The sequence below is a fragment of the Pseudomonas sp. MIACH genome, from assembly GCF_001269925.1.
GTDB lineage: Bacteria > Pseudomonadota > Gammaproteobacteria > Pseudomonadales > Pseudomonadaceae > Aquipseudomonas.
In genome coordinates, this window is the sequence record NZ_LHVO01000002.1 from 454,818 (window position 1) to 566,304 (window position 111,487).

Sequence of the window (111,487 nt, forward strand, 5' to 3'; positions counted from 1 at the left end):
CAGCAGCACATCGGCCGGACGCGCGGCGAACAGGCCGTTGGTGACCACGCCGACGATGGCGTTGATTTGAGTCTCAAGCTCCACCGGGTTGGTGATCTGCATGTTGAACACGTCGAGGATGATGTTGCCGTTGTCGGTCAACACGCCTTCGCGGTACACCGGATCGCCACCCAGCTTCACCAGCTCGCGGGCCACGTGGCTGCGGGCCATCGGGATGACTTCCACCGGCAGTGGGAACGCGCCAAGTACCGGCACCAGTTTGCTGGCGTCGGCGATGCAGATAAAGGTCTTGGCCACCGCCGCGACGATTTTCTCGCGGGTCAGGGCGGCGCCGCCGCCTTTGATCAGGTTCAGGTGTTCGTCGCTTTCATCGGCGCCGTCGACGTAGAACTCCAGGTCGCTCACGGTGTTGAGCTCGTACACCGGAATGCCATGGCCCTTGAGGCGCGCGGCGGTGGCTTCGGAACTGGCCACGGCGCCGTCGAATGCGCCTTTGTGCTGGGCCAGCGCATCGATAAAGCAGTTGGCGGTGGAGCCGGTGCCGACACCGACGATGCTCTTGTCGTCGAGTTTAGGAAGGATTAAATCGACGGCGGCCTGGGCCACTGCCTGTTTGAGTTGATCCTGGGTCATGCGGGCTCCGGAACGGGCGGGGAGTAAAGAGGGGCGCGAGTATAACCCAACAAAACCTCTGGATTCGTGTGGTCGCCCGGCCAAACGCTGGGTTAGACTCCTTGGCCCTGCCCAACCCGCCCAGTGACTTCCGCCGATGCTTGAACAGTACGTCAAAAAGATCCTCACCTCGCGCGTCTATGACGTTGCCGTAGAAACCCCGCTGCAGACCGCTCGCCAGCTCTCCGAGCGGCTGGGCAACAAGGTCTGGCTCAAGCGTGAAGACTTGCAGCCGGTGTTCTCGTTCAAGATTCGCGGCGCGTACAACAAGCTGACTCAGTTGACGGCTGAAGAGCGTGCGCGCGGCGTCGTCACGGCCTCGGCGGGCAATCATGCGCAGGGCCTGGCCCTGGCGGCCAAGGTGCTGGGGGTCAAGGCCACCATCGTGATGCCCAAGACCACCCCGGAGATCAAGGTCGAAGGCGTGCGCTCCCGTGGCGGCAAAGTGGTGCTGCACGGCGATTCCTTCCCGGAAGCCCTGGCCTACTCGCTCAAGCTGGTCGACGAAAAAGGCTACGTCTACATTCACCCCTACGATGATCCGCACACCATTGCCGGGCAGGGCACCGTGGCGATGGAAATCCTGCGCCAGCACCCAGGGCCGCTGGACGCGATTTTCGTACCGGTGGGCGGCGGCGGGCTGATCGCCGGCATCGCCGCGTACGTGAAATACCTGCGTCCGGAGATCAAGATCATCGGCGTCGAACCGGACGACTCCAACTGCCTGCAAGCCGCCATGGCCGCCGGCGAGCGTGTGGTGTTGCCCAGTGTGGGTATCTTTGCCGACGGTGTGGCGGTGGCGCAGATCGGCCAGCACACCTTCGACATCTGCAAACACTACGTGGATGAAGTGATCACCGTGAGCACCGATGAAATCTGCGCGGCGATCAAGGACATCTACGACGACACCCGCTCCATCACCGAGCCTGCCGGCGCGCTGGGTGTGGCGGGGATCAAGAAATACGTGGAGACCCGTGGCGTCACCGGCCAGACACTGGTGGCCATCGACTCCGGCGCCAACGTCAACTTCGACCGCCTGCGCCATGTAGCCGAGCGCGCCGAGCTGGGTGAAGGCCGCGAAGCCATCATCGCCGTGACCATCCCCGAGAAACCGGGCAGCTTCAAGGCGTTCTGCGAGGCCGTGGGCAAGCGCCAGATCACCGAATTCAATTACCGCTATCACTCCGGCAGCGAAGCGCACATTTTTGTCGGTGTGCAGACCCACCCGGAAAACGACCCGCGCAGTGCGCTGATCACCAGCCTCACCAGCAAGGGTTTCCCGGTGCTGGACCTGACCGAGAACGAATTGGCCAAGTTGCACATTCGCCATATGGTCGGCGGGCATGCGGCCAAGGTCAGTGATGAAGTGGTGTTTCGCTTCGAATTCCCCGAACGTCCGGGGGCCTTGTTCAACTTTCTTAATAAATTGGGCGGGCGCTGGAACATCTCGATGTTCCACTACCGCAACCACGGCGCCGCTGACGGCCGTGTGGTCGCGGGCCTGCAAGTGCCGGCGAGCGAGCGTCACCTGGTCCCGGCAGCCCTGGAAGCCATTGGCTACCCGTATTGGGACGAAAGCGATAACCCGGCCTACAAACTGTTTCTCGGTTGAGCGACTACGCTGATTGGGGCGGCCTTTAAGGAAGACGACACATGGACACCCTTACCACCCTCAAAGTTATCCACATAGCCGCCACGGTGGTGTTGCTGCTCAGTGGCCTCGGCCTGGCGCTGCTGGCCTGGCGCAAGCGCAGCGCCGGCCCGGCCGTGACTGTGCAGCGCCCGTGGGCGTTCGTGTGGTTGCTGATGGGCGTTTGCATGCTCAGCATGCCGTTTACCGGCTGGTGGCTGGCGCACCTGATCGGCTGGCCGCTGGGGCAGACCTGGATTCTGGCTTCCAGCATCCTCTATACCGTGGCGGCGCTGGCCTGGTTCTGGCTGGTGGCACGGCTTAACCGCCTGCGCAAAGGCGAGGGCGGTAGCTTGAATTTCACCCTGGTGCTGGCGGTGGTGAGCCTGGTGGGGTTTGTGGCGATTGCAGGGTTGATGGGCGCGAAGCCGGTTTAGGGTTTTAGACCGCGTCGGCTGCATCGGGGGCAAGCCCCCTCCCACATTTAACCGAGTACATCCTTTGGAATCCGGTCGAGTGTGGGGGGGCCGATAAGGCCATCAGCTACGCAGCGTAATCACCGGCCAACCACGCTTCTCGGCTTCAGCGCGCAGATTCGGATCCGGGTCCACCGCTACCGGATGCGTCACCTGCTCCAGCAGTGGCAGGTCATTCATCGAGTCGCTATAGAAGTAGCTGTCTTCCAGGCTGTACCCAGTCTCTTCCAGCCAACGATTCAAGCGCGTCACCTTGCCCTCGCGAAAGCACGGTACGTCGGTGCTGCGTCCGGTGTAGCGGCCGTTTTCCATCTCGCATTCGGTGGCGATCAGGGTTTCGACGCCCAGGCGTGCGGCAATTGGCGCGGTGACGAAACGATTGGTGGCGGTGATGATCACCAGCTTGTCGCCAGCGGCGCGGTGCTTGGCCAGCAGTTCTGAGGCCAGCGGCAGCATGATCGGCTCGATGCAGTCGCGCATATAGTCATTGTGCCATTCGTCCAACTGAGTCATCTCGGTGCGGCCGAGGATTTCCAGGCAGAAGTTCAGGTAGGCGGCGTTGTCCAGCTTGCCGGCCAGGTAGTCCTGGTAGAACTCGTCGTTGCGAGCCTTGTAGGCCACCGGGTCGAGAATCCCCCGTGCGCAGAGGTAATCGCCCCAGGCGTGGTCGCTGTCACCGCCGAGAAGGGTGTTGTCCAAGTCGAATAAAGCCAGGCGCATTGCAGTTACTCGCTGAAAAGTCTGTAAAAAGGCGTCCAGAATACGGTCTTTTCACAAGAGTGCACATAAGGTAAGAAGCCTCGTTGCCGCTGGAACAACCTTTGTGGAACAATGCGGCGACATGCGTTTGCGAGGTTGTTGCCGTGATCGACCCCGATGGTTTCCGTCCTAATGTCGGGATTATTCTTACGAATGATGCCGGACAGGTGCTATGGGCTCGCCGAATCAACCAAGATGCCTGGCAGTTTCCTCAAGGCGGAATCAACCCCGATGAAACCCCTGAAGACGCCCTGTACCGTGAGTTGAATGAAGAAGTCGGCCTTGAGCGCGAAGATGTGCAAATTCTGGCCTGTACCCGGGGCTGGTTGCGCTATCGTTTGCCGCAACGCCTGGTGCGTACCCACAGCCAACCGCTGTGCATCGGCCAGAAGCAGAAATGGTTTCTCCTGCGCCTGATCTCCAACGAGCAGCGGGTGCGGATGGATTTGACCGGTAAACCGGAGTTCGATGGCTGGCGCTGGGTCAGCTATTGGTACCCGTTGGGCCAGGTGGTGACATTCAAGCGCGAGGTTTATCGTCGCGCTCTCAAAGAGCTTGCCCCGCGCCTTTTATCGCGCGACTGACGACGGAGTTCGACCCCGAGCCATGCTCAATACGCTGCGCAAGATCGTCCAGGAAGTTAACTCCGCCAAGGATCTCAAGGCGGCGTTGGGGATTATTGTGTTGCGCGTCAAGGAAGCCATGGGCAGCCAGGTCTGCTCGGTTTACCTGCTGGACCCAGAGACCAACCGTTTTGTGCTGATGGCCACCGAGGGCTTGAACAAGCGCTCCATCGGCAAGGTCAGCATGGCGCCCAATGAAGGTCTCGTGGGCTTGGTGGGGACGCGTGAAGAACCCCTGAACCTTGAAAACGCGGCCGATCACCCGCGTTATCGCTACTTTGCCGAAACCGGCGAAGAGCGCTACGCCTCGTTCCTCGGCGCACCGATCATTCACCACCGCCGCGTCGTCGGCGTGTTGGTTATCCAGCAGAAAGAGCGTCGCCAGTTCGACGAAGGTGAAGAAGCCTTCCTCGTGACCATGAGCGCGCAGCTCGCCGGGGTTATTGCCCACGCCGAAGCTACCGGCTCGATTCGCGGCTTGGGGCGCCAGGGCAAGGGTATCCAGGAAGCCAAGTTCGTCGGCGTACCGGGTTCGCCGGGGGCGGCGGTCGGTACTGCCGTGGTCATGCTGCCGCCGGCCGACCTCGATGTGGTGCCGGACAAGCACGTCGACGACATCGACGCTGAAATCAAACTGTTCAAGACGGCCCTGGAAGGCGTGCGCGCCGACATGCGCAACCTGTCGACCAAGCTGGCCACCCAGTTGCGCCCCGAAGAGCGCGCGCTGTTCGACGTGTACCAGATGATGCTCGACGACGCGTCCCTCGGGAACGAAGTCAAGACCGTGATCAAGACCGGCCAATGGGCCCAGGGCGCACTGCGCCAGGTGGTCACCGATCACGTCAACCGTTTCGAATTGATGGACGACGCCTACCTGCGCGAGCGGGCCTCGGATGTGCGCGACCTTGGCCGCCGTCTGCTGGCCTACCTGCAGGAGGACCGCACCACCAACCTGGTCTACCCCGACAACACCATCCTGATCAGTGAAGAACTGACCGCCACCATGCTCGGCGAAGTGCCCGAAGGCAAACTGGTGGGCCTGGTCTCGGTACTCGGTTCGGGCAACTCCCACGTCGCGATCCTGGCCCGGGCCATGGGCATTCCGACGGTGATGGGCCTGGTGGACCTGCCGTACTCCAAGGTCGATGGCATCGACATGATCGTCGACGGCCATCGTGGTGAAGTCTTTACCAACCCCAGCGATTTGCTGCGCAAGCAATACGCCGAGGTGGTGGAAGAAGAAAAGCAACTGGCGCTGGGTCTCGACTCGTTGCGCGAGCTGCCCTGCGTAACCCTCGACGGCCACCGTGTGCCGCTGCTGGTCAACACCGGCCTGCTGGCCGATGTGGCCCGCGCGCAACAGCGTGGCGCCGAAGGGGTGGGGCTGTACCGCACCGAAGTGCCGTTCATGATCAACCAGCGTTTTCCGAGTGAGAAGGAGCAGCTGGCGATTTATCGCGAGCAACTGTCCGCCTTCCACCCGTTGCCGGTGACCATGCGCAGCCTGGATATCGGCGGCGACAAGTCACTGTCGTATTTCCCTATCAAGGAAGACAACCCCTTCCTCGGCTGGCGCGGTATTCGCGTGACCCTCGACCACCCGGAAATCTTCCTGGTGCAGACCCGCGCCATGCTCAAGGCCAGCGAAGGCCTGAACAACCTGCGCATCCTGCTGCCGATGATCTCCGGCACCCATGAGCTGGAAGAAGCCCTGCACCTGATCCACCGCGCCTGGGGCGAAGTGCGCGACGAAGGCGCCGACGTACCGATGCCGCCGATTGGCGTGATGATCGAAATCCCGGCGGCGGTGTACCAGGCCAAGGAACTGGCACGGCAGGTGGACTTCCTGTCGGTGGGCTCCAACGACCTGACCCAGTACCTGCTGGCCGTGGACCGTAACAACCCGCGGGTAGCCGACCTCTATGACTACCTGCACCCGGCGGTGCTGCAAGCCCTGCAAAACGTGGTGCGCGACGCCCATGCCGAAGGCAAGCCGGTAAGTATCTGCGGTGAAATGGCCGGCGACCCGGCAGCGGCGGTGCTGTTGATGGCGATGGGTTTTGACAGCCTGTCGATGAACGCCACCAACTTGCCGAAGGTGAAGTGGATGCTGCGCCAGGTTGAACTGAGCATGGCCAAGGATCTGCTGGCCGAGTTGATGACCATCGACAACCCGCAGGTTATCCACAGCTCGCTGCAATTGGCGCTGAAGAACCTGGGGCTGACACGGATGATCAACCCGGCTTCCGCCAAAACCTTGTAGGCGCGAGCGTGCTCGCGAAGAACCTCAACGATAACGCGGGGAGCCTGATTCCCTGCGGCGTTCTCAGGTTTTTCGCGAGCAAGAACTAGGCGTCCCCCTCGCTCCTACAGGTTGATGTCCACCTCGCCCAACCGCCCACCCTGCGGCCCGAAGCTGCGCTCCACCATCCGCCGCGTGCCATCGGCATTCACAATCAGCGCCGTGCTCGCCCGCGTCCCATAACTCGGGCTGGCGATAAACACACTCGACAGCAGACTCTCCGTCGCCAACCCCACGCCGGTATCGGGCAAGTCAGCAAACGACGCCGTCTGCGGGTCGCTCAGGATCTCCAGTAGCGCTTCGGGCTGCGGATCGGTCAGCAATTCGCGCAGCGCGGCTTTGGCCTTCACCAGCTTCGGCCACGGCGTATCCAGCCCCGCGTTGGACAACCCATAGACCCCTGGCTTCAGTTGCGTCGGCTCGGTGTCATTGGCGTTGTAATGCCACAACTCTTCCCGCGTCCCCACCAGCAGGTTAAACCCGGCATATTCAATCGATCGGCCGTTAACGTCGGCCAAATACTGGTCAATCGGTAGCGAACCACTGAGAAACCGCGCCACCAGTTCCCCGCGTGACTTGCGTGCGGGCGGCTGGTGCGGGTCGCGGATGTTGGTCAGGGCAGCAAACCGCCCATCGGCATTCACTCCCAGCCAGGTGCCACCTGCTTCCTGATCGCGGCCGGCAAAGACCTCGGGCGCATCCGGCCATTGGGCCAGCGGCAGGCTGGGGCGGGCGTAGAACTCATCGCGGTTGGCCGCGACGATCAGCGGTTGGGCATGGCCCGGTCGCCAGGCGAAAACAATCAGGCACATCAGGCGATTCCCTTTTGTGTTTTTAGCCACTCTACCCACACCGGCAGCAGCGTTCCATCGTATCCAGTTGGGTCGCATGCCTTCCATCCGTTAACATGCCGGACTTGGTTGGGGGGCTCCCATGGAATTTCTGCTGTATTTGCTGCTGGGCGCGTGCGCGGGCGTACTCGCCGGGCTGTTTGGCGTGGGCGGCGGGATCATCATCGTGCCTGTGCTGGTGTTCAGCTTCACCTTGCAGGGCTTCGACCCGCAGGTGCTGACCCACCTGGCCGTGGGCACGTCCCTGGCAACGATCATCTTTACCTCGGTCAATGCCGTACGTGAGCACCACCGACGTGGCGCGGTGCGTTGGCCGATCTTTGTATGGATGACCGTGGGTATCCTGCTCGGCGCCGGTTTTGGTGCGCTGACCGCCGAAGCGATTTCCGGCCCCCACTTGCAGAAGATCATCGGCGTATTCGCCCTGATCATCGCCGTGCAACTGGCCCTGGAGGTCAAGCCCAAGGCCAGCCGCACCGTGCCGGGCAAGCTCGGCCTGACCCTGGCCGGTACCGTGATTGGCTGGGCTTCGGCGATTTTCGGCATTGGCGGCGGCTCGCTGACCGTACCGTTTTTGACCTGGCGCAGCGTGCCGATGCAACAGGCGGTGGCCACCTCATCCGCCTGTGGTCTGCCGATTGCGCTGGCCAGTGCATTAAGTTTCATGATTCTGGGCTGGCATGACCCGCTGTTGCCCGCTCATAGTCTAGGGTTCGTGTATTTGCCGGCGCTGCTGGGCATTGCCCTGACCAGCATGGTGTTTGCCCGCTTCGGTGCACGCCTGGCGCACCGGTTGTCGCCGCGCTTGTTGAAGCGGCTGTTCGCCGCACTGCTGTTTTGCGTCGGTTTGAATTTTTTGCTGTAACGCAGGCTTAATCGCGCCCGGGCATGGTCCGGTCGCCATAACGAATGATTTAACGAGGAGTCGCAATGCTGCCTTACCCGCAGATCGACCCGGTGGCCCTGGCCATCGGTCCGCTGAAAATCCACTGGTATGGGTTGATGTACCTGATCGGCATCGGCGGCGCCTGGCTGCTGGCGTCCCGGCGCCTGAACCGTTTCGACCCGACCTGGACCAAGGAGAAGCTCTCCGACATGGTGTTCTGGTTGTCGATGGGGGTAATCGTCGGCGGACGCCTGGGGTATGTGCTGTTCTACGACTTGTCCGCGTATATCGCCAACCCGATGCTGATCTTCGAAGTGTGGAAAGGCGGCATGGCGTTCCACGGTGGCTTTATCGGCGTGATGATCGCGGCCTGGTGGTTCGGCCGGCGCAACGGCAAGTCGTTCTTCCAACTGATGGACTTTGTCGCGCCGTTGGTGCCGATCGGCCTGGGTGCCGGACGTATCGGTAACTTCATCAACGCCGAGTTGTGGGGCAAGCCGACCGACGTGCCGTGGGCCATGGTGTTCCCGCCGTTCAGTGACCCGGCGCAATTGCCGCGCCATCCGTCGCAGCTGTACCAGTTCGCGTTGGAAGGCGTGGCACTGTTCCTTATCCTGTACCTCTTCTCGCGCAAACCGCGCCCGACCATGGCCGTTTCCGGCATGTTTGCGCTGTTCTACGGGATCTTCCGTTTCATCGTCGAATTCGTGCGCGTGCCGGATGCACAGCTGGGCTATCTGGCCTGGGGCTGGCTGACCATGGGGCAAGTGCTCAGCATTCCGATGATCCTGGTCGGCCTGGGCCTGCTGTGGTGGGCGTACAATCGCCCGCAACCGCTGAAGAACACCGCGCTTTAAATTCGAATGCCGAGGCCTGCGAGGTCTCGGCTTCAACGATACGGGTAATGACATGAAGCAATATCTCGAACTACTGAACGACGTCGTGACCAATGGCCTGACCAAAGGCGACCGTACCGGCACCGGCACCAAGGCCGTGTTCGCCCGTCAGTATCGGCATAACTTGGCCGACGGCTTCCCGCTGCTGACCACCAAGAAGCTTCACTTCAAAAGCATCGCCAACGAGCTGATCTGGATGTTGAGCGGCAACACCAACATCAAGTGGCTGAACGAAAACGGCGTGAAAATCTGGGACGAGTGGGCCACCGAAGAAGGTGACCTGGGCCCGGTGTACGGCGAGCAGTGGACCGCCTGGCCGACCAAGGATGGCGGCACGATCAACCAGATCGACTACATGGTGCACACGCTCAAGACCAACCCCAACAGCCGTCGCATCCTGTTCCACGGCTGGAACGTCGAGTACCTGCCGGACGAAACCAAGAGCCCGCAGGAAAACGCGCGCAACGGCAAACAAGCCCTGCCACCGTGCCACCTGCTGTACCAGGCGTTCGTGCATGACGGCCATCTGTCGATGCAGTTGTACATCCGCAGCTCCGACGTGTTCCTCGGCCTGCCTTACAACACTGCCGCCCTGGCGCTGCTGACCCACATGCTGGCCCAGCAATGCGACCTGATCCCCCACGAGATCATCGTCACCACCGGCGATACCCACGCCTACAGCAACCACATGGAACAGATCCAGACCCAGTTGGCGCGTACGCCGAAGAAGCTGCCGGAACTGGTGATCAAGCGTAAGCCGGCGTCGATCTACGACTACACGTTCGAAGACTTTGAAATCGTGGGCTATGACGCTTATCCAAGCATCAAGGCCGACGTGGCTATCTAGAGTCTGACGCTGTCCACTGTGGGAGGGGGCTTGCCCCTCCCACATTTGGCCCGTTCAATGGCCGTGGCTTCTGCCCACATGTGAGGGCTCGGCCTCGCTGGCGGCAACACCGCCGCTGACCTCCAGCTGCTGCAAAATCCCACAGTGATCCCCGCCGCCACAGCGTTGGCGCAGGTCCAGCAATTGCTCCTGCAACGCCAACAGCCCATCAATCCGCGCTTTCACATGGTGGATATGCTCATCAATCAAGGCATTCACGTTTTCGCACTGGTCCTGGGGGCTGTCCCGTAGCCCGAGCAAACTGCGGATTTCTTCCAGCGTCATGTCGAGGCTGCGGCAGTTGCGGATAAAGATCAGCCGCTCGGTGTGCGCCTGGGTGTAGACGCGGTAGTTGGCGTCGGTGCGTGCCGGGGGGGGCAGCAGGCCTTCTTTCTCGTAATAACGGATGGTTTCCACCGGGCAGTCGGTCAGTTTGGCCAGTTCGCCGATCTTCATTGCAGCAATCTCCAAATGGGTGCTTGACCCTATAGTGGCTACAGGGTCTTTACTTGGCAACAGGCACCTTACGGACGCGACCTGATGAGCGATTCCATTCACACCCCGCATAAGCACGACCACGACCACGATCATGGCCCGAAGAAACTCACGCCTGTGCATGACCACGGCCATGGCGGTTCCTGCTGTTCCGGTACCCCGGCACCTGCGCTGGTGCAATTGAGCGAAGCCCCGACTGCCGGTTCGCGCCTGAGCACCTTCCGCATCGAAGCCATGGACTGCCCCACCGAGCAGACGCTGATCCAGAACAAACTCGGCAAGCTGGCGGGTGTGCAGCAACTGGAGTTCAACCTGATCAACCGTATCCTCGGCGTCACCCATGACCTGCCGAGCACCGCGCCGATCATCGATGCGGTCAAATCCCTGGGCATGCAGGCCGATCCGATCGAGGAGGGCACCCCGCCCGCCGAGCCGCCTGCCAAGAAACATTGGTGGCCGTTGGCGTTGTCCGGCGTGGGCGCATTGGGCGCCGAAGTGCTGCACTTCACCAATGCCGCGCCCACTTGGGTGATTGCGCTGGTCGCACTGGTGTCGATCTTCAGTGGCGGCCTTACCACCTATAAAAAGGGCTGGATCGCCCTGAAAAACCTCAACCTGAACATTAACGCGCTGATGAGCATCGCGGTCACCGGCGCGATCCTGATTGGCCAGTGGCCGGAAGCGGCCATGGTGATGTTCCTGTTTACCGTGGCCGAGCTGATCGAAGCCAAATCCCTGGACCGTGCGCGCAATGCCATCAGCGGTTTGATGCAGATGACACCGGAGCAGGCCACGCTGCAGCAGGCTGATGGCAGCTGGGTTGAACAGGAGGTCAAAAGCATTGAGCTGGGCGCCATCGTGCGGGTAAAACCGGGCGAGCGCATCGGCCTCGACGGTGAAGTCACCGCCGGCCAATCCACCATCGACCAGGCGCCGATCACCGGTGAAAGCCTGCCGATTGAAAAGACCGTGGGCGATAAAGTCTTCGCCGGCACCATCAACCAGGCCGGGTCCCTGGAGTACAAGGTCACCGCAGCGGCCAACAACTCCACCCTGGCGCGCATCATCCATGCGGTGGAGCAGGCCCAGGGCGCACGGGCACCGACCCAGCGGTTTGTCGACAGTTTCTCGAAAATCTACACCCCGGCAGTGTTTCTGTTTGCCTTGGGTGTGGCGCTGATCCCGCCGCTGTTCATGGCCGGTGCCTGGTTCGACTGGATCTACCGCGCCCTCGTGCTGTTGGTGGTGGCTTGCCCTTGTGCGTTGGTGATCTCCACCCCGGTCACCATTGTCAGCGGCCTGGCGGCTGCGGCGCGCAAAGGCATCCTGATCAAGGGCGGCGTGTACCTGGAAGGCGGTTACAAGCTGGACTACCTGGCCCTCGACAAGACCGGCACCATCACCCACGGCAAGCCGGTGCAAACCGATTACCTGGCGCTGTTCCCTCATGTCGAAGACAGCGCCCCGGCCCTGGCTGCCAGCTTGGCCGGGCGTTCCGACCACCCGGTGTCGCTGGCGATTGCCAACGCGGCTGTGGATAAAAACCTGCCCGTGCACGTTGTGGATAACTTCGAAGCCCTCGCCGGTCGCGGCGTGCGCGGCGATATTAATGGCCAGACCTACCACTTGGGTAACCACCGCCTGGTGGAGGACCTTGGCCTGTGTTCGCCGGCGTTGGAAGAAAAGCTGTTCGCCCTGGAAAAACAGGGCAAGTCCGTGGTGCTGTTGCTCGACAAGTCCGGCCCGCTGGCACTGTTCGCCGTGGCCGACACCGTCAAGGACAGCAGCCGCGAAGCCATCCAGCAATTGCATGAACTGGGCATCAAGACCCTGATGCTCACCGGTGACAACACCCACACCGCCCAGGCGATTGCCGCCCAGGTCGGCATCGATCAGGCCCAGGGCGACCTGTTGCCCACCGACAAACTGCACGCCATCGAAACCCTCTACGGCCAAGGCCACCGGGTCGGCATGGTCGGCGACGGCATCAACGACGCACCGGCCCTGGCCCGCGCCGAGATTGGCTTTGCGATGGCCGCAGCAGGTACCGACACTGCCATCGAGACCGCCGACGTGGCCTTGATGGACGATGATTTGCGCAAGATTCCGGCATTCATTCGTTTGTCGCGGCAAACGTCGAGTATCCTCAAGCAGAACATCGCCCTGGCCCTGGTGATCAAGGCGATCTTCCTGGTGGTCACCTTCCTGGGGCTGGCGACTATGTGGATGGCGGTGTTCGCCGACATGGGCGTGGCCCTGCTGGTGGTGTTCAATGGCCTGCGCCTGTTGCGCAAATAGAGGATGAGAGGGTGGTGTGCTGAGTGCCGAGTTGAAGGCGTTTTTTATGGTCGCCCGCCTGGGCAGCATTACCCAGGCGGCGAAAAAACTCGGCCTGAGCCAGCCCACGGTCACCACCCAGATTCGCAACCTGGAAAGCCAGTACGGCGTTGAGCTGTTCTACCGTGGCGGGCGCCGCCTTACCGTCAGCGACGAAGGCGCGCGCCTGCTGCCGATGGTCAAGACGTTGCTGCAGCAGGAAGCAGACATCGAGTTTTTCCTGCGTAACAACGGCCAGGTCCAAGGGGCGCTGAGAATTGCCGCGACGGCGCCGTACTACATCCTCGACCTGGTCAAAGCCTTTCGTGAACGCCTGCCGCAAGTGGAAGTGTCGGTGGAAATCGGCAACTCCCAGCAGGTGCTCGAAGCGCTGGACGATTACCGCGTCGATGTCGCGGCATCCTCTCAGTTGCTTGAAGACCCGCGCCTGATCCGCCGCGTACTCGGCACCGACCCGCTGGTGCTGGCGGTGCACCGCAATCACCCACTGGCCAAACTCGACCACGTGCCGCTCAGCGCGTTGGCCGGGCATACGCTGTTGATGCGTGAAGCGGGCTCCACCACGCGGCGGCTCACGGAAGAGATGCTGCAAGGTGCCGGCGTGAGTTACGGGCCGCTGCTGGAAATCGGCAGCCGTGAATCGATCCGCGAAGCGGTGCTGCGCAATATCGGCATCAGCATCATCGCCCGCCAGGAAGTGCCCCACGACCCGCAGTTGCGGGTGCTGACCATCGAGAATGCGCCGCAGATTCCGGAGTACCTGTACTGCCTCAAAGAACGAAAAGGCGCTCGCCTACCGGCGGCGTTTTTGGGGTTGGCGCAGGAAATGTCGCCGATCTAAAGCCTTGTAGTGGCTTTGGGGACCAATCGGGAGCAAGCCCCCTCCCACAGGTGGCCGCATTTCCATGTTGGAACTCGGTCAAATGTGGGAGGGGGCTTGCCCCCGATGGCGATGTACCCGGCAACTCAGCTCTTAGAGTCCTACACAAATCTGCGAATACCACTATCGCCGCGTTTTGCCTTTCTGCCACAAGAGGGACGCATTGCCTGCCTAGCATGGCCTTCATCAGTTTGATGAGGTGCCACCATGAACACAGTCCTGACCCAACCCGGCGCGCCGATGAAAGTGCGCGCTATCCAGAAACGCTTCGGCGCTTTTACTGCGCTCGACAACGTGTCCCTGGACGTGGCTGCCGGCGAGCTGGTGTGCCTGCTGGGCCCTTCCGGCTGCGGCAAGACCACGTTGCTGCGCTGCATCGCCGGCCTGGAACGCCAGGACAGCGGCGAACTTTACCTGGGTGACCGCGATGTTTCCCTGCTGCCGCCCCAGGCTAGGGACTACGGCATTCTGTTCCAGTCCTACGCGTTGTTTCCCAATCTCACCGTCGAAGCGAACATCGGCTACGGCCTCACCGGCAGCGGTCGCGATGAAGTGCGCCAGCGTGTCGGCCAGATGCTGGAGCTGGTGGGTCTACTCGGCAGTGAAAAGAAATACCCCGGCCAGCTCTCCGGCGGCCAGCAGCAGCGCGTCGCCCTGGCCCGTGCGCTGGCGCCGGCCCCGTCGTTGCTGTTGCTGGATGAGCCGATGTCGGCCCTCGACGCCCGTGTGCGCGAACACCTGTGCACCGAGCTGCGCCAGCTGCAACGGCGCCTCGGTATCACCACCTTGATGGTCACCCACAACCAGGACGAAGCCATGTTGATGGCCGACCGCATCGCCGTGATGAACAACGGCAAGGTCGAGCAGTACGCCACGCCCCAGGAGATTTACGACCGCCCGGCCACGCCGTTTGTGGCGGAGTTTGTCGGCCAGGGCAACTGGCTGCCGTTCAGCCGCAACAGTGCCAGCCATGCCCAGGTCGGCGGGATGAATATGCGCCTGGCCGAGGATGCTGGCGTGGCCAAGTCCGGCCGACTGTTTTGCCGCCCGGAAGCGATCAACGTCAACCCGCCGGTGCATGAAGAAAACCTGTTCCCGGCCAAGGTCCGTGAGATCACCTTCCTCGGCAACCGCTGCCGCATGAGTTTCGAGCTGGAGCAACTGCCCGGCCATCCGCTGCTGGCCGAACTGGCCCCGGAAGCCATGCCGCGCCTGGGCGCCCAGGACATCTGGGTTGCCTTGCCGCCGCGCAGTCTGCAGGTGTTTGCCTGAGATGGCCGCTGTCATGACGCTGCCGCGCCAGGTGTCCCGCGCCGAAACCGGCGACCGTATTTTCGTGGTCGGCGGCAAACTGCTCTGGCTGTTGCTGCTGGGCATCGCCGTATTGCTGCCATTGCTGGCGATCTTCTGGCGCGGCTTCAGCAGTGAAGCCGGGCAGGGCGGTGGCCTGGTCGCCGCGCGGGAGTTGGTCACCAGCGCCAACTTCCATTGGCTGCTGGGCAATAGCCTGAAAGTTTCCCTCAGCGTGGCGGCCATTGTCGTACCGCTGGCCTACCTGTTTGCCTACGCCCTGCAACGCACGTTGATTCCCGGCAAGGCCATCTGGCGCGGCCTGTCGCTGCTGCCGTTGATGGCCCCGTCGATGCTGCCGGGCATTGCGCTGGTCTACCTGTTCGGTAACCAGGGCATGCTGCGCGGCTTGCTCTCGGACAACATCTACGGCTTCTGGGGCATTGTGCTCGGTGAAGTGATCTACACCTTCCCCCATGCCCTGATGATTTTGCTCTCGGCGCTGTCCCTGGCCGATGCGCGGTTGTTCGACGCCGCGTCGAGCATGGGTGCCAGCCCTGCGCGGGCGTTCCGCAGCATCACCTGGCCGGCCACGCGCCAGGCGGTGTTTGCCGCGTTCTGCCTGGTGTTCACCCTGACCATCACCGATTTCGGCGTGCCCGTGGTGGTCGGTGGGGATTACCAAGTGCTGGCGCTGGAAGCCTACAAGGCGGTGGTCGGCCAGCAACAGTTTGGTCGGGGCGCGTTGATTGGCATGGTGTTGCTGCTGCCGGCGCTGTTCAGCTTTGGCGTCGACGCCTGGTTGCGCCGTCGCCAAGGTGACGGCATGAGTGGCCGCGCCCAAGTCTTCCAGCCGGTGCCGTCGCGTTTACGGGATGGCTGCTACCTGCTCATCGTGTTGTTGATCTGTGCCGTGCTGCTGTTGGTGTTCGGCATGGCGGTGTACTCCTCGCTGGTGAAGTTCTGGCCGTACAACCTGTCGCTGTCGCTCAGCCACTATCAGTTCGAAGACACGGCCGGCGGCGGTTGGCTGGCCTATCGCAACAGCTTGACCCTGGCGTTGTGCACGGCGTTGATCGGCAGCGTGTTGATCTTCACTGGCGCCTACCTGATGGAAAAGACCAAGGGCCAGAAGGGCCTGAACCTGGCGCTGCGCATGCTCAGCTTTGTGCCGATGGCCGTGCCTGGGTTGGTGTTGGGCCTGGGCTACGTGTTCTTTTTCAACCTGAGTGGCAACCCGCTGCATGTGTTCTACGGCACCATGACCCTGCTGGTGGTGTGCACCATTGCTCACTATCTGACCACCGCACAGATGACCGCCACCACCGCGCTGCGCCAACTGGACGCCGAGTTCGAAGCGGCCGCGCTGTCGCTCAAGGCGCCGCTGTATCGCCATTACTTGAAAGTCACGGTGCCGATCTGCCTGCCGGCGCTGCTGGACATCGTGCGCTACTTGTTTGTGTCGGCGATGACCACCGTGTCCGCCGCGATCTTCCTCTACAGCCCCGACACCATCCTCGCCGCCGTCGCCGTGCTGAACATGGACGACGCCGGCAACGTGGGCGGCGCGGCGGCCATGTCGACCCTGATCCTGTTCACCTCGGCCGGCGTTTCGCTGCTGCTGGCGTGGGCTTCACGTGGCGCCTTGCGCCGCTCCCAAGCCTGGCGCCAGACCGCGCCCGGCCAATAAACATCCCTGAAGGAGGTGCTCCATGTTCAAGCCCCTGGCGCTGGTCGCTGCCGTACTCACTGCATTCAGCCTGAATGCCTTCGCCAAGACCGAGTTGACCGTGTACACGGCCCTTGAAGCCGAGCAGTTGAAGACCTACAAAAAAGCCTTCGAACAGGCCAACCCGGACGTCGAGATCAAATGGGTGCGCGACTCTACCGGCATCATTACCGCCAAGCTGCTGGCCGAAAAAGACCGCCCGCAAGCCGACGTGGTCTGGGGCCTGGCTGCATCGAGCCTGGCGATCCTCGATCAGCAAGGCATGCTGGACAACTACGCCCCCAAGGGCCTGGACAAGATCGGCAAGAATTACCGTGACGCCGCCAACCCACCGGCCTGGGTCGGTATGGATGTGTGGGCCGCGACCATTTGCTTCAACACGGTCGAAGCCGAGAAACAGGGCCTGACCAAGCCGGTGAGCTGGCAAGACCTGACCAAGCCCGAGTACAAGGGCAAGATCGTGATGCCTAACCCGGCATCGTCCGGCACCGGCTTCCTGGATGTGAGCGCCTGGCTGCAGACCTTCGGCGAGAAGCAGGGCTGGCAGTACATGGATGACTTGCACCAGAACATCGGCCAGTACGTACATTCGGGCTCCAAGCCTTGCAAGCTGGCGGCTTCGGGTGAGTTCCCGATTGGTATTTCCTTCGAATACCCGGCCGTGCAGTTGAAACGCCAGGGCGCACCGCTGGACATCATCCTGCCGAAGGAAGGCCTGGGCTGGGACATCGAAGCCACCGCCGTGATCAAGGGCACCGCCCATGCGGACGCGGCGAAAAAACTCGCGGATTTCTCCGCCAGTACAGCGGCAATGGACCTGTACAAAGACAACTTTGCCGTGCTCGCCCAGCCGGGGATCGCCAAGCCGCAGACCGAATTGCCGGCCGACTACGAGCAGCGTTTGATCAAGAACGACTTTGCCTGGGCGTCGAAGAATCGCGACAGCATTTTGACCGAATGGCGTAAGCGCTATGACGGCAAGTCGGAAAAACAATAATTTTCACCTCTACCTGTAGGAGCGAGCTTGCTCGCGAAGAACGAATAGACGGCGCGGATAACCTGAAGCGCTGCCTTATCGTTGACGTTCTTCGCGAGCAAGCTCGCTCCTACAGAGGGTTGCATATTCCATGACAGATTTACTGATCATCGGTGCCGGCATCCTCGGCCTTTCCCACGCCTACGCCGCCGCCAGGCGCGGGCTCAAGGTCAAGGTGTTCGAGCGCAGCGCCACGCCGTTGGGCGCCTCGGTACGCAACTTCGGCCAGGCCCTGGTCACCGGGCAGCCGCCGGGGCCGATGTTCGACCTGGCACGACAAAGCCGTGAAATCTGGGGGTATTGGGCACAGGAGGCGGGCCTTCACTTGAAGCGCAACGGCTCGTATCTATTCGCCCGCACCGAAGCCGAAGAGCATCTGCTGGAAGCCTTCTGCGCCGGCCGCGCGCGCGAGCACGGCTACAACGTCGACTTGTTGCAAGGCGCGGCGTTGAAGGAGCTGTATGGCGGCCAGTTCCGTCATCACCGCGCCGCGCTGCATGGCAAGGACGACCAGCAATTGTATTCGCGCGAGGCCATACCGGCGCTGATCCACTACCTGAGCCAGCAACTGGGTGTGGAATTTTACTTCTCCACCCTGGTGCGCGATGTCGAACCGGGCCAGGTGCACAGCACGGCGGGCAGCTTTCGTGGCGAGCAGGTCATCGTCTGTTCCGGTCACGATTATCAAACCCTGTTGGCCGAGGCCATCGCGGGGCTCAACCCGCAGATCTGCCGCCTGCAAATGCTGCGCGCCCGGCCTGCGCTTAACCTCAACCTGCAACACGCGTTGCTCACGGGCCTCAGTTGCGTGCATTACGGTGCCTTTGCCGACCTGCCTGAGGCCGCGCCGGTACAGGCGCAGATCCTGCGCGATGCGCCGCACCTGCATGCACACGGGATTCACCTGCTGATCAGCCCGACGCCCCATGGCGAACTGATCATCGGCGACTCCCACGACTACGGCAGCGATGCCTCGCCGTTCAATGCCGAGCAGGTAGATGACTGGATGATCGAGTTGGCCGAGCAGACCTTGGGTTGCAAGATCCAGGTGGTGGAACGCTGGCAGGGTGTCTACGGTGCCAGGGGCCCGGCGCCGTTTTCATTTGTGCAGGCCGCACCTGGCGTGAGCGCCGCCTTGATGCACACCGGCGTGGGCATGAGCGTGGGGCCGGCGATGGCCGAGCGCAATATCACAACACTGTGGGGGCAAGCGTGATGAACCCGGAACAGGCGATTGCCGCAGTCTTCGGTTTGTACGAGCAGCACGGCACGGCGGATTACATCGGCGAGCCGGTGTCGCAGATCGAGCACATGTCCCAGGCCGCGCAGTTGGCCATGGCCGAGGGCTTCGATGATGAGGTGGTATTGGCGGCGTTCTTCCACGATATCGGCCATCTCTGCGGCCAGGATGGCGAGAACATGGGCGGTTACGGCGTGGTCAGCCATGAGCGGTTGGGCGCGGATTATTTGCGCCGTGCAGGCTTCAGTGAGCGCCTGGCCAGGCTGGTGGAGTACCACGTCCAGGCCAAGCGCTACCTGACGTTCAGCCAGCCGGACTACTACGCACGCTTGAGCGAGGCCAGCCGCCGCACCCTGGGTTACCAGGGCGGCGTGATGACGGCCGAGGAGGCTCGGGCGTTTGAGCAAGACCCGCTGTGTCAGGTCAGCCTGCGCATGCGCTACTGGGATGAACAGGCCAAGCAAATGCACGTACCGGTGCTCGACCTGCAAGTGCTCAAGGCCAAGGCCCGGCAGCTGCTGGCGGCTTAAGTCTCGTCGAGGCGCTGGGCCAGGGCTTCGACCTGTTCCTGGCGCTCGGCCTGGCTCAGTTTGGCGTGGGGGTTGAGGGATGACCACTGCGGGTGGGCGCGGGCTTTGTGCAACGCGTCCGGCAATTTGCCTTCGCGCCAGGTCTTGTCCTGGGGCGTATCGACCTTGATGCTGTGCATCGCCGCATGGCCGCGCAGGTTCAGGGCCTTGAGCAACTGGCGCTGGCGCAGGGCAAGCAGGCGCAGCACGCTGTCGTCCACGGTCAGCTCGCGCTGGCCCTTGATCTTGCCCAGCAGGCGGCTGCCGTAGCTGCGTGCGGTTTGCAACGCGCCACCGGCGATGGCACCTGCGAGGGCAGCGGCGCCGAGGGTCAGCCCGCCGACCAGCAGGTCCACCCCGGCCCCGGCCGCTGCGCCTGCGGCGATGCCACCGCCGACGCGCACGCCGAGTTGCTTGAGGGTTTCCGGGTTGAACAGGTCATCCCCCCAGCGCCCGTCCAGCAACGGTAAATCGCTGGCGGCGGCGTCCTGGGGGCGAAAGCCGAACAGCTTGAGCAAGGCCTCCACGCATTTTTGTTCGCGCTGACGCACCGCCTTGCGCAAATCGCTGATGGCTTGTTGCTCATCTTCAGTCACCACGCTGCGTCGGCACGCGGCGCAGTCGATCAGCAATTCGGCAATCAACCGCGCGGCGCTCTGTTGGCGGGCCTGGCGTTGGGCATCCTGGTCGAGGATCAAGCGCTGCAACTGCGGACGGGCGTTTTCCAGCAGCAGGGCGAGGCTTTCATACAGGCGGCGTTCGCCGTCTTCCGGCGGCGCGACGCTGTCGAAACGCACCAGCGCATGCAGGCCCAGGCGCGCCAGGGCTTCACGCCAGTCCGGCTCGCGGTGGTCGCTGCTGCTGACGAAGTTGAGCACCGGCAGCAACGGTTTGCCGCAACTGGCCAGCACTTGCAGTTCATCACGGTACTTGGCCAGCACCGGTTCGCGAGCGTCGATCACATACAGCCCGGCGTCCGAGGCCAGCAATTGGCGCAGTACCTTGGCTTCCTGTTCGAAACGCTGGCGGGCTTCGCTGCCTTCCAGGAACCGCGCCAGGCGGGCTGGGCCGTCCAAGCGTTCGCCGGGGCGATCCAGGCGTTCCAGGTAGTCGAGCAGGGCGATGGCATCTTCCAGGCCGGGTGTGTCGTACAGCTCCAGCAAGGCTTCGCCGTCGACCGACAAGCGCGCACCTTCGACATGCCGCGTGGTGCTGGGGCGATGGGAGACTTCACCGAAACCGACGTCACGGGTAAGGGTGCGCAGCAGCGAGGTCTTGCCGACGTTGGTGTGGCCGACCACGGCGAGTTTCAGCGGTTTAGTCATGACCGGTCTCCAGCCAGTTCAACGGCGCGCAGTCGGCGAACGGCAGCTCCAGTTGTTGCAGCGCGGTGTGCCAATCGCCCAGGCGTTCGGCATCCAATGCCTGGCCCGCGGGGGCTTGCAGCAGCCACACACGGGTGGCGGTGGCGCTGCGCGTGAGTTCGGCGATCAGCGCCAGGCTGCCACGGTCCGGCGAGCGGCGCGGGTCGCAGGCGATGACCAGGCGCGCGGGCGGGAAGCGGCTGAGTTGCTCCAGGAGCTTGCTGCGCGATTCGCGGCTGTCGAGGATTCCCGCGTTCTTTACATTAGCCGGCAGCTTGGGGGGCCAGGGGTGCTGATCGTCCAGTTCGATGGCGACGAGTAAGGCGCCGTCGCTGTCCAGCTCACTGACGCCTCCGGTGACGTGGTGCAGTTGTTCCGGCGCGGCGTCGTTGACCCCAAGGCGCTCGCTGCTGGGCATCAGGCGTTCGCGCAGTGGGCTGTAGCCGGGCAGGTTGAGGTCCAGGCGCAAGGCGGCGCGCCCGCGTTTCCAGCGGCAGAGGCACAGCAGGGCGAGGATCAACCTTGGCAGCAGGCCGTAGACCAGCAATACGCCGACCAACCAGGCGGCCCACGCCTGGCGGGCGCTTTCGATATTCAATGCGGAGTCGCCGCTGGCGCGGATCATCTCGACGGTCGGCACATTGAAGCCCAGCAGGGCGGGCAGGGTGCCGAGGGCCTGGGTCACGGCGACGAAGGTGTCGGCGCCGAGGATGGTGGTTTCCCAGACAAAACCGTAACGGCGGGTGGCGAGCAGCGTCAGCAGAATCACCAGCGCGCTGAGCAGCGCCAGCAACCACAGGCTGTTGACCAGCACACCGACCGCCCAGCGATTGAGTTTCTGCCGTTGCAGCAACAGCAGCAACGCCGGGGCCAGTTGGGCGGCCTTGGCGTCGCGCGCCAGTTTTTCACTGAGCCACAACCACAAGCGCCCGAGGCTGGCGCTGTGCTCGCCGGCAAACAACAGCCCCAACGCCCAGCTCAACAGCAGGATCAGGTTCAAGCCGAGCAGGCTGCCCAGGGCCCAGAACACATTCACCGGGGTCAAGCCGTTACCCAGCGCAGCAAAGGCCAGGCCCGCGCCGATGATCATGGCGACAATTGCCAGCAGCACCAGCGCCAGGCGTGCGCCTTGCAGCCAGCGCGTGAGGGCGGCTGTCAGGCCGTCGCGCTCGGCCAGGTGCAGGGCGCGCTGCTGGATGCGCGTCGGCAGGTCGCCGCCCGCCGTGCGGGCGAGGCGATTGGCTTCCTGGTCTTCGAGGGGGCCGGCGTGTTCTTCACGCAGGCGCACGGTTTCCGTCAGCCAGAGTTTTTGCAGGGGGTTCAGTGCGGTCACGCGTCTTCCTGTCGTGCAAGTGAGCTTGGAGCATAACCGCTGGTTCGTGGCTCTGGTATTCTCGTCGCCATGAAAAAAACTCTCCCTTTAAGCCTGATCGCAGCCCTCGGTGAAAACCGCGTGATCGGCGTCGACAACAGCATGCCCTGGCATTTGCCGGGGGATTTCAAATACTTCAAGGCCACCACGCTCGGCAAGCCGATCATCATGGGGCGCAAGACCTGGGACTCCCTGGGCCGACCGCTGCCGGGGCGCTTGAACCTGGTGGTCAGTCGTCAGACCGATCTGGTGCTTGAAGGTGCGGAAGTTTTTCCGTCACTCGATGCCGCCGTCGCGCGGGCTGAAGCCTGGGCGCTGGAGCAGGGCGTGGATGAGCTGATGCTCATCGGCGGCGCGCAGTTATATGCGCAGGGGCTGGAACAGGCGGATCGCCTGTACCTGACGCGCGTGGCGCTGAGCCCGGAAGGGGATGCGTGGTTTCCGGCGTTTGATGCGAGCCAGTGGAAGTTGGTTTCCAATCTGCCGAACCCCGCCGAAGGTGATAAGCCGGCTTACAACTTCGAAGTCTGGGAAAAAGCCTAAAACCATCGGGGGCAAGCCCCTCCCACACTCGACCGCATTCTCATGTTGGAACTCGATCAACTGTGGGAGGGGGCTTGCCCCCGATGGCGGCCTATCAGGCCTGCGCTAACTCCGCATGCTCATCCGCATCCAACAACGCTTTATCCGTCTGCCCCATGATCTGGCTGGTAATTGCCCCCGCCGTCATCGAACCATTCACGTTCAGCGCCGTACGGCCCATGTCGATCAGCGGCTCCACGGAAATCAGCAGCGCCACCAGTGACACCGGCAAGCCCATGGCCGGGAGCACGATCAACGCGGCGAAGGTCGCGCCGCCGCCCACGCCCGCCACACCGGCCGAACTGAGGGTCACAATCGCTACCAGGGTCGCGATCCACAGCGGGTCCAGCGGGTTGATGCCCACGGTCGGTGCTACCATCACCGCCAACATGGCAGGGTAGAGACCGGCGCAGCCGTTCTGGCCGATGGTCGCGCCAAACGAGGCGGCGAAGCCGGCGATGGATTGCGGGATGCCCAGGCGGCGGGTCTGCGCTTCAATGCTCAGCGGGATGGCCGCCGCGCTGGAGCGGCTGGTGAAGGCAAAGGTCAGCACTGGCCAGACCTTGCGGAAGAAGCGCAGCGGGTTGATCCCGGCCAGGGACAGCAGCAGGCCGTGCACCACGAACATCAGACCCAGGGCCAGGTACGACACCACGACAAAACTGCCGAGCTTGATGATGTCCTGCAGGTTGGAACCAGCGACCACTTTGGTCATCAGCGCCAGTACACCGTACGGGGTCAGCTTCATCACCAGGCGCACCAGGCGCATCACCCAGGCTTGCAGGGTGTCGATGGCGTTGATGACTTTCTGGCCTTTTTCCACGTCATCCTTGAGCAGTTGCAGTGCGGCAACCCCGAGGAATGCCGCGAAAATCACCACGCTGATGATCGACGTCGGCTTGGCCCGCGCCAGGTCGGCGAACGGGTTGGCGGGCACGAACGAGAGCAGCAACTGCGGGATATTCAGGTCGGCAACCTTGCCCGCGTAATCGTTCTGGATCACTTGCAGGCGCGCCATTTCCTGGGTGCCAGCCACCAGGCCTTCAGCGGTGAGGCCGAACAGGTTGGTCAGGCCGATACCAATCAGCGCTGCGATGGCGGTGGTGAACAGCAGCGTACCGATAGTCAGGAAGCTGATCTTGCCCAGGGACGAGGCGTTATGCAGGCGCGCCACGGCGCTGAGGATCGAGGCGAATACCAGCGGGATCACGATCATTTGCAGCAATTGCACGTAGCCGTTGCCGACCAGGTCGAACCAGCCGATGGACGCCTTGAGGACCGGGTTACCGTCGCCATAAATAGCGTGCAACGCCGCACCAAACACCACGCCAAGCACCAGCGCGAACAGGACCTTCTTGGCGAGGCTCCAGTTTGTGCGGCGGGTTTGTGCCAGGCCCAGCAACAGGGCCACGAACACCAGTAAGTTGAGGATCAGGGGCAAATTCATTGAAGCTCCGTTGAGAGGGCAGCCAATCGCGTGAGCCTGCGATTGCGAACCGGAAATCCTAACAGCTTGAAATATATTGATTTAATACCAATATGGAATGGTGACTGTCGTTTTTGGAATAAGCGTTTGACGCTCAGGCATACGCCCGTGACGGAATCAGGACGCGCACCGTCGTGCTTGTGTTGGGAACTGTCACAGGGATTTGTTAGCGTTCATGTCTTTCACTCAGGGAGACAACGCCTATGAAGCTCGCGCCGAAACTACTAGTCGCCGCATTCTGCCTCGGACTCGCCAGTCAGGCGTTCGCCGCCACCGAGTTGAAACACTGGCCGGCACCTGCCGCCAAACAACTGAACGAGATGATCGCCGCGAACGCCAACAAGGGTAATTTCGCGGTGTTCGACATGGACAACACCAGCTACCGCTACGACCTCGAAGAGTCCCTGCTGCCCTACATGGAAAACAAGGGCCTGATCACCCGCGACAGCCTCGATCCGTCGCTCAAGCTTATGCCGTTCAAAGACACCGCCGACCATAAGGAAAGTCTGTTCAGTTACTACTACCGCCTCTGCGAAGTCGACGACATGGTCTGCTACCCATGGGTCGCGCAGGTGTTTGCAGGCTTCACCCTCAAGGAACTCAAGGTCCAGGTGGATGAGTTGATGGCCTCCGGCAAGCCGGTGCCGGTCAGCTACTTCGAAGGCGACGTGGTGAAGACATCCGAGGTACAGCCGCCGAAAGTCTTCACCGGCCAGGCCGAGCTTTACAACAAGCTGATGGAAAACGGCATTGAGGTCTACGTGATGACCGCCGCATCAGAGGAACTGGTGCGCATGGTCGCGGCTGATCCGAAATACGGTTACAACGTCAAACCCGAGAATGTCATCGGCGTGACGACCTTGCTCAAGGACCGCAAGACCGGCGAACTGACCACCGCACGCAAACAGATCGCCGCCGGCAAATACGACGAAAAAGCCAACCTCGGCCTGGAGCTGACCCCCTACCTGTGGACCCCGGCCACCTGGATGGCCGGCAAGCACGCGGCAATCCTGACCTACATCGACGAATGGAAAAAACCGGTGATCGTCGGTGGCGATACGCCGACCAGCGACGGCTACATGCTGTTCCACGATGTGGACGTGGCCAAGGGCGGCATCCACCTGTGGATCAACCGCAAGGACAAATACATGACCCAACTCAACGGCATGATCGCCAAGCATGCGGCGGCCCAGGCCAAGGAAGGGTTGCCGGTGACGGCGGACAAGAACTGGGTGATCGTCAAGCCGGACGAGATTCAGTAAGTACGGCTGGACTCGGTCAAAAATGTGGGAGCGGGCTTGCTCGCGAAGGCGGTGGATCAGCTAGCTTATTCAGTAACTGGCACACCGCAATTCGCGAGCAAGCCCGCTCCCACAGTTGATCTCCTTTGTTTGGGGAATTATCTCCAGGCAAAAAAATGCCCCGCACGTGGCGGGGCATTTTTATGGGCGAGGTTTACAGGCCGTCGAGCATTGCCTTGTTACGCACAGCACCTTTGTCGGCACTGGTGGCCAGCAGGGCGTAAGCCTTCAACGCGGTAGTGACTTTGCGCGGACGCTTCTCTACCGGCTTCCAGCCTTTCTTGTCCTGCTCAACCCGGCGTGCCGCCAGCTCTTCATCGCTGATCAGCAGGTTGATCGAGCGGTTCGGAATGTCGATCAGTACCTTGTCGCCATCCTGCACCAGACCAATCGCGCCGCCGGCAGCAGCTTCAGGCGAAGCGTGGCCGATGGACAGGCCCGAGGTGCCGCCGGAGAAGCGGCCGTCGGTCAGCAGGGCGCAGGCTTTGCCCAGGCCTTTGGATTTCAGGTACGACGTCGGGTAGAGCATCTCTTGCATACCCGGGCCGCCTTTCGGGCCTTCGTAACGGATGATGACGATGTCGCCTTCCTTCACTTCGTCGGCAAGGATGCCGCGAACCGAGCTGTCCTGGCTTTCGTAGATCTTGGCGCGACCTTCGAAGACGTGGATGGATTCATCCACACCGGCGGTTTTCACCACGCAGCCGTCGAGGGCGATGTTGCCGTACAGCACGGCCAGGCCGCCTTCTTTGGAGTAGGCGTGTTCGACACTGCGGATGCAGCCGTTTTCACGGTCGTCGTCGAGGGTGTCCCAACGGGTCGACTGGCTGAACGCGGTCTGGGTCGGGATACCGGCCGGGCCAGCCTTGAAGAAGGTGTGCACGGCTTCGTCGTCAGTCAGGGTGATGTCCCACTTGGCGATGCCTTCGGCCAGGGATTTGCTGTGCACGGTCGGCAGGTCGGTGTGCAGCAAGCCGCCACGGGCCAGGGAACCGAGGATCGAGAAGATCCCGCCGGCGCGGTGCACGTCTTCCATGTGGTACTTCTGGATGTTCGGCGCGACTTTGCACAGTTGCGGCACATGGCGGGACAGACGGTCGATGTCGCGCAGGTCGAAATCGATCTCGGCTTCCTGGGCAGCGGCCAGCAGGTGCAGGATGGTGTTGGTGGAACCGCCCATGGCGATGTCCAGGGTCATGGCGTTTTCGAACGCCTTGAAGTTGGCGATGTTGCGCGGCAACACCGACTCATCGTTCTCGCCGTAGTAGCGCTTGCACAGCTCGACGATGGTGCGGCCGGCCTGCAGGAACAATTGCTCGCGGTCGCTGTGGGTGGCCAGGGTCGACCCGTTGCCCGGCAACGCCAGGCCGAGGGCTTCGACCAGGCAGTTCATCGAGTTGGCGGTGAACATGCCGGAGCACGAACCGCAGGTCGGGCAGGCGCTGCGCTCGTATTCCGCGACCTTCTCGTCAGAAGCGCTGGAATCGGCGGCGATGACCATGGCGTCGACCAGGTCCAGGCCATGGGAGGCAAGCTTGGTCTTGCCGGCTTCCATCGGGCCGCCGGAAACGAAGATCACCGGGATGTTCAGGCGCAGGGCGGCCATCAGCATGCCGGGGGTGATCTTGTCGCAGTTGGAGATGCAGACGATGGCGTCGGCGCAGTGGGCGTTGACCATGTACTCCACGGAGTCGGCGATAATCTCGCGGCTCGGCAACGAGTACAGCATGCCGTCATGGCCCATGGCGATGCCGTCGTCCACGGCGATGGTGTTGAATTCTTTTGCCACGCCGCCAGCGCGTTCGATCTCGCGGGCGACCAGTTGGCCCAGGTCCTTGAGGTGGACGTGGCCCGGTACGAACTGGGTGAACGAGTTGGCAATCGCGATGATCGGCTTCTTGAAGTCGTCATCTTTCATCCCCGTGGCACGCCACAATGCGCGGGCGCCGGCCATGTTGCGGCCGTGGGTGGATGTTTTCGAGCGGTAATCGGGCATTTGAGCACTCCGGGCGGCTAATCAGGTATCAAAGGGGAGTGAGCTTCTATTGACGTCTGGAACACCCGAAAAATGGCACTGGTGTCCGGAAGTTGCCGCAAACGTGACGGGATCGCCGTGCGCATTGGCCTTGAGCTCATAAACCCGCCGGGGGATGACTGGCGATGAATAGGCCCGATTCTACACCGTCTTCCTGTAGGAGCGAGGGGGACGCCTAGTTCTTGCTCGCGAAAAACGTAAACGATAACGCAGCGCTGTCAGGTAGTTCGTGTCGCCGATGAGTTTTTCGCGAGCAAGAACTAGGCGTCCCCCTCGCTCCTACACAGGCAAGACATATTCAGAACCACTGTTTAAAGGCCTTTGGATGTTGTGCCTCCTACCGTTTCTCTTCCAATCACAGAAGAGGACGACGGAATGTCCACGCAACAAAATGCCTATCGGCTACGCACCGGGCGTTATTCAGAATCTGGCCGCGTGTACCTGATCACGGCTGTTACCTACCAACGGCAATCAGTTTTTCAGGACTGGCGCATGGGTCGCCTGCTCGTCAGCGAATTCAGGAAAGCTCAGGAAGACGGTGAGGCGACCTCGCTGGCCTGGGTCGTGATGCCTGACCATTTTCATTGGCTGGTCGAACTGCACAATGGCGACTTGCCAAGGTTGATGCGAATAACCAAGTCGCGAAGTGCCCGCGCGATAAACAGTGCGAGGGGTTCCTATGGGACGCTTTGGCAAAAAGGCTATTTCGATCGGGCATTGCGTCGTGAGGAGGACTTGAAAGCAATGGCTCGCTATATCGTCGCGAATCCTTTGCGTGCTGGTTTGGTCGAGCACATTGGCCTGTACCCACTATGGGATGCCATCTGGCTATGACGCACCTTCACTTGTAGGAGCGAGCTTGCTCGCGAAGAACGTCAACGATAGCGCAGCGCTATCAGGTAGTCCGTGTCGCCGATGAGTTTTTCGCGAGCAAGCTCGCTCCTACAGGGGCAGGCGTTAGCGCCCGACTCGTAAATTCGTCAACCAGCCCCAGAGGCTGAGCACGATGAAGCTGACCGCAATGGTCAGCAGCAGATGCGTTCCGGTTTGTGCCAGGGCCGCACTGCTGATGGCGGCCGTGAGAAACATGATGCTATTGCCCGCCGACGCCGCCGTGCCAGCGCTGCTAGAGAACAACAGCATCGCTGCGGAAATCGCGGCGGGCCGGACCAGGGTGACGGCCAGGGCGCTGATCAGCATTGGAATCAGCAGGGTCACGGTGGTGATCGCGTCAAAGCTGACGACCAGCGTCAGCAGCACACCGGCGACGAGCAGTAACCCAAGACCGATATTGATTTGCCGTGACAGCGCCATGCGTTTTTGCAGGTACGACGCCGCCACGCCGCCGAGCAGGTAGGCCACGCCGTACACCATCAGCACCAGCGCGTACTGGTACTCGGACAGTTTCAGCGCGTCCATGAAAATCAGCGGTGTCACGCTGATCAAGGCGAAGTAGCAGGCAAACACCAGGGCGGCGATCCACCAGTAGCGCAGGAAGTCGCGATTGGCGGCGACGGCTTTGAGCGTGCCGAGGATCGAGGCGGGCGCGCGGTGCGGGCTGGCAGCCCTGGAAGGCAAGATGCAAAACGCATGGATCAACATGCCCAATGCCATCAGCGCAAACCCATAGAAGCTGCCTTGCCAGTCGAAGGTGGTTTGCAGCCAGGAGCCGATCAGCGGCGACAGCGCGACAAACGAGCCGCTCAGGGTCATGTAATAGAGGCGCACCCGGGCTCGGTCCTGTTCGTCGAACAGGTCTTCCACCAGTGCATGGCCCAATACGAAGAAGCCGCAGCCCATGGCCTGTACAGAGCGAAACAGCAGGAAGGTCAGGTAATCCGGGGCCATTGCGCAGCCTATCGCCCCGAGGATCGACAGCGTGATGCAGCCGAGCAGCACTTCCTTGCGTCCCCATTTATCTGAAAGCGGGCCGGCGACCAGTTGGGAGATGGAAAAGACCAGGGTGAACAGGCTGATGGACAGCGCGATGTCTGCGCTGGGCGTGTCGAATCGGGCGGACAGGGCTGGGAACGACGGGAGCAGGATATTGATCGGGAAGAAGCTGATCAGTGAAATGCAGGTGATGAGGATGAAGCGCGAGAGGGTGGGCCCAGACATTGTTTTTGTTTTCCGAAGTAAAACCAGAAACCGATACTAGTCTGCGAAAAGTGGAATTCAATCAAAACTACTGTGGGAGGCTTCCCGTAGCAATGTAGGAGCGAGCTTGCTCGCGAAGAACGTCAACGATAACGCAGCGCTATCAGGTAGCCCGCGTTGTATATGCGTTTTTCGCGAGCAAGCTCGCTCCTACAGAGGGTTCACGTCTTAGCTATTGGGCAACAACCGGCACGTAATGCTCTTGATGTACCGCGTCTCGACAATCGCCGGATGCACCGGGTGATCCGGACCCTGGCCGCCACGCTCGAGCATCTGGATATTGCGGTCCAGATGGCGGGCGCTGGTCAGCAGGATGTTTTGCAGGTCGTCTTCCGGCAGGTGCATGGAGCACGAGGCGCTGACCAGGATGCCGTCCTTGCTGAGCAGGCGCATGGCTTGCTCGTTCAGGCGGCGGTAGGCGCCTTCGCCGTTCTTCATGTCTTTTTTGCGTTTGATGAAGGCCGGTGGGTCGGCGACGATCACGTCGAAGCGTTCTTCGCTGGCTTTCAATTCCTTGAGGGCTTCGAAGACGTCGCCTTCGATGCAGGTCATCTTCTCGGCAACGCCGTTCAGCGCGGCGTTGCGCTCCACGCCATCGAGGGCGAAGGCCGAGGCGTCGACGCAGAACACTTCACTGGCGCCGAAGGCCGCGGCTTGCACGCCCCAGCCGCCGATGTAGCTGTACAGGTCGAGTACACGTTTGCCTTTGGCGTATGGGGCCAGGCGTGCGCGGTTCATGCGGTGGTCGTAGAACCAGCCGGTTTTCTGGCCCTGGATCACCGGGGCTTCGAATTTCACGCCGTTTTCTTCCAGCGCGACCCACTCCGGCACCAGGCCGAACACGGTTTCGACGTAGCGGTTGAGGCCTTCGGCGTCGCGCGCGGCGGAGTCGTTCTTGAACAGGATGCCGCTCGGCTTGAGCACTTGGGTCAGTGCGGCGATCACGTCTTCCTTATGGGCTTCCATGGTCGCCGAGGCGATCTGCACCACCAGAATGTCGCCGAAACGGTCGACGACCAGGCCCGGCAGCAGGTCGGAATCGCCGTAGACCAGGCGGTAGAACGGCTTGTCGAACAGGCGATCACGCAGGGACAGGGCGACATTGATGCGGTGCACCAGCAGCGACTTGTCCAGGGGCAACTTGATGTCGCGCGACAGCAGGCGTGCGCAGATCAGGTTGTTCGGGCTCATGGCCACGATGCCGAGGGTCTTGCCGCCGGCCGCTTCCAGGATAGCCTGGTCGCCTGCCTGGAAGCCGTGAAGAGGGGTGGCGGCCACGTCGATTTCGTTGCTGTAGACCCACAGGTGGCCGTTGCGCAAACGACGATCGGCGTTGGCTTTGAGACGCAGGCTTGGCAGGGACATGACGTCGCTCCGGAAAAAAGAGCGGGAGTATACCGTGTTGTGTCGTTGTTGGCCGCGCCGCCGGACATGTGGGAGCTGGCGCCCACATTTGGTCCGGTTCCAATCCGGTTTTGAGGTGTCGGTGAGCTTCCCATCGGGGTTAGAATCCCCACCTAGCCCAGAGTGTGTACTTATGTCCCAAGAGCTTACCGCCGAACAGATCCAGCAGGCCCTGCAAGGCATCAGCGTGCCGCCCCAGCCGCAAATCATGGTGGATTTGCAGATGGAGCAGTACATGCCCGACCCGGACCTGGAAGTGATCGCGCGGTTGATCTCCCAAGACCCGGGCCTGTCCGGCGCGCTGCTGAAGATCGTCAATTCGTCCTATTACGGCCTGAGCAACAAGATCGCCTCGATCCAGCGCGCGGTGAACCTGCTGGGCAGCCGGTCGATTATCAACCTGATCAACGCCCTGTCGATCAGGGGCGAGATGAGCGACGACACCATCGTCACCCTCAACCGCTTCTGGGACACCGCCCAGGACGTGGCCATGACCTGCCTGACCCTGGCCAAGCGAACCGGCGCCCAGGCGGTGGACGAGGCTTATGCCCTGGGGCTGTTCCACGATTGCGGCGTGCCGCTGATGCTCAAGCGCTTCCCCAATTACATGACGGTGCTGGAACAGGCCTACGCCAATGCCGGCCCCGACTGCCGCGTGGTCGACACCGAAAACAATGCGTTCAACACCAACCATGCGGTGGTTGGCTACTACACCGCCAAATCCTGGCGCCTGCCGGAGCATGTAACCGACGCCATCGCCAACCACCACAACGCCCTGGCGGTGTTCAGTGATGAGTCGTCGCGCAATCCGCAGCTGAAAAACCTGCTGGCGATCCTGAAGATGGCCGAGCACATCTGCTCGTCCTGCCGCGTGCTGGGCAACCAGTCGGTGGACCATGAGTGGAATGCCATTGGCCACCTGGTGCTGGACTACGTGGGCCTGTCGGACTACGACTTCGAAAGCCTGAAGTTGTCGATCCGCGAACTGGGCGCGCACTGATCCCCCCTTCACGAGGTACACATGCCTGAGTTACCAGAAGTCGAAACCACCCGGCGCGGCATTGCGCCGCACCTGGAAGGCCAGCGGGTCAGCCGCGTGGTGGTGCGTGAGCGGCGCCTGCGCTGGCCGATCCCGGAAGACCTCGATGTGCGCCTGTCCGGCCAGCGCATCGTGTTGGTGGAGCGGCGCGCCAAGTACCTGTTGATCAATGCCGAAGTGGGCACCTTGATCAGCCACCTGGGCATGTCGGGCAACTTGCGCCTGGTTGAAGTCGGCATGCCGGCGGCCAAGCATGAACATGTGGACATTGAGCTGGAATCCGGCCTGGCCCTGCGCTACACCGACCCTCGGCGTTTCGGCGCGATGCTCTGGAGCCAGGACCCGCACAACCACGAGCTGCTGCTGCGCCTGGGGCCGGAGCCGTTGACCGAGCTGTTTGACGGCGAGCGTTTGTTTCAACTGTCGCGCGGCAAGTCGATGGCGGTGAAGCCGTTCATCATGGACAACGCGGTGGTGGTGGGCGTGGGCAATATCTATGCGACTGAAGCGTTGTTTGCGGCGGGGATTGATCCGCGTCGCGCGGCCGGCGGTATTTCACGCGGGCGTTATGTGAAGCTGGCGATCGAGATCAAGCGCATTCTGGCGGCGGCGATCGAGCGTGGCGGCACCACGTTGCGGGACTTTATCGGGGGTGATGGGCAGCCAGGGTATTTCCAGCAGGAGTTGTTCGTCTACGGCCGCGGTGGCGAGGCGTGCAAGGTCTGCGGGACTGAGCTGCGCAATGTGGTGCTGGGGCAGCGGGCGAGTGTGTTTTGCCCCAGGTGCCAGAGCTGATTGCTGTGTGAGGGCTGATATCGCTATCGGGAGCAAGCCCCCTCCCACATTTTGAACGTATTCACAAATCAAGTGGGAGAGGGCTTGCCCCCGATGAGGCCCTGAAGGACTTCAGGCCTTACCGGTAATCTTCCGGTACTTCTCCATCAACTGCTCTTCCGACTCCGGATGAGCTTCATCCAGCGGAATGCAATCGACCGGGCATACCTGTTGGCACTGCGGCTCGTCGTAGTGGCCGACGCACTGGGTGCACAGGTTAGGGTCGATCACGTAGATCTCTTCGCCCTGGGAGATGGCGGCGTTCGGGCACTCGGGTTCGCAGACGTCGCAATTGATGCAATCGTCGGTGATGATCAGGGACATGGAGACTCCTGCCAGGGCTGTCAGCCAAGGCATCTGAAAACTAATGCGCGCAATTGTGCCGCATTGGCGCCCGCAGTGCGAGCGGGCGCCGATTGAGCGGTCTTACTTCTTGAATCGCAACGTCAGCGCATCAGCCACGGCCGGGTGCACGAACTTGGTGATATCCCCGCCCAAAGCGGCAATTTCACGCACCAACGTCGAGGAAATGAACGAATAACGCTCCGACGGCGTGAGGAACAGGCTTTCCACGTCCGGCGCCAGTTGGCGGTTCATGTTGGCCAACTGGAATTCGTATTCGAAGTCCGACACCGCGCGCAGGCCACGCAGGAACACATTGGCGTTCTGCTCTTTGGCGAAATGTGCGAGCAGCGTGGAAAAGCCCACCACTTCCACGTTAGGCAGGTGCTTGGTGACCTCACGCGCCAGCTCCACGCGCTGCTCCAGGGGAAACAGCGGGTTTTTCTTGGGGCTGGCCGCGACTGCGATGATCACATGGTCGAACAAGCGAGAGGCGCGTTCGACCAGATCGCCATGGCCTTTGGTAATCGGGTCGAAGGTACCTGGGTACAACACTCGGTTCATCGCGTCGTCCTGGCGGAGTCCGTTGGGGAACCGGATGGTATCGCAGCCATCCCGGTCGGCCAAGTCAACTTATGCATAAGAAAGCCGTATAGACACCGCGAATGGCGTGTTTTTTCACGCTGTTTTCAGACGTTCGGCCAAGGCTGTCGCCAATTGAGCGGTTAATCCGTACACCGACAATTGCGGGTTAGCCCCAATACTGGTGGGGAATAACGAGCCATCGTGGATCGACAGGTTGCGCAACTGGTGATGGCGACCGAGGCTGTCAGCCACCGCGTTTTTGGGATCTTCGCCCATGGCACAGCCGCCCATCACATGGGCACTGCCCAGGGTTGTCCGGTGCAATTCCAGGCTCAAACCGTCAATCACGCTACGCGCCTCGGCCAAGGTGTTCACGAACTGCGCGTCGTGGTGCATGGGCTTGACCGACTTGGCGCCCGCCGCGAACTGAATCTCGGCCATGCTGTGAAAGGCCCGGCGCAGGCCGTCCCAGGCATAGGGTGAGACCTGATAGTCGAGCACCGGTGTACCGTCACCGCGTAAGTCCACGCTGCCGCCCTGGCTGTCGGGGTGAAAGCCGTCACGCAACAGCGCGAGCATGGCGTGGGTATGCGGCAATTGGCCCATGTCCAAGGCGTTCTGCGTGCCATAGCCGCCGAACAAGGTGCTGGCTAAGCCTGGGTGCAGGGGCGGTGCTTCCAGCTTGTAGGACATTTTGCCGGTGGTGCCGTCCTGCCATTGGAAGTGGTCGGAATAGATCGACTGCGGCGCGCCGTAGAACGGGTTGATCACCTCATCGAACAGCCCGGCGGAGAAATTCACCAGATGCAAAAAGGTCCGCTTGCCCAGCCGCGAATGCGGGTCGGGGGTGCCCGAGCGCAGCAACAGTGCCGGGCTATTGATGCCGCCGCCCGACAGCACGTAATGCTTGGCCTTGACGGTGATCTTGCGCCCGGTAGGCGCCACGCAACGTTCGTCCATCGCCACACATTCCAGGCTGCTGATGGTGTCGCCGCTGTATTTGAGGTGCTCGGCGCGCGCTAGGTAGAGCAGTTCACCGCCTTTTTCCAGGGTGGACGGAATGGTGGTCACCAGCATCGACTGCTTGGCGTTGACCGGGCAGCCCATGCCGCAATAACCCAGGTTGAAGCAGCCACGCACGTTGCGCGGGATCACATGCCAGCTGTAGCCGAGCTTTTCGCAGCCTTTGCGGATCACATCATTGTTGGCATTCGGGGGGATGGCCCACGGCGCGATGCCCAGGCGCTGCTCCATCTTTTCAAACCACGGTGCCATCTCCGCGCTGCTGTGACCTTTGATCGCGTACTCGCTGGCCCAATGGCTAAGGGTGGCGTCCGGGGTGCGGAAGCTGGAGGTCCAGTTGATCAGCGTGGTGCCACCCACCGCACGGCCCTGCAGGATGGTGATCGCGCCGTCCTTGCTCATGCGACCGATACCTTCCTGATACAGGCTGGCGTAGGCCTCGTCCTCCAGCAGCTTAAAGTCGCTGCTGGTCTTGAGCGGGCCTTCTTCGATCAACAGCACTTTGTAGCCGGCGGCGCTGAGGATCTCGGCAGTGGTGCCGCCACCGGCGCCGCTGCCGATAATGGCCACGTCGGCTTCCAGGGTCAGGTCGCTGTCGAGGGCGGCGCCATTGTGGGTTTTCCAGCCGCGGGCCAGGCCGTCGCGGAACAGATCGGGTACGGGCATCAGGGTCGTCTCTTGTTTTTATTGTGAGGGATGCAATTCAGATCTTCGGCGGGCCGGGGTAACCGCAATGCGCCCAAGACGCCGGCCGGAAGTACCAGGCCATGATCACCAGCTTGAGCAGTGAGCCCTGGCCCATGCGCAGCAGGTTCAGGTAGCTGTTTTCCCAGCGGTGCAGGAAGTTGCGGATCTGCTCGCTACTGGCGTTTTCCCAACTGCCCCAGATACCGGTCAACGGCCCGCGCGTAATGCCCATGCCGAGCACATCGAACAGCTGTTGGGTGAGCTTGAACATCTCCGGCGACAGGTGCTGCAGGCTGTAGTCGAGTTTTTTCAACGTGTCTTCAATCCCGGCGACCACATCCTGGGCGCTGGCCACGCCTTCGAGCAGTACCGGGATCACCGCGCGCAGAAACGGCAGGTCACTGCTGCGCAACATGGCATAGCCGCTGGCCGGGGTGCTGCTGGAGCAGCCGCTGAGGCTGGCGCCCAGCCCGGCCGTGGCCAGGAAGGCGCTGGCGCACAGACCGATTTTCAAGACGCCGCGCCGCGACAGCGCGGGTGAATCCGTGAGGCTAGGGTTCATTGTTATTGTTATCCCGTGGGTGGCGGTGTCAGCGGACAAACAACTTCTGGATCAGTTTTTGGATCGATTTGCCGTAGGGCGGGTAGATCAATTTCGCCGCGTTCAGGCGCTGTTTCACCAGCACGCCCTTGGCCTTGCTGAACGTCAGGAACCCTTCATGGCCGTGGTAGTGGCCCATGCCCGAAGGGCCGATGCCGCCAAACGGCATGTCGTCCTGGGCCACGTGCAAGAGGGTGTCGTTCAGGCAGACACCGCCGGAGTGGGTCTCGTGGAGTACCCGGTCCTGCTCGCGTTTGTTGTAGCCGAAGTAATACAGGGCGAGCGGGCGAGGGCGCTGGTTGATGTAGGCAAAGGCTTGGTCGATGCCGCGATAAGGCACGATCGGCAGTACCGGGCCGAAGATTTCGTCCTGCATCACGGTCATGTCATCGCTGACATTCAGCAGCAGGCTATGGGCCATGCGCCGTGCCTGGCCCTGGTCGTACAACGGAACCAAGGTGGCGCCCTTGTCGGTGGCGTCCTTGACGTAGGCATTGAGCCGGGCCAGTTGCCGCTCGTTGATGATAGCGGTGTAGTCCGGGTTGTCGGCCAGCGTCGGATAAAACCCGCGAACCGCCTTGCTGTAGGCCTCGACGAAACCCTCCACGCGGTCCTCCGGCACCAGCACGTAGTCCGGGGCCACGCAGGTTTGCCCGGCGTTCAGGGCCTTACCGAAGGCGATGCGCTCGGCGGCGTCCTTGAGCGGCACGTCGGCGGAGACGATGGCCGGCGACTTGCCGCCCAGTTCCAGGGTGACCGGCGTGAGGTGTTCGGCAGCGGCGCGCATCACATGCTTGCCAATACTGGTAGCGCCGGTAAACAGCAGGTGATGGAAGCGCAGCTTGGAAAACGCCATGCCCACTTCGGCCTCGCCCAGTACCACGCACACCAGGTCCTCGGGGAAAATCCTGGCCAGCAATGTCTTGAGCAGTTCGCCGGTGGCAGGTGTGGATTCGCTGAGCTTGAGCATCACCCGGTTGCCCGCCGCCAATGCGCCCACCAATGGTCCGATCGCCAGGTACAGGGGGTAATTCCACGGCACGATCACGCCGACCACACCCAGCGGTTGGTAAATGACTTTGGCTGACGCGGGTTGAAAGGCCAGGCCTACAGCGCGGCGGGAAGGTTTCATCCAGCCTTTGAGGTGTTTGCTGGCGTAGTGAATGCCATGCAGGCTGGGCATCAGTTCGGCGAACAGGGTTTCGTCGGCGCTGCGGTGGCTGAAATCCTGGCTGATCGCATGGATCAGTGCCTGGCGCTCATCACTGAGCAAATCCCGCAAGGCCTTGAGCCACTGCTGGCGCTGTGCCGCTGGCGGCATCGGGTGGGCAGCGTAGGCGCGCCGTTGGGCGTCGAACAGGTCCTGGAGTTGATCCAGCGCCTGGGAGTCTTGCAGGTAGGCAACGTGGGCAGACATGGCGCAGCACCGATTGTTATTGGTCTGCCTGGATTTTTAGAGTCATTGCTCTAAATTGTCAAATAACATTGCAGCAACATGCAGATTTATCCTGGCAAGGATAGGCCGTAAGATGTTCTATCACGTGTACAGAAGCTGATTCCCTATGGCACCACGAGTAAAGACCAGCGAACGCATTGTGCAAACCAGCCTGGAGCTTTTTAACCAGCAGGGCGAGCGCAGTATCAGCACCAACCATATCGCCGCCCATATGGAAATTTCGCCGGGCAACCTGTACTACCACTTCCCCAACAAGCAGGCGATCATCGCTGTGCTGTTCCGCGAATATGAAGCGTTGGTGGACACTTTCCTGCGTCCGCCCCAGGGGCGAGCCATGTTGGTGGAAGACAAGCGCTTCTACCTCCAGGCCCTGCTGGCTGGCATGTGGCGCTACCGTTTTCTGCACCGCGACCTTGAGCACCTGCTGGAGAGCGACCCGGAACTGGCTACGGGCTATCGGCGTTTTTCCCAGCGGTGCCTGATCCAGGGTGGCGCCATTTACCAAGGGTTTGTGGATGCGGGCATCTTGAATATGGACCCGGTGCAAACCGAAGCCCTGACCCTCAACGCCTGGATCATCCTCACCTCCTGGGTGCGTTTCTTGTGTACCACCAATGAAAACTCCGCCCACTTGAGTGCCGAAGCCATTAAGCGCGGGGTGTATCAGGTGCTGGTGCTGGAGGCGGGCTTTGTCACGCCCCAGGCAAAAGAAGCGGTGGATGCGCTGTTCAAAGAGTTTTACGTGCCGTTGAAGCAGGCACTGGAAGAAGTGAAGTAGGACCTTTCCCGAATCTGTTCACAGGAGTCCGCCATGCCGCTTGCCCAACTGATCAGCCCCCAGCAATTGGCCGAGCGCCAGAACACCGCCGGGCTGGTGATCCTGGATTGCCGTTTTGCCCTGGAAGACCCGGACTACGGACGTTGCAGTTACGCCGAGGGGCATATCGACGGCGCGCAATATGCTGATCTTGAGCGCCATCTCAGCGGGCCGGTGATCAAGGGCGTGACCGGTCGTCACCCGTTGCCGGCGGCGGGCACCTTTGCCGAGCAACTGCGGGCCTGGGGTGTGAGTGCCGATACCGACGTGGTGCTTTACGACGACGGTCCTGGTGCCTATGCCGCCCGCGCCTGGTGGTTGCTGGCCTGGCTGGGCAAGCGCGACGGCGTATTTATCCTGGATGGGGGGCTCAAGGCCTGGCATGCGGCGGGTTTCCCGTTGAGCCTGGATGCGCCGGTCGTCGAGCGCGGGACGTTTGCCGGTACACCGGACAATCGCCTGCTGCTGGATGCCGAACACCTGCAAAAACGTCTGGGCCAACCCGGCCTGACCTTGATCGATGCCCGCGCCCAACCGCGTTTTCGCGGCGAGGTGGAGCCTATCGACCCGATTGCTGGGCACATTCCCGGTGCGCAATGTGCGGCGTTCAACGAAAACCTGGGCAGTGATGGGCGTTTCCTGCCGGCCGAGCAACTCAAGCAACGCTTTGCTGCGCAGTTGCAGGGGCGCTCGCCGGAAGAACTGGTGGCGTATTGCGGCTCGGGCGTGACGGCCTGCCACAACCTGTTCGCCCTGAGCCTGGCGGGTTACCCGTTGGGCAAGTTGTATGCGGGGTCGTGGAGCGAGTGGATTACTGATCCTGCGCGGGCAATTGCTACGGGTGACTGAGTTCCCGGTCGTATAAACCCTCCCACATGCTCAACCGTGTTGCGCCAGTAGCCAGTGGGGAATGCGCCGCTCCAGGTAGTAGCTGGGGCGTTTCAGTGAACCCTCGACGAAGCCCACATGCCCACCTTTGGCCGTCAGCTCAAATTCGGTGCAGGCCGACAGCTCACTGGCCTCGGGCAAGCTGTGGGCGAATACGAACGGGTCGTCGGCAGCCTGGATTATCAACGTCGGCGTGCGGATAGCCCCCAGGTAGTAGCGACTCGATGCGCGGCGGTAATAGTCCTCGGCACTCAAGAACCCGTGCAGCGGCGCGGTGACCCGGCCATCGAAGTCCCAGAAGGTGCGCATCTTCTCCAGCGAGCCAAGCGCTTCCAGGGTTTTCAGCCCGTCCGCGCGGCCATCCTGTAAAAAACGGCGTTGTTTGACGCGGATATACGCGAGCATTTCACGCATGAAGTGCTTTTGATAAACCCGCGAAAAGCCGAGTCCGATGCGGTCCGCGCATTGGTCCAGCCGAAACGGCACCGATACCGCCGCCGCGCCTTGCAGCCCGGATGCCTCGCCGGTTTCCCCCAGGTGCTTGAGTAGCACATTGCCGCCCAGCGAATAACCCACCGCATACAGCGGCGCCAACGGCCGCTTGGCGCGCAGGTGCGCAATCGCGGCGGCGAGGTCTTCGCTGGCGCCTGAGTGATAGCTTCGTGCCAACAGGTTGGGCTCGCCCGAACAGCCGCGCCAGTTCAAGGCCGCACTGGCCCAGCCTTGACCCGCGAGGACTTTTTGCAGGCCGGCCACATAGGGGGAATTGGATGAGCCGGTCAGCCCATGCAGGACCAGCACCAACGGCGCCTGTGCGTCATGGGGGCCATGCCAGTCGAGGTCCAGAAAATCGCCGTCTTCCAGCCACAGGCGTTCGCGTTGGCGTTCGATATGGGTAGTCGGCCGCCACAGCGGCCCCCACAGGGTTTGCAGGTGAGGGTTGCCGAGGCCGAAGGCGGGGGTGAATGGGTTGGAGGACGGTGTCATGAAACTCTCAGTTTTGAGCTAACTCACCACAGCAAACGTGCTCGCCACAGATTAAGCGACGCTGTCGACCAACCGATGCCACAACGCGTAATACACCCGACCGGACTTCTGCTCCCGGTGCAGGCGCCACGCGCCCGGCAAGCCCAGGCTAGACGGCGCGGTCTCGCTTTCGGTGTAGATCCACGCGTCCGGTGCTAACCATTCGCGCTCTTCGAGCAAGGTGCACACGGTCGGCAGCAGGTTCTGATTGAACGGCGGGTCGAGGAACACCACGTCGTAGGCGCTGGCGGCCTGGGTTTCCAGGTAGCGCAGGGCGTCGGCAGTCTGTACCTGGCCGTTGGTGCAGCGCAGGGTGCCCAGGTGTTCCTTGAGGCTGGACACCGCGACATTGCTGGCATCCAGCGCCTGGGCCTGGGCTGCGCCACGGGACAGCGCCTCCAGGAACAGCGCGCCACTGCCGGCGAACGGGTCCAGCACCTTGGCGCCGGCAATGTACGGCGCGAGCCAGTTGAACAAGGTTTCACGCACGCGATCCGGCGTTGGGCGCAGGCCCACGACGTCGGGGAAGCTCAGCTTGCGGCTGCCCCATTCACCGCCAATGATGCGCAGTTGGCCCACACCGTTATGCACGTTGTGGACAGGTTTTTTCGGGCGAGATGAACTGGCCATTAATGCTCCGGAACCCCGAGCGGCTGCTCGGCAGGTTTATCAGTGGGGGGCGGTAGTGGCTTTTGCGCAGTCGTTGGGCCGGCGGTCACGATGACCATCTTGTCGGCGCTCAAGTGTTTGTTCAAGGCAGCCTTGACCTGCTCTACGGTCAGGGCCTGGGATTGTTTCATGAAATCTTCCAGATAGCTCAGCGGCAGGTTGTAGAAACCCATGGCGCCCAGTTGTCCGACGATATCGGCGTTGCTCGCGGTGGACAGCGGGAAGCTGCCGGCCAGCTCGCGCTTGGCGTCATCCAGTTCCTTTTGCGTCGGACCGGTCTTGAGGTAGTCGGCCAGCACGTCTTCGACCAGGCGCAGGGTGCCGCCGCTCATTTCGGCGCGGGTCTGCAGGTTGATCATGAACGGGCCACGCACTTGCATCGGCGAGAAGCCGGAATACACACCGTAGGTCAGGCCACGCTTTTCGCGCACTTCGCTCATCAAGCGGGTGCCGAAGCCTCCGCCGCCGAGGATCTGGTTGCCCAGGGACAGGGCCGCGTAGTCCGGGTCGGCGCGGTCGATGCCCAATTGGGCGAACAGCAGGTGAGTCTGTTTGGACGGGAACTCGATATGGCTCAGGCCGGCCTTGGGTTCGGTCGGCTGGGCGATCTTCGCCATGGCCGGGCCCTTGGGCAGCGAGGCGGACACTTTGGCCGTCATCGCTTCGGCTTCGGCGCGGGTCAAATCACCGACCACGGCAATCACGGCATTACCTGCCGCATAGGCCTTGGCGTGGAACGCCTGCAACTGTGCGAGGGTAATCTTCGGAACGCTTTGCGGCGTGCCTTCGCTCGGGTGAGCGTATGGGTGATCGCCGTACAGGCGCTTGAACAGCTCCAGGCTCGCCAGTTTGCCGGGGTTCTGCTTCTGGTATTCAAAGCCGGCGAGGATCTGGTTCTTGATCCGCGCCAGGGAGTCGGCGGGGAAGGTCGGCTTGCCGATCACATCGTCAAACAGTGCCAGGGCGGCCTCGCGTTTAGCGCTGTCGCTCAGGCTGCGCAGGGACACCAGCGCCATATCGCGGTAGGCGCCATTGCCAAAGTCGGCGCCCAGGCCTTCAAACCCGCTGGCAATCTGGCTCACATCCTTGCCCGGTACGCCTTCGTTGAGCATGGCGTTGGTCATCAGCGCCAGGCCCGGCACGTCGCCGTCCTGGCTGCTGCCGGCAGCGAACAGGATGCGCATGTCGAACATCGGCAGTTCATGGGCTTCGACGAACAGCACCTTGGCGCCTTCGGCGGTGGTCCAGGTTTGCACGTCGAGCTTGCGGTTGGTCGGCGCCTTGCCGTCCAGCTCCGCCAGGGATTGCAGTTTGTTGGCCGATTGAGCCTTGTCCAGCGCCTGGCTGGCAACGGACTCACTCGGGCGCAGGAAATACACGGCACTCGCCGCGATCAGGGTAACGGCGATCAGGCCCGGCAGGATCAGGCGGCTGCTTTTGCGATCACTCATGAGCGGTCTCCTCAGGCAAAACATGGGCGACGCTCAGACGTTCGCGGGTGAAATAGGTGCGCGCGGCCTTCTGGATATCTTCCGGGGTCACGCTTTGCAGGTCGGCCAGTTCGGTGTCCATAAGCTTCCAGGACAGGCCCACGGTTTCCAGGGAGCCGATGGCCGTGGCCTGGCTGGTGATGGAATCGCGCTGGTACACCAGGCCGGCGATGACCTGGGCACGGATGCGCTCCAGTTCTTCGGCGGTAGGTGGCTTGGCTTTAAGCTCTTCCAGCAGGCGCCACAGGCCAGCTTCGGCTTGGGCGACGGTCTTTTTCTTTTGCTGGTTCGGGGTGGCCGAGAGGGTGAACAGGCTGTCTCCGCGAGTGTAGGCGTCGTAGCTGGTGGACGCGGCGGATACCAGTTCTTCACCGCGCTCCAACTGCTCGGAGATCCGTGCGCTGTAGCCGCCGTCCAGCAGGCCCGAGATCAGGCGCAGGGCTTGGACCGAGCGCTTGTCTTCGGCTGTGGCCAGGCCAGGTACGTTGAAGCCCAGGATCACGCTCGGCAATTGGGTCTGCACATGGAGGGTCAGCAGGCGCTCGCCGGGCTCGGCCAGCTCCATCGGAACCTTGGCGGGTGGTACGTCGCGCTTGGGGATCGGGCCAAAGTAACGCTGGGCGAGGTTTTTTACCTCGTCCGGCGTGACGTCGCCGACCACGACCAGGGTGGCGTTGTTCGGCACGTACCAGGACTGGTACCAGTGGCGCAGTTCCTCGACCTTCATGCGATCGAGGTCGGCCATCCAGCCGATGGTCGGCGTGTGGTAGCCGCTGGCCGGGAAGGCCATCGCCTTGAAGCGCTCGAAGGCCTTGGACATCGGGTTGTCGTCGGTGCGCAGGCGGCGCTCTTCCTTGATGACTTCGATTTCGCGGCTGAACTCGTCGGCCGGCAGGCGCAGGCTGGCCATGCGGTCGGCTTCCAGCTCAAAGGCGACGCCCAGGCGGTCACGGGCCAGCACCTGGTAGTAGGCGGTGTAGTCATCGCTGGTGAAGGCGTTTTCTTCGGCGCCCAGGTCACGCAGGATCAGCGAGGCTTCGCCGGGGCCAACCTTGGCGCTGCCCTTGAACATCATGTGTTCCAAGGCGTGGGACAAACCGGTCTGGCCCGGGGTCTCGTAGCTCGAACCAACCTTGTACCAGACCTGGGAAACCACTACTGGCGCGCGATGGTCTTCGCGCACGACCACCTTGAGGCCGTTATCCAGGGTGAATTCATGGGTGGGTTGTGGGTCGGCAGCCAAGGCTGAAAGGGGCAGACAAACTGTGCTGAACAGCAGGCCTGCGGCGTGGCGGGCTAGAGCATTCATTCGTTTTTAAACCTGTTGGGCTGCCCGCTTGGTCTTAGCGTCGGCGGGCGAGGAGGTGCTAGGATACTGATCCGACCTAGAGACGGCCACTATGGCTGTCTTGTTAAGGCCCTATTTAGGCCTTACAAAATGTTGCGCATGAACGAGCTGGCTAAAAAACAGTCTGTTACGCATCGAATTTTATTTACCGATGCGCCCCTTGGCGCGTCGCTACCTTGAGATAGCCGTCTCCATGTTTGGTTCCAACGACGACAAGAAGACCCCAGCTGCGGCTGGCGAGAAGAAAGGCCTGTTCGGATGGCTGCGCAAAAAGCCGCAGGAAACCGTCGCTGAACAGCCACAGGTTCAAGCTGAGCCGATCCCCGATCCTATAGTAGAAGCCGAGCCCGTTGCCGAAGCGCCGGCGCCGGTCGTGTTGCCGATGGCTGAGCCGGTGCTGCAACCGGTGGCCGATGGGGTGCCGGAACCTGAGCCCGAGCATAAGCCGTGGCCGGAACTGCCGGTGCCCGAAGAGCCCGTGGCGCTGGTTGACGACGTGCAGGCTGAGCATGTGGCGCCGCCGATTCCGGTGGTTATCGAGCCGGCTCCTGTCGTGGTCGCAGAGCCGGCGCCTGTGGCTGTGAGCGAGCCGACGCCCGTTGCGGTTGTCGCACCAGTGGTTGAGCCGGTCCCCGTCGAGGTTGCCGCTCCCGCCGTTATCGAATCGCCCGTTGAGCCCGAGCCCGTCGCTCCTGTGGAAACCGGCAAGACCGGCTTCTTCGCCCGCCTCAAGCAAGGCCTGAGCAAGACCAGCGCCAGCATCGGCGAGGGTATGGCCAGCCTGTTCCTCGGCAAGAAGGTGATTGACGATGAGTTGCTGGAAGACATCGAAACCCGCCTGCTGACCGCCGACGTGGGCGTCGAAGCCACTGCTGTGATCATCCAGAGCCTGACCCAGAAGGTCGCGCGCAAGCAGTTGACCGATGCCGACGCCCTCTACAAATCCTTGCAGGCCGAGCTGGCTGCGATGCTCAAACCCGTGGAAGCACCGCTGGTGATCACCCCGAACAAGCCGTTCGTGATCCTGGTCGTGGGCGTCAACGGCGCCGGCAAGACCACCACCATCGGCAAACTGGCCAAGAAGCTGCAGTCGGAAGGCAAGAAAGTCATGCTCGCCGCCGGCGACACCTTCCGCGCCGCAGCCGTTGAGCAACTGCAGGTTTGGGGCGAGCGCAACAAGATCCCGGTTATTGCCCAGCACACCGGCGCCGATTCCGCCTCGGTGATCTTCGACGCCGTGCAAGCCGCCAAGGCTCGCAACATCGACGTGCTGATCGCGGATACCGCCGGTCGCCTGCACACCAAAGACAACCTGATGGAAGAGCTGAAGAAAGTCCGCCGCGTGATCGGCAAGCTTGACGCAGACGCCCCGCACGAGGTGTTGCTGGTGCTGGACGCCGGTACTGGCCAGAACGCCATCAGCCAGGCCAAACAATTCAACCAGACGGTCCAACTGACCGGCCTGGCCTTGACTAAGCTCGACGGCACGGCCAAAGGCGGTGTGATCTTCGCCCTGGCCAAGCAGTTCGGGTTGCCGATTCGTTATATCGGTGTCGGTGAAGGCATCGACGACCTGCGCACCTTTGAAGCCGAACCCTTTGTACAGGCACTGTTTGCCGAGCGGGAGCGTTCATGATTCGATTCGAACAGGTCGGTAAACGCTATGCCAACGGGCATGTCGGCTTGCATGAGCTGAGCTTTCGAGTGCGTCGCGGCGAGTTCTTGTTTGTTACCGGTCACTCGGGCGCCGGCAAAAGTACGCTGTTGCGCCTGCTGCTGGCCATGGAACGCCCGACCACGGGCAAGTTGCTGCTGGCGGGCCAGGACCTGGCCACCATCAGTAATGCGCAGATTCCGTTCCTGCGCCGCCAGATCGGCGTAGTGTTCCAGAACCACCAGTTGCTGTTCGATCGCACGGTGTTCAACAACATTGCGCTGCCCTTGCAGATTCTTGGGTTGTCCAAGGCCGAAATCGTCAAGCGTGTGGATTCGGCCCTGGAGCGCGTGGCGCTGTCAGACAAGACCGACCTCTACCCCGGCGACCTGTCCACCGGCCAGCAACAACGCGTCGGCATTGCTCGCGCCATCGTTCACCGTCCGGCCCTGCTGCTGGCGGACGAACCCACCGGTAACCTCGACCCGCGCCTGGCGGCCGAGATCATGGGCGTGTTCGAAGACATCAACCGTTTGGGCACCAGCGTACTGATCGCCAGTCACGACCTGGCGCTGATCGCCCGCATGCGCCACCGCATGCTGACCCTGCAACGCGGTCGTCTGATCGGTGACGGGGAGGCTGGCGTATGAGTGCGACACGTAGCCCCAAGGTTTCCGAGCGCGTGGCGCCGAAACCGGCCGATCCGCAACCGAAGAAGAAAAAGCACGACGAAGACGACGGCCCGGACTTCAGCACCCTGCTGCGCGCCTGGATCGAAAGCCATCGCGCCAGCCTGCTGGACAGCCTGCGTCGCCTGGGCAAGCAGCCGATCGGCAGCTTTTTTACCTGCCTGGTGATGGCCGTGGCCCTCAGCCTGCCGATGGGCTTGTCGCTGCTGCTTAATAATGTCGAGCGCCTGGGAGGTTCCTGGCAGCGTGCGGCGCAGATTTCGCTGTACCTGAACCTGGATGCCAGTACCAAGGAAGGCGAAGCGCTACGGGACGATATCAAGAACATGCCGGGCGTCGCGGACGCCGAGTACGTCAGTCGCGACCAGGCCCTCGAGGAGTTCCAGCAACAGTCCGGCCTGGGCGAGGCGCTTAAAGAGCTGCCGCAGAACCCGTTGCCGGGTGTGGTCCTGGTGACGCCGAATGAAGTCGACAAGGCGGGCCTTGAAGCCCTGCGACAAAAACTCGCAGAGATGCCCAAGGTGCAACAGGCGCAACTTGATCTAGTCTGGGTAGAGCGCCTGGCGGCGATCCTCAAGCTGGGCGACCGCTTTGTGTTCGGCCTGACAGTGCTGCTGGTGTCTGCATTACTTTTGGTGATAGGTAATACCATTCGTCTTCATATTGAAAACCGTCGCACCGAGATAGAAGTGATTAAACTGGTCGGCGGCACGGACAGCTATGTGCGTCGGCCTTTTCTGTACATGGGTGCGCTTTATGGCCTGGGTGCGGGGATTTTGTCCTGGGGCGTGCTGGCGTTCGGCCTGAACTGGCTGAACGACGCAGTCGTTGGGCTTGCCGGCTTGTACGGCAGTGATTTTGCTTTGGCCGGGGTACCGGTGGCCGATGGTCTGTCGCTCTTGCTTGGCGCGGTATTGTTGGGTTATATCGGTGCCTGGATTGCGGTCGCACGGCATTTACGTGAGCTGGCACCGAAGTAGTTAATGTCAGATTAATGTGGTTTCGTTTGTATTGACCGTATCAGTGGTTTAGGGAACTTGTCCTACGGTTTCCGGTCAATTTTCGCAGTGCTGAACTGCACGAGTTATGTGAGTCGGAGGTTTTTTCGTATGACCACTTCTTTGCAACCTGCTTATGCCTTGGTCCCGGGTGCGAACCTGGAAGCCTATGTGCACACGGTTAACAGCATTCCATTGCTGACGCCCGAGCAGGAGCGTGAACTGGCCGAGAGTCTCTACTATGAGCAGGATTTGGGGGCGGCTCGGCAGATGGTGCTCGCCCACCTGCGATTTGTCGTACATATCGCCCGTAGCTATAGCGGCTACGGCTTGGCCCAGGCTGACCTGATCCAGGAAGGCAACGTCGGCCTGATGAAGGCTGTGAAGCGCTTTAACCCTGAAATGGGTGTGCGCCTGGTGTCGTTTGCCGTGCACTGGATCAAGGCGGAAATCCACGAGTTCATCCTGCGCAACTGGCGCATCGTGAAAGTCGCGACCACCAAGGCCCAGCGCAAGCTGTTCTTCAACCTGCGCAGCCAGAAGAAACGCCTGGCGTGGCTGAACAACGAGGAAGTCCATCGCGTGGCTGAAAGCCTCGGCGTGGAGCCCCGTGAAGTGCGCGAGATGGAAAGCCGCCTGACCGGACATGACATGGCCTTTGACCCGGCCGCGGAAGCGGACGACGACAGCGCCTTCCAATCGCCGGCCAACTACCTGGAAGACCACCGGTACGACCCGGCGCGCCAACTGGAAGACGCCGACTGGAGCGACAACTCCAACCACAACCTGCACGAAGCGCTGGAAGTGCTGGACGATCGCAGCCGGGACATCCTCTACCAGCGCTGGCTGGCGGAAGAAAAAGCCACGCTGCACGACCTGGCGCAGAAGTACAACGTGTCGGCCGAGCGGATTCGTCAGCTTGAAAAGAGCGCGATGAACAAGCTGAAACTGTCCATCGCTGCTTAAAAGTGTGGGAGGGGGCAAGCCCCTCCCACATTTTTTTGTGTGTATCAGTCGGACCAAGGCGCTTTGCGAGAGTTGTTCAGTTCCACCAGATAACCATCCCCACCCAACTGGCTCATCTGCTGGCGAATCCACGCCGCTCGCCGCGCCACATACGCGGTCGGATGACTGGCACTCCACACCCGTGGATTAGGCAGCACCGCCGCCAGATAGCTGGCCTGCTGCCGGGACAGTCCCTTGGCGCTCACCCCAAAGTGATGCCGCGCCGCCGCTTCCGCGCCAAACACGCCTTCATCCCATTCCACGCTGTTGAGGTACACCTCAAGAATGCGCTGTTTGGGCCACAGCACCTCGATCAGCCCGGTAAACCAAGCCTCCAGGCCTTTGCGCAAATAGCTGCGACCGGCCCACAGGAACAGGTTTTTCGATACTTGCTGGCTCAGCGTACTGGCGCCACGGATCGAACCACCGCGTTCGTTGTGCACCAGCGCCGCCTGGATCGCACCGAAATCGAAGCCCCAATGCTGCGGGAAGCGCTGGTCTTCACCGGCCATCACCGCCACTTTGAGGTCATCGGCGATCTCGTCCCACGGCACCCAGGTACGCTGCAGGTCAATGGGTTCGCCGTCGAACCAGGATTCGACCTTGCGCTCCACCATCAGCGCGGTGAAGGGCGGCGGGACGACACGGAACAGCAGCACCAGCAAGACACTGCCGATGGCAAACCATTTCACGACATTGAGAAAGCGTTTGAAGAGGAGACGCAGCATAGAGATGGCTTGGCCGAACCCGTTGAGCGGGCCATTATACAGACCCTGTCCCATGAGTCTGACTGGAGTTCCTCATGCTGCGTAGCTTTCTGATGCTGGCTGCCTTTTTCGGCTTCACCGGTGTCGCCCTGGGTGCGTTCGCCGCCCATGGCCTGAAAAACCGTCTGAGCGCCGAATACCTGGCGATCTTTCACACCGGCGTAACCTACCAACTGGTTCACACCTTGGCGCTGTTCGGTGTGGCGCTGCTGGCCGCGCATATTCCTGGGCGACTGGTCACGTGGGCGGGTGTGTCGTTCGTTGTCGGCATTGTGCTGTTCTCCGGCAGCCTGTACGCGTTGACCATGACCGGCATCAGCAAACTGGGGATCATCACGCCATTTGGCGGGCTGGCGTTCCTGCTGGGTTGGTTCTTCCTGGGCTTGGCGGCCTGGCGCATGCAACTGACCGCTTGACGCTTGGAGCTGACCTTCAGGTCCCAATCGGGCTAGAATGCTGGCCCCTAAAAACGATGGCGGCCCGTGGCATGCGCATTCAGTTGAACGGCGAATCCTTTGAACTGCCCGACGGTGAAACCGTTGCGGCCCTGCTGACCCGTCTGGACCTGACCGGGCGTCGCGTTGCAGTGGAGCTCAATCAGGATATCGTCCCGCGTAGCCAGCACGGCGAGACCGCGCTCACCGAAGGTGATCAGGTCGAAGTGGTCCACGCCATCGGTGGCGGCTAGGCATCCGCCCCCCGAATTCTGCAGAACCTCACCCCATTTCGAGGATTTCCCATGAGCATCGTTCGTAGCGACAAGCCCTTCGTCCTGGCCGGTCGTACCTACCAGTCCCGTCTGCTGGTCGGCACCGGCAAGTACCGCGACATGGAAGAAACCCGTCTGGCCATCGAAGCCTCCGGCGCCGAGATCGTGACCGTGGCCGTGCGCCGCACCAACATCGGCCAGAACCCGGGCGAACCGAACCTGCTGGATATCCTGCCGCCGGACCGCTACACCATCCTGCCGAACACCGCCGGTTGCTACGACGCCATCGAAGCCGTGCGCACCTGCCGCCTGGCCCGCGAGCTGCTCGATGGTCACAATCTGGTCAAGCTGGAAGTGCTGGCAGACCAGAAAACCCTGTTTCCCAACGTGATCGAAACCCTCAAGGCCGCTGAAACCCTGGTCAAGGAAGGTTTCGACGTGATGGTCTACACCAGTGACGACCCGATCATCGCCCGCCAACTCGCCGAAATCGGCTGCATCGCTGTGATGCCGCTCGCCGGCCTGATCGGTACGGGCCTGGGGATCTGCAATCCGTACAACCTGCAGATCATCCTGGAAGAAGCCAAAATCCCGGTGCTGGTGGATGCGGGCGTGGGCACTGCCTCTGACGCCACCATCGCCATGGAGCTGGGTTGCGAAGCGGTGCTGATGAACTCGGCCATCGCCAATGCCCAGCAGCCGATCATGATGGCCGAAGCCATGAAACACGCCATCGTTGCGGGCCGTCTGGCCTACCTCGCCGGGCGCATGCCGAAAAAACTCTACGCCAGCGCCTCTTCGCCGCTGGATGGTCTGATCAAGTAAGAGCCATTGATGACTGAATCAAACGAAACGCCGAACACCGTGGAAGAAGGCGACGAGTCCAAGCACCGCCGCATCAAGAGTTTTGTGATGCGCGCCGGCCGCATGACCGAAGGCCAGCAAAAGGGCCTGGAGCAAGGTACGCCGCTGTTCATCCTGCCCCTGGCCGACGCGCCGGTGGACTATGACCAGGTGTTCGGCCGTTCGGCCCCACGCTCCCTGGAAATCGGGTTTGGCATGGGCCACTCCCTGCTGGAAATGGCCGCAGCCTCGCCGGAACAGGACTTCATCGGCGTGGAAGTGCACCGTCCGGGTGTCGGCGCGCTGCTCAATGGTGTGCTGACCCAAGGCCTGACCAACCTGCGGGTCTATGACTGCGACGCGATCGAAGTGCTCAACCGCTGCATCGCCGATAACAGCCTCGACCGCCTGATGCTGTTTTTCCCGGACCCTTGGCACAAGAGCCGTCACCACAAGCGCCGCATCGTCCAGGCCTCCTTCGCAGAGCTGGTGCGCAGCAAGCTGAAAGTCGGCGGTATCCTGCACATGGCCACCGACTGGGAACCGTACGCCGAATACATGCTGGAAGTGATGGACGTTGCCCCTGGCTACCGCAACCTGGCGGAAGACGGCAAATGCGTACCACGCCCGGCCGAACGCCCGATCACCAAGTTCGAACGCCGTGGCGAGCGGTTGGGGCATGGGGTTTGGGATTTGAAGTTCGAGAAGCTGGCGTAACTCGCCACTGACTTGAAATGCAATTCAATGTGGGAGGGGGCAAGCCTCCTCCCACAGTTGTTTTGTGTTGGATTTGAGCTCAGCGGCGGTCGGCGACGACGCCAATCAACACCAGCACCACCACCAGCACCGGCGCCAGGCTGTAGTTATTGAACTGGCTCAATCCCCGCACAATCCACGGCGTCGCATAGATCAGCGCCGCACCACTGCCGATCATGCACAGCAGGGCCATCAACGGTACGCGCAACGCGCCAGCAACGCTGCCCAGGCGCGCCTCGACCCAACCCTTGATGTCAGCGCCAAACAGCACCAGCAAACATCCCACAAGGGCCAGGGATATTTCCGACAGGTTGCTGCGGCTCCAGCGGGATACGGTGGCGAGCAGGTCGAGTACCAAATCCATTCGATTTCCTTAGAGCGATCAGCTCAAAAACTTCTGCAACAGGTCATTGAGAAACAGTTGCCCACGGTCGGTGGCCGCCAGGCGTGACGGTTCGACCTGCATTAAGCCACTTTGTTCTGCCTCGCGACGCGCCTCATCCAGGCTCGCCAGGTCGAGGCCGGTACGTTCGGCGTAAAGCCTGGCCTCGACGCCTTCGGTGAGGCGCAGCGCGTTCATCAGGAACTCGAACGGCAACTCTTCGTTGGTCAGTTCCTTCGCCCCGGCCTGGAAGTTTTTGGCCGGGTTGAGGTAGTCCTTCGGCGCGCGGGTTTTCCAGGTGCGCACAATGCGCCCGTCGGGGTGGCTGAGCTTGCCGTGGGCGCCGGCACCGATGCCGATAAAGTCGCCAAAACTCCAGTAGTTGAGGTTATGCCGCGCCGGGCGGCCAGCTTGGGCGTAGGCCGACACTTCATATTGCGCGTAACCGTGTTCGGCCAGCAGCGCCTGGCCAGCTTCCTGGATGTCCCACAGGGTGTCGTCTTCCGGCAGCGCAGGTGGCTGGTTCCAGAACACGGTGTTGGGTTCCAGGGTCAGCTGGTACCAGGACAGGTGCGTGGGTTTTAGCGCAATGGCCTGGCGCAGGTCGCTCAAGGCGTCTTCCAGGGACTGGTCCGGCAAGCCGTGCATCAGGTCCAGGTTGAAGTTATCGAACCCGGCCTGGCGCGCCATCCCGGCGGCGCGTACGGCTTCGTCGCCGTTGTGGATGCGGCCCAGGGCCTCAAGCTTTTCCTGCTGGAAGCTCTGGATGCCGATGGACAGCCGGTTGATCCCCAGCTTGCGGTAAGCGACGAACTTCTCTTGCTCGAACGTGCCGGGGTTGGCTTCCAGGGTGATCTCGATATCACCGGCAAACGGGATGCGTGCTTCCACGCCTTGGAGCAGTCGGCCCAGCGCCGCAGCACTGAACAGGCTTGGGGTGCCGCCCCCGAAGAAGATCGAACTCAGTTCGCGCCCATACACCGCGTGCAGGTCCTGATCGAGGTCAGTCAGCAAGGCGTCGACGTATTCCTCTTCCGGCAGCACCTTGCTGGCGGTGTGGGAGTTGAAGTCGCAATAAGGGCATTTGCGCACGCACCACGGGATGTGGATATACAGCGCCAGGGGCGGCAGCACCGGCATGGCCGCCCGAGGTGTTTGCGCGCCACCGTGGATCAGCGGCTGCGCGGAGGTGTTCTGGGTCATTTCAAGCTCAGGCGTTGGCGCAGCAAATCCATTGCGCGGGCGCGGTGGCTGATCTGGTTTTTGTCGGCCGGGCTCAGTTCGGCGCTGGAAACATTGCGTTCCGGCACCCAGAACAGCGGGTCATAGCCAAAACCGTGTTCACCACTGGCCGCATGCAGGATGCGCCCGTGCCACAGGCCTTCGCACAGGATCGGCAGCGGGTCATCGGCATGCCGCACCAAGGCCAGCACGCAGACGAACTGCGCGCCGCGCTCGCCATCCGGCACGTCCTTGAGGGCGTCCAGCAGCTTGGCGTTGTTGGCCGCGTCGCCCTTGCCATCGGCATAACGCGCCGAGTAGATACCAGGGGCGCCGCCGAGGAAGTCCACCGCCAGGCCCGAATCATCGGCCAGCGCCGGAAGGCCCGAGATGCGTGCGGCATTGCGTGCCTTGAGGATGGCGTTCTCGACGAACGACAGGCCGGTCTCTTCCGGCTCCACCTGGCTGAACTCGCCGATCGAGCGCAGTTGCACGGAGTCGCCGAGCATGGCCTGGAGTTCTTTGAGTTTGCCGGCGTTATGGCTGGCCAGGACGAGTTGGGTCAGGTTCATCATTCGGCCGGAAACAGTTCTTGGTTGAATTGGAAGCTATGGGCTTTGCCGCCGGTTTCGACGTTGATGGTAAACGTCTTGTATTCGCGCTGGGTCACGGAGTAGGGCGCGAGGTAGTTGATTCCGCCTTTCTCGTTGATCTGCTTGAACGTCAGGATCTCGCTCTTGCCCCCCAGGTCCTTGATGGTGCCGGTCACCTGTGCCGCCACCGGCGTCACGCCCTTGATCACGGCCACATTGATCAGGCCCTTCTCCTTGCTGCGCACCACGCCAACTTTCTGGGCGGTTTCCGGTTGCAGGAAGCTGGAGGTGAAGGTGTTGTAATGAACGGTGATATCGCCGAAGTCTTTCTTGCGATTAGCGTCGATAGTGTCCGCTGCCATGGCGCTGGCGCCCAGGCATGCGGTCAGTAGAAAAATAGCCAAGCGACTCATGATCGTCCCTCTTGAAAATGGTTAGACGGCAATCTGGTGATCCGTCAGGCCAGGACTGCTGACCCGGTAGATACCGATTTCGCCCAACAGATTGGGCCATAGCTTACTCGCCCAGCCATGACGATGCTGTTGATCGACGGCAAGGCGATTGATCACCTTGGCTTCGCGCTCGCCACACAGGGCTTCGAAGTCTTCGAAGGTGCAGAAGTGAATGTTGGGTGTGTTGTACCAGGTGTACGGCAGGAAGTCCGACACCGGCATGCGGCCCTTGGTCGCCAGGTACCAGCGGCAGCGCCAGTGCCCGAAGTTGGGGAAGGTGATGATGCACTGGCGGCCCACGCGCAGCATTTCGTCGAGGATACGGTCCGGGTAGTGCACCGCTTGCAGGGCCTGGGTCATCACCACGATATCGAAGCTGTTGCTGGCAAAATTGCCCAGGCCCTTGTCCAGGTCCTGCTCGATCACGTTGATGCCCTTGGCCACGCACTGGGCGATGTTGTCCGGGTCGTTTTCCAGGCCGTAGCCGGTGACTTGCTTGTTGTCGCGCAGCCAGCTCAGCAGTTCGCCATCACCGCAGCCCAGGTCGAGCACGCGGCTGCCGGCGGGGATCCAGTCTTGGATGATTTCCAGGTCGGCTCTCATGGCGTTCTCACAGAGTTATGCGGTTCATGTAGTTGCCAAAGGCCTGCAGGTAGCGCGGGATCGGGATCAGGAAAGCGTCATGGCCTTGCGGGGCATCGATTTCCAGGTAGCAGACGTCTTTGCGGGCGGCCATCAGGGCGTCCACCAGTTCGCGGGAACGGGCCGGCGAGAAGCGCCAGTCGGTGGTGAACGACATGACGCAGAACTTGGCCGTGGCGCCTTCGAAGGTTTTCGCCAGGTCGTCGTCATGGTTGGCGGCCGGGTCGAAGTAGTCCAGGGCCTTGGTCATCAGCAGGTAGGTGTTGGCGTCGAAACGCCCGGAGAACTCCTCGCCCTGATAACGCAGGTAGCTTTCCACCTGGAACTCGACACTGTGGAAGTCGTAGTTGAGCTTTTCGCTCTTGAGGCCACGGCCGAATTTTTCACCCATGGAGTCATCGGACAGGTAGGTGATATGCCCGACCATCCGCGCCAGCATCAAGCCGCGCTTGGGGATCACCCCGGCCTCCTGGAACGAGCCACCGTGGAACTCGGGGTCGGTCAGGATCGCCTGGCGCGCCACTTCGTTGAAGGCGATGTTCTGCGCCGACAATTTGGGGGCCGAGGCAATCGCCAGGCAATGGCGCACGCGATCCGGGTAGGTGATGGTCCATTGCAGGGCCTGCATGCCGCCCAGGCTGCCGCCGATCACAGCGGCCCATTGCTCGATGCCCAGCCGGTCGGCGAGGCGCGCCTGGCTGTGCACCCAGTCTTCCACGGTGAGCACCGGGAAGTCGGCGCCGAACGGCCTGCCGGTTTCCGGGTTGAGGCTGCTGGGGCCGGTGGAGCCATTGCAGCCGCCAAGGTTGTTCAGGCTGACCACAAAAAACCGGTTGGTGTCGATGGGTTTGCCGGGGCCGATGCAGCTGTCCCACCAGCCGGGCTTGCGCTCGTCAACGCTATGGAAACCCGCGGCATGATGATGACCGGAGAGGGCGTGGCAGATCAGCACGGCGTTGCTCGCCGTGGCGTTCAGTTGGCCGTAGGTTTCATAGATCAGGTCGTAGGCGGGCAGCGAACGGCCGCAGGCCAAGGCCAGCGGTTCGCTGAAGTGCGCCACTTGGGGCACGACCAGTCCAACAGAATCGGGGGGAAAGGCAGTTGGCATCGACCCTGCTCTCGTTTAAATGAGGCGTAAGTCTAAAGACCGCTGCCCCCAGCGGCAAGCAAAGGCGGGGTGGTTGCGCAGATCGTTCCCACACAGAGTGAGGGAACGATCAAGAGGGTCATCCGAGGGGGATCAGATCAGCCCGAACAACAGCGGCGGCATGGCGACGAATTCCGCCAGGTTTGGAATCGCCCAGCTTTGCAGGAGTTGGATCGCGATGAAGGCGAAAATCGGCGAGATATCCAGGCCACCCAGGTTGGGGATCCAGCGACGGAACGGTGCCAACACCGGCTCAGTGATCTGCGACACCAGCTCGGCGCCTGGGCTGCGGCTACCCGGTGCGACCCAGGAGAGGATCACACTGATGATCATCGACCAGAAAATGATCTTCAAAAACAACGAGAAGATCCCGATCAGTGCCCACGGCAGCAACAGCAGGGTCTTGGGCAGGTAGCCCTTGAGCATCAGGATGACTGCGAACAGCAGGATCTGCAGCAGCAGCGCCAGTACCAGCGAAGACATGTCCAGGCCGAACATGCTCGGGATCACCCGGCGCAGTGGCTTGAGCAGCGGTTGCGTGGCCTTCACCACGAATTGGCACAGCGGGTTGTAGAAGTTCGCCCGCACCAGTTGCAGGATAAAGCGCATCAGCACGATCAGCAGGTACAGGCTGCCCAGCGTCTGGATGATGAAGATGACAGCGTCATTGAGTCCGAGCATCATTTATTCCTTTGTAAGGGACGACTATTGGCCCAGTTGTTCGGCCAGTTCAGCCGAACGGTGCGCAGCGGCGCCGAGAGCCTTTTCCACCAGGGCTTCAAAGCCCCCGGCCTGGAACGATTCGATGGCCGCTTGGGTGGTGCCGCCCGGGGAGGTTACGCGGCGACGCAACTCAGCGGCGTCCACATCACTGGCCACGGCCATCTGCGCAGCGCCCAGGGCGGTCTGCTCGGCCAGTTGCTCGGCGACTTCGTGTGGCAGGCCCAGTTTCACCCCGGCAGCGGTCATGGCTTCGATCAGCAGGAAGAAGTACGCCGGGCCGCTGCCGGAAACGGCGGTGACCGCGTCCAGTTGCTGCTCCTGTTCCAGCCACAGGGCGATGCCCACGGCGGACAGCAGTTCCTGGGCCTGGTCACGTTGCTCGGCGCTCACTTCGTGGGTGGCGTACAAACCGCTCACGCCCTTGCGCAGCAGCGCCGGGGTGTTGGGCATGCAGCGCACGATCGGTTGCGCGCCGAGCCAGTTGTTCATGCTCGCGCAGGTGATGCCTGCGGCGATTGACACCACCAGTTGGTGTGGCTGCAGGCTCGGGCGCAGGCTTTCGCACACGGCCTTCATGGCCTGGGGCTTGACCGCCAGGACGATCACATCGACACCCTGGATGGCCTCGGCGTTATCGGCGAAGGTTTCGATACCGTGCTCGGCGCTGACGCGGGCACGGGTGTCGGCGCCCGGGTCGCTGGCGCGGATCTGCGCGGCGTCCAGGCCCTTGGCCCGCAGGCCACCGATCAGGCTGGCCGCCATGTTTCCGGCGCCGATAAAGGCAATACGCGTGTTGCTCATGACAGGTCCTTATTCAGAGGGAAGTCAGCCCTTGGAGGGCTGGCCGTAGTCGCGGGCGCCAAACAGGGCGGTACCGATCCGCACCCAGGTAGCGCCTTGGGCGATGGCCGACTCAAGGTCGTGGCTCATGCCCATGGAAAGTGTGTCGAGCGGCAGGTTCAGGCTGTTTTGCAGGTCGCGCACGCTGGCGAACGCTGCGTCTTGTTCGGCCCGATCTTCCGTCGGCTCGGGAATTGCCATCAAACCCCGTAGCTTCAGGCGCGGCAGGGCGCTGATCGCGTTGGCCAGGGCCGGCAGGTCGGCGGGCGTACAACCGGACTTGCTGGCCTCGCCACTGACATTGACCTGGATGCAGATATTCAACGCTGGCAGGTCGGCCGGACGTTGTTCGGACAGGCGTTGTGCAATTTTGAGGCGGTCCACGGAATGCACCCAAGCGAAATTCTCGGCGATCGCGCGAGTCTTGTTCGATTGAATGGGGCCGATGAAGTGCCAACTCAAGGGCAGGTCGGTTAATTCGGCCTGTTTGCCCAGGGCCTCCTGCAGATAGTTTTCACCAAACTCGTGCATCCCGGCGGCATAGGCTTCGCGCAGGGCTTGCGCGGGTTTGGTCTTGCTCACGGCCAGCAGGTGGATGCTGTTTGCGTCACGTTGCACGGCGTCGGCTGCGGCGCGGATGCGCTGGCTAACCAGGCCGATGTTGTCTGCTATCGTCGACATTCAAGATGCGCCCGTGGATATGGAGTCCGCGGCATTCTACTGGAAATGGAAAGCCCTATGGATATCACTGAATTGCTGGTGGACAGCGTGCGTCGGGGCGCCTCCGACCTGCATCTGTCGGCCGGTGTGGCACCCATGCTGCGGATCGATGGAGAGGTCTGGCCGCTGGATTGGCCGGTGCTTTCACCCGCGCAAGTGGCGGACTTATTGAGTCCGCTGCTCAGCAGCCACCAACAAAAGGATTTCGAAACATCTCTCGAAACGGATTTTGCCTTCGAACTGCCCGGTGTGGCGCGGTTCCGGGTGAATGTGTTCCAGCAGGATCGCGGCATGGGCGCGGTGTTTCGCACCATTGCGGCCGAGGTCCAGAGCCTGGAAAGCCTCGGGTTGGGAGAAGTGTTCCGGCGTATCGCCCAGCTACCGCGCGGCCTGGTGCTGGTGACGGGGCCTACCGGCAGCGGTAAATCCACCACCCTGGCGGCGATGATCGATTACCTCAATCAGCATCGGCGCCAGCACATCCTCACGCTGGAAGACCCCATCGAATTTATCCACACGCCAAAAATCGCGCTGATCAACCAGCGTCAGGTCCGCCGCGATACCCATAGCTTTTCTACCGCGCTGCGTTCGGCGTTACGGGAAGACCCGGATGTGATCCTGGTGGGCGAGTTGCGCGACTTGGAAACCATCCGCCTGGCCCTGACCGCGGCTGAGACCGGGCACCTGGTGTTTGGCACCCTGCACACCACCTCTGCGGCAAAGACCGTGGACCGGCTGGTGGACGTGTTCCCGGCGGGGGAAAAGGCCATGGTCCGCTCAATGCTGTCCGAGTCGTTGCAGGCGGTGGTGTCCCAGGTACTGGTCAAGAAGATCGGCGGCGGGCGGGTGGCGGCCCATGAAATCATGTTGGGCACCCCGGCCATTCGTAACTTGATCCGCGAAGACAAGGTGGCGCAGATGGTCTCAGCGATTCAGACCGGTGGGGCGCTGGGCATGAAGACGCTGGATATGAGCTTGAAGGCGTTGGTCACGGAGGGCGTGATCAGCCGTGAAGAGGCACGGGAGAAGGCGAGGGTGCCTGGGGATATATAAGCACGTCTAAATGTGGGAGGGGGCTTGCCCCGATAGCAGTGGGTCAGGTACAGATAAGCTGACTGATCCACCGCTATCGGGAGCAAGCCCCCTCCCACATTGACTACTGCATTCCAGCGTCAGATCAGCGTTGTACTACCCGCAACGTGTTCTGCTCTTTCGGCAGGACCCGCTTGGCAATCACGTAGTTCTTGTCCCAGAACGGCTTTTTCAGCGTGTCGATGCTGACAGCCTTGCCACGACGCGGTGCGTGGATAAAACGGTCATTGCCCAGGTAAATGGCAACGTGGTTCACCTGGCGGCTCTTCAGTTTGAAGAACAGCAGGTCACCCGGTTTCAGGTCCTTGCGCTCAACCTTCTGCCCGTGGCCGGCGGCCATGGCGTTGGAGGTGCGCGGCAGATCCACGGCGGCTACGTCGTTAAACGCATATTTCACCAGGCCGCTGCAGTCGAACCCTTTACTTGGGCTGCTGCCGCCCCAACGATAAGGCGTACCGAGCACGTTTACGGCGCGGCTGAGGACGGTGCTGCTCTGCTTGGTGTTGACTGCCACCAGGCCCGGAACTGCTTTGCCGTGGGCCTTGCTCAGTTGAGTCGGGCGGCTGACGGTCGGCTTTGCCGATTTGGCAGTGCTTGGCGTGCTGTGGACTTTAGGGGTGAAACCGTTGACGTTTGGAAGTCGTTGCTCACGATTGGTGGCGTGGGCGGCCAGTGGCATTAATAGGCAAATGGTTAGCCATGTCTTGAAAAATGGTCGCATTAGGCGTGGCTCTTATGGGTTTGCGCGCAACTTTATAACAGCTTTTTGTGTCGTTCTCAGGCCGTTTGTCGACTGAACCTTGGGGTCAAACTCAGGAAAAACGCGACGATTCGCCGCGATTGTCCTACACAAGTCAGGTGGCATAAGGCTTTCAGGGGAGGGAAGATACCATTTGCCGTACGTCGGGCGCCTGTAAAAAAGTCACAAAGAAAGTGAAAAAATTTATCTATCGAAGCAAATGAGGTACTCCATGAACACCTATCAACAGGTTGGTTCGCAGCAAGACACTCACAGCAAGGTGATCGGTTACCTGCTGTGGATTTTCGGGTTTACCGGGGCCCATCGCTTCTATTACGGCAAGCCCGTGACCGGCACGATCTGGTTTTTCACCCTGGGTTTGCTTGGAATCGGCTGGCTGATCGACCTCTTCCTCATCCCGGCCATGGACCGTGAAGCGGACCTGCGTTTTACCGCTGGCCCTATCGAATACAACGTGGCGTGGATTCTGTTGGCGTTTCTGGGGGTGTTCGGCGTGCACCGCATGTACCAGGGCAAATGGATCACCGGGCTGATCTACCTGCTGACCGGTGGTTTGTTCCTGGTGGGGGTGCTGTATGACTTCTGGACCTTGAATACCCAGGTTTCGATCCGCAATGCCGAGCGCAACGGCGGCCGGTAGATCATCAATAACCTGTAGGAGCGAGCTTGCTCGCGAAGAACGTTAACGATAACGCAGCGCTATCAGGTAGCCCGCATTGTCTATTCGTTCTTCGCGAGCAAGCTCGCTCCTACAGTTTTTAGTGGCTCAAGCCTGGTAGCTGATGCGTCCATCCACCAAGGTGTAGCGCACCGTCGCCGGCAGGCTATGGCCGATGAACGGGCAGTTCTCACCCTTGGATAGCCAGTGTTCCCCAGCAATTGCGGAGCTGGCCGGGTCAAACAGGACCAGGTCCGCTGCCGCACCTACCGCCAGTTTCCCCGCCGGCAGGCGCAAGGCTTCGGCCGGGCCGCTGCTCAGGCGTGCCAGCAGCGTCGGCAAGTCGAGCAAACCGTCTTCCACCAGCGTCATCGCCAGTGGCAGTAACAGCTCCACGCTGCTGATGCCCGGCTCTGTCGCGCCAAACGGTGCCAGCTTGGCATCCCGCTCGTGGGGCTGGTGATGGCTGGAAATCGCCGAGACTACGCCCGACTTCACTGCCGCCCGCAAACCATCACGATCGGCCAGTGTGCGCAGCGGCGGTTGTACGTGGTACAGGCTGGAGAAGTCGATCAGTGCCTCATCCGTCAGGATCAGTTGATACAACGCCACATCCGCCGTCACCGGCAAGCCACGGGCCTGGGCCTGGGCGATCAGGGCCACGCCGCGGGCGCTGGTCAGCTGGCTGAAGTGCGCACGCACGCCACTTTGCTCAACCAGCAGCAGGTCGCGGGCCAGGGCCACGGTTTCGGCGGTTTCCGGGATGCCCGGCAAGCCGAGGAAGCTGGCGACGGCGCCTTCATGGGCCAGGCCACCTTCCGCCAGGTCGCGGTCCTGGGAGTGGAAGATCACTGTCAGGTCAAAGGTCGCTGCGTATTCCAGGGCGCGGCACAGGGTGCGGGTGCTGCGAAAGCTCTCCAGGCCGTTGCCGAAGGCCACGCAACCGGCGTCGCGCAGGGCGATCAGCTCGGCGAGTTGTTCGCCTTCCAGGCCTTTGCTCAGGGCGCCGATGGGAAACACTTTGCAGTTGCCGGCTTCACGGGCGCGGTCGAGGATCAGCTCGGTCACGGCCGAGGTGTCCAGCACCGGCTTGGTGTGCGGCGGGCAGCACAGGCTGGTGACGCCACCGGCCGCAGCGGCGCGGGTTTCGCTGGCGATGCTGCCTTTGCGGCTGTAACCCGGTTCGCGCAACGCGACGTTCAGGTCCACCAGGCCAGGTGCGGCCACCAGGCCTTTGGCATCGATGGTCTCACTGGGGCTGAAATTGCTGGGTGCGGCGCCGATGGCGATGATCTTGCCGGCTTCCAGATGCAGATCGGTAACGTGATCCAGGCCACTGGCCGGATCGATGACTCGGGCGCCGAGAATGCTGAGCTTCACTGGGCCTTCTCCTGCTCGAATTGACGTTGCGCGGTTTGCCCGCTCATGGCCATGGACAACACCGCCATGCGCACGGCGATGCCATACGTGACCTGGTTGAGAATCACCGACTGGTTACCGTCGGCCACCGCCGACTCAATCTCCACGCCTCGGTTGATCGGTCCCGGGTGCATCACGATGGCATCCGGCTTGGCGCCGGCCAGGCGTGCGGTGGTCAGGCCGAACAGGCGGTAGAACTCGCCTTCGCTCGGCAGCAGGCCACCCGACATGCGTTCGCGCTGCAGGCGCAGCATGATCACTACGTCCACATCCTTGAGGCCTTCGGTCATGTCGGTGTAGACCTTCACGCCGTATTGCTCGATGCCGATGGGCAGCAGGGTTTTCGGTGCGATCACGCGGATGTCCGGGCAACCCAGGGTTTTCAGGGCCAGCATGTTCGAGCGTGCTACCCGCGAATGCAGGATGTCGCCGACGATGGCCACCGAGAGGTTTTCAAAGCTGCCCTTGTGCCGACGAATGGTGAGCATGTCGAGCATGCCCTGGGTCGGGTGGGCGTGACGGCCGTCGCCGCCGTTGATGATCGCTACCTGCGGACACACGTGCTCGGCAATGAAGTGCGCGGCACCGGAGTCGCCGTGGCGCACCACGAACATGTCGGCGGCCATCGCTTCCAGGTTGCGCAGGGTGTCGAGCAGGGTCTCGCCCTTGCTGGCCGACGAGGTGGACACGTTCAGCGTGATCACGTCGGCCGACAACCGTTGGGCCGCCAGTTCAAAGGTGGTACGGGTGCGGGTGGAGTTCTCGAAGAACACGTTGCAGATGGTCTTGCCGCGCAGCAGCGGGACTTTCTTCACCGCCCGGCCGCCAACTTCGAGGAATGAGTCGGCGGTGTCGAGGATTTCGGTGAGCAGTTCGCGGGGCAAACCGTCGAGGGACAAGAAATGTTGCAACTGGCCCTGAGCATTGAGCTGCAGCGGGCGCTTGGCATCTAGAGGCGTCATCGCGGGGACTCTTTACAAGGCGGTTTAAAGGGCAAGGTCTTGCAGTTCGAGTTCGAGCGGCGTGGGACCGGACAATTTTACTCGCTGGCTGGCCTCAAGGGACAGCGTGGCGCCAACCACGTCCGGGCTGATAGGCAGTTCGCCTGCCTCCAGGTCCAGCAGGCAGACCAGGGTGATGCTGGCCGGGCGCCCGTAATCGAACAATTCATTCATCGCGGCGCGGATGGTTCGGCCGCTCATCAGCACGTCGTCGATCAGCACCAGGTGCTGGCCTTCAATTTCGAACGGCAGGGCGGAAGGACGCACTTGTGGGTGCAGGCCGTTCTGGCTGAAGTCGTCGCGGTAGAAGGACACGTCCAGGGTACCCAAGGGGGAGTCGCTGCCCAGTTCGTCCAGCAACGCTTGGGCGACCCACACACCGCCGGTGCGAATCCCGATAAAGCGCGGTTCGCTGATGGCACGGTGTTCCAGGTGCGTCTTGAGGCTTACCGCCATCTGGCGGATCAGTTCGGCGGGGTTCGGCAGGCTCATGGTGGCTCCTTCAAGGCAGGCGATAGTGTGTAGGAGCGAGCTTGCTCGCGAAGAACTCACAGGCACCGTGTTCATCCAGGTTTCATGCGTTATCGTTGACGTTTTTCGCGAGCAAGCTCGCTCCTACAAAAAGCGACAGGCAAGCCGCGTCAGTCAGGATTCAAATAAAGCGGTGTTTTCGTCCAGCCAGCCTTGCAACAGCAAGGCGGCGGCAATGGCGTCCACCGGGTTGTCGCGGTAGCTGCCCTTCTGTCCGCCACGGTCGCGGCGCTCGCCCTTGGCTTCAAAGGTGGTCAGGCGTTCATCGTGGGTATAGAAGGGCAGGTTGTAGCGGCCGTTAAGACGGCGGGCGAACTTCTCGGCGCGCAGGCACATGTCGCTGGGGGTGCCGTCCATGTTCAGGGGCAGGCCGACCACCACGGCGTCAGGCTTCCACTCTTTAATCAGGGCTTCGACCTGGTTCCAGTCCGGTATGCCGTTCTGGGCCTTGAGGGTGCACAGTTCGCGGGCCTGGCCGGTGATCACCTGGCCGACCGCTACGCCGATCTGTTTGGTGCCGTAGTCAAAACCGAGGATCAGACGCAAGGCCATCAGGCGTGCCCCGCCTGGCTGGTCAGCAGGCTGAGGTTGACCCGCAGCTTGGCCGCTGCCGCTTCCAGGCGCAGCTCGCTTGCGGTGTTGAACAGGATGTCGGCATCGAACGGGCAGGTGAGCCAGGCATTGCTGGCGAGTTCGGCTTCCAGTTGCCCGGCTTCCCAGCCGGCGTATCCCAGGGTGATCACGCTTTGCTCAGGGCCCACGCCGTCGGCAATGGCGAACAACACGTCCTGGGAAGTGGACAGCGACACACCCTCCAGGTCCACGGTGGCCTGGAACTTCGGTCCGGTTGGGTGCAGCACAAAGCCGCGATCGGTCTGTACCGGCCCGCCGATGTAGATCGGCACGCCCTGGCAACGGGCCGGTGGGTCGACCTCCGGGCGCAGTTGCTCAAGGATATCGGCCAGGTTCAGTGCTTGCGGGCGGTTCACCACCAACCCCATGGCACCATTGGCGGTGTGCTCGACGATGTAGGTCAAGGTCTGCGCAAAGTTCGGGTCGGCCATATGGGGCATGGCGATCAGGAATTGGTGCTTGAGGTAGGTCGGGCTGACATTTTTCATGTCCGCTAGTGTGGCGTTGGAGGGGCGAACTGACAAGCTGGACGTGACCCGAATACAGTGCTGTTGGCTTTTCTGTAGGAGGGCGCTTTCAGTTGCTGGAGAGGCGGTCGCCCTTGGCAAACTTCCAGGTCCGGATAATTTCCAGGCGGTCCACGTCGTTCAAGTCGCCGCTGAACGGGGCAAAGGGCGCAGCCAGGCGCACGATGCGTTGGGCAGCCTGGTCCAGCAGCGGCTGGCCGGATGATTCCAGCACCTGCACTTCATATAGCGTCCCGTCGCGGTTGATCGACACCAATAGACGCAAATTGCCGTAAATCTGCTGGCGCCGTGCCTCTTCCGGGTAGTTGAGGTTACCGATGCGTTCGACCTTCTTACGCCACTCGTCCTTATACCAGGCGCCCTTGTCACGCATGGTCGAGGCCGCATTCAGCCGGTAGATGCGCGGGCGCTTGGCGTACAGCTGTTGCTCATGGGCCAGTTCGGCTTCCAGGCTGGAAATTTCGTCGGAGAGTGTCGAGCTATCGAACGTCGGTGCCGGCTTCACCGGCTCGGGCTGTGGTTCGGTCTTGGTTTTCTCGCGCTGGACCGGGGCTTTTTGCGGCTTGGGTGCGACGGTGGTCACGGTGGGCTTGGGCGTGGCCTGTTTGACTTCGGGCTTGGGCGCCGGCGGCGGTGTGACCTTATTGACCTTGTTGTCCTGGAAAGGCGCCACTTCAGTGGTCTTGGGGATGGCCTTCTTGTCCAGCGTACCGCTGCCCTGCTGGTTGTTCTGGGCGAGAAAATCCGCCTTCTCGGGCTTCTTTTCACTTTTGAACGTGGCGAGGGTGATTTCCAGGGTCTTGGTGATCTGCTTGGGCTCGACCATGGTGAAACCCACGCCGAGGATCAAGGCCAGGTGAATCAACGCGGCCAGGAACAGGGTAAATCCGAGCCGATCAGCCGGGCGCACGCCGCTGTGGGAGAGTTCGGGGGGCAGATCGGACGGGAGTGTCATGACAAAAAAACCAACATCGCGCGTTTCACAGGTCGCGCATGATAACGCAATGTTGGTGTGTGTCCGGCTGTTCTATGTCACTTGGCTTGCAGCTTGCGCTCGATGGCTGCCATCAACATTTCGCCGATGTTCGTGCCAAATGCATTGTCGATCTCGCGAATACAGGTCGGGCTGGTGACATTGATTTCGGTGAGGTTTTCACCAATTACGTCAAGGCCTACAAACAGCAGACCCTTTTCCCGGAGCGTCGGGCCAACTTGACTGGCGATCCAGCGGTCCTTGTCTGACAACGGCCGCGCTTCACCACGACCACCGGCTGCCAGGTTGCCACGGGTTTCGCCGGCTGCCGGGATACGCGCCAGGCAGTAATCCACCGGCTCGCCGTCGATCATCAGGATGCGCTTGTCGCCGTCCTTGATCGCCGGCAGGTAAGCCTGGCCCATGATCTGCTGGGTGCCCAGGGCAGTCAGGGTTTCGAGGATCACCGACAGGTTCGGGTCGCCGGCGCGGTGACGGAAGATCGAGGTGCCGCCCATGCCGTCCAGCGGCTTGAGGATCACATCACCGTGTTTGGCGGCGAATTCACGCAGTACATCGGCGCGACGGCTGACCACGGTCGGCGGTGTGCACTGTGGGAACAGCGTGGCAAATAGCTTTTCATTGCAGTCGCGCAGGCTTTGCGGCTTGTTGACGATCAACACGCCTGCACGCTCGGCTTGCTCCAACAGGTAGGTGGAATAGACGAATTCCATGTCGAACGGCGGATCCTTGCGCATCAGGATCACGTCCAGATCGCTCAGGGGGCTGTCGATTTCGTCCTGCAGTTCGAACCACTTCTCAGGGTTGGCAAACACCTGCAGCGGACGCATGCGTGCGCGGGCCTCGCCGTCGCCCTGGTAAAGGTCGCGCTGCTCCATATAAAACAGCGTCCAGCCCCGGGCCTGGGCGGCCAGGAGCATGGCCAGCGAGCTGTCCTTTTTATAGGAAATGCTGGCGATAGGGTCCATGACAATGCCGACGCGAACGCTCATGGGGGATTTCCTCTAGCAAATTAGGGCGCATAAAAGTGGCGTCAGAGTGGCGCTGCGGCTGTTGTGGGTCAAGGAAAAACCACTGCGCGGGTGCCTCGATAGATTGCTCCCCGAGACTGTGCTAAAAAGACTGCCACGGCGCAGCAGCCCTTGAATTCCAAGGCCTGCGGCGCTCATCCTGTGCAACATCAGGCAGTACACACCGAAAACCGATTCGCTGTGGCGATGGTAGAGCAGATATGGAACAGCATTCCAACGCCTTGAGAGTGATGGTGATCGACGATTCGAAAACGATCCGCCGCACCGCCGAGACGCTGTTGAAGAACGTGGGCTGCGATGTCATCACGGCCATCGACGGTTTCGATGCCCTGGCCCGGATTGTGGATCATCACCCGCACATTATCTTTGTCGACATCATGATGCCGCGCCTGGATGGTTATCAGACCTGCGCCCTGGTGAAGAACAACCCGGTGTTCAAGTCGATCCCGGTGATCATGCTGTCCTCCAAGGACGGCCTGTTCGACAAGGCCAAGGGGCGCATCGTGGGTGTCGATCAGTTTTTGACCAAGCCTTTCAGCAAGGAAGAGCTGCTGAGTGCGATCAAGGCCTATGTGCCAGGGTTCGCCGCAGTGGAACAAGCACACTGACGCCGCCTCACAAGGGCCGGCGCTGACCAATGTAGTGGGGAAAACCATGGCACGAGTTCTGATCGTCGACGATTCGCCGACCGAAATGTACAAATTGACCGGCATGCTCGAAAAGCATGGTCACGAGGTTCTCAAGGCCGCCAACGGCGGCGATGGTGTAGCGCTCGCCCGCCAGGAAAAGCCTGACGCGGTATTGATGGACATCGTGATGCCGGGCCTCAATGGGTTCCAGGCCACGCGCCAACTGACCAAAGACAAAGAAACCGAGCACATCCCGGTGATCATCATCACCACCAAAGATCAGGAAACCGACAAGGTCTGGGGGACTCGCCAAGGTGCCAAGGACTACCTGACCAAGCCGGTGGACGAGGAAACCCTGATCGCCACCCTGAACAAGGTGCTGGCCGGCTGACGGCACGCCATCATGACCGAGTCGCAAACCGCCTTCGAGCTGCTGCTGGACATCGACCGCCGCTGCCGCTTGCTGGCCGCCGACCTGCCGTCCCAGGAAACCCGCCTGCAACGCTGGAGCGGGATTGGCTTTCGCCTGGGTCAGTGTTGGTATGTCGCGCCCATGGGCGAAGTCGCCGAAGTCCTGCATGAGCCGCGCTGCACTTTAATGCCCGGGGTCAAGGCCTGGGTCAAGGGTGTTGCTAACCTGCGCGGGCGTTTGCTGCCGGTGATGGACCTGGGTGGTTTCCTTGGCCTTGAGCTGTCCAAGGCGCGCAAGCAACGGCGGGTGCTGGTGGTGGAATACAACGATCTGTTTGTCGGGCTGCTGGTAGACGAGGTGGTGGGGATGCAGCATTTTGCACAAGACGCCTTGCTGGCGAACACCAGCCCCAGCGCGCCGTTTATCCAGGGTCACTTCGATGGTGAGCCGCTGTGGCAGGTCTTCAGCCCCTTCGCCCTGGCCCAGGCCCCTGGTTTCATGGATGTCGCCGCATGACCACCGCTACCACGCCCAAACCCCAGGCCGGCTCGCGCAGCCGCTCACAGATCATCGTGCTGTTTATCGCGCTGATCGTATTCATCATGCTGCTGTTCGCCAACTTTGCTTACCTCAACACCCAGTCCACCTACGACAAACAGTACATCGGCCACGCCGGTGAACTGCGTGTGCTGTCCCAGCGTATCGCCAAGAACGCTACCGAGGCCGCCGCCGGCAAGGCCGCTGCATTCAAGCTGTTGGGCGAAGCGCGCAACGATTTCGCCCAACGCTGGGGCTACCTGAAAAAAGGCGACCCGGAAACCGGCCTGCCCGCTGCGCCCAGTGCGGTCCGCGCTGAAATGCGCGCGGTGCAGACGGACTGGGAAGCGCTGCTGAAAAACACCGACGCGATCCTCGCCAGCGAGCAGACCGTGCTGTCCCTGCACCAAGTGGCCGCGACCCTCGCCGAAACCGTGCCGCAATTGCAGATGGAATCGGAAAAGGTCGTCGACATCCTGCTGCAACGCGGCGCGCCGGCCAGCCAGGTAGCCTTGGCCCAGCGCCAGTCGTTGCTGGCCGAGCGTATTCTTGGCGCGGTCAACACCGTGCTGGCCGGCGACGAAACCGCCGTGCAGGCCGCCGACACCTTTGGCCGCGACGCCAATCGCTTCGGGCAGGTGCTCAATGGCATGCTCAACGGCAACCCCGGGCTGCGCATCACCCAGGTCGAAGACCACGATGCCCGTGCGCGGCTGGCGGAAATCGCCGAGCTGTTCGAGTTTGTCTCCGGCTCCGTGGATGAAATCCTCGAAACCTCGCCGCAGCTGTTCCAGGTACGCGCCTCGGCGAGCAATATTTTCAACCTGTCGCAAACCTTGCTCGATGAAGCCTCGCACCTGGCCACCGGTTTTGAAAACCTGGCCAGCGGACGCAGCTTCGACACCATCGGCGGCTATGTGCTGGGCCTGTTGGCGCTGACCTCGATCATCCTGATCGGCCTGGTGATGGTGCGCGAAACCAACCGCCAACTGCATGAGACCGCCGAGAAGAACGAGCGCAACCAGAACGCGATCATGCGCCTGCTGGATGAAATCGAAGACCTGGCCGACGGCGACCTCACCGTGACCGCCTCGGTGACTGAAGACTTCACCGGCACCATTGCCGACTCCATCAACTATTCCGTGGACCAACTGCGCGATCTGGTGGCCACCATCAACCTCACCGCCGGGCAAGTGGCGGGTGCCGTGCAAGAGACCCAAGCCACCGCCATGCACCTGGCCCAGGCCTCCGAACATCAGGCCCAACAGATTGCCGAAGCCTCCACCGCGATCAACCAGATGGCCCAATCCATCGACCAGGTATCGGCCAACGCGGCCGAATCCTCGGCGGTGGCGGAGCGTTCGGTAGAAATCGCCAACAAGGGCAACGAGGTGGTGCACAACACCATCCACGGCATGGACAACATCCGCGAACAGATCCAGGACACCGCCAAGCGCATCAAGCGCCTGGGCGAGTCGTCCCAGGAGATTGGCGACATCGTCAGCCTGATCGACGACATTGCCGACCAGACCAACATCCTCGCCCTCAACGCCGCGATCCAGGCCAGCATGGCCGGGGATGCCGGACGCGGCTTTGCCGTGGTGGCCGATGAAGTGCAGCGGCTGGCCGAGCGTTCATCGGCGGCCACGCGGCAGATTGAAACCCTGGTGCGCGCGATCCAGGCCGACACCAACGAAGCCGTTATCTCCATGGAACAGACCACCACCGAAGTGGTGCGCGGTGCGCGCTTGGCCCAGGACGCCGGAGTGGCCCTGGAGGAAATCGAAGGCGTGTCGAAAACCCTGGCCGCGCTGATCCAGAGCATCTCCAACGCGGCGCAGCAACAGACCTCGTCGGCGGGTCAGATCTCCCTGACCATGAACGTGATCCAGCAGATCACCACGCAGACGTCATCGGGCTCCACCGCCACCGCCGAAAGCATCGGCAACCTGGCGAAGATGGCGAGCCAGTTGCGCAGGTCGGTGTCGGGTTTCACCTTGCCTGCTGCTAAGCAGGCTGATGATTGAAATGCGATCCAAATGTGGGAGGGGGCAAGTCGAATCGTCGCACCGCCCCTCCCACATTTGATCTCCATTTGTTTCAAGAACACCAGCAACCCACGAATTCTAAGCGGAGCAGTTATGGTTGATCGGCACGACTACGTGGCCCTCGAATGGGTCAAGGGCGACATTGCCGAAACCCTGAAACAGGCCCGTTCGGCGCTGGATGCGTTTGTCGAGACCCACGACGAGGGCGTGATCAGCCAATGCCTGGCCGCTATCCACCAGGTGCATGGCGCGCTGCAAATGGTCGAGTTCTACGGCGCGGCGCTGCTGGCCGAAGAGATCGAAGAACTGGCCCTGGCGCTCCAGGCCGGGCGCGTCAGCCAGCACGACGAAAGCATCCGCCTGCTGCAACAGGCCCTCGGCCAACTGCCGCTGTACCTCGACCGCGTGCACAGCGCCCGCCGTGATTTACCGCTGGTGGTGCTGCCGCTGCTCAACGACCTGCGCAGTGCCCGCGGTGAAAGCCTGCTGTCGGAAACCAGCTTGTTCAGCCCACAACTGCTGTCGATTGCGCCGCTTGCCGATGACGCCCTGGCCCAACGCGCGCCGGCCGACCTTCAAGAGCAACTGCGCCAGTGGCACCAACTGCTGCAACAAGCCCTCGCCGGGTTGCTGCGTGAAGACCACGGCCCGAGCAACCTGGAAGACATGGCGCGGGTGTTCGCGCGCCTTGAGGCGCTGTGCCAGGGCGCGCCGCTGTTGCCGCTGTGGCAAGTGGCGTCGGCGCTGGTCGAGGGCATGCTCACCGGCGTGGTCGCCAACAGCCCGGCACTGCGCAGCCTGCTCAAGGCCAGCGACAAGCAGCTCAAGCGCCTGCTGGCACAGGGTATCGGCGGGATCAACCAGCCCGCACCGGATGAGCTGCTCAAGAGCCTGTTGTTTTACGTCGCCAAAGTCACCCGACCGACCCCGCGCATGCAGAGTTTGAAAGAACGCTACAGCCTGGATGAGGCCTTGCCCGACAGCGCAGTGGTGGACGCCGAGCGTGCGCGCCTCGCCGGGCCGGATCGCAATGCCATGGGCTCAGTGCTCGGTGCGTTGTGTGAAGAATTGGTGCGGGTCAAAGAGCGCCTCGACCTGTTCGTGCGCAGCGATCGCCAGCACACGAGCGACCTCGACGCGCTGCTGGCGCCCCTGCGCCAGATTGCCGATACCCTCGCGGTACTGGGGTTTGGCCAGCCGCGCAAAGTCATCATCGACCAGTTGGCCGTGGTATTGAGCCTGGCCCAGGGGCATCGCGAGCCCAACGACGCGGTGCTGATGGACGTCGCTGGCGCGCTGCTCTATGTGGAAGCCACGCTGGCGGGAATGGTCGGCACCGTCGAGCCGGAAGGCCACGAAGAAAGCCGTCTGCCCACCACCGACCTGACCCAGATTCACCAGTTGGTCGTCCGCGAATCCTGCCAGTGCCTGCGGCAAGCCAAGGAGCTGGTGATCGACTGTATCGAAGCCGATTGGGACCGCCAGCGCCTGGAGTCCCTGCCGGAACTGCTGAGCCAGGTGCGCGGCGCGCTGGCGATGATCCCCTTGCCTCGCGCGGCCAGCCTGATGCGCGGCTGCACTGATTACGTCGACGAACAGTTGATGGTCAACGACAGCCCGCCGTCCGAGGCACAGTTGGGGCATTTCGCTGATGTGATCAGCAGTCTGGAGTACTACCTCGAACGCATGCTCCTGGACCCCGACGCAGCCGGTGAACGGGTGTTGGAACTGGCCACCCAGAGCCTGGCTGCGCTGGGTTACCTGCCCGCCGAGAAGCCCTGGCGTCAGGCACTGGTAGCCCCTGATGGCGTGCTGTCGAGTGAGGTTGCACCCAGCCAGTCCCAGTTCGACGCACTGGCCAACCCGACGTCGCGCCTCAATCCGCCGGCCTTGCAACGCCCCGGTAGCCTGCTGCCGCCTCCGGCCGATGAAGCGCCCATCGACGATGAACTGCGCGAAGTCTTCCTGGAAGAAACCGACGAGGTCCTGGAGGTGCTGCACCGGCACTTGGCCAACAGCGCGGACAAAACGGCCCAAGGCGAAATGCGCCGCGCCTTCCATACCTTGAAAGGCAGCGGCCGCATGGTGCGCGCCCTGGTGCTGGCGGAGCTGGCCTGGGCCGTGGAAAACCTGCTCAACCGTGTGCTGGAGCGCAGCGTCGCCCTCGGCCCGGAAATACAACAGGTGCTGGGTGATGCCGTGGCCCTCTTGCCGGCATTGATCGCCGACTTCGCGACTGACGACCAACACCAGCGCGATGAGGTCGACGCGCTGGCCGCCCGCGCCCACGCCTGGGCCAACGGCGCCGCAGCGTCGGCCGGAGAACCCCACGATCCGATGTTGCTGGAGATCTTCCGCAACGAAGCCCAGAGCCATCTGGACAGTCTCAACCACTTCCTGCAACAGGCCGCCGAACATGTGCCGCTGCAAGTCAGCGATGAACTGCAACGCGCCCTGCACACCCTCAAGGGCAGCGCCTACATGGCCGGTGTGTTGCCCGTCGCCGAGCTGGTGCGCCCACTGGATCACCTGACCCGCGAATACAAAGCCCATCGCCTGCCGCTGGACCTGGACGAAGTCGAGTTGCTGCTGGAAGCCGAAGGCCTGTTCCAACGCGGGTTGCGCCAACTGGACCGCGATCCCCTGGTGCCGATCAAGGGCGCGGATGACTTGATCCGCCGTACCCAAACCCTGCTCGACCATCAACTGGCTGCGCTGCTCGATGCCCCCAACACGGGCCTGCGGATCAAGCGTGACCCGCAACTGATCGCCAACTTCCTGGCCCAGGGCATGGACATCCTGCTCGACGCCGAAAGCCTGCTGCGCCGCTGGCAGCAACACCCCGGCGAACGCCAGGAACTCACTGCGCTGCTGGATGAGTTGACCACGCTGGGGGAGGGCGCTCACATCGCAGACCTGCTCCCCATCGACGCCTTGTGCGAAGCCTTGCTCGACCTCTACGGCGCTGTGGAGGAGAGCAGCCTGGCGGTCAGCGAGCGGTTTTTCCATGAGGCCGAACAGGCCCATGAAGCGCTGATCAGCATGCTCGATCAACTGGCGGCCGGCCAGGAAATCAGCCCGGCACCGGCGCGGGTACAGGCCCTGCGCGAACTGCTCGACGACGCGCTGGACCCCTCCGCCACCGGCCTGATCAAAAGCGACGGCAGCCGTGCCCTGAGCATCGCTGAACTGGGCGCCGCCACTGCGAAACTGGATCATGAAACGGCGATGGACGATGAGATCGTCGAGATCTTCCTCGAAGAAGCCGTGGATATCCTCGACAGTGCCGGACAGTCCCTGAAACGCTGGCTGCTGGACCCAGAGAGTGCCGCGCCGTTGTCGTCACTGCAGCGCGACCTACACACCCTCAAGGGCGGCGCGCGCATGGCCGACATCGGGCCGGTGGGCGACCTGGCCCAGGAGTTGGAGTGCCTGTACGAAGGCCTGGTGGATCGGCGCTACAGCTACTCCAGCGAGCTGTCCCAAGTGCTGATGGCCAGCCATGAACGGTTGGCCTTGCAACTGGAGGAGCTGCAGCACCATCAACCCTTGAGCGACAGCGCCGAGCTGGTCGCCAGGTTGCGCGCATTGCGCCAAGGCGGCCTGCCTGCCGCACCGGCCGTAACCGCCACGGAAACGCCGGGCGCCGACCCTGAGTTGCTGGATATTTTCCTTGAAGAAGCCGCCGATATCCTCGACAGCTCCGGCAGCGCCTTGCTGCGCTGGCAAGCCGAACCGAACAATCGCCAGGAAGTGGAAACCTTGCTGCGCGACCTGCACACCCTCAAGGGTGGCGCGCGCATGGTCGAGATCGGGCCGATTGGTGACCTGGCCCATGAGCTGGAATTTCTCTACGAAGGGCTTTCCGCCGGGTTGCTGCTGCCGTCCGCCGAACTGTTCGCGTTGCTGCAAGGCTGTCACGACCGCCTGGCGCAGATGATTGACGCGGTGGCGGATGGACTGCCGGTGGGCTCGGTGGACAAGCTGATCGAACGGATAAGAAGCCTGGTGCATCCGAGCGACGAGCCGGTGGTGCCGGTGGCATTGCCACCGAGCAAGGCCGAAGTGGCGGTTGATCCTGGCGCCGACATGGTGAAAATCTCCGCCGATTTGCTCGACGACCTGGTCAACCTGGCCGGCGAGACTTCGATCTTCCGGGGCCGTATCGAGCAGCAGGTCAACGACGCACGCACCGCCCTGCATGAAGTGGAAACCACGATCGAGCGAATGCGCGACCAACTGCGCCGCCTCGACACCGAAACCCAGGGTCGCATTCTCAGCCGTCAACAGGCCGAGGCCGAGCGCCTGGGCTACGAAGAATTCGACCCGCTGGAAATGGACCGTCATTCGCAGTTGCAGCAACTGTCCCGGGCGCTGTCCGAATCGGCCTCCGACCTGCTCGACCTCAAGGACACCCTCGACCGCCGCAATGAGGATGCCCACGACCTGTTGCAGCAACAGGCACGCATCAACACCGAGTTGCAGGAGGGCCTGATGCGCACGCGCATGGTGCCCTTTGAACGCATGCTGCCGCGCCTCAAACGCATCGTGCGCCAGGTGGCGGGCGAGTTGGGCAAGGACGTGGAATTCATCGTCGGCAATGCCGAGGGCGAGATGGACCGCAACGTGCTGGAGCGCATGGCGGCGCCGCTCGAACACATGCTGCGCAACGCCGTCGACCATGGCCTGGAATCCCGCGATGTGCGGTTGCTGGCCGGCAAGCCGGAGAAGGGCCGCATCACCCTGGACCTGACCCACGAAGGCGGCGATATCGTTTTCGACATGCGCGACGACGGTGCCGGCGTGCCTCTGGAAGCGGTGCGGCGCAAGGCGATCAAGCGCGGTTTGCTCGCCCCTCATCAGGAGATGAGCGACCGCGATGTGTTGCAGTTCATCCTGCAGCCGGGGTTTTCCACTGCGGAAAAGATCACGCAGATTTCCGGGCGTGGCGTGGGCATGGACGTGGTGCATGAAGAAGTGCGCCAGCTCGGCGGCTCGATGGTCATTGACTCGACACCGGGGGAGGGCGTGCACTTTCGCATTCGCCTGCCGTTTACCGTGTCGGTCAACCGGGCGTTGATGGTGCAGTGCGCAGACGATCAATATGCGATCCCGCTCAACACCATCGAAGGGCTGGTGCGGGTGCTGCCCCATGAACTGGCGGGGCACTACCAGCAGGATCCGCCGCGTTATGAATATGCCGGCCAACGCTACGAGTTGTTTTACCTGGGTGACCTGCTGCACACCGTCGGCCGGCCTAAATTATTGGGTCAGTATCAACCCGTGCCGGTGTTGCTGGTGCAGTGCAACGAGCGCCGCGTGGCGGTACATGTGGACGCCATGGCCGGCACCCGGGAGATTGTGGTCAAGGGCCTGGGTCCGCAATTTTCCGGGGTGCAGGGGTTATCCGGCGCGACCATCCTGGGGGATGGGCGCGTGGTGTTGATCATTGACTTGCTCGCGCATATCCGCGCCCGGCAACCGGCCTTGCCGGACCAGTCGGTGGATGCTCCGCTGATCCTCAACGATCCGCTGAAAAAACGCCCGCTGCTGGTGCTGGTGGTGGACGACTCGGTCACCGTGCGCAAAGTCACCAGCCGCCTGCTGGAGCGCAACGGCATGAACGTGCTCACCGCCAAAGACGGCATCGATGCCCTGGCCGTACTTGAAGAACACACCCCGGACCTGATGCTGCTCGACATTGAAATGCCGCGCATGGACGGCTTCGAAGTGGCCATCCAGGTGCGCAACGACCCCCGCCTGATGCGCCTGCCGATCATCATGATCACCTCCCGCACCGGCCAGAAACACCGCGACCGCGCCATGGCCATCGGCGTTAACGACTACCTGGGCAAGCCGTACCAGGAATCGGTGCTGCTCGAAAGCATCGCCTACTGGAGCAAATCCCGTGCTTGACCACCGCACCAGCCAACTCACCGGCCTGCTCCTGCCCCTGGCCGACCGCCACTTGGTACTGCCCAACGTCGCCATCGCCGAGTTGATCGACTTCCAACGCGGCGAACCGGCCAGCGACGCACCGCCGTGGTATTTGCGGCAAGTGACGTGGCGGGATCGGCAAATCCCGTTGATCAGCTTTGAAGCGGTGTGCGGCGAGGCCAGCGTGACCGGCGAACGCTCACGGATCGTGGTGTTGAATGCGCTGGGCGGGCGGCCGACGTTGAAGTTTATTGCGCTGGTGATCCAGGGGATTCCGCGCTCGTACAAGCTCGATAGCGAGTTGAGCTATGTGGACGTGCCGCTGTGCCCGCTGGAACTGGCGGCGGTGCAGGTGGGGGAGCAGGTGGCGAAGGTGCCGGATTTGATGGGGCTTGAAGCCTTATTGGTCGAGTCCGGACTGGCCTGACTCTAAGCCATGTGAAGATCCAATGTGGGAGGGGGCTTGTCCCCGATGGCGGTGTGTCAGTCACTGCATCTGGTGGCTGACCCACCGCCATCGGGGACAAGCCCCCTCCCACATTAAAGTGCCGGTGTTTGACAGATTGCGGGTGGTCTTAGGATTTTTCCTGCAAGATTTTGGGCTGTGCATGAACTTGTCGCGTGCAGCCCGCGCGCCTAGTCTTCGTCCCGTCATCGCAAAAAACGGTGACACGGACGTGCAAGTCCGACGAAACTGTTTAGGCGTACAAACGCCCTGCCAACCAACGGGCGTTTTTTGTGCTCGCTGCTTTATGGCGGCTGCGCGCAGGAGGTCTTCGGACCTGCTGGGTGTCCTAAACAGGCCCGGTCTTGCACACCTGCGCACGGTCGCCACCCTCATTCGCGTGCAAGCGAACGGTGGCGCTCCTTACTGACTGTTTAGGAGTTTCATCATGATCAAACCTACCCCTAATCCGCCTCTCTTCACCGTAAACCCCCACCAAAACACCGAAACCCTGCTGGTCAACGCCAGCGAAACCCTGTCCTCCCTCAACGCACTCACCTGCAACCTGGCCTTCGACCTGGACACTTCCCAGCGCGCCATCATGCTTGGGATCCAGCAAATGGCCGAGTTGGGGCAGTTGTTGGTGGATCGGGCGCTGGAGCAGGTCAGTCCTTCGCTGGAAAAGATCCCAAAAAGGGACTGATCAGTCCCTTTTTGGGACCGATATCTAACAGACACCACTGAGCAAATGTGGGAGGGGGCTTGCCCCCTCCCACATTTTTGATCTTCACTTGGCTCGGCTCAGCGTTTGCCGACAATTCATTACTCCAACCGTAACGATCCGCCGCCCAGCTTGATTGATGGCCCCCCGAATCACTCCTAAGGTACAGCCCACGACAGCAAACCCGTGGAGCGACCATGACAACAATAACTACCCCCGACTCGCGGTGGACGCGGCGGCGCGACGAGAAGCAGCGGCGGCTGGGGCTGGTCAAAAAATACGCAGACGGGGCCGTGTTGCCCAGCGACAGGATCGTCGAGGCGCTTGAGGCCCTGATCCTTCCCGGTGACCGCGTGGTGCTGGAGGGCAACAACCAGAAGCAGGCCGACTTCCTCTCGCGCTCCCTGGCCAAGGCCGACCCGGCCAAGCTTCACGATTTGCACATGATCATGCCCAGCGTCGGGCGGTCCGAGCACCTGGACCTGTTTGAAAAAGGCATCGCGCGCAAACTCGACTTTTCCTTCGCCGGCACCCAATCCCTGCGCATCAGCCAACTGCTCGAAGACGGCCTGCTGGAAATCGGTGCGATCCACACCTACATCGAACTCTATGCACGGCTGGTGGTGGACCTGATCCCCAACGTCGTACTGTCCGCCGGTTTCATGGCCGACCGTGCCGGCAATATCTACACCGGCGCCAGCACCGAAGACACCCCGGCACTGATCGAGCCCGCCGCGTTCAGCGATGGCATCGTGATCGTGCAGGTCAACCAGTTGGTGGATGACGTCACCGACTTGCCCCGCGTCGACATTCCCGCCAGTTGGGTGGATTTCGTGGTGGTGGCCGACAAGCCCTTCTACATCGAGCCGCTGTTCACCCGTGACCCGCGCCATATCAAGCCGGTGCATGTGTTGATGGCGATGATGGCGATCCGTGGCATCTACGAAAAACACAATGTGCAGTCGCTCAACCATGGCATCGGCTTCAACACCGCCGCCATCGAATTGATCCTGCCCACCTACGGTGAATCCCTGGGCCTGAAGGGCAAGATCTGCCGCAACTGGACCCTCAACCCGCACCCCACGCTGATCCCCGCCATCGAAAGCGGTTGGGTGGAAAGCGTGCATTGCTTCGGCACCGAACTGGGCATGGAGAACTACATCGCCGCCCGCCCGGATGTGTTCTTCACCGGCCGCGACGGTTCGATGCGCTCCAACCGGATGTTCTGCCAATTGGCCGGCCAGTACGCGGTGGACCTGTTTATCGGCGCCACCCTGCAAGTCGACGGCGACGGCCATTCCAGCACCGTGACCCGTGGTCGCCTTGCCGGCTTTGGCGGGGCGCCGAACATGGGCCACGACCCGCGCGGTCGCCGCCATGGCACGCCGGCGTGGCTGGATATGCGTCACGACGATGCGCCGGTCGCGCTGCTGGAGCGCGGCAAAAAGCTCGTGGTGCAGATGGTCGAGACCTTCCAGGAAGGCGGCAAGCCCACCTTCGTCGACACCCTCGATGCGGTGGAAGTGGCGCGTAAAAGCGGCATGCCCCTGGCGCCGATCATGATCTACGGCGACGACGTCACCCACCTGCTCACCGAAGAAGGCATCGCCTACCTGTACAAGGCGCGGTCCCTGGAAGAGCGCCAGGCGATGATCGCCGCCGTCGCCGGGGTGACCGCCATCGGCATGCGCCATAACCCCAAGGACACCGCGCGCATGCGCCGCGAAGGCCTGATCGCCTTGCCCGAAGACTTGGGCATCCGCCGCACCGACGCCACCCGCGAGTTGTTGGCCGCCAAGAGCGTGGCCGACCTGGTGGAGTGGTCCGGTGGCCTGTACAACCCGCCCGCCAAATTCAGGAGCTGGTAAATGCGCGCCCTTAAACTGCACGAACTCAGCCTCGCGGATCGCCTGGCGGATATGGCCGTCGATGCGCTGATCGATGAAGCCGACCTGTCGCCCAAGCCCGCCCTGGTGGACCGTCGCGGCAACGGCGCCCACAGTGATTTGCACCTGGGGCTGATGCACGCGTCGGCGCTGTCGCTGTGGCCGATGTTCAAGGAAATGGCGGAGGCCGCGCTTGAATTCGGTGAAGTCGGCTTGCCCCTGCGCGAAGCCCTCGGCCGTATCGGGCGCGAAGGTGAACAAGCCATGCTCGCCACCACCCACGGCGTCAACACCCATCGCGGTGCGATCTGGGCCCTTGGCCTACTGACCGCAGCGGCCGCGCTGGAACCTCGCGCCATACCGCTGAATGCCGCCAGACTCGCCCTGCTCAACGACCGCTACGCGCCGCAAACCCCGAGCCACGGCGCCCAGGTCGCCCAGCGCTATGGCGCGCGCGGTGCCCGTGAAGAAGCGCAACTGGGCTTCCCGTCGGTGCTGCAACGCGGCCTGCCGCAACTGCACAAAAGCCGCCAGCAAAACGCCGGTGAACAGAACGCGCGCCTGGACGCCTTGCTCGCGATCATGACCGACCTGGCCGACACCTGCGTGCTCTATCGCGCCGGCCTGGAAGGCCTGCATGCCATGCAGCGCGGTGCCCAGGCCGTGCTCGACGCCGGCGGCAGCGCAAGCCTCGCCGGGCGCCGCCAACTGCATGAGCTGGACCACCAACTGCTGGCCCTGAATGCCTCCCCAGGTGGCGCCGCCGACCTGTTGGCCGCCTGCCTGTTTATCGACCGCCTCGACGGAGCGTTGTGATGGAAACCTTATCCTTTGAATTCCCCGCCGGGCAGCCGCCAAAAGGTCGTGCGCTGGTGGGTTGCGTCGGCTCGGGCGACTTGGAAGTGCTGCTGGAACCGGGCACGGCCGGCACGTTGACCATCCAGGTACAAACCTCGGTGAATGGCGCCGAACAACGCTGGCAGCACCTGTTCGAACGCATTTTTCAAGAGCAGACGCCACCGGCCCTGAACATTGATATTCACGATTTCGGCGCCACCCCCGGCGTGGTGCGCCTGCGCCTGGAGCAGGGTTTCGAGGAGATCGGCCATGACTGACTTGCTCGCTAAACACAGCTTCGTGGAACTGGGTGCGCGGCAGCGGGCCAAGGCCTTGTTGGATGCCGGCACCTTTCGCGAACTGATCGACCCGTTCCAGCGGGTCATGTCGCCCTGGCTCAGCCGCCAAGGTGTGGTGCCCCAGGCCGATGACGGCGTGGTGATCGCCAAGGGCAGCATCGGCGACTTGCCTGTGGTGATTGCAGCCATTGAAGGCAACTTCCAGGGCGGCAGCCTCGGTGAAGTGGGCGGCGCGAAAATCGCCGGCGCCCTGGAACTGGCCGCCGAAGACAACCGCAAGGGTATCCCGACCCGCGCCGTGCTGCTGCTGGAAACCGGCGGCGTGCGCTTGCAGGAAGCCAACCTCGGCCTGGCCGCGATTGCCGATATACACGCGGCGATTGTCGACCTGCGCCAGTACCAGCCGGTGATCGGCGTGGTGGCGGGCAGCGTTGGCTGTTTCGGCGGCATGTCTATCGCCGCCGGGCTGTGCAGCTACCTCGTCGTGACCCGCGAAGCGCGCCTGGGCCTGAATGGTCCGCAGGTGATCGAACAGGAGGCCGGGTTGGAAGAATACGACTCCCGCGACCGTCCTTTTATCTGGAGCCTCACGGGCGGCGAACAGCGTTTCAACAGCGGCCTGGCCGACCGTTACGTGGCCGACGATGTGGCGCAGATCCAGCAGACTGTCAGCGCGTTGTTGCAGCAAGGCGTACCCGCCCAACAACGCAGTCGCCAGGCTGATTATTACCTCACACGCTTGGCCGAGTTGGACGCCGTACCGCAAATCGACCCGGCGACCGTGCGCGAGCTGTATCAAGGAGAACGCTCATGAGAGGCTTGCAGTGGTTCAACGCATTGAGCGCCGGCGCTCCAACCGTAGAAGGATTGCCCGCGTCGCTGAGGGTTGCCGACGGTGTATTGGGTGAGCAACAGGTACGCTTTGTCGCCGTGGTTACTGACGCGCAAAACCGCTTCCCTCGGGCGCGCAATGGCGAAGTCGGCCTGCTCGAAGGCTGGGGCCTGGCCAAGGCCGTCGATGAGGCCATCGCCCGCGGCGACAAGCGCCCCATCATCGCCATCGTCGATGTGCCCAGCCAAGCCTACGGCCGCCGCGAAGAAGCCCTCGGCATTCACCAGGCCCTGGCCGCTGCCGCCGACAGCTATGCCCGCGCGCGCCTCGCCGGCCACCCAGTGATTGCGCTGCTGGTGGGCAAGGCCATGTCCGGTGCGTTCCTGGCCCACGGTTACCAGGCCAACCGCCTGATCGCCCTGCGCGATCCCGGTGTGATGGTGCACGCCATGGGCAAGGCGTCGGCCGCGCGGGTGACCCTGCGCAGCGTCGAAGAGCTGGAAGCCCTGGCCGCCAGCGTGCCGCCCATGGCCTATGACATCGACAGTTATGCCAGCCTCGGTCTGCTCTGGGAGACCTTGTCGGTCAGCCAGATTGAACAGCCCACGGCGGACGATGTGGCGCGGGTCAGCGATTGTCTGGTGCATGCGCTCAAGGATATCGGCAGCACCGACTTGAGCGGGCGCCTCGGCGCGACTAATCGCGCAGCCTCAAGCCACGTTCGCCAACTGCTGCGAGAACAATGGTGAACGCCCACGACTTGCTCTGGGGCATGACCCCGGCGCATGTGCCCGCCGATGCACCGGCCTGGGTGCTGGAGGCGCTCGGCGCCGGCCACCCGGTGGTGGTGCGCCGCGCCATTGCCGAACCGGGTTATGTGGCGGTCGGCGTACGCGGGCGTATGCGTGAGCAGCGGTTCGCCGCCGAGATGCCGCTGGCGGCAGTGCAGCGGCGCGTTGCACCGGAAGCCCTGCGCGACGTGGTGTCGTCACGGGATTTACCCGCGCTGCACGCGCTTGCTCAATTGCGTTCGGTGCTGGTGCACGAGACATGGGGCGTCAGCGGTAGCGCAGGCTTTGAATTGGCCACCGGCATCGAAGCACTGCATGCCCAGAGTGATCTGGATTTGATCCTGCGTACGCCCAAGCGCCTTGAACGCGCCGATGCCGAGGACCTGCTGGCGAGCCTGGACACGACGGTGTGCCCTGTGGACCTGCAACTGCAAACCCCGTTTGGCGCCGTCGCCTTGCGCGAATGGGCCAGCGGCTCACGCCGTGTGCTGCTGAAAACCACCAGCGGCGCGCATCTTGTGCTCGACCCTTGGCAGGCCGTGGCATGAGCAGCCTGCTGGTGTTTCCAGGGCAGGGCGCTCAGCGACCAGGCATGCTGAAGTCGTTGCCCGAACCTGTGCTGGCAGAAGCCAGCGATGCCCTGGGCGAAGACGTGCGCCTGCTCGATTCCGCGCAAGCCCTGGCCAGTACCCGTGCCGTGCAGCTGTGTCTGTTGATCGCCGGCGTGGCCCACGCCCGTCTGTTGGATCGCACCCCGGATTACGTCGCGGGCCTGTCCATCGGCGCCTACCCGGCTGCGGTCATTGCCGGTGCCCTGGCGTTTGCCGAGGCGGTAAAACTGGTGAGCCTGCGCGGCCAACTGATGCAAAACGCTTATCCACACGGCTACGGCATGACCGCGATCATCGGCGTGGAGTTATCCACCGTCGAAACACTCCTCGCCGACATCCACAGCCCCGAAACCCCGGTGTACCTGGCCAATATCAACGCCGACAACCAAAGCGTGATCGCCGGCAGCAACGAGGCCATGAAGCGTGTTGCCACGCGCATCAAGGGCAACGGCATCGCCAAACGCCTGGCCGTCAGTGTGCCGTCCCATTGCGCGCTGCTGGCGCAACCGGCCGAGGCCCTGGCCCAGGCATTTGTCCCGCTCAAGGCGCCGCGCATCACCTACCTGAGCAGCACCCGTGCGCGGCCGATCCACAACCCTGAACACCTTCGCGACGACCTGGCCTTCAACATGTGCCGCGTCGTTGACTGGCGCGGCACCGTACAAAGCGCCTACGAGCGCGGTGTGCGCCTGCAAATCGAACTGCCCCCGGGCGCCGTGCTCACCGGCCTGTCACGCCGCGTGTTCGAACAAGGCACGGTGATCGCCTGCGAAGGTGCACGCCTGGATACCTTGCAGGCCCTGCTGGAAGAGGAGGAGCGCCGCCACCGATAAAGCACCACCCAAGGCTGTCGAAGCACAAAAACAACAATTTCGATCGAGCACTTCGAGGACAACAACAATGATTATTTACGGTGTGGCATTGCTGGCGATCTGCACGCTTGCAGGCGTGATCATGGGCGACATGCTCGGCGTGTTGCTTGGCGTCAAATCCAACGTGGGCGGGGTGGGCATCGCCATGATCCTGCTGATCTGCGCCCGCCTGTGGATGCAAAAACGCGGCGGCATGACCAAGGAATGCGAGATGGGCGTGGGCTTTTGGGGCGCGATGTATATCCCCGTGGTGGTGGCGATGGCCGCGCAACAAAACGTCGTGACCGCCTTGCACGGCGGCCCGGTCGCGGTACTGGCGGCGATTGGTTCGGTAGTGGTCTGCGGTTGCACCATTGCGTTGATCAGCCGTACCCACAAGGGCGAGCCTTTGCCCGCCGAAGAGCCGCTGATCGTGCCTGCGGGAGGTCGCTGATATGTGGGATCTCATCGAAAAAGGTTTGGAACATAACGGCCTGATCACCGCGTTTGCCTTTGTTGGCGTGGTGATGTGGATTTCTGTGGTGCTGTCCAAGCGCCTGACGTTCGGGCGTATCCACGGCTCGGCGATTGCCATCGTCATCGGCCTGGTCCTGGCCTGGGTCGGCGGCACCATTACCGGTGGGCAAAAAGGCTTGGCCGACCTGGCACTGTTCTCCGGCATCGGCCTGATGGGCGGCGCGATGCTGCGCGACTTCGCCATCGTTGCCACGGCGTTTGAGGTGCAGGCCACCGAAGCGCGCAAGGCCGGGATGATCGGTGTGATTGCGCTGCTGCTGGGCACGATCCTGCCGTTTATCGTCGGCGCCAGCATGGCCTGGGTGTTTGGCTATCGCGACGCGATCAGCATGACCACCATCGGCGCGGGTGCCGTGACCTACATCGTCGGCCCGGTGACCGGTGCGGCGATTGGCGCGACCTCGGATGTGATGGCGCTGTCCATCGCGACCGGGTTGATCAAGGCGATCCTGGTGATGGTCGGCACACCGGTGGCGGCGCGTTGGATGGGCTTGGATAACCCGCGTTCAGCGATGGTGTTCGGTGGCTTGGCCGGCACCGTGAGCGGCGTGACGGCAGGGCTGGCGGCGACGGATCGGCGCTTGGTGCCGTATGGCGCGTTGACGGCGACGTTCCATACCGGGCTTGGGTGTTTGCTGGGGCCTTCGCTGCTGTACTTTATTGTGCGTGGGTTGGTGAGCTGAGCTTGGCGGTTGCGGTGACTGGTCTGGCGCTATCGGGAGCAAGCCTCCTCCCACATTTTGACCGCATTCTCATGTTGGAACTCGGTCAAGTGTGGGAGGGGCGGTGCGACGATTCGACTTGCCTCCGATAGCGGTCTCAGGCCTGCCGATTGGCGTACATCCGACACTCCGCCAGCAACGCCAGTAAATTCGGATCACGCTCCTTAGCCTTCAGAAACACCACCCCGATATGCTGCTGCAACCGATACCTGGGTTGCAGCGGTATCAGCTTCACGCGGTTCTCGTACACCGCCGCAATCCGCCCCGGCAGCAACGCATAACCCACCCCCGAACTGACCATGCTCAGCAGTGTGAAGATGTCATTCACCTGCATCGCTACCTTGGGTTCGAACCCCGCCTGCTTGAACACACGGTTGCCATCCTGATGGGTGGCGAAGCCTTGGGTGAGGGTGATGAAGGTGGCATCGCGCACGTCGGCCAGGTCGATTTGCTGGTCGCGGTCGAAGGGGGAGTCGGCCGGGGTGGCGAGGAAGATGTCGTCGGAGAACAGCGCAATCTGTTCGCAGTCGGGGTCGTTGGCGTGTTCGTCGAGGGAGATCAGGATGGCGTCGACTTCCATGTTCTTGAGCTTGTACAGCAGGTCGAAATTGGAGCCGAGGATCAGGTCGATATTGAGTTCACTGCGCCTGATTTTCAGGCCCATGATCAGTTGCGGCACGGTCTTGACCGTCAGCGAATACAACGAGCCGAGCTTGAAGCGTTCGGCGGAGAACCCGGCGGCTTCGCGGGTCAGGCGTACGCTATCGACCACATCGGCGATCAGTTTCTGCGCGCGTTCTTCGAGGACATAGGCGCTTTCCAGCGGGGTGAGATTGCGGCCCTCGTGTTTGAACAGCGGGCAGCGCAGGGCATTTTCCAGCGAGTGGATGGCGCGGTGCACGCTGACATTGCTGGTTTGCAGTTCGGCGGCGGCACGCGCCAGGTTGCCGGTGCGCATGAATGCCAGGAAGATTTCCAGCTTTTTGAGGGTGAATTCTTCGTCGATCAGCATGGCCGTGGGCTCTTGTTCGAATGCGTCCGATTGTGCCCGCAAAACCGTGCGGCGTCCTCGGAACGTCACAAGACACTTGCACTCTTATGCGCAAGGCTGGACGCTTGCCAGCCAGTTCCAGCGGCTACAGGAGGTCAGTGACAGATGTATCACGGGGAACGATTCAACGCCTGGAGCCATTTGCTCGGTGCAGTCGCGGCGTGTATTGGCGCCGTGTGGATGTTGGTGGTGGCGAGCCTGGATGGCAGCCCCTGGAAGATCGTCAGCGTGGCGATTTATGGCTTTACGCTGATGGTGCTGTACAGCGCGTCGACCGTGTACCACAGCGTCCAGGGACGGCGAAAAGAGATCATGCAGAAGGTCGATCACTTTTCGATCTACCTGTTGATCGCCGGCAGCTACACGCCGTTTTGCCTGGTGACGCTGAGAGGCCCGTGGGGGTGGACGTTGTTCGGCATCGTGTGGGGGCTGGCGGTGATCGGCATCCTGCAAGAGATCAAGCCGCGCTCCGAGGCGCGCATCCTGTCCATCGTGATCTACGCGGTGATGGGCTGGATCGTGCTGGTGGCGGTCAAGCCGCTGATTGCCGCGCTGGGGACGGCTGGATTTACCTGGCTGGCGGCGGGCGGGGTGCTGTACACCGTCGGCATCATCTTCTTTGCCCTGGAGGATCGCCTGCGGCATTCCCATGGGATCTGGCATTTATTTGTGATCGGCGGGAGCCTGCTGCACTTTGTGGCGATCATGCATTACGTGCTTTGAATGTGGGAGGGACGTTGTCCTTAGAGGCGCTCCAATAACTCGCCTGCTCGCTTGCCCAGGATCTCCAGCAGATTGGCCAGCATATGCGGCGGCGGTTCATCGGCGCGGGTCAGGGCGTACAGGGTGATCGGCAGCGGCGGTGTGAGGGTACGGATGCAGGTGGTGGCCGTTGAGGCGCCCAACGCCGTGAACGGATCGATGACCGTCAGGCCGGCGCCGGATTCCACCATGGCTCGGGCCAGGGAATAGGTCTGGACCGAGATCGTCACGCGGGGCGGTGGGTCGACATGTTCCAGGTAGCTGTCGAGTTTCGCCGCCAGCGGGTCGGCGCTGGACAGGCCAATCAACGGCGCACCCGCCAGGTCTGCCAGTGGCAGGGCCTGATGCAGTTCCGCCTCTGGCCAGTAGTTTTTCGACGCCAATGCGACCAGCACACCGTTGGCCAGCACCTGTGTGGTCAAGCCTGGATGGCCGGAGAAGTTGAGGGTCAGTGCCAGGTCGATCTCGCGCATCAACAGCTTGTGCACCAGCTCGCGGCTATGGTCGCTGGACAGCTCGCAGGCGATGTCCGGGTAGTCGCGCGTCCATTCCAGAATCGCCGGTGGCAGCAGCGACAGCGCCAATGCCGGGATCGCACCAATCCGCACGCTTTGCCCTGGGGCGCGGCGCAAGCTCTTGGCCAGGCGCCGCACGCCTTGCAGGCTCTCGGTAACTTTCTCGACCTCGCTTTCCAGCGCCAGGGCTTCCGGGGTGGGCTGCAATTTGCCGCGCACCCGCAGGAACAGCGGAAAGCCCAGTTGCAGTTCGGCATGCTGCAACACCTTGGTCACCGCCGGTTGCGACACATGCAGCAACTGCGCAGCGGCGCTGACGGAGCCGGTCTGGCGAATGGCCTGGAAGATTTCGATATGACGCAAGCGCATGGCAAGTCCATAACCTTTGTTTATAGGTGGCCCATCTTTATTCATTGTCGGTGGCCTGTCACCTGCGCCTACGCTTGAGCCTACTTATTCAAGGGCTGGAGGTTGGAATGGCCGGGCAGGTTTGCATCATTGGCGGTGGGGTTATCGGCCTGGCGAGCGCGTATGCGCTGGTGCGTGCCGGCCATGAAGTGACGGTGATCGATGCGCGCGACACCCTGGGCAGCGAAACCAGTTTTGCCAATGGCGGGCAGTTGTCTTACCGCTACGTCGCTCCGCTGGCTGATGCGGGCGTGCCGCTGCAGGCGATTGGCTGGTTGCTGCGCGGTGACTCGCCACTGAAGCTGCGCCCGCGTTTGGACCCCCAGCAATGGCGCTGGATGGCTGCCTTTATCAGTGCCTGCCGTGGCTCGGTGAACACGCGCAACGCCGCTCACTTGCTGCGCCTGGCAAGCCTGAGCCAAACCACCTTGCAGCAATGGCGGGTCTACGATTGCCTGGACGCGTTCAACTGGCGGCGTAATGGCAAGCTGGTGACCTTTCGCACTGCCGACACCTTTGAGCGTGCGCGCAGTAAGGTCACCGACATCCTGCAACAACAGGTGCTGTCGGCGCTGGATTGTGCGCGCCTGGAGCCGGCGTTGGCAGAGGCGGCGGAAGGGTTTGTCGGGGGTATCTACACGCCGAATGAGGAAGTGGCGGACTGTCATGCCTTTTGCCAACGGCTGGCCGCGCGGCTCAGGGCGTCGGGGCGCTGCAGCTTTTTGCTGGGGCGCAAGGTCAGCGGTATCCGTCACGCCGACGGTGCCGTGCAGGCCATCGAGCTGGGTGACGAGGTGATGCCGGTGGAGCAGTTGGTACTCGCGGCCGGCCATCGCAGCGCCGAGTTGGCATTGCCCGGTGTGTCACTGCCACTGTATCCACTCAAGGGTTATAGCCTCAGCGTGCCGATTGGCGCGCAACACCAGGCGCCGAATGTGAGCATCACCGACTACGACCGCAAGATTGTCTACGCGCGTATTGGCGAGCAACTGCGGGTGGCGGCGATGGTGGATATCGTCGGCTTTGACGCCAGTCTTGAGCCCAAGCGCCTGGCGCTGATGAAGCGTCAGGCAGTCGAGACATTTCCTATGGCCGGTGACTATGCCCATGCCGTGGAGTGGGCGGGTATGCGTCCCGCCACCCCGACTGGGGTGCCGCTGATTGGTGCCAGCGTCTATCGCAACCTGTGGTTGAACCTGGGCCATGGCGCCCTCGGTTTTACCCTCGCGTGTGGCAGCGGCCAATTGCTGGCCGAACTGATCGGCCACCAGACCCCTTCCATTGATATGCAGGGCCTCGCGCCCCGCGCCGCATAAGGATGCCTCCATGACCCTCAATCGAATCAGCAGCAACGACCGACTGTCCGGCGCCGTGACCTTCAAGGATCTGGTATTTCTCTCCGGCCAGGTACCCGGCGACGGCCAGGATGTGGCGACGCAAACCCACGAAGTGCTGGCCAAGATCGATGCGCTGCTGGCCCAGGCCGGCAGTGACAAGGATCATCTGCTGAATGCGACCATTTACTTGAAAGACATCGGCAGCGGTTTCGCACCGATGAATGAAGTGTGGGCCGCCTGGCTATCGCCCGGTATGGCGCCGACACGCACCACCCTGCAGGCGGAACTGGCGCGGCCGAGTGTGCTGGTGGAAATCAGCGTGATTGCGGCACGTAAATAACGTTAAAGACCAACGGAGAATAACAATGAAAAAAGTCCTGTTGACCGGCTGCACCCTGGGCCTTTTGCTGGGGGCACACGCCCATGCCAATCAGGCACCGCTGGAGGGTACGCTGGGCAAGATCGCCAACGCCAAGTCCATCACCCTGGGCTACCGTGATGCGTCGGTGCCGTTTTCCTACGTGGGGGATCACAGCGGCAAGCCGATGGGCTATTCGGTGGACCTGTCCGGCAAGATCGTCGAGCGTATCCAGCAGAAGATCGGCGTGGCCAACCTGAATGTGAAGTACAACCTGGTGACCTCTCAAACCCGTATCCCGCTGGTGCAGAACGGCACCGTCGACCTGGAATGTGGTTCCACCGGGGTGACCGCCGAGCGGCAGAAGCAGGTGGCATTTTCCTACGGGTTTATTTACGTGAAAGGCCAGTTGCTGACCGCTAAAGACAGTGGCATCAAGGGTTTCGCCGACCTGTCGGGCAAGAACGTGGTGACCACCGCCGGCACCACCAACGAGCGTTTTCTCAAGCGTTACAACGCTGAGCACAAAAGCAATATGTTCGTGATCAGCGCCAAGGATCACGGCGAGGCGTTCAAGATGCTGGAGACGGGGCGCGCGGCGGCGTTCTACATGGACGATGCGCTGCTCTACGGCGAACGTGCCAAGGCCAAGGACCCACACCATTGGGTAGTGGTCGGCGAGGAACAGTCGCGGGAGATCTACAGCTGCATGGTGCGCAAGGATGATCCGCAGTTTCTTGCGGTGGTCAACGAGACCCTGGGCGACTTGTACCGCTCGGGGGAGATCAACGGGATTTACCAGCGCTGGTTTGAACAGCCGATCCCGCCCAAGGGCTTGAACCTGGAATTCCCGATGACCAGTGAGTTGAAGGCGATCATTGCCAAGCCGGTGAGCGATCCGGTGGATTGATCACCCCTCCCACATTTAGAAGTCGCCCCAGAGTTGTTGGGCAACCGCCAACGCGACGACCGGCGCAGTTTCGGTGCGCAATACGCGCGGGCCGAGGCGGGCGGCGTGGAAGCCAGCGCCTTGGGCCACTTCGACTTCCCCATCCGTTAATCCACCCTCAGGCCCGATCAGAAACGCCAGGCTCGCAGGCTTGGCATGGCTGACCATCGGCTCTGCCACCGGGTGCAGCACCAGCTTCAGGTCGGCCTCGACCTGCTTCAACCAGTCCGCCAGCAGCAACGGCGGGTGAATCACCGGCACCGTCGAACGCCCGCACTGCTCGCAGGCGCTGATCGCCACCTGGCGCCAGTGCAGCAGGCGTTTGTCGGCGCGTTCGTCTTTCAGGCGCACTTCGCAGCGGTCGCTGAAGATCGGCGTGATGGCGTTGACGCCCAGTTCGGTGGCTTTCTGAATCGCCCAATCCATGCGCTCGCCCCGGGACAGGCCCTGGCCGAGGTGGATGTGCAGCGGCGATTCGGTCTGGCCGGCGAAGCTTTCCGTCAGTTGCACGGTGACGCGTTTTTTACCGACTTCCAGCAGGCTGCCCAGGAACTCCTGGCCGGAACCATCGAACAATTGCACGGCATCGCCTTCGCCCATGCGCAGTACGCGGCTGATGTAGTGCGCCTGGGCTTCGGGCAATTCGTGGTCGCCGAGGCTCAGCGGGGTGTCGGTGAAAAAGCGGGACAGTCTCATTTCTGCTCTCTGGAAAAGGTGTAGGTGTGCCGGCAATCAACCCGGATCGCGGAAGCCGGGGTGGAAGTCCTTCGGCACCGCCACGCTGACTTTGCTGTTGGTGGCGATGTCGATGCCTTCGCTGGCCACTTCGGCGAGGAAATCAATCTGCTCCGGCGTGATCACATACGGCGGCAGGAAATACACCACGCTGCCCAACGGCCGCAACAGCGCGCCGCGTTCCAGGGCGTGTTCGAACACCTTCAGGCCACGGCGTTCCTGCCACGGGTAAGCGGTCTTGGTGGCCTTGTCCTGGACCATCTCGATGGCCAGCACCATGCCGGTCTGGCGTACTTCCGAGACATGCGGATGGTCGACCAGATGCGCGGTTGCCGTGGCCATGCGCTGGGCCAGGGCCTTGTTGTTTTCGATGACGTTGTCTTCTTCGAAAATATCCAGGGTCGCCAGGGCCGCCGCGCATGCCAGCGGGTTGCCGGTGTAGCTGTGGGAGTGCAGGAAGGCGCGCAGGGTCGGGTAGTCGTCGTAGAACGCGTCGTAGACGTCGTCGGTGGTGACCACGGCGGCCAACGGCAGGTAGCCGCCAGTCAGGGCCTTGGACAAGCATAGGAAGTCCGGGCGGATGCCGGCCTGTTCACAGGCGAACATGGTCCCGGTGCGTCCGAAACCCACGGCGATTTCATCGTGGATCAGGTGCACGCCATAGCGGTCGCAGGCTTCGCGCAGCAGCTTGAGGTACACCGGGTGGTACATGCGCATGCCGCCGGCGCCCTGGATCAGCGGCTCGACGATCACGGCGGCGACGCTGTCGTGGTGCTCGGCCAGGGTCTGTTCCATGGCCAGGAACATCGTGCGCGAGTGTTCTTCCCAGCTCATGCCCTCGGGGCGCAGGTAGCAATCCGGGCTCGGCACCTTGAGGGTGTCCAGCAGCAGCGCCTTGTAGGTCTCGGTAAACAGCGGCACGTCGCCCACCGACATCGCGGCGATGGTTTCGCCGTGGTAGCTGTTGGTCAGGGTCACGAAGCGCTTTTTATTCGGCAGGCCACGGTTGAGCCAATAGTGAAAGCTCATCTTCAGCGCGACTTCGATGCACGACGAACCGTTATCGGCATAGAAGCAGCGGGTCAGGCCCTCGGGGGTCATCTTTACCAGGCGCTCGGACAGCTCGATCACCGGCTGGTGGCTGAAACCGGCGAGAATCACGTGTTCCAACTGGTCGACCTGGTCCTTGATGCGCTGGTTGATGCGCGGGTTGGCGTGACCGAATACGTTAACCCACCAGGAACTGACGGCGTCGAGGTAGCGCTTGCCTTCGAAGTCTTCCAGCCAGACGCCTTCGCCGCGCTTGATCGGGATCAGCGGCAGTTGCTGGTGGTCTTTCATCTGGGTGCAGGGATGCCACAGCACCGCGAGGTCGCGTTGCATCCACTGGTTGTTCAAGCCCATCGGTGATCTCCTCGAAGCGGTCCTGCGGCTGGCGCAGGCGAAACAATCGCGCAAGCCTATGCAATGGCGGCCCGTGTCACAACCCATTGTGGGTAATTGGCAGTAAACGCAGGACGGACTGTCACGTTTCTTAGGAATAGTCCTTAATCCGTCGTTAACTTACTGTGCATAGGCTCCAGATCGTATTTCTCGATATTTCAAAGCAAAATTTTCCGCTTTAATTCGATAGGTAAATCGCTAGTCTTGGGCGCAGCTCTTACGGGATTAAGTACATGCAGCTACGTAACTCTCCAGCCCGGTATGGCTGGGTCAGTATGATTTTGCACTGGGGCGTGGCCCTGGTGGTATTCGGCCTGTTTGCCCTGGGCTTGTGGATGGTGGGTCTGGACTACTACAGCGCCTGGCGCAAAGAAGCACCGGACCTGCACAAGAGCATTGGCATCACGCTGTTCGCCATCATGCTGGTACGTATTGTCTGGCGCTTGATCAGCCCGCCGCCTCCGCCGCTGGCCAGTTACAGCCGCTTGACTCGCATCGGTGCCGCGTTCGGCCACGCGTTCCTTTATCTCGGGCTGTTTGCCGTGATGATCGCCGGTTACCTGATTTCCACCGCAGACGGTGTCGGTATCCCGGTGTTTGGCCTGTTTGAAATTCCTGCCGTGGTTTCCGGTCTACCGGACCAGGCAGACACCGCTGGCGTGGTGCATCTGTACCTCGCCTGGGTGTTGGTGGTCTTCGCCGGCTTGCACGGCGTGGCTGCGTTGAAACACCACTTTATCGATCGTGATGCGACCCTCACGCGAATGCTGGGGCGCAAAGCCTGATGTTCAACCTCGACTCACAAGGAATAGAAAGCATGTTGAAAAAGACCCTCGCCGCTCTGGCAATCGGTACAGCGCTGCTGTCTGCAGGTCAGGTGATGGCTGCTGACTACAAGATTGACAAGGAAGGCCAGCACGCCTTCATCGACTGGAAAATCAGCCACCTGGGCTACAGCTACATCCACGGTACCTTCAAGGACTGGGATGGTACGTTCAGCTGGGATGCCGCCAAGCCTGAGGCCAGCAAAATCGCAGTCGACGTGAAAACCGCCAGCCTGTGGTCCAACCACGCTGAACGTGACAAGCACATCGCCAGCAAGGATTTCCTCGACGTTGCCAAGTTCGCGGACGCCAAGTTCGTGTCCACCGCGGTTAAATCCACCGGCGAAAAAACTGCTGACGTGACGGGCGACCTGACCTTCCACGGCGTGACCAAGCCTGTGACCTTCAAGGCCACGTTCAACGGTGAAGGCAAGGATCCATGGGGCGGCGAACGTGCTGGCTTCAACGCCAAGACCACGCTGGACCTGAACGACTTCGGCATCAAAGGCCCAGGCCCGAGTTCCCAGACTGTCGACCTGGACATCTCGCTGGAAGGCGTGAAAGCGAAGTAATGCTCCGCAGGTAGGAGCGAGCTTGCTCGCGAAAAACGTAGAGACACCGCGTTTATTCAGGCTGCCAGCGTTATCGTTGACGACCTTCGCGAGCAAGAACTAGGCGTCCCCCTCGCTCCTACAGGCAAAAAAAACCCGTATCTCGCGATACGGGTTTTTTTTATGCTTCGCGGTTGCGGGTCAGCAGCGCTGGTTTTTCACCACGAGGACGGCCTGGCAGTTGATCCAACTGCTCAGGTGTCGGGAAGCGATCAGCCTTCGACTCCTTGTGGATGATCTTTGGCGCCGGGCCACCGCGCGGGTTCTGCACGGCAGGCTCGGACAAACGCGGCTGGTCGTCACGGGCCGGGCGGCGGTTGTTGCTGCGCGAGTCTTCGCGACGCGCCTGGCCGTCACGCGGTGCGCCGTTACGCGGGCCGCTGCGCTTGGCCGGCGGGGTGCCGGTAGTGCCGCCGCTGCTGTTGCGCGGGCCGTTCTGACGACCGCCCTGAGGCTGGCCACCACGTGGAGCACCAGTGCCGGCAGCTGCGCCCGGCGCCGGAGCACCTGGACGACGGCCACGGCCTTGGGCCGGTTTGGCCTGGGGCACGTAGTCAACGCGGTTACCGAAGTTATCCACGTCGTCGTCGAGGAACTCGTCCGGGGCACGGTCAGCAGCGCGGGGCGGCTGGCTCGGCTGGCGCTGTTCGCGGGCCGGGGTGCCTTCGCGGGGCTTCTGCTCGCGGGCCGGGCGTTCGCCACGGCCGTTGGTTGGCGCTTTTTCCTTGCCGCCTTTGTCTTTGCCTTTGTCGCGACGACCACCGCCACCACCGCCACCGTTCGGGCCATCGCCCTTCGGACCGCGTGGGTTGCGCGGGTTGCGCACGTCCGGACGCTCGCGCACTTCAGGCTTCTCGGCCTCGACGGCGCTGGCATCGAAGCCCATCAGGTCGCCATCGGCGATTTTCTGCTTGGTCATGCGTTCGATGCTTTTCAGCAGTTTTTCTTCGTCCGGTGCAACCAGGGAAATGGCTTCACCCGAGCGACCGGCACGGCCAGTACGGCCGATACGGTGCACATAGTCTTCGTCGACGTTTGGCAGCTCGAAGTTGACCACGTGTGGCAATTGGTCGATATCCAGGCCGCGTGCGGCGATATCGGTGGCGACCAGGATGCGCACTTCACCGGCCTTGAAGTCGGCCAGGGCTTTGGTGCGGGCGTTCTGGCTCTTGTTGCCGTGGATGGCGACGGCGGTGAGGCCGTGCTTGTCCAAGTACTCGGCCAGGCGGTTGGCGCCGTGCTTGGTGCGGGTGAACACCAGCACCTGTTCCCAGGCGCCGGCGGTGATCAGGTGCGCCAGCAATGAACGCTTGTGGCTGGCGGCCAGGCGGAATACGCGTTGCTCGATACGCTCGACCGTGGTGTTCGGCGGCGTGACTTCGATGCGCTCCGGGTTATGCAGCAGCTTGCCGGCCAGGGCAGTGATGTCCTGGGAGAACGTTGCCGAGAACAGCAGGTTCTGACGTTTGGCCGGCAGGCGGGCGAGGACCTTTTTCACGTCATGGACAAAGCCCATGTCGAGCATGCGGTCGGCTTCGTCCAGCACGAGGATTTCCACGTGGGACAAATCGACGCTGCCTTGGCCGCACAGGTCGAGCAATCGACCAGGGCAGGCGACCAGCACGTCAACACCACGGGACATGGCCTGAACCTGTGGGTTCATGCCGACGCCGCCGAAGATGCAGGCGCTGACGAACTTCAGGTCGCGGGCGTACAGCTTGAAGCTGTCATGCACCTGGGCGGCGAGTTCGCGGGTAGGGGTCAGGACCAGTACGCGCGGTTGGCGCGGGCCGTGACGCTGGGATTTGTCCGGGTGACCGTTGGGGAACAACCGCTCCAGAATCGGGAGGGCGAAGCCGCCGGTTTTACCAGTACCTGTCTGAGCCGCGACCATCAGGTCGCGACCTTGCAACACGGCGGGGATAGCCCGCTGTTGCACCGGAGTAGGCTCGGTATAGCCCGCTGCCTCGATGGCGCGGACTAAAGCCTCGGAGAGACCGAGGGAAGCAAAGGACATGAGTAATCCTGTTTTAGTTAGGGCTTGGCCCAAAGGGATAATCTTGCCGGGCGTGAATGGCGCTTAGGGGAGCGCAATCCCGTCCGGTCCTGCTGCGTCTGGCGGGCACTCCACCGGCTCGCGCGGGCTGAAAGCTGCGCAGTAGCGGGGTTGGGTGCCTTTTTCAGGACCTCAGCGGCCGGGCGTAAGCCTGGCGGAAAGGCCGGAGTATAACAGAGCAATCACGGCGCGCCGCTTTCCTGCTGCTCAACGGTGTGTCCGGATGCTGTTTTGGCTTGGATTCCACCATATTTGGCGCTTAGAGCGGCGTAGGCCGGTTCCTGTTTGAAGCGCTTGAGTTCGGCGGCAAAGCGTTGTACCAGCAGGTCCATCCCCGCGCCACGGCGTACGGCGAGGTACTGCTGTTGACGGCTGACCACTACGGGGGCCTGGCTGACCTTGCCCTCCAGGCCCAGCGCCTTGATCACATGCTGGCCGACCCGGCGGTCGGTGATCACCAGGTCGATGCGCCCCAGCAGCAATTTGCCGAAGTTAGCCTCATGGCTGGGAGCCGGTTCGCGGTTAAACGCATCGGAGTCACTGAAGGGCGCGCCGTACAGGTAGCCTGGTGACGTGCCGACAGTCAGGCCACCAAGGCCGTCAAGGCTTTGGACCGGGTGAGGGCGCTCGTTGGCGTAGAACATCACGAACTCTACTTCCGACAACGGTTCGCTGGGGTACAGCAGCAGGGCGTCGCGGTCGTGACTGTGGAAAATATCCAGTGCGCCATCGGCATTGCCCTGGTCAAGCATGGCCAGGCAGCGCTTCCAGGGCAGGAACTGCCACTGCACATCGACCCCCAGGCGCTGGAACACGATCACCGTGGTTTCGTAATCCAGCCCTTGCATGGCGCCGTGTTCCTCATACACATACGGCGCCCAGGGCTCGGTGACAATGCGCAATTTCTCGCCATAAGCGGCCAGGCTCAAGCAAGTGAAAAGCGCAGCGGTCAACAGCTTCAGAATGACGGGCATACCCTGAGGTTACGATGCCCGTGCGCTAAAGAGAAGCTCTGGCACGCGCGCCCTAGGGCGGCGCTACTTTGTCGGTGAGGTCATCAGGTGTTCATAGATGGCGGCACGACGCTCGCCAAGAATCAGGCGTACCACGGGGTTTGCAAACCAATGTTCGAGCTGGTGCGCGTCGACTGGGCTGTTTTGTCGCTCTTGCTGGTTTTGCAGGGCTTTGTCCCACCAAACCGGGCCACAGGCCTGGTCGAATTCATTTTCGTGCTCGTAGCAGCCGTAGAGGATTTCACGGATGAACTGCTGCTTGCGTTTGGGCAAGGCCAGGGTGATCAGCTTGTACATCAAGCGCTGCAGGCGCGGCGGGCGCGGCAGGTGGGCCGAGACCTTGCGGGTGTCGGCCAAGGCCAGGGCGCAGATGGGGTCTGTGGCGTGCTTGTTGATCCATGCCTTGACCTTGGCGCGGAACAGCTGTTTACGGCTCCAGTAGTGGTGGATCAGGTCCGGGCACTGGCGCACGTTGAGCGTGCGGTACGCGGCCACCGACAGGCAGAACTCTTCCAGGGTGTAGGCGCCTTGGGCCATCGGGAACAGTTCGTCCATCAACTCGATCGAGCGATCAAGGATGTGCGCGTCCTGACGGGTCAGGCCCATGACGCCCGAGTTGAGCAGCCACATGTCGTCGTCGGCAATGCCTTTGTCGGCAAGGTGCTTGGCCAGGGCTTCATACAACACGCTTTCGCGGTTATCGCCGTACTTGGCGTGGAACGCATTGCACAGCACCGTGCCGGGCGCGACGCGTTCGAACAGCGCCATGGGTGAGTCGTGGAAAAAGGTGTCGGTGTCGATCAGCAGCGCTCGCTCTGCCGTTTCCAGGACCTGGCGTAACAGCACATGTTTGGTGCGGAAATGGTAGCCGTGGGGCTCGCTCCAGCGTTGGCGCGTGGCGTTGTCCAGTGTATGGACCTGCACCGGCAAGTCACGGTAGGGGGCCGGGTTGTCGCTGAACACCTGGATATCCAACGGCATGTTCTGAGGGCCACCGAGGTGGGCCAGGGCGCTGGCGATGCTGAATACGGCTTCCTGATGGTAGGTCTCGGCGCCGAAGACCAGGTAAACCAGCTGCGGGCGGGGAGTCGGGGACGCTGTATTCATTTACTGCAGGCTTCCTTTCCGGGGATATGTAGACGAAAAAAGCCCCCGTGATAACGAGGGCTGGGTACAGCGATTAAACCGACCTAGCGTGGCAGTTTAAGGTTGTTCCAGATCGCGAGGCTCGGTTCAGCCTGGTTAAGGGTATAGAAGTGCAAGCCTGGCGCGCCACCTTGCAACAATTCTTCACACATGTTGCTGATGACCTGTTCGCCGAACGCCTGGATGCTCTTGACGTCGTCGCCATAGGCTTCCAGTTGCTTGCGCACCCAGCGTGGGATCTCGGCACCGCAGGCGTCGGAGAAACGCGCCAGCTTGCTGTAGTTGGTGATCGGCATGATGCCCGGCACGATCGGGATGTTCACACCCATGGCGCGTACACGCTCGACGAAGTAGAAATAGCTGTCGGCGTTGAAGAAGTACTGGGTGATCGCGCTGTTGGCGCCGGCATTGGCCTTGCGCACGAAATTCTGCACATCGTCTTCGAAATTGCGTGCCTGGGGGTGCATCTCCGGGTAAGCCGCCACTTCGATATGGAAGTGGTCGCCGCTTTCTTCACGGATAAAGCTCACCAGGTCATTGGCGTAGCGCAGCTCACCACTGGCCATGCCCATGCCGGACGGCAAGTCGCCACGCAGGGCAACGATGCGCTTGATGCCGGCGGCTTTGTATTGGGTCAGCAGGCTGCGCAGGTCGGCCTTGCTGTCGCCCACGCACGACAAATGCGGAGCGGCGGGAATTTTGACTTCGCTTTCAAGCTGCAACACGGTGTTGATCGTACGATCACGGGTCGAGCCGCCTGCGCCGTAGGTGCAGGAGAAGAAGTCGGGGTTGTAGCTGGCCAACTGCTTGGCAGTCGCCATCAGTTTTTCATGCCCAGCATCGGTCTTGGTGGGGAAGAACTCGAAGCTGTAGCGACGGTCTTGGGACATGGTCATACCCTTTGAAACTCAGAAGCCGACTGTGCAACCCATCTGCACTGTAGGAGCGGGCTTGCTCGCGAAGAACGTCAACGATAACGCGTAGAAACAGGATGTACGCGGTGTCCTTGAGTTTTTCGCGAGCAAGCTCGCTCCTACAGGTAGAGCAGGTTGGGCTGATTACTTAGTAGCGGTAAGCGTGCGGCTTGAACGGACCTTCGACGGTCACGCCGATGTAGTCGGCCTGGGTCTTGGTCAGCTGAGTTACCACGCCACCGAAGCCGCGGACCATTTCCAGGGCCACTTCTTCGTCGAGTTTCTTCGGCAGTACTTCCACGGTCAGGCGCTCGGCTTTCTGGGCCGGCGACAGGTCGGCGTATTTCTGGCCGAACAGGAAGATCTGGGCCAGTACCTGGTTGGCGAACGAGCCGTCCATGATGCGGCTTGGGTGGCCGGTGGCGTTGCCCAGGTTAACCAGGCGGCCTTCGGCCAGCAGGATCAGGTAGTCGTCGTTCTGTGGATCGAAAGCGCCAGCGCCGGTACGGTGAACCTTGTGTACCTGTGGCTTCACTTCTTCCCATGCCCAGTTCTTGCGCATGAAAGCGGTGTCGATCTCGTTGTCGAAGTGACCGATGTTGCACACCACGGCGCGCTTTTTCAAGGCCTTGAGCATGTTGGCATCGCAGACGTTGACGTTACCGGTGGTGGTCACGATCAGGTCGATCTTGCCCAGCAGGGCCTTGTCGATGCTTGCTTCGGTGCCGTCATTGACGCCATCGATGAACGGCGAAACCACTTCGAAACCGTCCATGCAGGCTTGCATGGCGCAGATCGGGTCGACTTCGGAGACTTTAACGATCATGCCTTCCTGGCGCAGGGACTGGGACGAACCCTTGCCCACGTCGCCGTAGCCGATCACCAGGGCTTGCTTGCCCGACAGCAGGTGGTCGGTGCCGCGCTTGATGGCATCGTTCAGGCTATGACGGCAGCCGTACTTGTTGTCGTTCTTGCTCTTGGTCACCGAGTCGTTGACGTTGATGGCCGGGATTTTCAGCTCGCCCTTGGCCAGCATGTCCAGCAGGCGGTGCACGCCGGTGGTGGTTTCTTCGGTCACGCCGTGGACGCGGTCGAGGATCTGCGGGTACTTCTTGTGCAGCAGCTCGGTCAGGTCGCCGCCGTCATCGAGGATCATGTTGGCATCCCAAGGCGCGCCATCTTTGAGGATGGTTTGCTCCAGGCACCACTCGTACTCTTCTTCGGTCTCGCCTTTCCAGGCGAATACCGGGATACCGGCAGCGGCGATGGCGGCAGCGGCCTGGTCTTGAGTCGAGAAGATGTTGCAGGACGACCAACGCACTTCGGCACCCAGGGCAACCAGGGTTTCGATCAGCACGGCAGTCTGGATGGTCATGTGGATGCAGCCGAGGATCTTCGCGCCCTTGAGCGGTTGCTCAGCGGCATACTTGCGACGCAGGCCCATCAGGGCTGGCATTTCGGATTCGGCGATAAAGGTTTCGCGACGGCCCCAGGCGGCGAGGGACATGTCGGCGACTTTGTAGTCGTTGAAATCTGCAGGCGTAATTACAGCGCTCATGAAGAGCCTCCATTCGTAGTGTGCGAATGGGCGCCGTTGTGCGTTTAGTATCAGGCCAGGGCAACCAGGCCGGACAACGCCCCATCCGAGCCTGACAGGTTGAACCTGCTGCAGCGCCCCTCGGACAGGTGGCGGGAGAAACGGTATCAACTGAAGATGACCGTTTTGAAGCGGGGGCGATTATAGCCGTGTACGCGGCACTTCCCAAGCCTTTCTGTCGCCAGCATGCAGATCGCTCATGGGGTTGATAGGCAATGGCGCATAGAGCTTGGGGGCAGGCTCTGCCATGATGTTGCCCATCATTTGGCAAGACGCTTTGGAGTGACCATGAACTTCCACACCCGCAAATGGGTAAAACCTGAAGACCTCAACCCCAACGGCACCCTGTTCGGCGGCAGCCTGCTGCGCTGGATCGACGAAGAAGCAGCCATCTACGCCATCGTCCAACTGGGCAACCAGCGCGTGGTGACCAAGTACATCTCCGAAATCAACTTTGTCAGCGCCTCGCGCCAGGGCGATATCATCGAGCTGGGCATCACCGCCACCGAGTTCGGCCGCACCTCCATCACCCTCACCTGTGAAGTGCGTAACAAGATCACCCGCAAAAGCATCCTGACTGTAGAGAAAATGGTCTTCGTCAACCTTGGCGAAGACGGTTTGCCTGCGCCCCACGGCCGTACAGAGATCAAGTACGTCAAGGATCAGTTCCAGGACGACGGCATCAGCGAGTAAACCTGCTCGGGGCCAGTGAACGCTCTTGATCAACCATAGGTCGTACCTGAACATCGCCCCCCCGTTCAGGTATCACCATGGCTACGCAAGAAGATGGCAAGACCCCCAACCTGTCCCAGGAAGAGCAGCAGGACGTCGACAAGAACCAGCCGCCCCGCGCGGCAGTGCTGCATGAAATTATCCGCACACAGGGCGACCAGGAGCTGGAGCGCAGTGTCGCCGCGTTGTGGTGGTCGGCATTGGCAGCCGGGTTGACCATGGGCCTGTCGCTGATGGCCATGGGGTTGCTCAATTCACGCCTGCCGGACGGCGAAGCCTTCAAGGTGATCGCCAGCTTCGGCTATTGCGCAGGCTTTCTCGCGGTGATCCTCGCACGCCAGCAACTGTTTACCGAAAACACCCTGACCGCCGTGCTGCCGGTAATGAGCAAGCCGACCCTGGCCAATGCCGGGCGCCTGTTACGCCTGTGGTCGGTGGTGCTGGTGGGTAACCTCTGCGGCACCCTGCTGGTGGCGTACGTGATGCTGCACCTGCCGATCTTCGACACCAAGACCGACATGGCCTTCCTGGAAATCGGGCGCAAGATCATGGAAAACGACGCCGGCCAGATGTTCGCCAAAGGCATCGTCTCCGGCTGGATGATCGCCACCATGGTGTGGATGATCCCATCGATGGAAAGCGCCAAGATGTGGATCATCATTTTGATCACCTACCTGATGGCCCTGGGGGACTTCACCCATATCGTGGTGGGTTCGGCGGAAGTGTCGTACCTGGTGTTTGCCGGCGAGTTGCCGTGGAAGGATTTCTGGCTGGTGTTTGCCGGCCCCACACTGGCCGGCAACATCATCGGTGGCAGCTTCATCTTTGCGTTGATCAGCCATGCGCAGATTCGCAGCGAGGGTAGCTTGCCGGGCAAGAACGCTGCGGACCCGAGGCATCCGCAGCGGATCAACAAGGATCAGTGAACGTCAGGTGTGGCCTGGGGTTCGCCCTGGGTCACGCGCTTGACCAGCTTGCCGATGCTCAGGCCCTGCAACAGGATCGACGACAACACCACAATGTAGGTGATGCTCAGTAGCAGATCGCGCTCGGGGCCCAGTGGCAGGGCTAGCGCCAGTGCCACCGAAACCCCGCCGCGCAAGCCGCCCCAGGTGAGGATGCGGATGGTGCCGCGTGGCACCGTGCGCCAGCGGCGCAGCAACAGGATCGCCGGGGCCACGGTCAGCAGGCGCGACAGCAGGATCGCCACCGCCAGCAAACTGGCTGCGAACACGTGCAGCCAGTTGAACGGCAACAGCAGCAGCTCCATGCCGATCAGCGCAAACAGCAGCGCGTTGAGCATGTCATCGAGCAGTTCCCAGAAGCCGTCCAGGTAGCGCCGGGTCATGTCGTTCATCGCCAGCTTGCGCCCCAGGTTGCCGATGATCAGCCCGGCCACCACCATCGCGATCGGCGCGGAGACGTGCAGTTCGGTGGCCATCGCTGACCCGCCGATCACCAGGGCGAGGGTCAGCATCACTTCGATCTGGTGCTGTTCGATGCTCTTGATCATCAGGTACACCAGATAGCCGATCAACCCGCCGAAGACCACGCCGCCAATGGCTTCATGGGCGAACAGCATGGCCGTGGCCCCCACGGTAGGCGTCTCGCCCAACTGCGCGATGCCCAGCAATACGGTAAACACCACCACCGCCGTGCCGTCGTTGAACAGGCTCTCGCCCACAATCGTAGTCTTCAGCGGTTTCGACGCGTTGGCGGTTCGCAGTACGCCCAGCACTGCAATGGGGTCGGTGGGCGAGATCAGTGCGCCGAACAACAGGCAGTAAAGGAAGCTCACGTGCCAGCCAAACAGGGCGAAGATGTAATACGCCAGGCTGCCGATCACCACGGTGGCGATCAACACACCGAAGGTTGCCAGCAGGCCGATGGGCCAGCGGTAGCTGCGCAGGTCGTTCAAGTTGACGTGCAAGGCGCCGGCGAACAGCAGGAACGACAGCATCCAGTTCATCAGCAGGTCGCCGAAGTCGATCTGGCCGATCAGTTGCTGGATACGTTCCTCCAGGCCTGGGTAGCCGAGCAGGCTCAGGCCTTGCAGGATCAGGGAAAACAGCAGGGCCGTGACCATCACGCCGATGGTGGGCGGCAGGCCGATAAAACGGAAGTTCACATAGGTGAGCAGGGTGGTGAGGCAAATGAAGGCGGCGACAAGTTCAAGCATCCGGGGTCCTTGGAAGGTGGGGGGTGGAGTGTGAATGGGGGATGGACCGCAGCAGCGGCGTGAGGTTGCAAGGCCTTGGGCGAAAGTGCGGTAGAACCTTTCGGTGCTGCGCGGCTCATAGCGGGTAGGTGCGATATGGGTTTTTTAGTGCTAGAACTCTAATCGCTGCATAAAACTACAAAAGGAGTGAATGATGACGGCTGCTTTCTGGTGTGTGTTGATCGCGATTTTTCTGCCTTACCTGTGCACGGGGGTGGCCAAGTTCAGTGGCGGCAAGTTCGGGCCACGGCAGAACCACGACCCAAGGGCTTTCCTGGAAACCCTCGATGGGGTCGCCCGGCGCGCCCATAACGCACAACTCAACAGCTTTGAAGTCACCCCAGCCTTCGCGGCGGCGGTGATTGTCGCCCATTTGGCCGGTACGGCCGAACTGGTGACCATCAATGTGCTGGCCGTGCTGTTTATCACCAGCCGCCTGCTGTACATCATCTGCTACCTGGCCGACTGGGCGATCTTGCGCTCGCTGGTGTGGGCGGTGGGCATGGCGTTGATTGCGAGCTTCTTCTTCGTCTCGATCTGAACCGGTTTCCGTAGGAGCGAGCTTGCTCGCGAAGAACCATCAGACGACGCGGGCTGCCAGAAAGCGCTGCGTTATCGTTGACGTTTTTCGCGAGCAAGCTCGCTCCTACGGTGTGTTTTCGGCGAGTGTCAGGTTCCGGTGGGTGCATCCGGCAGCTGCGGCAACGCCGCGCCCTTGGGCCATAGCATCCAGATTTGCCCTTGCTGCTTCATATTTCCCGCCAACTCTCCTGCTGCATCACCCGTGCCCCAGAACAGGTCCGCGCGTACTTCACCGGTGATTGCACCGCCGGTGTCCTGCGCAGCGACCGGGCGTGCCAATGGCGAGCCGTCGGGTTTGGTGGTCGACAGCCACAACAGGCTGCCCAGCGGAATCACCTTGCGATCCACCGCCACGCTGTAGCCGGCGGTCAAGGGCACGTTCAGCGAGCCGCGTGGACCCTCATTGCTGTCGGGGCGAGCGCTGAAGAATACGTAGCTGGGGTTGCTCGCCAGCAGTTCCGGGATGCGCTCGGGATGCGCCTTGGCCCAAGCGCTGATGGCGCCCATGGTCACGTCTTCCTTCTTCAGTTCGCCTTGCTCCACCAGCCAACGGCCGATAGGGCGATAGGGGTAGCCGTTCTGGTCGCCGTAACCCACGCGCAGCTGGCGCCCGTCCTTGAGTTGAATGCGGCCCGAGCCCTGGATCTGCAGAAATTGCAGGTCCATCGGGTTGGTCAGCCAGGCAATCGGCTTGGCGGTGGAGCCTTGGCCGTTGATCGCGCTGGCATCGTCATAGGGCTTGAGCACACGGCCTTCAAGGCGACCGCGCAGGCGCTTGCCCTTGAGTTCCGGGTAGATGCTTTCCAGATTGACGATGATCAGGTCGTCCGGCACGCCATACACCGGAACATGGGCGGTGGCGGTCTTGGTCAGGCTGCCGGGGTAGACCGGTTCGTAGTAACCGGTGATCAAGCCGTTGGGGGTGTTGTCGGCCGAACGCAGGCCGAACACATCCAGGCGCTCCTTGAGAAAACCGCGCACCGCCACGGCATCGGCGGGCACGCTGCCCGCTGCGGCACAGGTCGCGCCCCATACAGGGTCTGCCTTGAGGCGTTGGCAGGCGCTGCGCCAGGATTCAAAACCGGCCAGCAAGTCGCTGTCGGAGACGCTCGGCAAAGCCTCCCAAGGGGCACTCACGTAGGTGGCCACGGCGTGAGGTTTTACGCTTTCATCTTTGCTGGCGTCTTTGCCAGCATCGCAGCCGGCCAGCAGTGCGATCATCGGCAGGGCCCACGCCAGGCGGGGGCTCCAGTGTTTCAAAGTGAGATTCATGCGCGCGATTCCTGAAGCGATTGCCTGCGCCGTAGCGCCGTTGGGCAACCCTTATTATTAATAGGGCTATTGGTCTTTGCGGGCGGGGCGAGGATACTGGCCGCCGTTTCCCGTGACCCTGAGCCACCATGACTTTTAAAAAAATGACGCTTGTACTGTTGGCCTGCCTGGCACTGTCCGCCTGCGGCGGCGTCGATCCGAATTCGCCCCTGGGCCAGCGCAAGGCGATCTTCAAGCAGATGCTCAAGACCGGCGAAGACCTGGGCGGCATGCTGCGCGGGCGCATTGCATTTGACGGTGCGAAATTCGCCGAAGGCGCGGTCAAGCTCGATGCGCTGTCCCATGAACCATGGAAACACTTTCCGAGTGTGCGCGAAGAGGATCACACCAGCGCCAAGGACGATGTGTGGCAAAAACAGGCGCAGTTCCAGCAACTGGCCCGTGACCTGGAAGCGGCCACCGGTGAATTGGTGATTGCCAGTCAGGTGCAGCCCTACAAGGCCAGCAACCTTACCCCTGCCGTACAGAAAGTCGAAGATGCCTGCAGTGCCTGCCATAAGCAGTTTCGCGATCACTGACCGGTTTTACTGGTCGAGTTCTTCCACGGCGTCCTGCAGTTCCTTGCGTGACTCGGCGAGCTTGTCCTTACGCTTGTTGATCTTGTCCGCGTCGCCCTTTTTCATCGCCTTGTCGAGGTCGGCCTGACGACGGCTGACGTCGTGCTTGGCATCGAGCACCTTGTTTTCGCGCTCCTTTCTCAAGGAGGCATCAGTGCAGTTGGCGGTGACTTCGCTCAGGGCTTTTTCCAGGCCGGCTTGCTGGTCGCTGTTGCCGTGGGCCTTGGCTTGTTCGATCTGGGTGCTGATGGCTTGGCGCTTGGCAGCGCAGCCGGTGAGGGCGGGGGCTTCTTCGGCGGCCAGCACTGGCGTGGCCATGAAGCTTGCGACGGTCAGCAAGGCAAGAGGGGCTAGAAATTTCATGTGGAACTCCAGGGTCGCAAATAGCAGGGTGAATTCTGCTGTGATTTGAAGGTGGTCGGGACGGGTTCAAAACCCGTCTATTCCGGCCACGCGTAATGTGTCAGCCAAGGTCTGTACATGTGGGTCGCGAAAAAAAGCGCTCAGTTGCGCTGCGCGACCCGGGCCTATGCCATCGATGGCCAGCCAGGCCTGTGTGTCTCTGGCGACCAGCGTCTGCCAGTTGCCCGCCAGGTCTGCGCGTGCCGCAGGCGGTACACCCAAGGCCTTGAGCCATTGTGCAAAGGGTCGCTGCCGAGCGCTGTGAAGGCTGTCGAGCAGCCGCGTACGGCTGCGCTCACCGAAGCCATCAATGTTAGCAAGCTCTGCCGCATCCAGGGTCAACCAATCGAGAAAGCCTGCGATTAGACCGGCTTCGATCAATACGTTCCACGTCTCGCGGCCTATGTGCGGCAATGCCAGGCCCTGGTTGCCGCTCAGCCAGGTAAGGCGTGCGAGTAACTGTTCTTCGCAGCCGGGGTCCAGTTGCCAGCAACTCAAAGCGTGAAAGTCCCGAGGGTCCGGCACCGACAGGTCGACCCTCGTGGTGTTGCGCAGGATCACTTGGTCCAGCCGAGGGATCACTTGGCCCGCCAGGCTGATGGACACCTGGTCGCCCGGTCGAATATCCAGGGCTTGCCAGCGCCTCAAGGAGCCGACGCTTACCCGGCTGATCCGGCGGTCGTCCAGGCTTACCGGCTCCAGCTCCAGAATGGGGGTGATGCGTCCGGTGCGGCCGATCTTGAACTGCACCTTGCGTACCACAGCCAGGGCGTTGGCCGTGGGGTACTTCCAGGCGACAGCCCAGTAAGGCGCACTGACCTGCCAGCGCTCGGCCGGTGCACGTAATGCCTGGTGCAACACCACCCCGTCGCTGGCGAACGGCAGGGGATGGTTGTACCAGTAGGTACGCCAGTGCACGGCTTCGGCGATGTTCTGCACGGGCTGGCTAAAGCGCTGGCTGTCGGTGAACCCCCAGCGAGCCAGGGTGGTCAGGCGTTCGGTAAAAGTCGCGGGGCCGTCCGGCCAGGCCCAGACAAAAAAGCCGATGCCAGCGGCGTCAGAGTCGCTCAACTGTCGGCGATTCATCAGCCCCGCCACCTTGCTGCGCGCGTTGAACCCACCACGTGCCGATTGCACATGTTCGTCGAGGCGCCAATAGAGTTCGCCCTGCAGCACCAGATCGATGGGCTCGGGCAGTTGCTGGACAATGGCGGGGATCTTGCGCGCGGAGGTTGACCAGTCCTGGCCGAGGGCGCCATCGCCACGGCTGATCACCTGTTTCAACTGACCCTGCCGATACACTAGGGTCACCGCCACGCCGTCGACCTTTGGTTGAATCCACACATCCTGTCGTGTGTCCAGCCAGGCGCCGACGGCCTGTTCACCCAGCAGTTTTTCCAGGCCTGTATGGGCGACCGGGTGCGCCAAGGTGCCTCTGGCGCTGGCCAATGGGTGATCAGGTTCGAGGGCGGGTTGGGAGAAACATTGGCGCCAATGGGTCAGGCGCTGGCGGGCCTGATCGTAGAGTTCGTCGCTGACGGGGGATTGGCCGAGTCGGTGGTAGCTGTCATCCCACAAGCGGACCTGTTCGGCCAGGGGAGCGATCTGGGTTCGGGCCTCATCGGGGCAGTCCTCCGCCCAGGTCCAACCGGATAGCGCGGCAAGTAGACAAACAATCAGTAAGCGCATCATGAGCATCCTTGCTCGGAGTGGGCGCCCAGCCTAAAGGATCCACTCAGGCACAAAAAAGCCCCGACGCTACGGGGCTTTTTACCGGGTGTTTCGGCTTACTTGAACAGGCCGCCCAGTGCTTTTACGGCATCAGGCTTATCGGCCTTGGCTTCCTGGGTTTGCTGCTTGGCGTCGGCTTTGGCCTGGGCTTGTGCGAGCTTGTCACAGCCTTTGTTGATCTGCTCTTGCGCGGCTTTGAAGGCCTTCACTTTCAAGGTGTCTTTGCTGGCTTCGGCGGCATCGATCTTGGTTTGCAGGTCGGCGGATTGCTTTTGGCAATCGCCGGCATTACCGCCACCCAACTGGGAGGTCAGAGCGCCACTCAATGCGCTCAGGTCAGCGGCGTGGGCCGGCAGGGCGAACAGGCTAAGCAGAAGGGCGGCAGGGGCGAGTGTGGAGATGCGCATGAAAAACCTCAATGTTCGATTGCCTGCGCACTTATGAATCCCGGGCTGGCGCAGGGCAATATCCAAATAAGGTGAAGGCCCGAGAGGGCGCGGATTCTAGAGGGCCATTATTTCGCCTGCAAGCATTGGATCCAAAAAATGTGAAGGGCCTCCCGCAGGGCATAAAAAAGCCCCGCCGGGCAAACCCGGCGAGGCTTTATGTACCGTGAGCGATTACAGGCCGGCGGCAGTGCGCAGGTCGTTGGCGCGGTCGGTTTTTTCCCAGGTAAACGTGGTGAAGGTGTCGTCGCCGACAGTCTTCTGCGCAGGGGTGCGACCGAAGTGGCCGTAGGCTGCGGTTTCCTGGTACATCGGGTGCAGCAGGTCGAGCATGGTGGTGATCGCGTAAGGGCGCAGGTCGAAGATCTCACGCACCAGCTTGACGATCTTGTCATCGCTGATCTTGCCGGTGCCGAAGGTATTCAGCGAGATCGACGTCGGCTGGGCCACGCCGATGGCGTAGGAAACCTGAATCTCGCAACGCTCGGCCAGGCCGGCAGCGACGATGTTCTTGGCCACGTAACGACCGGCGTAGGCGGCGGAGCGGTCAACCTTGGATGGATCCTTGCCGGAGAACGCGCCACCGCCGTGACGGGCCATGCCGCCGTAGCTGTCGACGATGATCTTGCGACCGGTCAGGCCGCAGTCACCTACCGGGCCACCAATGATGAACTGGCCGGTCGGGTTGATGTGGAACTGGGTGTCCTTGCTCAGCAGTTCGGCCGGCAGCACGTGCTTGACGATCAGCTCCATCACGCCTTCGCGCAGGTCAGCGTAGGAAACGTCCGGGTTGTGCTGGGTCGACAGTACAACGGCGTCGATACCGACCACTTTTCCGCCTTCGTAGCGGCAGGTCACCTGGGACTTGGCATCCGGGCGCAGCCAAGGCAGCAGGCCGGATTTACGCGCTTCGGCCTGACGCTGCACCAGCTGGTGCGAGAAGGTGATCGGTGCCGGCATCAGCACCTCGGTTTCGTTGCTGGCGTAGCCGAACATCAGGCCTTGGTCGCCGGCGCCCTGGTCTTCCGGCTTGGCACGGTCGACGCCCTGGTTGATGTCGGGCGACTGCTTGCCGATGATGTTCATCACGCCGCAAGTCGCGCCGTCGAAGCCGACGTCGGAGCTGTTGTAGCCAATGTCGGTGATCACGTCACGAACGATCTGCTCGAGGTCGACCCAGGCCGTGGTGGTCACTTCGCCAGCGATGATCGCTACACCGGTTTTCACCAGAGTCTCGCACGCCACACGGGCGAACTTGTCTTCAGCAATGATGGCGTCCAGCACCGCATCAGAAATCTGGTCGGCGATTTTGTCCGGATGCCCTTCAGACACGGACTCGGAGGTGAAAAGGGAGTATTCGCTCATCTCGATGTTTTCCTGATATTTACCGATGGTGAGTGTCGCCAGTCGGTCGCTGAAAGTGGCGGACCTGGATCTGGAAACCATTACGTAAACCTACATAGAGGCTTTCCCCGGGAACGAGTCCCGCAGCGGTGGCCCAACGGGCCAGATCGTCCTGTTCAAAACCCAACCAGAGATCACCGCAGGCCTCCCTGGCCCAATTCTGGTTGTGGCTGCATAAATCCGTAACCAACAGGCTACCGCCGGGGTGCAGCAGCCCGGCCATTTGCTTGAGGGCGTCGGCGGGGGCTGCGAAATGGTGCAAGACCATGTTCAGCACCACGCAGTCGGCCTTGATCGTTGTACGGGTGAGGGCGTCAGCCAACTGCAGGCTGACATTGCCCAACGCCTCGCGCTCGCAGAGCTGGCGCGCCAGTTCGAGCATCGCCGGGCTATTGTCCAGCGCCGTGACTTGCTGAAAGCGGCGTGCCAGTTCCGGCAGGAAACCGCCATCCCCAGGCCCGACCTCCAGTGCCGTGGCCTCTTTACTGAAGCTCAGCTTGTCCAGCAACGCCAGCACGCTGTCGCGGTATTGGGCCAAGCCTGCGATCAGGTCCTGCTGGGCGCGAAATTTCTCGGCAACCCGTGCGAAAAAATCCTGGCTCGCAGCGGCACGTTGCCCGTGCACCTGGCCGATGCGTGACTGCACGTCGTGGGGCAGGCTCAGGCTATCCACTTCTTCAAGCAGGGCAGCGTGCAACTTGCCGCCGAGCAAGTCGGTGTGGGGCAGGGCGCGGCGGTAGAAAATCGCATTGCCTTCGCGGCGGGTGGCGACCAGGTCGGCCTGGGACAGCACCTTCAGATGGTGGCTCATGCCGGACTGGCCGATGGCGAAGATCTGTGCCAGTTCCAGCACGCCGAATGAATCGTTGGTCAGTGCGCGCAATACGTTCAGGCGCAACGGGTCGCCAGCGGCCTTGCACAAGGCTGCCAGGTCTTCACCGTCGTCAGGACGCAGGGAGGGCACGGGTAAGTTCATAAGGCCAGCAGTCTAGTGACGGGTTAGTATCCTCGCAAGGCCAATATCAAAAAGTTTTGATATTGGTCGATAAGTGGCAGTTATAAGCAACTGCTGTCTCCCTTAGACGAGCACGTAGCCGAGTTCTGCAAGCGATTGCCGCGTAAACCGCAGGAAAAACGCCTTCAAGTGACTATCTGTCATTGCCCGCAGCCGGTGGCTGAGGGAAAATGCCGGTCCTTTTTTCCGTTTCTTTTAAGCAAACCCCAGGAGATCAGCGATGCCCAGCCGTCGTGAGCGTGCCAACGCCATTCGTGCCCTCAGCATGGATGCCGTGCAAAAAGCCAACAGCGGCCATCCCGGTGCCCCGATGGGCATGGCGGATATCGCCGAGGTACTTTGGCGTGACTACCTGAAACACAACCCGAGCAACCCGTCGTTCGCCGACCGTGACCGCTTCGTGC

Annotated in this window: 111 protein-coding genes and 1 riboswitch (2 of these 112 only partly in view); of the genes, 58 read left to right on the forward strand and 53 right to left on the reverse strand. The window is 62.0% G+C overall.

The window, feature by feature from the left end; all coding sequences use genetic code 11:
• A protein-coding gene (gene rpiA / locus AD670_RS02110) for a ribose-5-phosphate isomerase RpiA (RefSeq protein WP_053127902.1) crosses the window boundary here: on the reverse strand, positions 1-633 show its 5' portion. Its footprint begins 39 nt before the window's first position; the window shows 633 of its 672 coding nt (coding positions 1-633); the start codon lies at positions 631-633; its stop codon lies off the left edge, out of view.
• 136 nt (positions 634-769) lie between these two features.
• On the opposite strand from rpiA, the gene ilvA reads away from it, so the two are divergent.
• Together ilvA and AD670_RS02120 are read left to right on the forward strand one after the other, a co-directional pair.
• The gene (ilvA, locus tag AD670_RS02115) at positions 770-2,284 is read left to right on the forward strand and encodes a threonine ammonia-lyase, biosynthetic (protein ID WP_053127903.1); all 1,515 of its coding nucleotides are present in this window, start codon (positions 770-772) and stop codon (positions 2,282-2,284) included.
• 41 nt (positions 2,285-2,325) lie between these two features.
• Positions 2,326-2,739 carry a DUF2269 family protein gene (locus AD670_RS02120; RefSeq protein WP_053127906.1) on the forward strand — a complete coding sequence of 138 codons (414 nt, stop codon included), beginning with the start codon at positions 2,326-2,328 and terminating at the stop codon, positions 2,737-2,739.
• A 102-nt stretch (positions 2,740-2,841) separates the two neighbouring features.
• Here the strand turns inward: AD670_RS02120 and AD670_RS02125 are convergent, their stop codons facing one another.
• Positions 2,842-3,498, reverse strand: a complete 657-nt coding sequence (locus AD670_RS02125) for an HAD family phosphatase (RefSeq protein WP_053127908.1) — start codon at positions 3,496-3,498, stop codon at positions 2,842-2,844.
• A 143-nt stretch (positions 3,499-3,641) separates the two neighbouring features.
• Here AD670_RS02125 and AD670_RS02130 point away from each other — a divergent pair, with 143 nt between their 5' ends.
• Positions 3,642-4,121, forward strand: a complete 480-nt coding sequence (locus AD670_RS02130; RefSeq protein WP_053128161.1) for an RNA pyrophosphohydrolase — start codon at positions 3,642-3,644, stop codon at positions 4,119-4,121.
• Positions 4,122-4,143: 22 nt separating this feature from the next.
• Positions 4,144-6,423 (forward strand): phosphoenolpyruvate--protein phosphotransferase, encoded by a 2,280-nt coding sequence (gene ptsP / locus AD670_RS02135; protein WP_053127910.1) that lies wholly within the window; start codon positions 4,144-4,146, stop codon positions 6,421-6,423.
• A 104-nt stretch (positions 6,424-6,527) separates the two neighbouring features.
• Here the strand turns inward: ptsP and AD670_RS02140 are convergent, their stop codons facing one another.
• Positions 6,528-7,274 (reverse strand): NRDE family protein, encoded by a 747-nt coding sequence (locus AD670_RS02140; protein ID WP_053127911.1) that lies wholly within the window; start codon positions 7,272-7,274, stop codon positions 6,528-6,530.
• A 121-nt stretch (positions 7,275-7,395) separates the two neighbouring features.
• On the opposite strand from AD670_RS02140, the gene AD670_RS02145 reads away from it, so the two are divergent.
• The 3 genes from AD670_RS02145 (at position 7,396) to AD670_RS02155 (ending at position 9,942) form a co-directional block, all read left to right on the forward strand.
• The gene (locus AD670_RS02145; protein ID WP_053127913.1) at positions 7,396-8,178 is read left to right on the forward strand and encodes a sulfite exporter TauE/SafE family protein; all 783 of its coding nucleotides are present in this window, start codon (positions 7,396-7,398) and stop codon (positions 8,176-8,178) included.
• 65 nt (positions 8,179-8,243) lie between these two features.
• Complete coding sequence (lgt, locus tag AD670_RS02150; protein WP_053127914.1) at positions 8,244-9,056, forward strand: prolipoprotein diacylglyceryl transferase; 813 nt, start codon at positions 8,244-8,246, stop codon at positions 9,054-9,056.
• Positions 9,057-9,108: 52 nt separating this feature from the next.
• Positions 9,109-9,942, forward strand: coding sequence for a thymidylate synthase (locus tag AD670_RS02155; protein WP_053127916.1), 834 nt, complete (start codon positions 9,109-9,111; stop codon positions 9,940-9,942).
• A gap of 54 nt (positions 9,943-9,996) precedes the next feature.
• On the opposite strand, the gene cadR is transcribed toward AD670_RS02155, so the two are convergent.
• Positions 9,997-10,437, reverse strand: a complete 441-nt coding sequence (cadR, locus tag AD670_RS02160) for a Cd(II)/Pb(II)-responsive transcriptional regulator (RefSeq protein WP_053127918.1) — start codon at positions 10,435-10,437, stop codon at positions 9,997-9,999.
• Positions 10,438-10,521: 84 nt separating this feature from the next.
• On the opposite strand from cadR, the gene AD670_RS02165 reads away from it, so the two are divergent.
• The 7 genes from AD670_RS02165 (at position 10,522) to AD670_RS02195 (ending at position 19,518) form a co-directional block, all read left to right on the forward strand.
• On the forward strand, positions 10,522-12,774 hold the full coding sequence (locus AD670_RS02165; protein WP_053127920.1) for a heavy metal translocating P-type ATPase: 2,253 nt from the start codon (positions 10,522-10,524) through the stop codon (positions 12,772-12,774).
• A gap of 16 nt (positions 12,775-12,790) precedes the next feature.
• Positions 12,791-13,654, forward strand: coding sequence for a LysR family transcriptional regulator (locus tag AD670_RS02170; protein WP_053127922.1), 864 nt, complete (start codon positions 12,791-12,793; stop codon positions 13,652-13,654).
• A gap of 246 nt (positions 13,655-13,900) precedes the next feature.
• A complete protein-coding gene (locus AD670_RS02175) occupies positions 13,901-14,965 on the forward strand; it encodes a putative 2-aminoethylphosphonate ABC transporter ATP-binding protein (protein ID WP_053127924.1) in 1,065 nt (354 codons plus the stop codon).
• Position 14,966: 1 nt separating this feature from the next.
• Entirely contained in the window at positions 14,967-16,673 is a 1,707-nt protein-coding gene (locus AD670_RS02180; protein WP_053127926.1) for a putative 2-aminoethylphosphonate ABC transporter permease subunit, read from the forward strand.
• 22 nt (positions 16,674-16,695) lie between these two features.
• Entirely contained in the window at positions 16,696-17,709 is a 1,014-nt protein-coding gene (locus AD670_RS02185) for a putative 2-aminoethylphosphonate ABC transporter substrate-binding protein (RefSeq protein ID WP_053127928.1), read from the forward strand.
• 130 nt (positions 17,710-17,839) lie between these two features.
• Positions 17,840-18,964, forward strand: coding sequence for a TIGR03364 family FAD-dependent oxidoreductase (locus tag AD670_RS02190; RefSeq protein ID WP_053127930.1), 1,125 nt, complete (start codon positions 17,840-17,842; stop codon positions 18,962-18,964).
• Positions 18,964-19,518, forward strand: coding sequence for a phosphonate degradation HD-domain oxygenase (locus AD670_RS02195; RefSeq protein ID WP_053127932.1), 555 nt, complete (start codon positions 18,964-18,966; stop codon positions 19,516-19,518). Before AD670_RS02190 ends, AD670_RS02195 begins: the two co-directional genes overlap by 1 nt.
• On the opposite strand, the gene AD670_RS02200 is transcribed toward AD670_RS02195, so the two are convergent.
• Positions 19,515-20,882, reverse strand: coding sequence for a DUF3482 domain-containing protein (locus AD670_RS02200; protein WP_053127935.1), 1,368 nt, complete (start codon positions 20,880-20,882; stop codon positions 19,515-19,517). The genes AD670_RS02195 and AD670_RS02200 overlap by 4 nt on opposite strands.
• On the reverse strand, positions 20,875-22,254 hold the full coding sequence (locus tag AD670_RS02205; RefSeq protein WP_053127937.1) for a DUF2868 domain-containing protein: 1,380 nt from the start codon (positions 22,252-22,254) through the stop codon (positions 20,875-20,877). Before AD670_RS02205 ends, AD670_RS02200 begins: the two co-directional genes overlap by 8 nt.
• 69 nt (positions 22,255-22,323) lie before the next feature.
• On the opposite strand from AD670_RS02205, the gene AD670_RS02210 reads away from it, so the two are divergent.
• Positions 22,324-22,836, forward strand: a complete 513-nt coding sequence (locus AD670_RS02210; protein WP_053127939.1) for a dihydrofolate reductase — start codon at positions 22,324-22,326, stop codon at positions 22,834-22,836.
• Between the two features lie 94 nt (positions 22,837-22,930).
• Here AD670_RS02210 and AD670_RS02215 read toward each other — a convergent pair whose 3' ends face one another.
• Positions 22,931-24,322 carry an L-cystine transporter gene (locus AD670_RS02215; protein ID WP_053127941.1) on the reverse strand — a complete coding sequence of 464 codons (1,392 nt, stop codon included), beginning with the start codon at positions 24,320-24,322 and terminating at the stop codon, positions 22,931-22,933.
• Positions 24,323-24,564: 242 nt separating this feature from the next.
• Here AD670_RS02215 and AD670_RS02220 point away from each other — a divergent pair, with 242 nt between their 5' ends.
• Complete coding sequence (locus AD670_RS02220) at positions 24,565-25,623, forward strand: hypothetical protein (protein WP_053127943.1); 1,059 nt, start codon at positions 24,565-24,567, stop codon at positions 25,621-25,623.
• Between the two features lie 193 nt (positions 25,624-25,816).
• On the opposite strand, the gene ilvD is transcribed toward AD670_RS02220, so the two are convergent.
• Positions 25,817-27,658 (reverse strand): dihydroxy-acid dehydratase, encoded by a 1,842-nt coding sequence (gene ilvD, locus AD670_RS02225; RefSeq protein WP_053127945.1) that lies wholly within the window; start codon positions 27,656-27,658, stop codon positions 25,817-25,819.
• Positions 27,659-28,072: 414 nt separating this feature from the next.
• Between ilvD and AD670_RS02230 the strand changes: the two genes are divergently transcribed.
• The gene (locus tag AD670_RS02230; protein ID WP_053127946.1) at positions 28,073-28,531 is read left to right on the forward strand and encodes a transposase; all 459 of its coding nucleotides are present in this window, start codon (positions 28,073-28,075) and stop codon (positions 28,529-28,531) included.
• Positions 28,532-28,654: 123 nt separating this feature from the next.
• Here the strand turns inward: AD670_RS02230 and AD670_RS02235 are convergent, their stop codons facing one another.
• Both AD670_RS02235 and AD670_RS02240 read right to left on the reverse strand, forming a co-directional pair.
• The gene (locus tag AD670_RS02235) at positions 28,655-29,815 is read right to left on the reverse strand and encodes an MFS transporter (protein WP_053127949.1); all 1,161 of its coding nucleotides are present in this window, start codon (positions 29,813-29,815) and stop codon (positions 28,655-28,657) included.
• A 207-nt stretch (positions 29,816-30,022) separates the two neighbouring features.
• On the reverse strand, positions 30,023-31,219 hold the full coding sequence (locus AD670_RS02240; RefSeq protein ID WP_053127951.1) for a class I SAM-dependent rRNA methyltransferase: 1,197 nt from the start codon (positions 31,217-31,219) through the stop codon (positions 30,023-30,025).
• A 226-nt stretch (positions 31,220-31,445) separates the two neighbouring features.
• Here AD670_RS02240 and AD670_RS02245 point away from each other — a divergent pair, with 226 nt between their 5' ends.
• Both AD670_RS02245 and mutM read left to right on the forward strand, forming a co-directional pair.
• Complete coding sequence (locus AD670_RS02245; protein ID WP_172681436.1) at positions 31,446-32,258, forward strand: HDOD domain-containing protein; 813 nt, start codon at positions 31,446-31,448, stop codon at positions 32,256-32,258.
• A 21-nt stretch (positions 32,259-32,279) separates the two neighbouring features.
• The gene (gene mutM / locus AD670_RS02250; RefSeq protein ID WP_053127956.1) at positions 32,280-33,092 is read left to right on the forward strand and encodes a bifunctional DNA-formamidopyrimidine glycosylase/DNA-(apurinic or apyrimidinic site) lyase; all 813 of its coding nucleotides are present in this window, start codon (positions 32,280-32,282) and stop codon (positions 33,090-33,092) included.
• Between the two features lie 111 nt (positions 33,093-33,203).
• On the opposite strand, the gene AD670_RS02255 is transcribed toward mutM, so the two are convergent.
• The 5 genes from AD670_RS02255 to AD670_RS02275 all read right to left on the reverse strand — a co-directional run bounded on the left by AD670_RS02255 (position 33,204) and on the right by AD670_RS02275 (position 37,786).
• A complete protein-coding gene (locus AD670_RS02255; protein WP_008364838.1) occupies positions 33,204-33,455 on the reverse strand; it encodes a YfhL family 4Fe-4S dicluster ferredoxin in 252 nt (83 codons plus the stop codon).
• A 102-nt stretch (positions 33,456-33,557) separates the two neighbouring features.
• Positions 33,558-34,037 carry a pantetheine-phosphate adenylyltransferase gene (gene coaD / locus AD670_RS02260; protein ID WP_003176711.1) on the reverse strand — a complete coding sequence of 160 codons (480 nt, stop codon included), beginning with the start codon at positions 34,035-34,037 and terminating at the stop codon, positions 33,558-33,560.
• A 114-nt stretch (positions 34,038-34,151) separates the two neighbouring features.
• Positions 34,152-35,747 (reverse strand): GMC family oxidoreductase, encoded by a 1,596-nt coding sequence (locus tag AD670_RS02265; protein WP_053127958.1) that lies wholly within the window; start codon positions 35,745-35,747, stop codon positions 34,152-34,154.
• A gap of 37 nt (positions 35,748-35,784) precedes the next feature.
• Complete coding sequence (locus AD670_RS02270; RefSeq protein WP_053127960.1) at positions 35,785-36,330, reverse strand: hypothetical protein; 546 nt, start codon at positions 36,328-36,330, stop codon at positions 35,785-35,787.
• A gap of 28 nt (positions 36,331-36,358) precedes the next feature.
• A complete protein-coding gene (locus AD670_RS02275) occupies positions 36,359-37,786 on the reverse strand; it encodes a coniferyl aldehyde dehydrogenase (protein WP_053127962.1) in 1,428 nt (475 codons plus the stop codon).
• Between the two features lie 145 nt (positions 37,787-37,931).
• On the opposite strand from AD670_RS02275, the gene AD670_RS02280 reads away from it, so the two are divergent.
• Positions 37,932-38,603, forward strand: a complete 672-nt coding sequence (locus tag AD670_RS02280; RefSeq protein ID WP_053127964.1) for a TetR/AcrR family transcriptional regulator — start codon at positions 37,932-37,934, stop codon at positions 38,601-38,603.
• Between the two features lie 33 nt (positions 38,604-38,636).
• Positions 38,637-39,491 carry a sulfurtransferase gene (locus AD670_RS02285; protein ID WP_053127966.1) on the forward strand — a complete coding sequence of 285 codons (855 nt, stop codon included), beginning with the start codon at positions 38,637-38,639 and terminating at the stop codon, positions 39,489-39,491.
• Between the two features lie 30 nt (positions 39,492-39,521).
• On the opposite strand, the gene AD670_RS02290 is transcribed toward AD670_RS02285, so the two are convergent.
• The 4 genes from AD670_RS02290 to AD670_RS02305 are packed head-to-tail and all read right to left on the reverse strand — an operon-like array spanning position 39,522 to position 44,024.
• The gene (locus AD670_RS02290; RefSeq protein ID WP_053127968.1) at positions 39,522-40,517 is read right to left on the reverse strand and encodes a hydrolase; all 996 of its coding nucleotides are present in this window, start codon (positions 40,515-40,517) and stop codon (positions 39,522-39,524) included.
• A 51-nt stretch (positions 40,518-40,568) separates the two neighbouring features.
• The gene (gene rsmD / locus AD670_RS02295) at positions 40,569-41,186 is read right to left on the reverse strand and encodes a 16S rRNA (guanine(966)-N(2))-methyltransferase RsmD (RefSeq protein ID WP_053127970.1); all 618 of its coding nucleotides are present in this window, start codon (positions 41,184-41,186) and stop codon (positions 40,569-40,571) included.
• Positions 41,186-42,676 carry a pitrilysin family protein gene (locus AD670_RS02300; RefSeq protein ID WP_053127972.1) on the reverse strand — a complete coding sequence of 497 codons (1,491 nt, stop codon included), beginning with the start codon at positions 42,674-42,676 and terminating at the stop codon, positions 41,186-41,188. The genes rsmD and AD670_RS02300 overlap by 1 nt, the downstream gene beginning before the upstream one ends.
• Positions 42,669-44,024 carry a pitrilysin family protein gene (locus tag AD670_RS02305; protein ID WP_053127974.1) on the reverse strand — a complete coding sequence of 452 codons (1,356 nt, stop codon included), beginning with the start codon at positions 44,022-44,024 and terminating at the stop codon, positions 42,669-42,671. The genes AD670_RS02300 and AD670_RS02305 overlap by 8 nt, the downstream gene beginning before the upstream one ends.
• Positions 44,025-44,256: 232 nt before the next feature.
• Here AD670_RS02305 and ftsY point away from each other — a divergent pair, with 232 nt between their 5' ends.
• The 4 genes from ftsY to rpoH all read left to right on the forward strand — a co-directional run bounded on the left by ftsY (position 44,257) and on the right by rpoH (position 48,370).
• Complete coding sequence (gene ftsY, locus AD670_RS02310) at positions 44,257-45,699, forward strand: signal recognition particle-docking protein FtsY (protein WP_053127976.1); 1,443 nt, start codon at positions 44,257-44,259, stop codon at positions 45,697-45,699.
• On the forward strand, positions 45,696-46,367 hold the full coding sequence (gene ftsE, locus AD670_RS02315) for a cell division ATP-binding protein FtsE (protein ID WP_003213784.1): 672 nt from the start codon (positions 45,696-45,698) through the stop codon (positions 46,365-46,367). Before ftsY ends, ftsE begins: the two co-directional genes overlap by 4 nt.
• Positions 46,364-47,386, forward strand: coding sequence for a permease-like cell division protein FtsX (gene ftsX, locus AD670_RS02320; protein WP_053127978.1), 1,023 nt, complete (start codon positions 46,364-46,366; stop codon positions 47,384-47,386). The genes ftsE and ftsX overlap by 4 nt, the downstream gene beginning before the upstream one ends.
• Before the next feature lie 129 nt (positions 47,387-47,515).
• Positions 47,516-48,370, forward strand: coding sequence for an RNA polymerase sigma factor RpoH (rpoH, locus tag AD670_RS02325; RefSeq protein ID WP_003176698.1), 855 nt, complete (start codon positions 47,516-47,518; stop codon positions 48,368-48,370).
• Positions 48,371-48,414: 44 nt separating this feature from the next.
• Here rpoH and mtgA read toward each other — a convergent pair whose 3' ends face one another.
• Positions 48,415-49,137, reverse strand: coding sequence for a monofunctional biosynthetic peptidoglycan transglycosylase (mtgA, locus tag AD670_RS02330; protein ID WP_053128163.1), 723 nt, complete (start codon positions 49,135-49,137; stop codon positions 48,415-48,417).
• A 74-nt stretch (positions 49,138-49,211) separates the two neighbouring features.
• Here mtgA and AD670_RS02335 point away from each other — a divergent pair, with 74 nt between their 5' ends.
• The 4 genes from AD670_RS02335 to trmB all read left to right on the forward strand — a co-directional run bounded on the left by AD670_RS02335 (position 49,212) and on the right by trmB (position 51,445).
• Positions 49,212-49,592 (forward strand): DUF423 domain-containing protein, encoded by a 381-nt coding sequence (locus AD670_RS02335; RefSeq protein WP_053127979.1) that lies wholly within the window; start codon positions 49,212-49,214, stop codon positions 49,590-49,592.
• A gap of 71 nt (positions 49,593-49,663) precedes the next feature.
• Positions 49,664-49,864 (forward strand): sulfur carrier protein ThiS, encoded by a 201-nt coding sequence (thiS, locus tag AD670_RS02340; RefSeq protein WP_053127981.1) that lies wholly within the window; start codon positions 49,664-49,666, stop codon positions 49,862-49,864.
• A 51-nt stretch (positions 49,865-49,915) separates the two neighbouring features.
• On the forward strand, positions 49,916-50,710 hold the full coding sequence (locus AD670_RS02345) for a thiazole synthase (protein WP_017845016.1): 795 nt from the start codon (positions 49,916-49,918) through the stop codon (positions 50,708-50,710).
• Between the two features lie 9 nt (positions 50,711-50,719).
• Positions 50,720-51,445, forward strand: a complete 726-nt coding sequence (gene trmB / locus AD670_RS02350; RefSeq protein ID WP_053127983.1) for a tRNA (guanosine(46)-N7)-methyltransferase TrmB — start codon at positions 50,720-50,722, stop codon at positions 51,443-51,445.
• A 79-nt stretch (positions 51,446-51,524) separates the two neighbouring features.
• On the opposite strand, the gene AD670_RS02355 is transcribed toward trmB, so the two are convergent.
• The 9 genes from AD670_RS02355 to AD670_RS02395 all read right to left on the reverse strand — a co-directional run bounded on the left by AD670_RS02355 (position 51,525) and on the right by AD670_RS02395 (position 58,165).
• A complete protein-coding gene (locus AD670_RS02355) occupies positions 51,525-51,848 on the reverse strand; it encodes a DUF3392 domain-containing protein (protein ID WP_010207241.1) in 324 nt (107 codons plus the stop codon).
• Between the two features lie 18 nt (positions 51,849-51,866).
• Entirely contained in the window at positions 51,867-53,006 is a 1,140-nt protein-coding gene (hemW, locus tag AD670_RS02360) for a radical SAM family heme chaperone HemW (protein WP_218187618.1), read from the reverse strand.
• A gap of 59 nt (positions 53,007-53,065) precedes the next feature.
• Complete coding sequence (gene rdgB / locus AD670_RS02365; protein ID WP_053127987.1) at positions 53,066-53,662, reverse strand: RdgB/HAM1 family non-canonical purine NTP pyrophosphatase; 597 nt, start codon at positions 53,660-53,662, stop codon at positions 53,066-53,068.
• Positions 53,659-54,093 (reverse strand): DUF4426 domain-containing protein, encoded by a 435-nt coding sequence (locus AD670_RS02370; protein WP_053127989.1) that lies wholly within the window; start codon positions 54,091-54,093, stop codon positions 53,659-53,661. The genes rdgB and AD670_RS02370 overlap by 4 nt, the downstream gene beginning before the upstream one ends.
• 21 nt (positions 54,094-54,114) lie before the next feature.
• The gene (metW, locus tag AD670_RS02375) at positions 54,115-54,735 is read right to left on the reverse strand and encodes a methionine biosynthesis protein MetW (protein WP_003213768.1); all 621 of its coding nucleotides are present in this window, start codon (positions 54,733-54,735) and stop codon (positions 54,115-54,117) included.
• A 7-nt stretch (positions 54,736-54,742) separates the two neighbouring features.
• Positions 54,743-55,882 carry a homoserine O-acetyltransferase gene (locus AD670_RS02380; RefSeq protein WP_053127991.1) on the reverse strand — a complete coding sequence of 380 codons (1,140 nt, stop codon included), beginning with the start codon at positions 55,880-55,882 and terminating at the stop codon, positions 54,743-54,745.
• A gap of 132 nt (positions 55,883-56,014) precedes the next feature.
• On the reverse strand, positions 56,015-56,602 hold the full coding sequence (locus AD670_RS02385; RefSeq protein WP_053127993.1) for a YggT family protein: 588 nt from the start codon (positions 56,600-56,602) through the stop codon (positions 56,015-56,017).
• A 24-nt stretch (positions 56,603-56,626) separates the two neighbouring features.
• A complete protein-coding gene (gene proC / locus AD670_RS02390) occupies positions 56,627-57,445 on the reverse strand; it encodes a pyrroline-5-carboxylate reductase (RefSeq protein WP_053127995.1) in 819 nt (272 codons plus the stop codon).
• 24 nt (positions 57,446-57,469) lie between these two features.
• Complete coding sequence (locus tag AD670_RS02395; protein WP_053127997.1) at positions 57,470-58,165, reverse strand: YggS family pyridoxal phosphate-dependent enzyme; 696 nt, start codon at positions 58,163-58,165, stop codon at positions 57,470-57,472.
• Between the two features lie 57 nt (positions 58,166-58,222).
• Here AD670_RS02395 and AD670_RS02400 point away from each other — a divergent pair, with 57 nt between their 5' ends.
• Entirely contained in the window at positions 58,223-59,257 is a 1,035-nt protein-coding gene (locus AD670_RS02400; protein WP_053127999.1) for a type IV pilus twitching motility protein PilT, read from the forward strand.
• 124 nt (positions 59,258-59,381) lie between these two features.
• Here AD670_RS02400 and AD670_RS02405 read toward each other — a convergent pair whose 3' ends face one another.
• Positions 59,382-60,017: a C40 family peptidase gene (locus tag AD670_RS02405; RefSeq protein ID WP_053128001.1), complete on the reverse strand. Its 636-nt coding sequence runs from the start codon at positions 60,015-60,017 to the stop codon at positions 59,382-59,384.
• A 250-nt stretch (positions 60,018-60,267) separates the two neighbouring features.
• Here AD670_RS02405 and AD670_RS02410 point away from each other — a divergent pair, with 250 nt between their 5' ends.
• A complete protein-coding gene (locus tag AD670_RS02410; RefSeq protein WP_053128003.1) occupies positions 60,268-60,696 on the forward strand; it encodes a TM2 domain-containing protein in 429 nt (142 codons plus the stop codon).
• Positions 60,697-60,822: 126 nt separating this feature from the next.
• Here the strand turns inward: AD670_RS02410 and AD670_RS02415 are convergent, their stop codons facing one another.
• The 7 genes from AD670_RS02415 to gshB form a co-directional block, all read right to left on the reverse strand.
• A complete protein-coding gene (locus AD670_RS02415) occupies positions 60,823-62,094 on the reverse strand; it encodes a dihydroorotase (RefSeq protein WP_053128005.1) in 1,272 nt (423 codons plus the stop codon).
• Complete coding sequence (locus AD670_RS02420; RefSeq protein ID WP_048722533.1) at positions 62,091-63,095, reverse strand: aspartate carbamoyltransferase catalytic subunit; 1,005 nt, start codon at positions 63,093-63,095, stop codon at positions 62,091-62,093. Before AD670_RS02420 ends, AD670_RS02415 begins: the two co-directional genes overlap by 4 nt.
• A gap of 24 nt (positions 63,096-63,119) precedes the next feature.
• Entirely contained in the window at positions 63,120-63,626 is a 507-nt protein-coding gene (pyrR, locus tag AD670_RS02425) for a bifunctional pyr operon transcriptional regulator/uracil phosphoribosyltransferase PyrR (RefSeq protein WP_053128007.1), read from the reverse strand.
• A gap of 153 nt (positions 63,627-63,779) precedes the next feature.
• Complete coding sequence (gene ruvX / locus AD670_RS02430; RefSeq protein ID WP_005792259.1) at positions 63,780-64,217, reverse strand: Holliday junction resolvase RuvX; 438 nt, start codon at positions 64,215-64,217, stop codon at positions 63,780-63,782.
• Complete coding sequence (locus AD670_RS02435) at positions 64,217-64,786, reverse strand: YqgE/AlgH family protein (protein ID WP_053128009.1); 570 nt, start codon at positions 64,784-64,786, stop codon at positions 64,217-64,219. Before AD670_RS02435 ends, ruvX begins: the two co-directional genes overlap by 1 nt.
• An 88-nt stretch (positions 64,787-64,874) precedes the next feature.
• Positions 64,875-65,780, reverse strand: coding sequence for an energy transducer TonB (locus tag AD670_RS02440; protein ID WP_053128011.1), 906 nt, complete (start codon positions 65,778-65,780; stop codon positions 64,875-64,877).
• A 77-nt stretch (positions 65,781-65,857) separates the two neighbouring features.
• Positions 65,858-66,811 carry a glutathione synthase gene (gene gshB, locus AD670_RS02445; RefSeq protein ID WP_053128013.1) on the reverse strand — a complete coding sequence of 318 codons (954 nt, stop codon included), beginning with the start codon at positions 66,809-66,811 and terminating at the stop codon, positions 65,858-65,860.
• Between the two features lie 239 nt (positions 66,812-67,050).
• On the opposite strand from gshB, the gene pilG reads away from it, so the two are divergent.
• The 16 genes from pilG (at position 67,051) to madM (ending at position 84,906) form a co-directional block, all read left to right on the forward strand.
• Positions 67,051-67,458 (forward strand): twitching motility response regulator PilG, encoded by a 408-nt coding sequence (gene pilG, locus AD670_RS02450; protein WP_027606081.1) that lies wholly within the window; start codon positions 67,051-67,053, stop codon positions 67,456-67,458.
• Between the two features lie 46 nt (positions 67,459-67,504).
• Positions 67,505-67,870 (forward strand): twitching motility response regulator PilH, encoded by a 366-nt coding sequence (gene pilH / locus AD670_RS02455; protein ID WP_034116227.1) that lies wholly within the window; start codon positions 67,505-67,507, stop codon positions 67,868-67,870.
• Between the two features lie 12 nt (positions 67,871-67,882).
• The gene (locus AD670_RS02460) at positions 67,883-68,407 is read left to right on the forward strand and encodes a chemotaxis protein CheW (protein WP_053128014.1); all 525 of its coding nucleotides are present in this window, start codon (positions 67,883-67,885) and stop codon (positions 68,405-68,407) included.
• A complete protein-coding gene (locus AD670_RS02465; RefSeq protein WP_053128016.1) occupies positions 68,404-70,455 on the forward strand; it encodes a methyl-accepting chemotaxis protein in 2,052 nt (683 codons plus the stop codon). The genes AD670_RS02460 and AD670_RS02465 overlap by 4 nt, the downstream gene beginning before the upstream one ends.
• Positions 70,456-70,569: 114 nt before the next feature.
• Positions 70,570-76,392: an Hpt domain-containing protein gene (locus AD670_RS02470; protein WP_053128019.1), complete on the forward strand. Its 5,823-nt coding sequence runs from the start codon at positions 70,570-70,572 to the stop codon at positions 76,390-76,392.
• The gene (locus tag AD670_RS02475) at positions 76,385-76,840 is read left to right on the forward strand and encodes a chemotaxis protein CheW (protein WP_053128021.1); all 456 of its coding nucleotides are present in this window, start codon (positions 76,385-76,387) and stop codon (positions 76,838-76,840) included. The genes AD670_RS02470 and AD670_RS02475 overlap by 8 nt, the downstream gene beginning before the upstream one ends.
• Positions 76,841-77,306: 466 nt before the next feature.
• Complete coding sequence (locus tag AD670_RS02480) at positions 77,307-77,561, forward strand: DUF6124 family protein (RefSeq protein ID WP_053128023.1); 255 nt, start codon at positions 77,307-77,309, stop codon at positions 77,559-77,561.
• Between the two features lie 215 nt (positions 77,562-77,776).
• Positions 77,777-79,447, forward strand: coding sequence for a malonate decarboxylase subunit alpha (gene mdcA / locus AD670_RS02485; protein ID WP_053128025.1), 1,671 nt, complete (start codon positions 77,777-77,779; stop codon positions 79,445-79,447).
• Entirely contained in the window at positions 79,448-80,281 is an 834-nt protein-coding gene (locus AD670_RS02490; RefSeq protein WP_053128027.1) for a triphosphoribosyl-dephospho-CoA synthase, read from the forward strand.
• Positions 80,281-80,580: a malonate decarboxylase subunit delta gene (locus AD670_RS02495; protein WP_032884109.1), complete on the forward strand. Its 300-nt coding sequence runs from the start codon at positions 80,281-80,283 to the stop codon at positions 80,578-80,580. Before AD670_RS02490 ends, AD670_RS02495 begins: the two co-directional genes overlap by 1 nt.
• Positions 80,573-81,415, forward strand: coding sequence for a biotin-independent malonate decarboxylase subunit beta (locus tag AD670_RS02500; protein WP_032884108.1), 843 nt, complete (start codon positions 80,573-80,575; stop codon positions 81,413-81,415). The genes AD670_RS02495 and AD670_RS02500 overlap by 8 nt, the downstream gene beginning before the upstream one ends.
• A complete protein-coding gene (gene mdcE, locus AD670_RS02505) occupies positions 81,412-82,182 on the forward strand; it encodes a biotin-independent malonate decarboxylase subunit gamma (protein ID WP_053128029.1) in 771 nt (256 codons plus the stop codon). The genes AD670_RS02500 and mdcE overlap by 4 nt, the downstream gene beginning before the upstream one ends.
• Positions 82,176-82,772 (forward strand): malonate decarboxylase holo-ACP synthase, encoded by a 597-nt coding sequence (locus AD670_RS02510; RefSeq protein ID WP_053128031.1) that lies wholly within the window; start codon positions 82,176-82,178, stop codon positions 82,770-82,772. The genes mdcE and AD670_RS02510 overlap by 7 nt, the downstream gene beginning before the upstream one ends.
• Positions 82,769-83,668 (forward strand): malonate decarboxylase subunit epsilon, encoded by a 900-nt coding sequence (gene mdcH / locus AD670_RS02515; protein ID WP_053128032.1) that lies wholly within the window; start codon positions 82,769-82,771, stop codon positions 83,666-83,668. Before AD670_RS02510 ends, mdcH begins: the two co-directional genes overlap by 4 nt.
• Positions 83,669-83,735: 67 nt before the next feature.
• Positions 83,736-84,140 carry a malonate transporter subunit MadL gene (madL, locus tag AD670_RS02520; protein ID WP_027606068.1) on the forward strand — a complete coding sequence of 135 codons (405 nt, stop codon included), beginning with the start codon at positions 83,736-83,738 and terminating at the stop codon, positions 84,138-84,140.
• 1 nt (position 84,141) lies between these two features.
• Positions 84,142-84,906, forward strand: coding sequence for a malonate transporter subunit MadM (gene madM, locus AD670_RS02525; protein ID WP_053128034.1), 765 nt, complete (start codon positions 84,142-84,144; stop codon positions 84,904-84,906).
• A gap of 136 nt (positions 84,907-85,042) precedes the next feature.
• Here the strand turns inward: madM and AD670_RS02530 are convergent, their stop codons facing one another.
• Positions 85,043-85,957 carry a LysR substrate-binding domain-containing protein gene (locus AD670_RS02530; protein ID WP_053128036.1) on the reverse strand — a complete coding sequence of 305 codons (915 nt, stop codon included), beginning with the start codon at positions 85,955-85,957 and terminating at the stop codon, positions 85,043-85,045.
• A gap of 144 nt (positions 85,958-86,101) precedes the next feature.
• Here AD670_RS02530 and AD670_RS02535 point away from each other — a divergent pair, with 144 nt between their 5' ends.
• Positions 86,102-86,719, forward strand: a complete 618-nt coding sequence (locus AD670_RS02535; protein WP_032884097.1) for a hemolysin III family protein — start codon at positions 86,102-86,104, stop codon at positions 86,717-86,719.
• Positions 86,720-86,739: 20 nt separating this feature from the next.
• On the opposite strand, the gene AD670_RS02540 is transcribed toward AD670_RS02535, so the two are convergent.
• Positions 86,740-87,642 carry a LysR family transcriptional regulator gene (locus tag AD670_RS02540; protein WP_053128038.1) on the reverse strand — a complete coding sequence of 301 codons (903 nt, stop codon included), beginning with the start codon at positions 87,640-87,642 and terminating at the stop codon, positions 86,740-86,742.
• A gap of 107 nt (positions 87,643-87,749) precedes the next feature.
• On the opposite strand from AD670_RS02540, the gene AD670_RS02545 reads away from it, so the two are divergent.
• The 3 genes from AD670_RS02545 to AD670_RS02555 are packed head-to-tail and all read left to right on the forward strand — an operon-like array spanning position 87,750 to position 90,286.
• Positions 87,750-88,997 (forward strand): D-amino acid dehydrogenase, encoded by a 1,248-nt coding sequence (locus AD670_RS02545; RefSeq protein WP_053128040.1) that lies wholly within the window; start codon positions 87,750-87,752, stop codon positions 88,995-88,997.
• A 10-nt stretch (positions 88,998-89,007) separates the two neighbouring features.
• Complete coding sequence (locus AD670_RS02550) at positions 89,008-89,358, forward strand: RidA family protein (RefSeq protein ID WP_053128042.1); 351 nt, start codon at positions 89,008-89,010, stop codon at positions 89,356-89,358.
• Positions 89,359-89,383: 25 nt separating this feature from the next.
• Positions 89,384-90,286 carry a transporter substrate-binding domain-containing protein gene (locus tag AD670_RS02555; protein WP_053128044.1) on the forward strand — a complete coding sequence of 301 codons (903 nt, stop codon included), beginning with the start codon at positions 89,384-89,386 and terminating at the stop codon, positions 90,284-90,286.
• Between the two features lie 15 nt (positions 90,287-90,301).
• Here the strand turns inward: AD670_RS02555 and AD670_RS02560 are convergent, their stop codons facing one another.
• Positions 90,302-91,021, reverse strand: coding sequence for a 16S rRNA (uracil(1498)-N(3))-methyltransferase (locus tag AD670_RS02560; RefSeq protein ID WP_053128046.1), 720 nt, complete (start codon positions 91,019-91,021; stop codon positions 90,302-90,304).
• 36 nt (positions 91,022-91,057) lie between these two features.
• Positions 91,058-92,464 carry an adenosylmethionine--8-amino-7-oxononanoate transaminase gene (locus AD670_RS02565; protein WP_053128047.1) on the reverse strand — a complete coding sequence of 469 codons (1,407 nt, stop codon included), beginning with the start codon at positions 92,462-92,464 and terminating at the stop codon, positions 91,058-91,060.
• A 272-nt stretch (positions 92,465-92,736) separates the two neighbouring features.
• Here AD670_RS02565 and AD670_RS02570 point away from each other — a divergent pair, with 272 nt between their 5' ends.
• Together AD670_RS02570 and AD670_RS02575 are read left to right on the forward strand one after the other, a co-directional pair.
• The gene (locus tag AD670_RS02570; RefSeq protein ID WP_053128048.1) at positions 92,737-93,288 is read left to right on the forward strand and encodes a cytochrome b; all 552 of its coding nucleotides are present in this window, start codon (positions 92,737-92,739) and stop codon (positions 93,286-93,288) included.
• A 32-nt stretch (positions 93,289-93,320) separates the two neighbouring features.
• Entirely contained in the window at positions 93,321-93,899 is a 579-nt protein-coding gene (locus AD670_RS02575; protein WP_053128049.1) for a YceI family protein, read from the forward strand.
• A gap of 160 nt (positions 93,900-94,059) precedes the next feature.
• On the opposite strand, the gene AD670_RS02580 is transcribed toward AD670_RS02575, so the two are convergent.
• The 5 genes from AD670_RS02580 to ahcY all read right to left on the reverse strand — a co-directional run bounded on the left by AD670_RS02580 (position 94,060) and on the right by ahcY (position 100,625).
• The gene (locus tag AD670_RS02580; RefSeq protein ID WP_053128050.1) at positions 94,060-95,955 is read right to left on the reverse strand and encodes a DEAD/DEAH box helicase; all 1,896 of its coding nucleotides are present in this window, start codon (positions 95,953-95,955) and stop codon (positions 94,060-94,062) included.
• A 221-nt stretch (positions 95,956-96,176) separates the two neighbouring features.
• Positions 96,177-96,968, reverse strand: coding sequence for an ABC transporter substrate-binding protein (locus tag AD670_RS02585; protein WP_053128051.1), 792 nt, complete (start codon positions 96,966-96,968; stop codon positions 96,177-96,179).
• Between the two features lie 63 nt (positions 96,969-97,031).
• Entirely contained in the window at positions 97,032-98,114 is a 1,083-nt protein-coding gene (locus AD670_RS02590; protein ID WP_053128053.1) for a hypothetical protein, read from the reverse strand.
• Positions 98,115-98,197: 83 nt separating this feature from the next.
• Complete coding sequence (metF, locus tag AD670_RS02595; protein WP_053128055.1) at positions 98,198-99,043, reverse strand: methylenetetrahydrofolate reductase [NAD(P)H]; 846 nt, start codon at positions 99,041-99,043, stop codon at positions 98,198-98,200.
• Between the two features lie 172 nt (positions 99,044-99,215).
• On the reverse strand, positions 99,216-100,625 hold the full coding sequence (gene ahcY, locus AD670_RS02600) for an adenosylhomocysteinase (protein ID WP_053128057.1): 1,410 nt from the start codon (positions 100,623-100,625) through the stop codon (positions 99,216-99,218).
• 21 nt (positions 100,626-100,646) lie between these two features.
• Positions 100,647-100,753: riboswitch (S-adenosyl-L-homocysteine riboswitch) on the reverse strand.
• 199 nt (positions 100,754-100,952) lie between these two features.
• Here ahcY and AD670_RS02605 point away from each other — a divergent pair.
• Together AD670_RS02605 and AD670_RS02610 are read left to right on the forward strand one after the other, a co-directional pair.
• Complete coding sequence (locus tag AD670_RS02605; protein ID WP_027606051.1) at positions 100,953-101,357, forward strand: acyl-CoA thioesterase; 405 nt, start codon at positions 100,953-100,955, stop codon at positions 101,355-101,357.
• A 77-nt stretch (positions 101,358-101,434) separates the two neighbouring features.
• A complete protein-coding gene (locus tag AD670_RS02610; protein WP_053128059.1) occupies positions 101,435-102,322 on the forward strand; it encodes a formate/nitrite transporter family protein in 888 nt (295 codons plus the stop codon).
• Here the strand turns inward: AD670_RS02610 and AD670_RS02615 are convergent.
• A complete protein-coding gene (locus AD670_RS02615) occupies positions 102,316-103,575 on the reverse strand; it encodes a sodium:proton antiporter (protein WP_053128061.1) in 1,260 nt (419 codons plus the stop codon). The two genes, AD670_RS02610 and AD670_RS02615, sit on opposite strands and share 7 nt — an antisense overlap.
• A gap of 193 nt (positions 103,576-103,768) precedes the next feature.
• On the opposite strand from AD670_RS02615, the gene AD670_RS02620 reads away from it, so the two are divergent.
• Positions 103,769-104,155, forward strand: coding sequence for an MAPEG family protein (locus AD670_RS02620; RefSeq protein WP_053128063.1), 387 nt, complete (start codon positions 103,769-103,771; stop codon positions 104,153-104,155).
• A 128-nt stretch (positions 104,156-104,283) separates the two neighbouring features.
• Here the strand turns inward: AD670_RS02620 and AD670_RS02625 are convergent, their stop codons facing one another.
• Positions 104,284-105,468, reverse strand: coding sequence for a murein transglycosylase A (locus tag AD670_RS02625; RefSeq protein WP_053128065.1), 1,185 nt, complete (start codon positions 105,466-105,468; stop codon positions 104,284-104,286).
• Positions 105,469-105,596: 128 nt separating this feature from the next.
• Here AD670_RS02625 and AD670_RS02630 point away from each other — a divergent pair, with 128 nt between their 5' ends.
• Positions 105,597-106,046 (forward strand): cytochrome c, encoded by a 450-nt coding sequence (locus AD670_RS02630; protein ID WP_053128067.1) that lies wholly within the window; start codon positions 105,597-105,599, stop codon positions 106,044-106,046.
• Between the two features lie 6 nt (positions 106,047-106,052).
• On the opposite strand, the gene AD670_RS02635 is transcribed toward AD670_RS02630, so the two are convergent.
• The 5 genes from AD670_RS02635 to AD670_RS02655 all read right to left on the reverse strand — a co-directional run bounded on the left by AD670_RS02635 (position 106,053) and on the right by AD670_RS02655 (position 111,044).
• On the reverse strand, positions 106,053-106,448 hold the full coding sequence (locus AD670_RS02635; RefSeq protein ID WP_053128069.1) for a DUF1090 domain-containing protein: 396 nt from the start codon (positions 106,446-106,448) through the stop codon (positions 106,053-106,055).
• A 66-nt stretch (positions 106,449-106,514) separates the two neighbouring features.
• The gene (gene ligB, locus AD670_RS02640; protein WP_053128071.1) at positions 106,515-108,179 is read right to left on the reverse strand and encodes an NAD-dependent DNA ligase LigB; all 1,665 of its coding nucleotides are present in this window, start codon (positions 108,177-108,179) and stop codon (positions 106,515-106,517) included.
• Between the two features lie 95 nt (positions 108,180-108,274).
• Positions 108,275-108,625, reverse strand: a complete 351-nt coding sequence (locus tag AD670_RS02645) for a hypothetical protein (RefSeq protein WP_053128073.1) — start codon at positions 108,623-108,625, stop codon at positions 108,275-108,277.
• 213 nt (positions 108,626-108,838) lie between these two features.
• Positions 108,839-110,029: a methionine adenosyltransferase gene (gene metK, locus AD670_RS02650; RefSeq protein ID WP_053128075.1), complete on the reverse strand. Its 1,191-nt coding sequence runs from the start codon at positions 110,027-110,029 to the stop codon at positions 108,839-108,841.
• A gap of 19 nt (positions 110,030-110,048) precedes the next feature.
• Positions 110,049-111,044 (reverse strand): metalloregulator ArsR/SmtB family transcription factor, encoded by a 996-nt coding sequence (locus AD670_RS02655; protein WP_053128077.1) that lies wholly within the window; start codon positions 111,042-111,044, stop codon positions 110,049-110,051.
• A 259-nt stretch (positions 111,045-111,303) separates the two neighbouring features.
• On the opposite strand from AD670_RS02655, the gene tkt reads away from it, so the two are divergent.
• Positions 111,304-111,487: the 5' portion of a transketolase gene (tkt, locus tag AD670_RS02660; RefSeq protein ID WP_053128079.1), read on the forward strand. It continues 1,814 nt past the right edge of the window; only the first 184 of its 1,998 coding nucleotides appear in the window; its start codon is at positions 111,304-111,306; its stop codon lies off the right edge, out of view.

Bases quoted from the DNA above. Each gene is read 5' to 3' on its own strand.
- metF (WP_053128055.1), bottom strand. From the start codon at position 99,043: ATGTCCCAAGACCGTCGCTACAGCTTCGAGTTCTTCCCCACCAAGACC.
- AD670_RS02440 (WP_053128011.1), bottom strand. From the start codon at position 65,780: ATGACACTCCCGTCCGATCTGCCCCCCGAACTCTCCCACAGCGGCGTG.
- ligB (WP_053128071.1), bottom strand. From the start codon at position 108,179: ATGATGCGCTTACTGATTGTTTGTCTACTTGCCGCGCTATCCGGTTGG.
- AD670_RS02610 (WP_053128059.1), top strand. From the start codon at position 101,435: ATGGCTACGCAAGAAGATGGCAAGACCCCCAACCTGTCCCAGGAAGAG.
- madM (WP_053128034.1), top strand. From the start codon at position 84,142: ATGTGGGATCTCATCGAAAAAGGTTTGGAACATAACGGCCTGATCACC.
- AD670_RS02140 (WP_053127911.1), bottom strand. From the start codon at position 7,274: ATGTGCCTGATTGTTTTCGCCTGGCGACCGGGCCATGCCCAACCGCTG.
- AD670_RS02540 (WP_053128038.1), bottom strand. From the start codon at position 87,642: ATGCGCTTGCGTCATATCGAAATCTTCCAGGCCATTCGCCAGACCGGC.
- AD670_RS02560 (WP_053128046.1), bottom strand. From the start codon at position 91,021: ATGAGACTGTCCCGCTTTTTCACCGACACCCCGCTGAGCCTCGGCGAC.
- AD670_RS02380 (WP_053127991.1), bottom strand. From the start codon at position 55,882: ATGCCAACTGCCTTTCCCCCCGATTCTGTTGGACTGGTCGTGCCCCAA.
- AD670_RS02565 (WP_053128047.1), bottom strand. From the start codon at position 92,464: ATGGGCTTGAACAACCAGTGGATGCAACGCGACCTCGCGGTGCTGTGG.
- AD670_RS02175 (WP_053127924.1), top strand. From the start codon at position 13,901: ATGAACACAGTCCTGACCCAACCCGGCGCGCCGATGAAAGTGCGCGCT.
- AD670_RS02590 (WP_053128053.1), bottom strand. From the start codon at position 98,114: ATGAATACAGCGTCCCCGACTCCCCGCCCGCAGCTGGTTTACCTGGTC.
- ilvD (WP_053127945.1), bottom strand. From the start codon at position 27,658: ATGCCCGATTACCGCTCGAAAACATCCACCCACGGCCGCAACATGGCC.
- gshB (WP_053128013.1), bottom strand. From the start codon at position 66,811: ATGAGCGTTCGCGTCGGCATTGTCATGGACCCTATCGCCAGCATTTCC.
- AD670_RS02555 (WP_053128044.1), top strand. From the start codon at position 89,384: ATGAAAAAAGTCCTGTTGACCGGCTGCACCCTGGGCCTTTTGCTGGGG.
- AD670_RS02180 (WP_053127926.1), top strand. From the start codon at position 14,967: ATGGCCGCTGTCATGACGCTGCCGCGCCAGGTGTCCCGCGCCGAAACC.
- pilH (WP_034116227.1), top strand. From the start codon at position 67,505: ATGGCACGAGTTCTGATCGTCGACGATTCGCCGACCGAAATGTACAAA.
- proC (WP_053127995.1), bottom strand. From the start codon at position 57,445: ATGAGCAACACGCGTATTGCCTTTATCGGCGCCGGAAACATGGCGGCC.
- AD670_RS02285 (WP_053127966.1), top strand. From the start codon at position 38,637: ATGCCGCTTGCCCAACTGATCAGCCCCCAGCAATTGGCCGAGCGCCAG.
- AD670_RS02545 (WP_053128040.1), top strand. From the start codon at position 87,750: ATGGCCGGGCAGGTTTGCATCATTGGCGGTGGGGTTATCGGCCTGGCG.
- AD670_RS02240 (WP_053127951.1), bottom strand. From the start codon at position 31,219: ATGTCCCTGCCAAGCCTGCGTCTCAAAGCCAACGCCGATCGTCGTTTG.
- AD670_RS02230 (WP_053127946.1), top strand. From the start codon at position 28,073: ATGTCCACGCAACAAAATGCCTATCGGCTACGCACCGGGCGTTATTCA.
- ftsE (WP_003213784.1), top strand. From the start codon at position 45,696: ATGATTCGATTCGAACAGGTCGGTAAACGCTATGCCAACGGGCATGTC.
- AD670_RS02155 (WP_053127916.1), top strand. From the start codon at position 9,109: ATGAAGCAATATCTCGAACTACTGAACGACGTCGTGACCAATGGCCTG.
- AD670_RS02255 (WP_008364838.1), bottom strand. From the start codon at position 33,455: ATGTCCCTGATCATCACCGACGATTGCATCAATTGCGACGTCTGCGAA.
- AD670_RS02615 (WP_053128061.1), bottom strand. From the start codon at position 103,575: ATGCTTGAACTTGTCGCCGCCTTCATTTGCCTCACCACCCTGCTCACC.
- AD670_RS02185 (WP_053127928.1), top strand. From the start codon at position 16,696: ATGTTCAAGCCCCTGGCGCTGGTCGCTGCCGTACTCACTGCATTCAGC.
- AD670_RS02420 (WP_048722533.1), bottom strand. From the start codon at position 63,095: ATGACGCCTCTAGATGCCAAGCGCCCGCTGCAGCTCAATGCTCAGGGC.
- mdcE (WP_053128029.1), top strand. From the start codon at position 81,412: ATGAGAGGCTTGCAGTGGTTCAACGCATTGAGCGCCGGCGCTCCAACC.
- AD670_RS02605 (WP_027606051.1), top strand. From the start codon at position 100,953: ATGAACTTCCACACCCGCAAATGGGTAAAACCTGAAGACCTCAACCCC.
- AD670_RS02655 (WP_053128077.1), bottom strand. From the start codon at position 111,044: ATGAACTTACCCGTGCCCTCCCTGCGTCCTGACGACGGTGAAGACCTG.
- AD670_RS02355 (WP_010207241.1), bottom strand. From the start codon at position 51,848: ATGGATTTGGTACTCGACCTGCTCGCCACCGTATCCCGCTGGAGCCGC.
- AD670_RS02490 (WP_053128027.1), top strand. From the start codon at position 79,448: ATGCGCGCCCTTAAACTGCACGAACTCAGCCTCGCGGATCGCCTGGCG.
- AD670_RS02460 (WP_053128014.1), top strand. From the start codon at position 67,883: ATGACCGAGTCGCAAACCGCCTTCGAGCTGCTGCTGGACATCGACCGC.
- AD670_RS02275 (WP_053127962.1), bottom strand. From the start codon at position 37,786: ATGTCTGCCCACGTTGCCTACCTGCAAGACTCCCAGGCGCTGGATCAA.
- AD670_RS02580 (WP_053128050.1), bottom strand. From the start codon at position 95,955: ATGTCCTTTGCTTCCCTCGGTCTCTCCGAGGCTTTAGTCCGCGCCATC.
- hemW (WP_218187618.1), bottom strand. From the start codon at position 53,006: ATGCCGGTGCTGCCGCCCCTGGCGCTGTATATCCACATCCCGTGGTGC.
- AD670_RS02290 (WP_053127968.1), bottom strand. From the start codon at position 40,517: ATGACACCGTCCTCCAACCCATTCACCCCCGCCTTCGGCCTCGGCAAC.
- AD670_RS02535 (WP_032884097.1), top strand. From the start codon at position 86,102: ATGTATCACGGGGAACGATTCAACGCCTGGAGCCATTTGCTCGGTGCA.
- AD670_RS02585 (WP_053128051.1), bottom strand. From the start codon at position 96,968: ATGCCCGTCATTCTGAAGCTGTTGACCGCTGCGCTTTTCACTTGCTTG.
- AD670_RS02625 (WP_053128065.1), bottom strand. From the start codon at position 105,468: ATGAATCTCACTTTGAAACACTGGAGCCCCCGCCTGGCGTGGGCCCTG.
- AD670_RS02300 (WP_053127972.1), bottom strand. From the start codon at position 42,676: ATGAGTGATCGCAAAAGCAGCCGCCTGATCCTGCCGGGCCTGATCGCC.
- AD670_RS02510 (WP_053128031.1), top strand. From the start codon at position 82,176: ATGGTGAACGCCCACGACTTGCTCTGGGGCATGACCCCGGCGCATGTG.
- pyrR (WP_053128007.1), bottom strand. From the start codon at position 63,626: ATGAGCCTGCCGAACCCCGCCGAACTGATCCGCCAGATGGCGGTAAGC.
- AD670_RS02575 (WP_053128049.1), top strand. From the start codon at position 93,321: ATGTTGAAAAAGACCCTCGCCGCTCTGGCAATCGGTACAGCGCTGCTG.
- AD670_RS02165 (WP_053127920.1), top strand. From the start codon at position 10,522: ATGAGCGATTCCATTCACACCCCGCATAAGCACGACCACGACCACGAT.
- AD670_RS02265 (WP_053127958.1), bottom strand. From the start codon at position 35,747: ATGCCCGTACCCGATCTGTTCCGCGACGGCCTGGCCCGCGGCTGGAAA.
- AD670_RS02495 (WP_032884109.1), top strand. From the start codon at position 80,281: ATGGAAACCTTATCCTTTGAATTCCCCGCCGGGCAGCCGCCAAAAGGT.
- AD670_RS02480 (WP_053128023.1), top strand. From the start codon at position 77,307: ATGATCAAACCTACCCCTAATCCGCCTCTCTTCACCGTAAACCCCCAC.
- mdcH (WP_053128032.1), top strand. From the start codon at position 82,769: ATGAGCAGCCTGCTGGTGTTTCCAGGGCAGGGCGCTCAGCGACCAGGC.
- AD670_RS02630 (WP_053128067.1), top strand. From the start codon at position 105,597: ATGACTTTTAAAAAAATGACGCTTGTACTGTTGGCCTGCCTGGCACTG.
- mutM (WP_053127956.1), top strand. From the start codon at position 32,280: ATGCCTGAGTTACCAGAAGTCGAAACCACCCGGCGCGGCATTGCGCCG.
- AD670_RS02500 (WP_032884108.1), top strand. From the start codon at position 80,573: ATGACTGACTTGCTCGCTAAACACAGCTTCGTGGAACTGGGTGCGCGG.
- AD670_RS02405 (WP_053128001.1), bottom strand. From the start codon at position 60,017: ATGCGACCATTTTTCAAGACATGGCTAACCATTTGCCTATTAATGCCA.
- AD670_RS02645 (WP_053128073.1), bottom strand. From the start codon at position 108,625: ATGCGCATCTCCACACTCGCCCCTGCCGCCCTTCTGCTTAGCCTGTTC.
- AD670_RS02145 (WP_053127913.1), top strand. From the start codon at position 7,396: ATGGAATTTCTGCTGTATTTGCTGCTGGGCGCGTGCGCGGGCGTACTC.
- mtgA (WP_053128163.1), bottom strand. From the start codon at position 49,137: ATGCTGCGTCTCCTCTTCAAACGCTTTCTCAATGTCGTGAAATGGTTT.
- ptsP (WP_053127910.1), top strand. From the start codon at position 4,144: ATGCTCAATACGCTGCGCAAGATCGTCCAGGAAGTTAACTCCGCCAAG.
- AD670_RS02335 (WP_053127979.1), top strand. From the start codon at position 49,212: ATGCTGCGTAGCTTTCTGATGCTGGCTGCCTTTTTCGGCTTCACCGGT.
- ftsX (WP_053127978.1), top strand. From the start codon at position 46,364: ATGAGTGCGACACGTAGCCCCAAGGTTTCCGAGCGCGTGGCGCCGAAA.
- AD670_RS02210 (WP_053127939.1), top strand. From the start codon at position 22,324: ATGAAAAAAACTCTCCCTTTAAGCCTGATCGCAGCCCTCGGTGAAAAC.
- AD670_RS02200 (WP_053127935.1), bottom strand. From the start codon at position 20,882: ATGACTAAACCGCTGAAACTCGCCGTGGTCGGCCACACCAACGTCGGC.
- AD670_RS02305 (WP_053127974.1), bottom strand. From the start codon at position 44,024: ATGAATGCTCTAGCCCGCCACGCCGCAGGCCTGCTGTTCAGCACAGTT.
- AD670_RS02395 (WP_053127997.1), bottom strand. From the start codon at position 58,165: ATGTCGACGATAGCAGACAACATCGGCCTGGTTAGCCAGCGCATCCGC.
- AD670_RS02235 (WP_053127949.1), bottom strand. From the start codon at position 29,815: ATGTCTGGGCCCACCCTCTCGCGCTTCATCCTCATCACCTGCATTTCA.
- AD670_RS02195 (WP_053127932.1), top strand. From the start codon at position 18,964: ATGAACCCGGAACAGGCGATTGCCGCAGTCTTCGGTTTGTACGAGCAG.
- rdgB (WP_053127987.1), bottom strand. From the start codon at position 53,662: ATGATGAACCTGACCCAACTCGTCCTGGCCAGCCATAACGCCGGCAAA.
- rpoH (WP_003176698.1), top strand. From the start codon at position 47,516: ATGACCACTTCTTTGCAACCTGCTTATGCCTTGGTCCCGGGTGCGAAC.
- AD670_RS02410 (WP_053128003.1), top strand. From the start codon at position 60,268: ATGAACACCTATCAACAGGTTGGTTCGCAGCAAGACACTCACAGCAAG.
- AD670_RS02620 (WP_053128063.1), top strand. From the start codon at position 103,769: ATGACGGCTGCTTTCTGGTGTGTGTTGATCGCGATTTTTCTGCCTTAC.
- rsmD (WP_053127970.1), bottom strand. From the start codon at position 41,186: ATGGCCAGTTCATCTCGCCCGAAAAAACCTGTCCACAACGTGCATAAC.
- AD670_RS02280 (WP_053127964.1), top strand. From the start codon at position 37,932: ATGGCACCACGAGTAAAGACCAGCGAACGCATTGTGCAAACCAGCCTG.
- ilvA (WP_053127903.1), top strand. From the start codon at position 770: ATGCTTGAACAGTACGTCAAAAAGATCCTCACCTCGCGCGTCTATGAC.
- AD670_RS02125 (WP_053127908.1), bottom strand. From the start codon at position 3,498: ATGCGCCTGGCTTTATTCGACTTGGACAACACCCTTCTCGGCGGTGAC.
- ftsY (WP_053127976.1), top strand. From the start codon at position 44,257: ATGTTTGGTTCCAACGACGACAAGAAGACCCCAGCTGCGGCTGGCGAG.
- AD670_RS02635 (WP_053128069.1), bottom strand. From the start codon at position 106,448: ATGAAATTTCTAGCCCCTCTTGCCTTGCTGACCGTCGCAAGCTTCATG.
- mdcA (WP_053128025.1), top strand. From the start codon at position 77,777: ATGACAACAATAACTACCCCCGACTCGCGGTGGACGCGGCGGCGCGAC.
- AD670_RS02570 (WP_053128048.1), top strand. From the start codon at position 92,737: ATGCAGCTACGTAACTCTCCAGCCCGGTATGGCTGGGTCAGTATGATT.
- AD670_RS02385 (WP_053127993.1), bottom strand. From the start codon at position 56,602: ATGCTCGGACTCAATGACGCTGTCATCTTCATCATCCAGACGCTGGGC.
- AD670_RS02530 (WP_053128036.1), bottom strand. From the start codon at position 85,957: ATGCTGATCGACGAAGAATTCACCCTCAAAAAGCTGGAAATCTTCCTG.
- metK (WP_053128075.1), bottom strand. From the start codon at position 110,029: ATGAGCGAATACTCCCTTTTCACCTCCGAGTCCGTGTCTGAAGGGCAT.
- ahcY (WP_053128057.1), bottom strand. From the start codon at position 100,625: ATGAGCGCTGTAATTACGCCTGCAGATTTCAACGACTACAAAGTCGCC.
- AD670_RS02190 (WP_053127930.1), top strand. From the start codon at position 17,840: ATGACAGATTTACTGATCATCGGTGCCGGCATCCTCGGCCTTTCCCAC.
- madL (WP_027606068.1), top strand. From the start codon at position 83,736: ATGATTATTTACGGTGTGGCATTGCTGGCGATCTGCACGCTTGCAGGC.
- AD670_RS02435 (WP_053128009.1), bottom strand. From the start codon at position 64,786: ATGAAAAATGTCAGCCCGACCTACCTCAAGCACCAATTCCTGATCGCC.
- AD670_RS02270 (WP_053127960.1), bottom strand. From the start codon at position 36,330: ATGAACCCTAGCCTCACGGATTCACCCGCGCTGTCGCGGCGCGGCGTC.
- AD670_RS02400 (WP_053127999.1), top strand. From the start codon at position 58,223: ATGGATATCACTGAATTGCTGGTGGACAGCGTGCGTCGGGGCGCCTCC.
- trmB (WP_053127983.1), top strand. From the start codon at position 50,720: ATGACTGAATCAAACGAAACGCCGAACACCGTGGAAGAAGGCGACGAG.
- AD670_RS02370 (WP_053127989.1), bottom strand. From the start codon at position 54,093: ATGAGTCGCTTGGCTATTTTTCTACTGACCGCATGCCTGGGCGCCAGC.
- AD670_RS02550 (WP_053128042.1), top strand. From the start codon at position 89,008: ATGACCCTCAATCGAATCAGCAGCAACGACCGACTGTCCGGCGCCGTG.
- AD670_RS02345 (WP_017845016.1), top strand. From the start codon at position 49,916: ATGAGCATCGTTCGTAGCGACAAGCCCTTCGTCCTGGCCGGTCGTACC.
- lgt (WP_053127914.1), top strand. From the start codon at position 8,244: ATGCTGCCTTACCCGCAGATCGACCCGGTGGCCCTGGCCATCGGTCCG.
- cadR (WP_053127918.1), bottom strand. From the start codon at position 10,437: ATGAAGATCGGCGAACTGGCCAAACTGACCGACTGCCCGGTGGAAACC.
- AD670_RS02470 (WP_053128019.1), top strand. From the start codon at position 70,570: ATGGTTGATCGGCACGACTACGTGGCCCTCGAATGGGTCAAGGGCGAC.
- AD670_RS02120 (WP_053127906.1), top strand. From the start codon at position 2,326: ATGGACACCCTTACCACCCTCAAAGTTATCCACATAGCCGCCACGGTG.
- AD670_RS02465 (WP_053128016.1), top strand. From the start codon at position 68,404: ATGACCACCGCTACCACGCCCAAACCCCAGGCCGGCTCGCGCAGCCGC.
- coaD (WP_003176711.1), bottom strand. From the start codon at position 34,037: ATGAACCGAGTGTTGTACCCAGGTACCTTCGACCCGATTACCAAAGGC.
- thiS (WP_053127981.1), top strand. From the start codon at position 49,664: ATGCGCATTCAGTTGAACGGCGAATCCTTTGAACTGCCCGACGGTGAA.
- pilG (WP_027606081.1), top strand. From the start codon at position 67,051: ATGGAACAGCATTCCAACGCCTTGAGAGTGATGGTGATCGACGATTCG.
- ruvX (WP_005792259.1), bottom strand. From the start codon at position 64,217: ATGGCCTTGCGTCTGATCCTCGGTTTTGACTACGGCACCAAACAGATC.
- AD670_RS02220 (WP_053127943.1), top strand. From the start codon at position 24,565: ATGAAGCTCGCGCCGAAACTACTAGTCGCCGCATTCTGCCTCGGACTC.
- metW (WP_003213768.1), bottom strand. From the start codon at position 54,735: ATGAGAGCCGACCTGGAAATCATCCAAGACTGGATCCCCGCCGGCAGC.
- AD670_RS02215 (WP_053127941.1), bottom strand. From the start codon at position 24,322: ATGAATTTGCCCCTGATCCTCAACTTACTGGTGTTCGTGGCCCTGTTG.